The following is a 115,343-nucleotide window of genomic DNA, read 5'->3' as shown; positions in this document are numbered from 1 at the left end:
CGTGCGGTCGATGCTGCAGCGGCCGATGTCGTGCGGAATCACCAGGTCGATGGTGTCGCCCGTGCGCTTCTTGTCGTGCAGCGCCTCGGCAAAGACGGCATCGGCATCTAGGTCGCAGCGGGTCTTGAGGCCATGGCGGGCGCAGAGCTCCTCAATACGACCGGGCAGTGCAGCATCGCAAACGCCGTGCAGGGCCGCTGCGCGCGTGATGATGCCCATGCCGATCGACACGCAGTTGCCGTGTCCGAGCTCAAAGTGCTCGCAGGCCTCGACGGCGTGTCCGGCGCTGTGTCCAAAGTTGAGCAGCTTGCGCTGGTTGGTCTCGCGCTCGTCGGCAACGACCACGGCGCGCTTGATGTCAATATTGCGGGCGATGATGAGCGCTACGCGGGCTACATCGCGGTTGAGTAGCTCCAGCGTGAGCGGGGTCTTCTCCAGCTCGGCGAAAAGCTCTGGGTCGGCGATCACGGCGTGCTTGACGACCTCGCCGCAGCCGTCGGCGAACTGCTCGGGCGTAAGGGTGGCCAGGCACCCCACGTCGGCGATAACCACATTCGGCTGCCAAAAGGCGCCGGCCAGGTTCTTGCCGGCAGCCAGGTCGATGGCGGTCTTGCCGCCCACCGACGAATCCACCATGGCGAGCAGACTCGTGGGGATCTGCACAAACTTGCAGCCACGCATGTAGGTGGCGGCCACAAAGCCCGCCACGTCGCCCACGACGCCGCCGCCGAGTGCCACGATCACGTCGGAGCGCGAAAGCTCGTGCTCGGCCACAAACTCCAAAATGGCAACATAGGTTTCGGCGCGCTTATGGGCCTCGCCGGCCTCGAAGGTGCAGATACTCACCTCGTAGCCTGATGCCTCCAGGCTCTGCTTAACGGGCATCTGGTAGAGCGGGCCCACGTTGGTGTCCGTCACGATGACGGCCTTGGTGCCGCCGGCAGTGGCGCGCACAAGCGGTCCCGCCTGCTCCAGCAAAAACGTGCCAACATGCACCTGGTAGGGGCGTGCGGTGTCGATATCGATGGTAATCGCCATAAGCTTCGGTCCTTTCGACCTGGCGTGATAGGTGGTCTAGTGGGAGGCCTCGTCGTCGAGCGCGCGCTTAATGCGGTCGCCCTCGGCAAGGAGATTCTCCAGATAGCGCTGGTCGCGGTCCTTGAGCGCACGGCTGTAGGCGCCAAGCGACTCGATCAGATGGTCAATCTCGAAGGCGAGCGCGTCGGCGTCGTCGATCATGAGCTCGGACCACATTTGCGGGTTGAGGTGCGCCACGCGGGTGAGATCGCGGTAGCTACCGGCCGAAAAGCCGTGGTGGACCTGGGCGGTCGGGCTCTTTACGTAGGCGTTGGACACCACGTGCGCAAGCTGGCTCGTGAAGGCGATGACGCGGTCGTGCTCGGCGGCGCTGGTCACGCTGAACTTGCCAAAGCCCAAGGGGCGCACCATCTCGCGCACCTGGCCCAAGAGCTCCAGCTTAAGGGCATCGTCTACCGCGGGCGGAACGAGCACCAGGGGAGCGCCCTGGAACAGGTCGGCGCGGGAGTGCGCGTAGCCCGAGAACTGGGTGCCCGCCATGGGGTGCGCGCCCACAAAGTAAAAGCCGTTCTCGCGGGCAAGCTCAAAGGCGCGCTCGCACACGATGCCCTTGACGCCCACGGTGTCGATCACCACGGGACCCATGATGGCGTCGGTGTCAGTGGCGTCGGCGAGCGCCTGGGCGTGCGCCTCGAGCCACTCGATGCATGCCTCGGGATAGCAGGCAAGGACGATGATGTCGCATTCGCCGAGTGTCTTGTCGTTGAGCTCTCTGGCGACAGTGCCCATGCTGGCGGCCGTCATGACATCGTCATCGGGGTCCCAGGCCAGCACGCGGACGCCCGCCTGCGCATAGCCGCGGGCAAAACTGCCGCCGATGAGGCCAAGGCCGACGATGCCGGCACACTTGGGGCCGCCCTGGTTAACGCGCGCGTTTCTCACCGTACCCATGGGCTACTCCATGGTCTCTTGGCAGACAACCTCGCGGATGGCTCGGATGCGGCGCATGGTGTCGTCGAACTGATCGGGGGTGAGGGCCTGGGCGCCGTCGGACCAGGCGCGGCTCGGCTCGTCGTGGACCTCGATCTCCAGGCCGTTGGCGCCGCAGGCGGTCGCGGCGAGCGCCATGGGCTCAACGTAGCGGGTGTAGCCGGTGGCGTGGCTGGGATCGGCGACGACGGGCAGGTGCGACAGGTGGTGCAGCACCGGCACGGCGTTGAGGTCGAAGGTGTTGCGGGTGCGGGTCTCGAAGGTGCGGATGCCGCGCTCGCACAGGATGACGTTGTCGTTGCCCTCGCTCATGATGTACTCGGCTGCCATGAGCAGCTCGTCGATCGTGCCGGACATACCGCGCTTGAGCAGGACCGGGGTCTTGGTCTTGCCGACCTCTTTGAGCAGAGGGAAGTTCTGGGCGTTGCGGGCGCCGATCTGCATGACGTCAATCTTCTTGTCCAAGAAGACCTGCACGTCGCGTGGATCCATGATCTCGGTGACGATCGGCATGTCGAGCTCGGCAGACGCCTCGCACAGCAGGTCGAGGCCGGCGGGGCCCATGCCCTGGTAGGCGTAGGGGGAGGTGCGGGGCTTGTAGGCACCGCCGCGCAGCATCGTGGCGCCGGCGGCCTTCACGCGGCGTGCGATGCGGATGAGGTTCTCGCCCTCGACGGAGCAGGGACCGGCGATGACCTGGAACTGGTCGCCGCCGATCTTGACGCCGTGACCGCAGTCGATGACGGAGTCCTCGGGGTGGAACTTGCGGTTGGCGCGCTTGAACGGCTCGGAGACGCGCTGCACGCGCTCGACGACATCCATGGACTCGAGCAGGAACGGGTCGATCTTGGTCGTATCGCCCACCAGGCCGATAATCGTCTCATTCTCGCCGCGCGAGACATCGGTCTTCAGGCCCTTTTTCTCAATCCAGCTGACGATATGGCCGACGGCCTCGTCGCTGGCGCTCTGCTTTAAAATTGCAATCATGGTGTGCCTCTCACCTCGATGGATAACTTTTGCAAAAACGGCCCGCATCGCGAGCCGTGTATATATGGTGCATGAGAGTTTATACTATCTGACTCGCTTTTGCCTTCTAAAGTGGGCCGTTGCGCCGCGTCTTCCTCGGAATTGCAAAGCTTTTTCTTTTATTTTGATAGCCCGTGGTGCACTTGGGTATAATGCCAAACGTTGGCCCTATTAGCTCAGGGGATTAGAGCGTCTGCCTCCGGAGCAGAAGGCCGTTGGTTCGAATCCAACATGGGGCACCATCGAACGTAAGACCGTCCGAACCTCGCATGGTCCGGGCGGTTTTTCTTATACCGACGCGACGTGATGGGACGTGGTATGGCAGCAACGGATATCGAGCGCGGACTCTCGACCGCCGAGGTCGAGGAGCGTATCGCCGCCGGTAAAATCAACCGCAACATGGAACTCAAGACCAAGTCGGTCAAAGAGCTCATCATCGAGAACCTCTGCACGCTGTTCAATTTGATCAACGTGATCTTGGCTTTCCTGGTCATTTTGACCGGTTCGTTTAAGAATCTGACGTTCCTGTTTGTGGTGTTCCTCAATACCGCTATTGGCGTCATTCAATCCATGCGGTCCGAGAAGATGGTCGATAAGCTCACGCTGCTGACCTCCAAGAAGGCCATCGCGGTGCGCGACGGCGCCGAGGTGGAGCTCGACCTGGACCAGATCGTGCTCGACGACATCATCCGCCTGGGGCGCGGCGACCAGATTCCCGCTGACGCCGTGGTGGTTTCGGGCGAGGCGCTCGTGAACGAGAGCCTGCTGACGGGCGAGAGCGACCTTATTAAGAAACAGCCCGGTTCCGAGCTCATGAGCGGCAGCTTTATCGACTCGGGCCTGCTGCGCGCCCGCGTGATCCATGTCGGCGCCGACAACTACGTGGCTAAAATTAATAACGAGGCGAAGTACGTCAAAAAGGTCAATTCCGAGATCATGAACGCGCTTAACGCCATCGTGCGCTTTGCGAGCATCATCATGATCCCGCTCGGTTTGGCGTTGTTTGCCTCGAGTGTGAGCGAGCTGTGGGATGCCGCGGGAACCCCGGGCGATAGTGCGCTTTCGTGGTGCTTCTCCGAGCTGTTGGCTGGTCATGTGCCTTCGTCGGCGCTGCTGTCCACGGTGGGCGCCCTGCTGGGCATGATCCCGCAAGGCCTGGTGCTGCTGACCTCGTCGGTGCTCGCCATCGCCACGGTGCGCCTGGCCCGCCGCAAGGTGCTGGCGCAGCAGCTCTACTGCATCGAGACGCTCGCTCGCGTCGACGTACTGTGCCTGGACAAGACGGGCACCATTACCTCGGGTCGTATGGAGGTCGAGGGCACCTACCCGCTGCCTGTTGAGGGTGTTGGCTTTGGCGTGGACTCGGACGAGGCGGCTGTTCCCGTCGATACCACGGTGCTCGATTTTGCGCTGGCTAACGTGGCACGTGCGACCTCGGCCGATGCCAACGAGACATGCCAGGCGCTGCTCAACTATTACGCCGATCGCCCGGTCGAGGTGTCCGAGCCGCTGTCGGTCATTCCATTCTCGTCGTCTAAAAAATGGAGCGGCGCTTCGTTTGCGCAGGGCTCCTATGTGATGGGCGCCGCGCAGTTTGTGCTTTCGGAGCGTGTGTTTTCGCAGGTCGAGAACCGTGTCGCCGAGCTTGCCGATACCTGCCGCGTGCTCGTGGTGGCGCGCGTGGACGGCTTTACGCCCGATGGGGATATGGTGGGCGAGGCCGAGCCCGTGGGATTTGTGACCATCCGCGACGAGATTCGTACCTCGGCGGCCGAGACCATCGGCTACTTTAACGAGCAGGGCGTGACCCTCAACGTGATCAGCGGCGACGACCCACGTACGGTGTCGTCGATCGCGCGCGTGGTGGGCGTGCCGGGGGCGGACGCTTATGTGGACGCCACGACGCTCGATACGCCGGCCAAGCTCGATGCCGCAGTGGACCGCTACCATGTCTTTGGTCGTGTGACCCCGCAGCAGAAGCGCGAGCTCGTGCAGGCGCTCAAGCGCCGCGAGCACACCGTGGCCATGACGGGCGACGGCGTCAACGACGTGCTGGCGCTCAAGGAGGCCGACTGCTCCGTCGCCATGGCGGCCGGCTCCGATGCCGCGCGCAACGTGGCCGAGATCGTGCTGGTCGACAACGATTTTGCCTCGATGCCCGCCGTGGTGGCCGAGGGCCGTCGCTCCATCAACAACCTGCAGCGTTCGGCCTCACTGTTCCTGACCAAGACGCTGTTCTCGATGGGCCTGGCGGCGCTGTGTTTCGCGCTGCCGCCGTACCCCTTCGAGCCCATCCAGATGACGCTCATTAACTTCTTCTGCATCGGCGCGCCGGGCTTTGTGTTGGGCCTGGAGCCCAACAATGCTCGTGTGAAGGGTGCGTTTTTGAGCAACGTACTCAAGCGTGCACTGCCGGCGTCGATTGCGGTCATTTTGGCTGCGACGCTCGATATCTTTGTGGCGCGCGTGTTTGGCTTTAGCCAGCTCACGCTGTCTACGATGTGCCTGCTTACGTCGTGCGCGGCGAGCGTCAGCCTGATCTGGCGCATCTCGCAGCCTCTCACGCCCTTACGTGTGGTGCTCTTTGTGTTTGTAGTCGCCGGCATCCTGGTGGGCGTTATCGGATTCCCGGAGCTGCTGTCTATTGCCAACCTGTCGATGGGCCAGATGGTTATCTTGGCTGTTATCGTGGTCTTTACCTGCTCGGTGTTCTTTAAGCTCGCCACGATGATGGATTCGCTCAAGCCGCGTCGTCGTCATGCCGCAACTGGTTTTGGCCGTGGTGTGCGCGTCCACCTGGGTCGCGGTGGCGGCAAGGTGAGCTCGACGGGTTCGACGGCCGAGCGTTTTGCCAAGCGCGTCGCCGCCGACATGGCGCAGCGCCGCGAAGATCGCACCGCTCGCGAGGCCGAGGCCCGTGCACTCGAGGGCGTGGCCCAGGCCCAGCCCAAGAAAAAGAGGAGTACCGGAGCCAAGCGCTCTCGCGTGACCAAGTCCGCCCAAGGCATCAAAGTCTCGATGCCAAGCAAAAAGAAGAAGTAACTACGCGCCCTGGCGATGTTGAATTGGTGCCTTGCTCCTGTGGGGCCGTGGCGATGTTATGCTCTAACCTCGATTGTTTGAATTGCTTCGAAAAGAGGATGCCGTGATCTGCCCGCATTGCCTTAAGACTATCGAGGACGGCGCCTCGTTCTGCCCCTACTGCAACGCCTATGTGGGTCCGGGCGATGGCCCCGAGCACACCGAGTTCGTGTTCTGCGAGGGCTGCGGTGCCCGTCTTTCTCCGCACGATCGTACGTGTCCCAAATGCGGACGCCCCGCTCCGGGTATCCTCTCCGAGGACGCGGCCGCATCCGACCTGGCAGCGGGCCGCACGGCGGGCTTTCCGCGCCTAACGCAAGAGCAGATCGATACCGAGGTGCCTCATGCGCCCGCCTCGGCTGCCGCGGTTCTTTCGGACGCCGCCGATCCTAACGAGACCTGCGTGCTGCCGGCTTTCGATAAGGATTTCGGTATCCCCAAGGTCGATATTCCCACGCCCGTTTCCCTGCACGACGATGCTCAAAAACCCAAGCGCAAAGTGCATCCCGACGAGGACGCCTATCACAAGCACAAGCGTCATATCCCCAAGCCGCTCATCGTCATCGCGGTACTTGCCGTCGTTTGCGGCGGTGCCTATTGGTTCGTGACGACCGATCCCATGGGTGTCATGCCTGGCTTCTACGACCAGTTTGGCCAAGCTGCACAAACCACCTTCCCCACGCGCCAAAAGGGCGAGGCGACTGAGGACGATACCAAGCAAGACGATTCTGCCGAGGTGGTCCAGGAAGAAACCGTGCTGACCGATGATCAGCTCTATACCAGGCTCGACGGTCTGTATCAGACCATCGTGTCCTACGGTGACGAGGACCAGATCGGCGAGGTCATCGATTCCTTTAACAACGGCTATCTCCGAACGCCGCTGTCCACCCGTCAGGAGCTGTCGCAGAGTGCTTACGCCCTGCGCGACCAGATTAAAAAGACGCAAGATGAGCTCAGCAACCTTAAGTACCAGGACGATACGGTCTATGCGGACGACATTGCCCACTTAAAGCAGCTTGCCGAGTGGATGTATGAGCGCGTCGACGTGATCTGCCAGAGTTGGGACATCTCGCTGGCCATTCCCGATGGCGAGTCGATGAGTTCTCACCAAAGCGAGATCCTGGCGCCCATCGCTCAGGGTGGCAACAGCGCGCTTAATCAGTACGACGCCAACGTGGGCTCCTGGAAGCCGCAGCAGCGTTCCTAAAATTAGTTCGCCATAGTCGGCATAACCTACGTGCGCAATTGATGTAAGCGCATGCTTATTGCTACAATTCGTACAAATATGCTTTAAACGCACGAGGAAGGAACCACATGTTTGGTTTTAAGAAAGAGCTCTACACGCCCGAGTATCAGCTTGCCGGCGACGAGTGCGCCGTTATCGAGACGTCGAAGGGTACCATCAAGGTCAAGTTTGACGGCGAGGGCGCTCCCATTCATGTCGCGAACTTCTGCGAGCTTTCTACGATGGGCTTCTATGATGGCCTTAAGTTCCATCGCTATGTGCCCGGTTTTGTTATCCAAGGTGGCGACCCCAATACCCGCGATATGTCCGGCGCCGACGTCGCTGCCGGTCTTGAGGGCCCCGACGGCATGCCCGGTACCGGTGGTCCCGGCTACTGCATCAAGGGCGAGTTTGCCACCAATCCGCGCAACAGCCATGTCGATGGTGCCCTTGCCATGGCACGCTCCATGGACCCCGATTCCGCGGGTTCGCAGTTCTACTTCTGCCTGGGCGCCCAGCATAACCTCGATTCCGGTTACACCGTCTTTGGTACCACGGTCGAGGGTCTCGATGTGATTTCGCAGCTGCGTGCCGGCGACGAGATCGTCCATGTCGAGATCGTTCACGAGTAAAGGGGACTTCCTTGAATAGCCAGCTGATCCAACAGGGCCGCGCCGCTTACCGCGCGGGTGATTTTTCCGCTGCAGCCCAGATGCTTGGGGCGGCAAAGACTCCCGATGAGATTATGGGCGAGGCCGATCACCTTCGTGGCAACGCCTTGATGCACCTGGGCATGTATGTCGAGGCCGCCGAGGCCTATGCCGCCGCCCTCAACGACGGCACTTATGGCAAGCGCGGCGCGCTGCTCACCAACCGCGGCAAGGCGCTCGCCGCCGTGGGCGACTACACGACGGCCGCCCAGGCGTTTTCTGCCGCTACGCAGGATGCTTCCTATGCCACGCCGTTCAAGGCCTATCTGGGCCTGGGTAACGCGCTGTTCCAGTCGGGCGACTATGCCAACGCGGGTACTGCCTTCCGTCAGGCTGCCATCGACGGCGCCAATCCGGCTCCTGCCGCCGCGCTCGGCGAGCTCGGTCGTTGCTTCATTAAGCTTGGCCGTCCGGCGGATGCCGTGGAGACCTACCGCACGGCTATCGACTTTGCCGGCCCCCGCGACGACACGCGTGCGCTCAACGCCGGCATGGGTCAGGCACTTTCTGCCGCCGGCCGCCCCTCCGACGCACTCGACGCCTTTAACGCCGCTACTGCCGATGGCATCTACCAGCTCACCTCCGAGCAGGCCGATGAGCTTGCCCGCGTGCATGATTCGCTTGCCGCGCTGTCTGCCCAGACGGCTATGGCCACGGCTCCGGCGCCCGCGATGGACGCTCCTGCCGTCGATCCGCTCGATCCTACGGGCGCGACCGGTCAGTTTATGCCCGATCCCTCGGACACCGGCTTCTTTACGCTGTCCGAGTCCGAGATGGTCCAGCAGGACCGTCAGGATCGTAAGCAGGCCAAGGTCCGTCGTCGCCATCGCCACACGGGTCTCAAGGTCTTCATCGTGCTGCTTCTGCTCATTTTGATTGCTGCGGGCGGTCTGGGCTTTGCCTACACGCGCGGCTTTGGCTTCCCCTCGCAGGAGTCGGTTATCACCGATCTGTTCCAGGCTGCCGGCGACGGTGACACCGCAAAGGCCGAGTCTTGCCTGGCCTCGAGCCTGTCCGAGGACGCCAAGTCGATGATCATCTCCTCGATTCCGCAGGGCGCCACCGTGTCCGTCGAGGGCATGGATCAGTCCATGACCGAGACGACCGCTAAGGTGAAGGCATCGCTGTCCAAGGGCGGCGAGCAGGAGTACACCGTCAAATTCGTGCGCTCCGACAATCATATCGGCTGGGCCGTTTCCTCGCTCGATATGGATTTCTCGGCTGCTGACAACCAGTAGTGACCTTATGGGATTTAGCTTTGCCCGGCGCTTCACCGCAAGTGAGGTGCCGGGCTTGCGCTAGTATCATGAGCTAGTAGTTTTCCAGCAATCATCCAACACATCAGGAGTTGCGTTGTTTTCTTTGATGGATATGTTCTTCGGTAGCTATGCGGGCGATCTTGCCATCGACCTCGGCACCGCAAATACGCTTGTCTCCGTGCGCGGCAAGGGCATCGTCATTCGCGAGCCCTCTGTCGTCGCCATCGACAAGAACGACGAGCGCATCCTGGCGGTCGGTATCGAGGCAAAGCGCATGCTCGGCCGTACGCCCGGCAACATCGTGGCCGTTCGTCCCCTGAAGGACGGCGTCATCGCTGACTTCGATGTTACCGAGGCTATGCTTCGCTACTTTATCGACAAGGCGTCCGAGAAGCGCTATCCGTGGACCCCGCGTCCGCGCGTTGTCGTCTGCGTTCCCTCCGGCGTCACGTCGGTCGAGAAGCGTGCTGTCTTTGAGGCCACGATCCAGGCTGGCGCTCGCCAGGCCTACCTGATCGAGGAGCCCATGGCCGCCGCTATCGGCGCCGATCTGCCCGTCGAGGAACCCACCGGCTCCATGGTCATCGACATCGGCGGCGGTACCACCGAGGTTGCCGTTATTGCTATGGGCGGCATCGTCGTCTCGCAGTCCATCCGTATTGCCGGCGACGAGTTCGATCAGGCTATCCTCACGCACGTTCGAGATGCCTACAACCTGGCCATCGGCGAGCGTACGGCAGAGGACATCAAGATCAAGGTCGGTTCCGCCGTGCCGCTCAAGGACGAGCTCGACGTTGAGGTCAACGGCCGCGACGTGATCACCGGTCTGCCCAAGACCGTACGCATCGAGAGCGAGGAGATTCGTCGCGCACTCAACAAGCCGCTCGACGAGATGGCCAAGGCCGTCAAGGACGCACTCGATGCCACGCCGCCCGATCTTGCCTCGGACCTTATGTACTACGGCATTTTGCTGACTGGTGGCGGCGCGCTGCTGCGCGGTCTCGACGTGCGCCTGCGCGATGAGACCGGTGTTTCGGTCAACGTCAGCCCCACGGCGCTCGATAACGTCGTTAACGGCTGTGCCCGCGTGCTCGAGGCCAATGCGTTTGATGGCGGCTTCGTCCAGACCAATGCTTAATTTCCAAAAGGTGGATTCCATTTGGCACGATCTTCGGGTTTCTCCACAAATCTGAATACCAAGCGACAATCAACGGGTATGCGCCCGTTGATTGTTTTCAGCCTGATTTCGGTGTTGCTGCTCACGTTTTACATCCGCGAGGGCGAGGCAGGACCGATTCATGCCGTGCGTTCGGGCGTAACGACGATTACCTCGCCGGTGCGCTTTGTGGGCTCGGCTGTGGCGGCTCCCTTCAATGCGATCGGCAACGTGTTCTCTAACCTTACGGCGTCGCAGGACACGCTCGACGAGCTTAAGAAGCAAAACGAGGAACTGACCTCTAAGGTTGCTGAGCTCTCCGAGGCTCAAAAGACCGCCGAGCGTCTGGAGGGGCTGGTCGGCCTGCAGTCGACCTACAACCTCAAGTCCACTGCAGCTCGTATCGTCGGCGCTTCGGGCGATGCCTGGACCTCGACCGTCACCATCGATAAGGGTTCTGCCGACGGGCTTACCATCAACATGCCCGTGACGAGTTCTGCCGGTGTCATAGGCCAGATTATCGAGGTCTCGGCCAAGACGTCCACCGTGCGCCTGATTGGCGATGAGAACTCGGGCGTGTCCGCCATGGTGCAGGATACGCGCGCCCAGGGCATGCTGCAGGGTCAGGCTGACGGCACGCTGCGTCTTGAGTACGTGAGCGTCGATTCCGACGTTAAGGTTGGCGACATCATCGTGACCTCGGGCATTGGCGGTGTGTTCCCCAAGGGTCTTCCGCTTGGCACCGTCTCGTCGGTTGAGAAATCGGCAAACGACGTGTACTACACCATTGTGGTGCGCGCCCAGACCACGGCCGAGAACAACGAGGAAGTGCTGGTCATCACCTCGCTGACCGACGAACAGTCGGCTTCGGATGAGGACGTGAGCACGGCCAACAGCACGCCGCAGGGAACGTCGCGCGACGCTGCGACCAAGACGAAGGACGAGAGTTCGGATGACGGTTCCGACACGTCCGAGACGACCGATTCTGGCTCGAGCGAATAGGGGGCATGTCCATGGATCTACACGAGCAGGGGATGAGCTCCCGCACGTTTGTGATCGCCGCCATCGTGTGCGTGCTGCTGCAGGCAGGCCTGGCACCGCAGATCTCCATTGCTGGCGGTCGCGTCAACTTCATGATTATCCTGGTGTGCCTAAGCGTGTTCTCGGGCGACCCGACCCGTGCCGTCGTGTGCGGTTTTTGCAGCGGCTTGTTCTATGACCTGTCCGCTGCCGTGCCGGTGGGCGTTATGTCGCTCCTGCTGACCGTGGGTTCTTTTGCCCTGGTGCACAGCGCCGTCGGTCAGACGGGCGGTACCCCGAGTGCGCGTGGCATCACGGTGGGTGCCTTTGCGCTCGTCATTAATGTGATCTACAGCATCATCTTGCTGTTTATGGGTTTGGAGACGAGCTTTGTCGTTGCGATCTTCGGCCATGCGCTGCCGTCTTCGATCCTGACGGGTCTGGTTGCCATTCCGTTTTTGATGTCCGGCGTCGTGCCGCAGTCCGGCTATGGATTCTCCGCGCGTGGCGGACGCCAGACGGGTATGCGCTTTAAGCCCAAGACCCGCAAGCTCAAATAGGGGAGGCCCGTAGATGTCTTCCCAGTTGACGGTTATTATCGCCGGTATCGTGCTGGTTGTGGCCATCGTGGTCGCGCTGGTCATCATGCGTCGCGGCGATTCCCGTTTTACCTACGATACGCAGCATGGAACGGCCCCGCGCGCCACCGAGGGCGAGGGCAATACCGCGGCGACCGCCTTTAAGGGCCGTTTTTCCATCCTCACCACGGGTGTGGGCGCGATGTTTGCGGCGCTTGCCGTCAAGCTGTGGGGCATGCAGATGGTCTCGTCGGGCTATTACGAGAAGCAGGCCAATAGCAATCAGACTCGCACTGTTACCACTCCTGCTGTGCGCGGCCGCATCCTCGACCGCAATGGCGTGGCGCTTGTCCAGAACCGTCCCTCACTTGCTGTCGTGGCCTACCGCGACCTTGCCGAGGATGAGGTTCTGGTTCGCCATCTTGCCAACGTGCTCGGTATGCCCTACGTGGCGGTTCTGCGCAATATCCAGGACAACTCCGAGGGCGCCCAGAGCCTGCACACCATCGCGACGGACGTGCGCCGCTCCACGGTTGCCTATATCAAGGAGCACGCCGGCGAGTTCCCGGGCGTCAAGATTGCCGAGCGTACCGAGCGCCAGTATCCATATGGCGAGACGGCCTGTCACATCTTGGGCTATACCGGCACCATTACCTCCGAGCAGCTCGAGGCCCAGAATAAGAAAACCTCTGGCGATGATGATGCTTCTGCTGGCCGGATTACGTACCAGTCGGGCGATATCGTGGGCCAGGCGGGTGTTGAGAGCTACTACGAAAACCTGCTGCAGGGTATTCGTGGCGAGCAGACCGTCAAGGTCGATGCCTCGGGCAATGTGACCGGTCAGGCCGGCGCCGTGCCCGCCAAGGCCGGCTCCGACATTAAACTCACGCTCGACCTTAAGATCCAACAGGCCTGTGAGACGGCGCTGGCGAGCGCCATCGAGCTTGCCAAGACCACTGGCTACAGCAATGCCGGCAACGGTGCTGTGGTGTGTCTCGATCCCAACAATGGCGAGATCCTGGGCATGGCGAGCGAGCCCAAGTTCGATCCTTCCGTCTTTATCGGCGGCGTCTCAAATGACGTGTGGACCGAGCTCAATGATGACAAGGGTTCGCACCCGCTGCTCAACCGCGCCATTAGCGGACAGTACATGTCGGCCTCGACCATCAAGCCGCTCTCGGCACTGGCCGGTCTTGAGTTTGGAACCTACACGTCGGGGCAGACGACCAACTGCACGGGCTATTGGACGGGTCTGGGCAAGTCGTGGGGCAAGTACTGCTGGCTGCATTCCGGCCACGGCACCATGACGCTGCAGTCGGGTATCGCCAACTCGTGCGACCCCGTCTTCTACGACATGGGCAAGGCGTTCTTTTATGACGAGCAACATTCCGAGGGTCTGCAGGAGGTCTTTCGTCGCTGGGGCCTAGGCAAGACCTGCGGTATCGATCTGCCGAATGAGGGCGCGGGCCGTATTCCCGATGCCGAGTGGAAAGAGTCGTACTTCACCGACGCCTCTGCCGAGGACCGCAAGTGGAATGCCGGCGATATGACCAACATTGCCATCGGCCAGGGCGACATCCTGGTGACGCCCCTGCAGATGGCGTGCGCCTATATGGGTCTTGCCAACGGCGGTAAACAGTACGTGCCTCACGTGTTTTTATCTGCCGTGTCGCGCGATGGCGACGGCGATGCCTATAAGTACAACGGCAAGGGCAAGAAGAAGCGCCTGGAGGCCAAGATCAACAGCGATTCGGATTTGGCTCTAGTTCGCAACGGCATGCACGACGTGATTTACACGGCATCGACGTCCCTGGCGGCGCACTTTGGCACCCTGACGCCGCAGGTTTACGGCAAGTCGGGCACGGGCGAGAAAAGCGGCGAGGACGAATACGCGTGGTTCTGCGCCTATGCACCGGCCGATGATCCCAAGTATGTCATCGCTACTGTCCTGGAGCAGGGCGGCGGTGGTTCGGATACCGCGATGCATATCGTGCGCGACGTGCTCGGCGTGATTTATGACGAGCCCGATACCTCTTCGGCCTCGGGCGATTCTTCGGTTCGATAGGAGGTTGCGATGGATTTTTCTCCGGCGGATCTGTTCCGTTCAACCAAGACCGGCTCTCGCAGCAGCCTGGACCGCGTCAACAAGCAACTTTCGGCCTCGCGCGGCACGTTTCGTCAAAAGGTGCATATCGGTGTGCTCGTGGCTACAGTGGCGCTCGTCGCCTACGGTGCCATCATTATCTGGTCGGCTTCGCAGTTTAAGGCTGATGCCTCGTTCTCACGCCATCTGCTGGGAATTGGCATCGGGGCGGTGCTGGCGGTGCTGGTCTGGCGTACCGACCTGCGCGGTATTTCCAATTTCTCGACGGCGTTGCTCGTCATCGACCTGATCGTGATCTTCTCGCCCAAGATTCCGGGTCTGTCCTATACGGGCGGTCTGGGCATGACGGGCTGGATCAAGATTCCCGGTATCGGCTTGACATTCCAGCCCGTTGAGCTTGCCAAGCTTATCACCATCTTCTTTATCGCCACGCTTGGCTCGCAGTATAACGGTCGCATCGATACCGTTCGCGACTACGTCAAGCTCTGCGGCATGCTGTCCATTCCGTTTTTGGCCGTCGTTGCCATGGGCGACCTGGGCTCGGGCCTTGTCGTGCTGGTTTCGGGCGCCATCGTCATTTGTATGAGCGGTGCACGCCGCGAATGGGTGCTGTCGACTCTTGCCCTGCTCGTGGGCCTGGTGGCCCTCGTCCTGGCGCTCGATTCGGTCTTTGATTCGTTGCTCGGCCACGATGTGCTCATCAAGCAGTATCAGATGAACCGTCTGACGGTCTTTATCGACCCCGATAATGCCGATTCGGACGATGCCTACAACCTTCAGCAGTCGCTTATCGCCGTTGGCTCGGGCGGCTTCTTTGGTAAGGGTTTGGGCCATGCGACGCAGTCGGCCGGCGGCTTTCTGCCTGAGTTCCACACCGACTTCGTCTTCGCCTTTCTGTCCGAGACCTTTGGCTTTTGTGGTTCCTTTTTGCTCCTGTGCCTCTACGTGCTGCTGATCTTTTCGACGATTCGCGTCGCCTTTAAGTGCGAGTCGCTGTTTTTGCGTCTTTCGTGTGTGGGCATCGTTGGCATGTGGGCGTTTCAGACTTTCGAAAACATCGGCATGTGCATCGGTATGATGCCGATTACCGGTATTCCGCTCCCGTTTATTAGCTTCGGTTCGTCTTCGATGATGATTCAGCTGCTGACGGTGGGTATCGTACAATCCATATGGCGGCATCGTTCGGGCGCCGCGTAACCGCTGGAGGGGTTTGCCATGAAAATTCCCGTAGATAAGCTGACCCGCGCTTTTAAGATGGGCGCGTCCGTTAAGAAGGAATCCGATACGCCGGTGCGCGTCTCGGTCTATCTGGATTCGTCCGCCTCGCGCTTTCTTGCCGAGACGGTGCGTGACGCCTTTGTGCCGCAGACGACCTCGGGCATTGTGCGCGTCGAGCGTCTGGGGGAGGAGCGAATTGCTCCAAAGACCGATACCGATGTGGTGCTGGTGCTCTCGTGCGGCTCCGACCGCTTGGAGAGTGCCGTGCAGGAGCTCGTGATCGCTGGCGCGCCCGTGTGCGTGCTTGCCGAGTCTGCTGTGGAGGTGCCGTTTATCGAGGAGTCCACGCCCATGCTCGGCGTGGTGGCGGCAACCGATAAGACGTTTCTGCTCGAGACGCTTGCCCGCTGGATTCTCGATCGCACCGACAAGGAAACGGCTTTTGCGGCGAACTTTGCCTTTATGCGCATCGCGGCGGCCAATCGTATCATCACCTCGTGCGCGCTCACCAATATGGCGACCGGTGCGCTGGTGTTTTTGCCGGGCGCCGATTATCCCGTTATGGCGCTGGCGCAGGTGGGCATGCTCTTTGAGCTCGCTGCCGTCTTTGGACGCGGCATTAAGCCTGAGCGCGGCTATGAGGTCGCGGGCGTGCTTGCCGGCGGTCTTGTGATCCGCGCGGTCACCCGCGCACTCGTCAAGCAGACGCCGCATATTGGGTTTGCCGTCAAGGCGCTCACTGCTGCCGCGGGCACCTATGGCATGGGCCGTGCGCTCGTTTCGCTCTACGAGCGCGATGTCGACTACAGCCGTGCCAACGAGGTAGTCACTGCCACGTTCTCCCGCGTTCGCGATTTGGTGACCACGGTCGCGGGCGCTACCCGTCCTATGGCGTCCTACCAAGACGCATCCGATCTCGCTGCTTAGGGGTTTTCCGTTGCGCGTTCCGTATCAAGACTGCTTTCATTTAATTGAGCCGTTGCTCGCCAAGGTCGAGAAGCCGAGCCGCTATATCGATCACGAGTGGGGCACGCTTTCCAAGGCCGATGCCGACTACCGTTGCTGCCTGATCTATCCGGATGTGTACGAGGTCGGTCTGCCCAACCAGGGCATCGCCATCCTCTACAACATCCTTAACCAGGCCGAGGGCATCTCCTGCGAGCGCGGCTATGTGCCGTGGCCCGATATGGGTGACGTCATGCGCGAGGCGGGTATTCCGCTGCTCTCGCTCGAGGGTGCCGCGCCGGTCGCTTCGTTCGATATCGTCGGTCTGCATGTGCCGCACGAGATGGCGGTGACGAACTTCCTCGAGGCGCTCGACCTCGCTGGCATTCCGCTGTTAGCCGCCGACCGCACCGAGGACGACCCCATTATCATCGCCGGCGGCCCCTCGGTGTACAACCCCGAGCCGTACGCGGCCTTCTTCGATGTTATCCTCATCGGCGAGGGCGAGGAATCGCTGCTCGAGACCTGCCAGCTGCATCGCCGCCTGCGTGACGAAGGAGTCCCGCGCGCGCAGATTGTTGAGCAGCTCGCATCCATTGCCGGCAACTACGTGCCGTCGCTCTATGAGGTTCGTCACGACGAGCCCTGCTCGCCCCATGGCTACACCGTGCCGCGTGAGGGTAAGGATGCGCCGACCGTGGTCTACAAGCGCGTCGTCGAGGATTTCGGCGCCACGAATCCGCTGTCGCAGTCGTGCGTGCCCTATGCGCAGCTGGTCCACGACCGCCTGTCTATCGAGATCCTGCGCGGCTGCGCCCGCGGCTGTCGTTTTTGCCAGGCCGGCATGACGTATCGCCCGGTGCGCGAGCGCTCGGCCGACCAGATCGTCTCGTCGGTGATTCAGGGTCTGGAAAAGACCGGCTATGACGAGGTGTCGCTGACCTCGCTCTCCACGACCGACCACTCCTGCATTCGCGACGTGCTCGGCAGGCTCAACCATCGCCTGGAGGATACGGGTATTCGCGTGTCTATTCCGTCGCAGCGTCTGGATTCGTTTGGCGTGGATATGGCCGAATCGGTCGCCGGCGAAAAGAAGGGCGGCCTGACGTTCGCGCCCGAGGCCGGCAGCCAGCGCATGCGCGACATCATTAACAAGAACGTTACCGAGGAGGACCTGGACCGTGCGGCCAAGGCGGCCTTCGAGGCCGGTTGGAACCGCATGAAGCTCTACTTTATGATGGGTCTTCCCGGCGAGCGCGACGAGGATATCGTGGCCATCGCCAATCTGGCCGATCACGTGCTGGAACTCGGTCGTTCCGTGGTGCCCAAGGCTCGTCGCGGCTCGATCTCGGTGTCGATCTCGGTTTCGGTCTTTATCCCCAAGGCTGCCACGCCGTTCCAGTGGTGCCCGCAGCTCGACTACGACGACGTCAAGCGTCGCCAGAAGCTGCTTATCACGAGCGTTCGCAACCGTGCCGTCCGCGTGCATTACCACGATGCCGAGACCTCGCTCATCGAGGCCGCGCTGTCCCGCGCCGGTCGTGACATGACGCCCGTCATCATCGACGCTTGGCGCTCGGGCTCTCGCTTTGACGCCTGGGTAGAGCATTTCTCGCTCGATAACTGGAAGGAGGCTGCTGCCAAAAACGGCATCGACCTCAATGAGCTCGTGCACCTGCCCTACGAGTTGGACTGGCGCCTGCCGTGGGAGCACGTGAGCCCCGGCTGCACGCGCGGCTTCCTCAAGCGCGAGTACCGTCGCTCGCTCGAGGGCGTCACGACTCCCGACTGCACCCGCACGTCGTGCACCGGCTGCGGGATCTGCCCCACGCTCCACGCCAAGAATGTATTGATGGGTGATCGCGCATGAGTGAGCGCCTGACCGACAACCCCTCGCTCTTTAGACTTCGTGTTCGCTATGGCAAGCGCGATCGCCTTAAGTACCTGGGCCATCTCGAAGTAATCCATACCATTGAGCGCATCGTGCGCCGTGCGGGACTTCCCTATGCCGTCACGCAGGGCTTCTCTCCGCACATGCGCGTGGGCTTCTCTTCGGCGCTACCGGTGGGTACGTCGTCGACCTGCGAGTGGTATGACCTGTTTATGACCGAGTTCGTGGCGCTCGACGAGGCGTTTGGGCGCCTGGCTGCGGCGTCTCCGGCCGATCTGGCGCCCATTGAGGCGGCGTACATCGACGTGCGCACGCCGGCGTTGACGGCACAGCTCACGCGCCTGTCGTATCGCATCGACCTGCACTTGGATCCCGAGGCGCCCGTAAGCGCCGACGAGGTGCGTCGTGCGCTCGACACGCTGCGCGCGGACCATGGCATCGACTACGCGCGCGGAAAAAAGAGCAAGCGCTTGGATTTGGATCACACGCTCGTGGGCTATGAGCTCACGGCGGGGGAGCGCCCGGACCATTTGGTGCTCATGCTCGACACCCATGCCGACAACGAGGGCTCCATGCGTCCGGAAATTTTGCTTTCCGCTGCTGATGTTTTGTTGCAGGGCTTGACCCCGGGCGTGGATGCACCTATTGTTTCCACCGGTATGCAAGACCTCGTGACCATCTGCTCCTACGATGTCGAGCGTCAGAATCAAGCATGCGAGGACGACGAGGGCCGACTCGTCAGCCCCATACCTGTGCGAACTTGTGGATTTGCTCCACATACTCGTTGACGGGGGTATTTTCGCCTGCTACTATATTCGGCTGTTGCACTAACTGATGCATGAAGGGCAAGTAAACATGTACGCAATCGTTAACACGGGCGGCAAGCAGTACAAGGTCGCCACCGACGATGTCATCACCGTCGAGAAGATCGAGGGCAATGAGGGCGACAAGGTCACCCTGCCGGTTATCTTCCTCAACGATGGTAAGAAGATCGTCACCGATCCCGACAAGCTGGCCAAGGCCAAGGTTACCGCTCAGATCGTTGAGCAGTTCAAGGGCGAGAAGCAGCTGGTCTTCAAGTTCCACAAGCGCAAGCGCTATCGTCGTCTGAAGGGTCACCGTCAGCAGCTCACCAAGCTGAAGATCGTGAAGGTCCAGGCTACGTCCCGCGCCAAGAAGGCTGTCAAGGCAGAGGCCGAGGCTGTTGCCGAGGCTCCCGTCGCCGAGTAGATTACACTCGTAACGAAAGAGTAGGTATACACAATGGCACACAAAAAAGGACTCGGTTCCTCCCGTAATGGCCGTGACTCCCGCGGTCAGCGCCTTGGCACGAAGCGCTATGCCGGCCAGACGGTAACCACGGGCACGATTCTCGTCCGTCAGCACGGCACGCACATCCACCCGGGTGAGAACGTTGGCCGTGGTAAGGACGACACGCTGTTCGCGCTGGTCGACGGTACCGTTGAGTTCCACAAGGGTATCAAGCACAGGGTCAGCGTACGCCCGCTCGCGAACGCGTAATTCACCCTTCATAGAGCACATATGTGGGAGGCACTTGAGTTTTAGGATTCAAGGGTCTCCCTCTTTTTTGTAGGAGGCGATTCTGTTGTCACAGTTCACCGATATCAGCCGCATTAACGTGTGCGGCGGCGACGGCGGAGCCGGATGCATGTCGTTTAGGCGCGAGGCATTTGTCCCCAAGGGCGGCCCCGATGGCGGCGACGGCGGTCGTGGCGGCAATGTCGTCATCCAGGCCGATGCTCAGCTGTCTTCGCTGATCGATTACCGCTTTAAGCATCACTTCCGCGCCGAGCGCGGCACGCACGGGCAGGGTGCCCGTCGTAACGGTAAGAGCGGCGAGGACCTGATTCTCAAGGTCCCTATGGGTACCGTGGTGCGCGAGCTCGACCCCGAGACGCAGACCCCGATGTTCGAGATTGCCGACCTCGTTCACGATGGCGAGCGTGTTGTCGTGGCGCCCGGCGGTGCCGGCGGCCTGGGCAACACGCACTTTGTGACGTCGGTGCGCCGCGCTCCGGCCTTTGCCCAGCTCGGCGAGCCGGCCGAGGAGCACTGGATCGAGCTCGAGATGAAGCTTATGGCTGATGCCGCGCTCGTGGGCTTTCCCTCGGTGGGTAAGTCATCGCTCATTGCGCGCATGAGTGCCGCCCGCCCCAAGATCGCTGACTACCCGTTTACCACGCTCGTGCCGAACCTCGGCATGGTGCGTGCCGGCGAATATTCTTACGTCGTTGCCGACGTCCCCGGTCTCATCGAGGGCGCGAGCGAGGGCCGTGGCCTGGGTCACCAGTTCCTGCGCCACATTGAGCGTACGGCCCTAATCATGCATGTCGTCGACATGACGGGTGGTTTTGAGGATCGCGATCCGGTCGAGGACTATCGCATCATCAACCGCGAGCTCGAGCAGTATGGCGCCGAGCTTTCGGAGCGTCCGCAGATCGTCGTTGCCAACAAGTGTGATGCGCCGGGCACGGCCGACAAGATTGCCGACCTTAAGCGTGCGGCGCTCGACGATGGCCATATGTTCTTTGCCGTGTCTGCTGTTACGGGCGCCGGCCTCAACACGCTGATGCTTGCCGTGGGCGAGCAGGTGGCTAAGCTTCGCGCCGAGCTGGCGGTCTCTGATGAGCCGGTCGTTCTGCGCGACGATGAGTGGGAGCGTCGCCGCCTGCAGCGCGAGAAGCGTTTCCGCATTGTCCAGGAAGAGCCCGGTGCCTTCCGCGTGGTCGGTCGTGCCATCGAGCGCATGGTCATCCAGACCGACTGGGAAAACGAGGAAGCCGTCATTTACCTGCAGCATAAGTTTGCGCGTATGGGTGTTGACGACGCGCTCGAGAAGGCCGGTTGCCGTGCGGGCGACGAGGTCCGCATTTGCCAGCGCGCTTTTGACTTTGAGGGCGCCGAGGACTTCTCGGAGTACGAAGAGCTCGAGGATGCTGGCGAGGACGTTGCCGTCGAGGCCATTGACGTGGCCGATGCTGCGGATGAGGGCGTCGAGGTTGTCGATGCGGCGGATGCCGAGGACGATGCCGAGACCTCGGAGGGCGAGTAAGCCATGTCGCTGCGCGGTGGAATCGGTCTGCCCGAGCTTCCTCTAGAGGACGGGCAGGAGTTTAGGCTCGGCATTATGGGTGGCACCTTTGATCCCATCCATTACGGGCACCTGGTGACCGCTGAGCAGGCGCGTGAGTCCCTCGACTTGGATGCCGTGCTCTTTATGCCGGCGGGCTCTCCTGCCTTTAAGCTTGACAAGCCGGTGACGCCTGCCGAGGACCGTTATGCCATGACGGTCCTCGCCACCGCCGCGAACCCGGCCTTTTTGGCGAGCCGGTTCGAGATCGACCGCCCGGGCGTAACCTATACGGCTGATACGCTTCATGCCCTTCGCGACTTTTACCCGCCGCAGGTAAAGCTCTACTTTATTACGGGCGCCGATGCGATTATCGATATCGTGACCTGGCATGATGCCGAACGAATCGCTGAGCTTGCTACCTTTATTGCGGCGACACGACCGGGCTTTGATATCGATACAGCGCGTGCCCGAATCAAAGAGTCGGGGCTGCCGTTCGACGTGCGCTATATTCAGATTCCGGCGCTGGCGATCAGCTCGACGAACATTCGTAAGCGAGTTGCCCGCGGCATGAGCGTGCGCTATCTTACGAGCGAGTCCGTGCTCGGCTACATTCGCAAACGCAGGCTATATGCCGATTTGGGCCAAGAAGATTTTGAGTGATGGGGGTCTACGTTGTCGGTAGAGGATCAGTTTGAGGGCGATGAGCGCGCACTGCTCAAGCGCATTCAAGAGCTGCTCGATGTTCGCATGAAGGATAAGCGCAAGCGCTATGTGCATTCGCTGGGTGTTGCCGAGACCGCGCTTCATCTGGCCGAGGTCTACGGCGTTGACCGCTTTGATGCCGCTGCCGCCGGCTTGATCCACGACTGGGACAAGGTGCTTTCCGATGACGAGCTCGTGGCCCGCGCGCTTCACTATGGCATCAAGGTTGCCGGCTCTCCTTCGGCCGCGACACCGCTGCTGCATGGCCCAGTTGCCGCCTATGAGCTTCCGCAGCTTTTTCCCGGGCTGTCGCCGGCGGTCTTTCAGGCTGTCGACCGTCACACCGTGGGAGCTTGCGACATGACGCCGCTCGATATGGTGGTCTTTGTGGCCGATGCCATCGAGCCCAACCGCCACGGCGACTATGCGCATGCGCTGCGCAAGATGGTGGGGGAGTCGACGCTCGATGAGTTGTTCTTCTCCTGTTTTGCGCAGGGTTTGGTCTATGTGATCCAGTCCGGGCGTTATCTTTATCCCACGGCTATTACGATTTACAACCATTACGCCCAGCTACGCTAGCTCGGGTGCGTCTAGAAAGAGGTATTCCATGGCCGACGAGACCATGACTGACGAGCAGATTCTCAAGGATGTGGAGCACAAGAGCTTCGCCGCCACGTCCGACCGCACCGCCGCCTCGCTGTCCGCGAGCGGTGTCGCCGCCGAGGATGTCGCCCGCGCCGCCGCGCAGGCCGCCTACGACAAGAAGGGCGAGGACGTTCAGGTGCTCGACCTGACTGAGCTTTCCGATGTGTGCGACTACTTTGTCCTTGCTACCGGCACCAACAACCGCCAGGTTGATTCGATCGTCGACGAGATTGAGGAGAAGGTCGCCGAGGCTTGCGGCGAGCATCCGTTCTCCATCGAGGGCCGCGAGCAGAAGACTTGGATGCTCATGGACTACGGTTCGGTTGTCGTCCACGTCTTCACTCCCGAAGCCCGCGACTTCTACCGCCTCGAGAAACTCTGGGGAGACGCCCCCCAGCTCCCCCTCAATCTCCTCTAGTAGCTCATTTGAGACGGGGTTTAGCTACCCTCACGCATATCGCCGGGCAGTTGCGGTTTTCCGCAGCTGCCCGCCTTTCTTTTTGCTTAAGGGGCTAATCGTTGAAGCGGGATTGGCGGCCGAAGGATAGGGCGGTGTCGCCGAACTTGTCTCGGACGGCGTCGATAGCGACCGAGAGGTCGCGACGGTCGCTCGATTGGGCTCCGCGGTCGTCGACTTCGCAGAACAGGTCAGTCTGGATGCCGCCCTGATGGTCAAAGTCGCTCATGCCGATGCCTGCTAAGCGAACGTGCATTCCTTCCTGCCAGATGTTGTCGAGCAGTTCGAGCGCAACTGCTACGAAGATGTTCTCATCGTCGGTCGGATGAGGCAGCCGGCGCTGTACCGAGCGACCGTTTCCATACGAATACTTGAGCTTGAGCGTCACTGTGGCGCCCGTTAGTCCCTGACGGCGCAGGCGGCGTCCCACTGACTCGCCCAGCAGCGCAATCGCTGCCTCAATATCCCCACGCTCAGTCAAATCTTTAGCAAAGGTGCGCTCGTTGCTCACCGATTTAACCTCGCGCTCTTCATCGAGACTCGTGACTTCAGAGATTTCGAGTCCCAGCGCACGCTGGCGCATGCGTTCGCCGTTGACGCCAAAAATAGAGGCCAAGGTGGATTCCGGTGCACGTGATAGCTCGCCGAGGGTGTAGATGCGCATACGGCGCAGTCGCTCTTCGGCCGAGCGCCCGATGCCACTCATGGCAGACACTGGTAGCGCGGCCAAAAAGCGCTGCTCGGTTCCGGGGCGCACGATGGTCAGCCCAAACGGCTTATCCCGCTCGCTTGCGATCTTTGCAACCGTCTTGTTGCAGCCCACGCCAATGGAGCACGTCACTCCCAGCGCTGCCACGCGGTCGCTTATACGCCGCGCAACCAACAGCGGGTCTTCGGGCGCAAAGCGACCCGGTGTGATATCGATAAAGGCTTCGTCGATGGATACGCGCTCAACACGTGGGGTCTCGTTGGCGAGAATCGCCATGACCTGCGCGCTCACCTCGCGGTAGCGATCAAAGTGCCCGTGCGTCCAAATGGCTTGCGGGCACAAGCGCCGCGCCTCGGCCGAGGCCATGGCAGAGTGCACGCCAAAGCGACGTGCCTCATACGAACACGTGGACACGACGCCACGCGAATCGGCGTCTCCGCCCACGATGAGCGGCTTTCCGCGCCATTCGGGATGATCGAGCATCTCCACGCTCGCAAAAAACGCATCGAGGTCCATCAGGCCCACCGCCGGACCCGTCCAGGGAGGCGGCGTGACGCCCATGGCATCCTCATAACCGTATGTATGTTCGCGTCTATCCATGTCATGAGTATACCGCGCAGCTCATGTGGGGTGCGTGTATGTGCTTGCAAATCCCGAATTCTTGTCTAAGATATGGATTTGCCCTCGACTACACCGAAGAAGTTGGTCTCACGGTCTTCACCTGCCCGCGTCGATGGCGTATTATGTTCAACTGTTTGTTTGTAGTTGCAGCCTAAAGCTGCTTGGTTGGAGGAGTTTCCTTTGGCAGTCAAGATTCGCCTTGCTCGTCACGGCGCTAAGAAGCGTCCGTACTACCGTGTCGTCGTCGCCGATTCCCGCGCCCCGCGTGACGGTCGTATCATCGAGGAGGTTGGCCGCTACAACCCGATGACCGCCCCCAAGACCATCAACCTCGACCTCGAGAAGATCGCCGACTGGCAGTCCAAGGGCGCTCAGCTCACCGACGCCGTCGCCGCTCTGGTCAAGGCCGCCAACGAGGGCGAGAAGACCGAGACCGTCGTCAAGAAGTCCAAGAAGCAGCTCGCCAAAGAGGCCGAGGCCGCTAAGGCTGCCGCTGAGGCCGCTGAGGGCGCCGAGGAGTAAATCGTGCCTGAGGTTGACGCTGCACAGCTCGAGGGTGAGGCAATGCTCTCAGATCGCATCGCCGATCTCGTCGAATATCTCGTTGTTCAGATCGTCGACGACCCGGATTCCGTGAGCCTTGAGGTCATCGATGGTGACGACGCCTCCACGATTGAGGTTTCGGTCGCCGAGGATGACGTCGCTAAGGTCATCGGCCGTCGTGGCCGTACCATCAAGGCCATTCGCACGCTCGCCCGTGCACTGGCCGCTCGCCTCGACACTGCTGTCGAGGTAGAGGTTCTGGGCTAGGACCTTGAGGTCCCAGTACAAAAACATCGCCCGTGTGGTCAAGCCGCACGGAAGGAAGGGGGAGGTCCTCGCGCAGCCGCTGCGGGGGCTTCCTTCTGTATTAGAGCCGGGCATGCGCGTCGCCCTGACGCCGCCGGCGCTCAAGCGCGACCGCTTTTGCACGGTCGTGTCCGTCACCGATACGGGCGATGGCGATCTGGTCTCGTTTGAGGGCATTGACGACTTGACGGCCGCCGAGGGCATCACGGGATGCTACGTGCTGGCAAATCGTGACGACTTTGAGCTCGATTCGCTCGACGCTGCCTATACCGACCTGATGGGTCGCGAGGTGGTCGACGAGCGCTTCGGTTCGCTCGGCACGATCGTCGAGATCATGTCGACGCCCGCTAACGATGTTTGGGTTGTCGAGGGCGATCGGTACGGCGAGGTACTGATTCCCGTGATCGAGCAGGTCGTGCTCGATCTTCCCGACACAGGAACAATTTCCGTCCATGTTATGGACGGCCTGATCGATATGGACAAGTAGGGAGGACAACATGCTGATCGAGACCCTTTCGGTCTTTCCCGAGATGTTTGAGCCCGTCATGTCCACATCGATTTTGGGCCGCGCCCGCAAGGCCGGCCTTTTTGATTTTAAGGCGTATAACCTGCGCGACTGGACGCACGACCGCCATCGTACCGTCGATGACGAGCCGTACGGCGGCGGGCAGGGCATGCTCATGAAGGTCGAGCCTATCGCAGAGGCCATCGAGGCCATTAGCGCAGAGGGTCCCAAGCCCACGGTTGTGTTCTTCACCCCCTGCGGCGAGCCCTTTACGCAGCATGTGGCCGAGCGCCTGCTCAAAAGTGAGCGCCTGCTGTTTGTGTGCAGTCGCTACGAGGGCGTCGACGAGCGCGCGTATGCGTATGCCGATGAGCGTCTGTCGATCGGCGACTACGTGCTTACGGGCGGCGAGCTTCCCGCAATGGTCGTTGCCGATGCCGTCGTACGCCTGATTCCCGGCGCCCTGGGCGACGAGATGAGCAACGTGGACGAGTCGTTCTCGACCGCCGAGGATGGAGGCCTGCTCGAGTACGCGCAGTACACCCGTCCTGCCGAGTTCAACGGCGAGGGCGTGCCTCCGGTGCTTGTGAGCGGCGATCATGCTAAGGTCGATGCGTGGCGTCGTAAGAACGCCATCGAGCGCACCTGTCGTTGGCGTCCCGATCTGATTGAGACGGCGCGGCTCACGCCCGAGGAGCGCGCTTACGCGCAGGAGATTCTGGACGCTTCGTATTCGCAGAGCGAGGAGTGAGGATGGTTCCATCGCAGCATTCCGCGTTGAGGGGCGCTTTTGAGTGGATCGCGGTCATCGCGATCGCGCTCGTGGCCACCTTCTTGATTCGCTCGTTTGTGGTCGAGCCCTTTGTGGTGCCCACCGGCTCCATGGAGTCCACGATCGAGATTGGCGACCAGATCCTGGCACAAAAGGTGAGCCTCGAGCTCGGTCAGCCCGTCAAGCAGGGTGATATCGTGGTGTTTCACAACCCCGATGGCACCTCCGAGCATGATGTTCTTGTCAAGCGTGTTATTGCCACGGCCGGCCAGACGGTCGACCTGCAGGATGGCAAGGTGGTCGTTGACGGCCAAGCGCTCGACGAGGACTATACGACGGGCATGAGCTGGCCGCTTTCGGTCCAAGCGCCCGGCGCTCAGGTAAGCTATCCCTACACGGTTCCCGACGGGTGCGTGTGGGTGATGGGCGACAATCGCGAAAACTCTGCCGACTCACGTTATTTTGGTCCCGTCGATCGCTCCGATTTGATCGCAGTGGCGCTTGTGCGCTACTGGCCGTTCAACCGCATCGGCGCTATCGACTAAAAACCGCTATAGTACAGTACCTAACCGTGTAATCGTTTCGACGAGGGGATATTAGAGGCATGAACGCTTCATCGCTTTCCTTCCAAGACATCATCCTGCGCCTCCAGCAGTACTGGGGCGAGCAGGGCTGCGTCATTATGCAGCCCTATGACTCCGAGGTCGGTGCCGGTACCTTCCATACCGCGACCACGCTGCGCTCGCTCGGTCCCGCCGAGTGGCGCACCTGCTATGCGCAGCCCTGCCGCCGTCCCGCCGACGGCCGCTACGGTGAGAACCCCAACCGCATGCAGCACTACTATCAGTTCCAGGTGCTCATCAAGCCCTCTCCGGTCAACGCCCAGGAGCTTTACCTGGGGTCTCTTGCCGCTATCGGTCTGGACCCCAACGACCATGACGTCCGCTTTGTCGAGGACGACTGGGAGAGCCCGACGCTCGGCGCCTGGGGCCTTGGCTGGGAGGTCTGGCTCAATGGCATGGAGGTCACGCAGTTTACGTACTTCCAGCAGGTGGGCGGTATCGAGGTCGACCCCGTGCCCGTCGAGATCACCTATGGCCTGGAGCGCATCGCCATGTATGCGCAGGGCGTCAATTCCGTCTACGACCTGGTGTGGAGCTACCTGCCCGACGGCACGCCCATGACCTATGGCGACGTGTTCCTCGAGAACGAGCGCGAGTTCAGCGCCTACAACTTTGAGGTCGCCAACGTCGAGATGATGCGTCAGAAGTTTGACGACTACGAGGCCGAGTGCCACTCCTGTCTGGAGCGCAAGCTGCCGCTGCCGGCGTACGACTGCGTCATGAAGTGCAGCCACGCCTTCAACCTGCTCGATGCCCGTGGCGCGCTGTCCGCGGTCGAGCGTGCCAACTACATCCTGCGCGTCCGCGCCGTCGCCAAGGCGTGCTGCGAGGCCTACATGGCCGAGGTCGCCGGAGTCAACGAGAATGCCGACCAGGAAGGCGAGGTGGCGTAAGCCATGGCAGACGCTAAGGATTTCCTGTTTGAGATCGGTACGGAAGAAATGCCCTCCGCACCGCTGAACAATGCCGTCAAGCAGCTTGGCACCATGATCGCCAAGGGTCTCGACGAGGCCGGTCTGGCCCACGGCGAGGTCCGCGTGATCTCGAGCCCGCGCCGCCTGGCTGCGCTCGTTGCCGACGTCGCCACCGCGACCGACGAGGTTCACGAGGTCAAGCGCGGCCCCGCGGCAAACATTGCCTTTGATGCCGACGGTAACGCCACCAAGGCCGCCCAGGGCTTTGCCCGCAAGTGCGGTGTGGCTGCCGAGGACCTGGTCCGTCGCGAGGACACCGACGGCCGCGAGTACGTGTTCGCCGAGAAGAACATTCCCTCCGCTCCGGCTACGCCGATCCTGACGTCTCTGTGCGAGAAGACTATCGCCGGCCTGCAGTGGCCCAACTACCGCAGCCAGCGCTGGGGCCACGAGCACGCTACGTTTGTTCGTCCGGTCCGTTGGATCTGCTGCCTTTTGGGTGAGGACGTCGTGCCCGTGTCGTTTGCCGATGTGACGAGTGGCAATACCACGCGCGGACATCGCGTTCTGGGCCCCGGTGACCATGTGGTCGCCAGCCCCGCCGTCTACGAGCAGGTGCTCGAGGACGCCGGCGTGCTCTCTGCCGAGCGTCGTCGCGAGGCCATCCTTGCCGGTATCGCCGAGGTCGAGGCTGCGCGCCCCGGCTGCCATGTCGACACGCCCAAGAAGGTCTTTGAGGAGGTCATTAACCTCTGCGAGTGGCCGACGGTGCTTGTCGGTACCTTCGATGAGGAGTTCCTCAAGGTCCCGCACGAGATCATCTGCGAGTCCATGCTCACCAACCAGCGCTACTTCCCGATTTATGACGGCGAGGGCAAGCTCACGCGTGAGTTCGTAGTCGTCTCCAACAGCAAGCCCGAGAATGCCGAGCGCGTGATCGACGGCAACGAGCGCGTCGTGCGCGCCCGTCTGGACGACGCCAAGTTCTTCTATGAGGAGGACCTGAAGATCTCCCTTGACGAGTTCCGCGAGCGTCTGGCCAAGGTCGCCTTCCAGGAGAAGCTCGGTAGCGTGCTCGCCAAGTCCGAGCGCATCGAGCAGCTCGCGCTCGCCATCGCCCGCGAGGCTCACCTGGGTGCCCATCTGGCCGCCGATGCGGCTCGCGCCGCTCACCTGTGCAAGGCCGACCTGGTGTCCAACGCCGTCGTCGAGTTCACGAGCCAGCAGGGCGTGATGGGCGGTTACTACGCCATCGCAATGGGGGAGAACGACGAGGTCGCCCATGCTATCCGCGATCATTATCGTCCCCGCTTCGCCGGCGATGATCTGCCCGAGGGCACCGCTGGCTGCATCGTGGCCTGTGCTGACAAGCTCGATACCATTGCCGGTATCTTTGCCATCGGCGAGCCCCCGACTGGCTCTTCGGACCCCTACGCGCTGCGTCGCGCCGCCATCGGCATCATCAACATCCTGCGCGACCGTCTGCCGATCGATCCCACGTCGCTTATCGACTTTGCCCTTGAGCTCTATAGCGAGCAGGGTATCGAGTTCGACGCCGCCGAGGTCGCTCAGCAGGTTCGCGACTTCTTCCACGGCCGTCTGGTGAGCATGGCCCGCGACGAAAAGATCCCGGCCGATACCGTTGCCGCCGTCTCCGCGGTGCACATCATCGCCCCGTCCGTCTTCTTCGCCCGCTGCGCCGCCCTCGACGAGGCCCGCAAGAACGACGCTGAGACGTTCGATAACCTGGCGACCGCCTATGCCCGCGCCGCGCACATCTCCAAGCCCGAGCTGGGCGCGGAGTACGACCGCGCCCTGATGGGCGAGGTCGAGCTCGCGCTTGCCGATGCCTCCGAGGCTGCTCAGACCGCTGTCGACGCCGCCCTTGCTGCCGAGGATTACCCGGCCGCATTTGCCGCCCTTGCCGCCCTGCGCGCCCCCATCGACCGCTTCTTCGACGAGGTCATGGTCATGGACAAGGACGAGCAGCTTCGCGATAATCGCCTTAAGCTGCTCAACCGCTTCGAGGTCGTTTTCTCCGGCATCGCAAACATCGGTGAGCTTGCTCGCAAAAAGTAAGCCAGCCTGCGCATAAGCGCAAAAGGAGCCCCGCATGGATTGCCCGGTCACCGCTCGTCCCACCGTTATCGTTATCTCCGACTCGCTCGGTGATACCGCTTGTGAGGTGGTGCTTGCGGCGTCCGGGCAATTTGATGAAGGGGCTTTTTGTGTTTTGCGCCTGCCTAAGGTGACTTCTGTGGAGCAGGTCAAGTCATTTGTGGGGCCGCGCGTCGATGCCGACCATCGCGATATCGCCGTGTTCCATACCATCGTCGACCCGGCGCTACGTGCTCGTGTGCTCGATTACCTGGGCATGCTGCATATCCGTTCGGTCGACCTGATCGGCCCGACGCTCGCCGTGCTGTCGTCGCTCATCGGTGTACCGCCCAAGGGCGTCGCGGGCGTGATTCACAAGACCGATGACCGCTATTTCCATCGTATCGAGGCCATGGAGTATTTCGTTGAGCACGATGACGGGCGCGGCTGCGACGATCTGTCGGGTGCCGATATCGTGCTGCTGGGCGTATCGCGCACGTCCAAGACGCCGCTGTCGATGTTTTTGGCCTTTCAAGGTTACAAGGTTGCCAATGTTCCGTTGGCCCATGGCATGGAGCCGCCCAAGTCAATTTACGAGGTCGACCCGATGCGTTTGTTTGGCCTGATTTCGACCGTCGACGTTATTTCCGAGATTCGCGATAGCCGCTTGGGCGATGACTACGCCCGTGCCGTTGCCGGCTCCTATGCCGAGCCCGAGAGCGTGCGCAGCGAGCTCGAGGAAGCTCGTGCCCTCATGAAGCGCCTAGGCTGCTTTGTGGTGCGTACCGACGGCAAGGCCATCGAGGAAAGCGCTGCCGAGATCATTAGCCACTTGGAGGAAATCCAAGAAGCCCGCGCCCGCCGCGCCGCCAGTCGCGCCTAATATTAGTAGCATTTTGATAAAGCGATTTAGCAAAAACATCGCATCTGACCTGCTTTTTTATTGTAGTGGTATCTTCATAAGGTAACCAACTTTACCTACCGTTTACCGCCAGTTTTAGCACGTTTACCAAACCGCGTATCCTCTGCTCAAGCCCGTTCAAATCCGGCCGTATAGTTCCCTCACGGCCCGCATCCGGCGGGTCGATTCGTTACCACGGTCGTGCGCGTAAGTGCATGGAAGGGGAAGTATCGTGAGCGATTGCAAGAGGGTTTACCGTTTTGGAACCGACGCCCAGGGCACCTGTGTCACTGAGGGCGACAAGTCCATGAACTTCGTGCTTGGCGGCAAGGGCGCAAACCTTGCCGAGATGAGCCGCATCGGCCTGCCGGTTCCCGGTGGCTTTACCATTACCTGCCAGACTTGCGTCGAGTACTCCGGTGCCGGCAACGTGTGGCCCGGGGGCGCACTCGATGAGATCGTTGCTGCCGAGGCGGACCTCGAGGCCCGCTGCGGCAAGAAGCTCGGCGACGCCTCCGATCCGCTGCTCGTGTCGGTTCGCTCGGGCGCTCCGTTCTCCATGCCCGGTATGATGGACACGGTCCTCAACTTGGGCCTCAATGACGATTCCGTCCAGGGCCTCATCGCGCAGACGCAGAACCCGCGTTTTGCCTGGGATAGCTACCGCCGCTTTATCCAGATGTTTTCCAATGTCGTCATGGGCGTTGACGCCGACCTGTTCGAGAACGCCCTGACCCAGGCCCGTCTGGTCGCCGGCGTTCGCGTCGATTCCGAGCTTTCGGCCGAGGACCTGCAGGAACTCGTCGAGACCTTTAAGGGCATCTTCTCCGAGAACGTCGATGCCTCCCTGTATCCCGAGCTCGAGGTCGCTGACGGCAAGCCCGTTTTCCCGCACGACCCGGAGCTTCAGCTACGCCTTGCCATCCAGGCCGTCTTTGGCAGCTGGATGAACGAGCGCGCCTGCATCTACCGCAAGCAGCATGGCATTTCCGACGACCTCGGCACCGCCGTCAACGTGCAGGCCATGGCCTTTGGCAACAAGGGCGAGACCTCTGCGACGGGCGTCGCCTTTACGCGTAATCCGGCTGACGGCACCAAGGAGTTCTACGGTGACTTTTTGGTTAATGCCCAGGGCGAGGACGTCGTCGCCGGTATCCGCAACACCGAGCCCATCGCCGACCTCAAGGCCACCCCGGGCCTCGAGTCTGCAGGTGAGGAGCTCGAGCGCGTGTTCCTGACGCTCGAGGACCATTACCGCGATATGTGCGATATCGAGTTCACCATCGAGCAGGGCAAGCTCTGGATGCTCCAGACACGCGTGGGTAAACGCACTGCCATCGCCGCCCTGCGCATCGCCATCGAAATGGTCGAGGAAGGCCTGATCACCCGCGAAGAGGCCGTGAGCCGTATCGATCCCGCGCAACTCGACCAGCTCCTGCACCCGCAGTTTGACGCCTCCAAGAGGTACGAGGCGCTGGCCAGCGGTCTGAACGCCAGCCCCGGCGCCGCCGTGGGCGAGGTCGTGTTCTCGAGCGATGACGCCGTCGCGCGCGCAAACGAGGGTCATAAGGTTATCTTGGTCCGTTGGGAGACCAACCCCGACGACTTGAAGGGCATGGTCGCCGCCGAGGGCATCCTGACCAGCCACGGTGGCAAGACGAGCCATGCCGCCGTTATCGCCCGCGGTATGGGTACGCCCTGCGTCTGCGGCGTTGAGCGCTTCCACATCGATGCTGCCGAGAAGGTCGTGCGCATCGAGGGCAGCGACCGCGTGCTGCACGAGGGCGACATCATCTCCATCGACGGCACCCAGGGCATCGTCGTCGACGGCGCCGTTGATCTGGTTTCGGCTGAGCTCACCGGCGACCTGGACACCATCCTGTCCTGGGCCGACGAGATTCGTCTGGACGAGACCGATGGCCACGCCAACCATGTGCGCGTCAACGCCGACAACCCTGAGGATGCCGAGCTCGCACTCGAGTTTGGCGCCGAGGCTATTGGCCTGTGCCGCACCGAGCACATGTTCCTGGGCGACCGTAAGAACATCATCCAGAGCTTTATCCTGTCCGACGATGAGGCCGTGAAGCAGCGGGCCCTCGCCGATCTGCTCAAGGTTCAGACGGAGGACTTCCTGGCCATGTTCAAGACCATGTCCGGTCGCGATGTGGTCGTTCGTCTGCTCGATCCGCCGCTTCATGAGTTCTTGGATAATCCTCGCGAGCTCGAGGTTGCCATCACCAAGAAGGAGGCCGCTGGCGCCAGCGAGGAAGAGCTTGCCGCCCTGCGTGCCCGCCTGCGTCGCATCGACGGCATGGTCGAGTCCAACCCGATGCTCGGCCTGCGCGGCGTGCGCCTATCCGTCGTCTTTAGCGATCTGCCGCTCATGCAGGTTCGCGCCGTCGCCACGGCTGCTGCCTGCCTTATCAAGGAGGGCGTCGACCCGCGTCCCGAGATCATGGTTCCGCTCGTCTCCATCACGGCCGAGCACGTCCAGACCCGCGAGGTCATCGAGCGCGTGATCGCCGAGGTTTCCGTCGAAGAAGGCGTCGAGCTCAATATTCCCGTGGGCACGATGCTCGAGCTGCCGCGCGCCTGCATGGTCGCTGACGAGATCGCCCACCATGCCGACTTCTTCTGCTTTGGCACCAACGACCTCACCCAGACGACCTTCGGTTTCTCGCGTGACGACGCCGAGGCTAAGTTCATCCCGCTGTACATGCATAAGAAGATTCTGAAGGACAACCCCTTCGAGACCATCGATACGGCAGTACTCGAGCTGGTACGCATGGCCGTCGAGAAGGGCCGTGCCACCAACCCCGACATGCACTTTGGCGTGTGCGGCGAGCACGGCGGCGACCCCAAGTCCATCAAGGGCCTGTTTAACGTGGCCGACGTGGACTACGTGTCCTGCTCGCCCTACCGCGTGCCCCTCGCGCGATTGGCTGCCGCCCAGGCCAAGCTCGAGGCCAAGCGTCCCGCCTAACGTTTTGGGCGTAGACGCCTAGTGTAGCCCCCCTTCATGCCGCCCGTCTCATTTGTGAGACGGGCGGTTATCATGTGCGGGTTTTGTCTTTTTGTCTGCGTAAAAAATTGTTCTTGCAGCAGAAACCCGCGCGTGTATACTCGAATACGTTTGTTCAACTACGTGCCGGCCATGGTGGTACGGCACCTCTAGAAGAGTAAGGAATTGCACATGGATTACATCCGCGCAATCGAGCGTCAGCAGATCCGCGAGGACATTCCTCAGGTTCGCGTCGCCGACAACGTCAAGGTTCACTACCGCATTAAGGAAGGCGACCGCGAGCGCATCCAGGTCTTCCAGGGCGACGTCATCCGCATGGCCGGCGCCGGTGCCCGCGAGACCTTCACTGTCCGCAAGATGTCCTTCGGTGTCGGTGTTGAGCGTACCTTCCCGCTTCACAGCCCCAAGATCGCCAAGCTCGAGGTCGTTCGTCATGGTCGCGTCCGTCGCGCCAAGCTGTACTACCTCCGCGACAAGGTGGGCAAGGCTGCTCGCATCCCCGAGAAGCGCTAAGAAGATCGCAGCGTCTGTCCACTCGTTTGGACACAAGGGTCACCTTCGGGTGGCCCTTCTTTTTATCTGATTTGCATGCAAGGAGGGCCTGGTATGGCCAACATGACGAGCTCGGTTTCGGCATCGCAGGTTGCCGGTGAGCTGGCGAGCGCCACGTTTGAGGAGATTCCCGCCCTCGTGGAGCATTATCGCGAGGACCCGCGCCAGCAGGTGATCAAGGCTTGCGAACGCGCCCTCAAACGCCATGCCAAAGAGCTTGCCGAGCGCGAGCGCGTCAATGACATGTACGAGCTTATGCATGAGCTTGGCGGCGATGGAGTGGTCGTTGGTGTCGACGAGGTGGGTCGCGGATCGGTGGCCGGTCCTTTGACGGTATGCGCTGTCTGCCTTCCTATGGAGCCGCGCGTCTGGGGCATCAACGATTCCAAAAAGCTCACGCCGGCGCGCCGCGAGTTGCTCTCAGTGAAGATTGCCGAGGTGGCGACGGCGATCGGTTTTTGCCATATCGCGCCTAAGGATATCGATGAGATGGGCATGGCCCGTGCTATCCGTACCGCCGTTGCGGGCGCCGTGGCCGATACGGGGCTCGAGCCCGATTGCGTGCTTATGGATGGCAACCCCTTGGGCGCCGTTCCTAACGAGCGCGATGTGGTTAAGGGCGATGCCAAGATCGCCTGCATCGCCGCGGCGTCCATCATGGCCAAGGTCACGCGTGACGAGATGATGGTCGAGTACGACGCCGAGTATCCCGAGTACCATCTGGCCGAGTCGAAGGGCTATGCGAGCCCCGAGCACATCGAGGCCATTCGCAAACATGGACTTTGTCCGCTGCACCGCGTGAGCTTTTGCGGAAACTTTCTGCAGACTGAGCGCCTTTTCTAGGCCAATTGTGGAGACATGGACCTCTGGGGTTTTATAAACCTGCTGGTAGCGGGCCGTATGCAACACCATTGTTGCGTACGGCCCGTTTTTTGACGGCATTTGGTCAGCTTTTGGTTTGCTTCCGGTACTTACCCGCATGAAAGGTGCCCTCATCATCGGGGCAATGCAGTGTGCGGGAAAGGAGACCCCATGAGTGCCGCAAGCAAAAAGAGCAAGACGCAGCAGCTCAAGGAGCGTTGGGAAAACGGCGAGCTCGACTCCGGGGCGATGACGCCCGAGTTTATCAAGGGACTCAGTCCCCGCGAGCTAGGCATGCTGGGCGAGCTGATCACCATCGACTACTTTAACGAGCGCGGCTACACCTTGCTGGAGCAGGGCTATCGTTGCACCGAGGGCGAGGCCGATCTGGTGCTGCTCGATGAGCTCGACGATGTCGTGGTGATGGCCGAGGTCAAGACGAGACGCGTCGCCCTGGATTGCACCACGCGGGTCTTTCCCGAGGAGGCCGTGGACGCCCAAAAGCAACGCCGCTACCGCCGCATCGCAAGCTGCTATCTCATGGAGCATTATCCGCTCAAGGCGATTCGCTTCGATGCTGTGGGTGTCACCATCCGCGGCGGGCATATCGCCGAGATCGAGCACCAGTACAACGCGTTCGATTGGCAGGTGTCGTGATGGCGTTCGAGACGTTTGCCGTTCACGCGGCCTGCATCCGCGGCGTCGAGGCGATTCACGTCACGGTCGAGGTCTCGCTTGCCGGTGGCGTTCCGGGCATCCAGATGCTCGGCATTCCGAGTATGGAGGTGATGGAGTCACGCGGTCGTATTCGCTGCGCGATGCGCTCCGCCGGGTTCGAGATCCCGCGCTCGGGCATTACCGTTAACCTGGCACCCGGCGATATCCGCAAGACAGGTAGCGGCTTTGACCTGCCCATCGCCATCGCGGTTCTAGCGGCCGATGAGCAGATTCCCCGTGACAACCTCGATCGCTGCCTTATCGCAGGTGAGCTTGGTCTGGACGGTACGGTGCTTCCCGTCAAGGGCGAGGTGGCGTTTCAGCTATTGGCTCGCGACATGGGGCTGTCTTTTATCGCCGGCAGGTCCGACCAGCATGTGCCACTCACGGGCGTGGATTGCGGCTTTATCGATCATCTGTCTCAACTTGCCCATGGCATGGGCGAGGCGGCTCGGCACTATCTGGATTCCGAGGGCGTCGAGGCGACCTTTGAGCCTGAGCTCGACTATGCCGACGTGCTGGGGCAGGAAGTCGCTAAACGCGGCATGGCGCTTGCGGCGGCAGGAGAACTCGGCTTGCTCATGATCGGGTCTCCGGGATCGGGCAAGACGATGCTCGCACGCCGTATGACCGGCATCCTGCCCGAGCTTTCCGTTGAGGATCAGCAGGAGGCACTGTGCATCCATTCGGTTTTGGGTGAGAACATTGATGGCTTGTTGGCGGGGCACCGCCCCTTCCGCAGTCCCCACCACAGTATTTCGACCGCAGGCCTTATCGGCGGCGGGCGCCCGGTGCACCCGGGTGAGATCAGCCTTGCTCATGGCGGCGTGCTCTTTTTGGACGAGCTTGCTGAGTTTCCCACTGGCGTGCTGCAGACGCTGCGTCAGCCCATCGAACGCGGCTACGTGAGGATCGTACGCGTCGACGGGGCTTTTACCTTCCCGTCGCGCTTTCAGCTGCTGGCTGCGAGCAATCCCTGCCCCTGCGGCTTTTTGGGCGATCGCGAGGTGCCGTGTCGCTGCTCGGCGGCGATGGTCGAGCGCTATCGGTCTAAACTGCGCGGTCCTTTGGCCGACCGTATCGACATGATGATCGATGTGACCCGTCCCGACCCTCAAGTGATTATCGAGGGTGCGGAGGGCATGTCGTCGGCCGAGTTACGTGACTACGTTGTGCGCGGTCGCGCCTTTCGCGCTTGGCGCGAATCCCGCATGGACGATGCGGATGCCGAGGCCGAGGATGACGAGACACGGTCCATTGACGGCGTCGTTTCGACCTTTGAGCTCGATGATGCGGCGGAGAAGTGTGTGCTCGGCCTGTCGAAGCGCACGCATCTCACAGGGCGTGGCATCGTGCGCCTTGTTCGCATTGCGCGCACGATCGCAGATGTCGCCGAGAGCGAGCAGGTGACGCAGGACCACGTGCTCGAGGCGGCGATGTACCAGGGAAGGAGGGACCAATGATGGCTGAGGGGACCTTCGAGCTGCATCCAGGTGACGCGTTGTATCCCGAGACCGTTTTGGAGCTTTCTGATGTACCTCAGACGCTCTATGTGCGCGGCAACCCCGAGGCGCTTTCGACGCCCGCGCTCTCCATCATCGGTGCGCGAAAGGCCTCGCCGTATGGTCTTGCCGTGGCAGAGCTTGCGGCGAAGGTGGCGGTTGAGGCGGGAGTGACGGTAGTTTCGGGCGGTGCGGTCGGTTGTGACCAGGCCTCGGGTTGGGCTGCGGTCAACGCCGGCGGCAAACACGTTGTGGTGCTGGGGACGGGCGCCGACGTGGTCTACCCGCGTTCGAGCGCGGGGCTGATTACGCGCACGCTTGATACGGGTGGCGCGGTCGTGTCGATCTCTCCGTGGGGCATGGGTCCGCGCAAGTTCGCCTTTCCGCGCCGCAATCGCGTAATCGCGGCCCTGTCGCAAGCCCTCTTTGTATCCGAGGCGGGTATGCCTTCTGGGACGTTTTCCACAGCCGAGGCTGCTATGGATTTGGGGCGCGAACTTCTTGCCGTGCCGGGGTCGATCCTATCGCCCGAGTCGCGTGGCACGAATTACCTCATTGCGAACGGTGCCTGCTGCATCGTCGACGAGGAATCTATCGAGATGGCTATCTCACGCATCTACGGAACCCTGCGCTACTCGCGCCCCGATGCTCCCGGCATTGCCGACCTGGATCCAACGCAGCAGACCGTGATGCATGCGCTCATCGCCTCTCCGCTCAAGGTCGACGACATCGCGGCGCTCGTCTCGCTCGATGCTGTCGGCGTACTCAAACTCTTGGGTTCGCTTGAACTCGAGGGTCTTATCGAGCGCATGATGGATGGAAGGTATGCGCCCTCCAAGTTTGCCCTTCACGCCCAGACACCCTTCGGTCACAATGGAAAACGTGTCAATTAGAAAGGTGTTTGCAGATGCAGTTCGATCAGGTGACAGTTATCGGTGGCGGTCTGGCGGGTTCGGAGTGCGCGATCCAGCTGGCAGATCGCGGTTTTGCCGTAAAGCTGTGCGAGATGCGCCCCCAGGTGAGCTCCCCGGCTCACCATACCGATCACCTGGCAGAGCTCGTCTGCTCGAATTCGTTTAAGTCGACCCGTCCGGATTCCGCGGCTGGTTTGCTGAAGGCCGAGCTTGAGCGCATGGGTTCAGTCCTGCTCGATTGCGCCCATCGCGCGGCTGTTCCCGCCGGTGGCGCCTTGGCGGTCGACCGTGTTACATTCTCCGAGCTTGTCGAGGCCGAGGTTGCCGCTCGTCCCAATATCGAGGTCGTGCACGGTGAGGTCACACAGATTCCCGAGGGTCACGTGGTCATTGCCGCGGGCCCGCTGTGTTCACCGGCGCTGAGCGAAGAGGTTATGAAGCTCGTCGGTGGCGATGCCCTGGCATTCTTTGATGCGGCGGCGCCGATCGTCGATGCCTCCACGCTCGATATGGACGTGCTGTTCTCGCAGTCGCGCTACGAGGAGCAGGGGAGCGGCGACTATCTCAACGCTCCGCTCAACAAGGAGGAGTACGAGGCCTTTATCGAGGCGCTTACCACGGCCGACCGCGTGGTGCTCAAAGACTTTGAGGGCGGCGATCTGTTCCAAGCCTGCCAGCCTGCCGAGGAAGTTGCGCGCACCGGCAAGGACGCCATTCGCTTTGGCGCCATGAAGCCCGTCGGCCTCACCGACCCGCGTACCGGACGTCGCCCCTGGGCGGCGATTCAGCTGCGTGCCGAGAACAAGGAGAAGACCGCTTATAATCTGGTGGGCTTCCAGACCAACCTGACCTTTGGCGAGCAGAAGCGCGTCTTCCATATGGTGCCGGGCCTGGAGAACGCTGAGTTCTTCCGCTACGGTGTCATGCACCGCAATACCTTTGTCGACGCCCCACACGTGCTCGATGGCACCTTTGCCGTGCCCGGTACCGGCGTGCGCCTGGCCGGTCAGATCACCGGCACCGAGGGGTACATGGAAGCCGTGGCGACAGGTCTGCTCGCGGCGCTCAACACCTATGCCGAGGCTATCGGTGCCGCGGGCGTCGAGTTGCCGCGTGTGGGTGCCCTGGGTGCGCTCGTGGGCTATGCGACCGATCCTGCCACCGTGGGCTATCAGCCCATGCATGTCAACTTTGGCCTGGTGCCGCCACTCGAGGATGGTAAGCGCCGCAGCAAGCGCGACCGCTACCAGGCCTATGCGGACCGTGCGCTCGAGGCCCTTGATGCCTATCTGGCCACTCGCCCCGACCTGTTTGGGGGCGACCGGTCATAGCTTTTGACCTGTACGACACCGTCGACTCGTTTATCGCCTATATCGCACGTGTCGAGGGACTTTCTCCCAACACGGTGACGGCCTATGGCTCGAGGCTGGAGCGCTTTGCTGCCTGGTGCGAGCGCGAGGATATCGATGCTTTTGCTGCCGACGTGCGCACCATTCGTCGCTATCTTGCCGAGCTTTCGCGTGACCAGGTGGCTCCCCGAACGCTTGCGGCGCATCTGTCTGCCATTCGCTCGCTCTATCGGTGGATGGCTGCCGAGGGGATTGTCGAGGGTGATGCGGTCTCGGCGATCGCATCGCCCAAGCTGCCGCGTGACCTGCCGGGCGTCCTTACGACCCAGCAGGTCGAGGCGCTGCTCAAGACGCCTGACACCTCGACGCCCGCGGGACTGCGCGATGCGGCGATGCTCGAGCTGCTCTATGCATCCGGCGCCCGTATCTCTGAGCTCGCGGCACTCAATGTGGAGTCCATCGCTTGGTCCGAATGCACGCTGCGCCTGTGGGGCAAGGGGGGCAAGGAACGTATCGTCCCTCTGTATCGTCGTGCGCTCGAAGTGACGCGTCTCTATATTGAGGAGGGGAGGCCGGAGTTGCTCTCTCGTGCAAAGCGCCGCGACCTCGCTACCGGGCCGCATCCGCTGCTTATATCGGCGCGCGGCAATCGCATGAGCGCCGCCATGCTCCGGCGGCGGTTCCATATGCTGGCGACGCTCGCCGGCATTCCGGCCGACATCGCCCCGCATGCGATGCGCCATACCTTTGCGACCGACTTGCTCGAGGGCGGTGCGGACCTGCGCTCGGTTCAAGAGCTGCTGGGTCATGCGAGCCTGTCCACGACGCAAATCTACACGCATCTCACGCCCGATCGGCTCAAACGTGCCGTGGCTCAAGCCCATCCCCGCGGCGAATAGTGGCTGGGACGTCCCGCGTCGCACTCAGGTGTGTGGTTTTGATTGCGGGTTGGCAGGAAGATGCATTCCTGCTATCATTCATCGGGTTGCTTCACGGCAACATGTTTTTATCACGCACGCGCGGCTACTTCATACCGTGGTGCCCGGGCTTTGGTAGCACATGTCCGGGTTGGTTTTGGAGGATGACCCCGCGCGGAGGCAAACCACAGGAGGTTTAACATGGCTACCAAGATTAATATCCGCACCCTGCTCGAGGCCGGCTGCCACTTCGGTCACCAGACCCGTCGCTGGAACCCCAAGATGAAGCCGTTCATCTTCGGTGAGCGCAACGGCATCTACATCCTCGACCTCAAGCAGACCATCCTCGACGCCGACCAGGCCTACACCTTCGTCAAGAACGTCGCCAAGGGCGGCAACGTGCTGTTCGTCGGCACCAAGAAGCAGGCTCAGGAGGCCGTCAAGAACGCTGCTGAGCGCGCCAACATGCCTTACATCAACCAGCGTTGGCTCGGCGGTATGCTGACCAACTTCGTCACCATCCGCTCCCGCATCAACCGCATGGAGGAGCTCGAGGCCATGGTCGAGGACGGCCGCATGGCAGTGCTCCCCAAGAAGGAGCAGGCTGTTCTCGGCAAGGAGCTCACCAAGCTCCAGACCAACCTCGGTGGCGCCCGCGACATGAAGGGTCTGCCCCAGGCTCTCTTCGTCATCGACACCAAGCGCGAGGAGAACGCCATCAAGGAGGCTCAGCGCCTGAACATCCCCGTCGTCGCTCTGATCGACACCAACTCCGATCCCGACGAGGTCGAGTACGGCATCCCCTGCAACGATGACGCTATCTCTGCTGTCACCCTTATGTGCGAGCTCATGGCTGACGCCTGCCTCGCTGGCTCTGGTAAGGAGCAGGTCTCCGAGGCCGAGATGGCCGCTGAGCCCAAGGCCGAGTAAATCAGTCTTAGTTAATTCTTTTTCATCTCTTTGAAAGGAACCACAATGGCCCAGATTACCGCCGCTATGGTCAAGCAGCTCCGCGAGATGACCGACTCCCCGATGATGGAGTGCAAGAAGGCTCTCGTCGAGGCTGACGGCGACATGGACGCCGCTGTCGACGTTCTGCGTAAGAACGGCCTTGCCAAGGCTGCCAAGAAGGCTGGCCGTGAGACCAACGAGGGCGCTGTCGCCGCGTTCGTCTCCGAGGATGGCAAGACCGGCGCTCTGCTCGAGCTCTCCTGCGAGACCGACTTCGTTGGCTCTAACGCCAAGTTCACCGGCTTTGCTTCCAAGGTCGCTGAGGTTGTCGCTACCACCGAGCCTGCTGACGTCGACGCTCTGCTCGAGAAGCCGATGGGCGAGGAGACCGTTTCCTCCGAGCTCACCGAGATGATTCACATCATGGGCGAGAACATGAAGATCTCCCGCTTCGCTGCCCGCAAGGCTGAGAACGGCGCGCTCGCTTCTTACATCCACATGGGTGGTAAGATCGGCGTCCTCGTCGAGTTCGCCTTCGAGAAGGCTGAGACCGCTCAGGCTGAATCCTTCAAGACCTTCGCTCACGACGTTGCCCTTCAGGTTGCCGCCGTCGCCCCGATCTGCGCTACCCGCGATCAGGTTCCGGCCGAGACCGTCGAGCACGAGAAGCAGATCTACATGGCTCAGGCTGCCGAGTCCGGTAAGCCCGAGGCTATCCAGGAGAAGATGGCTGTCGGCCGTCTGGAGAAGTTCTACAAGCAGTCCGTGCTCACCGAGCAGGAGTTCATCAAGGACAGCTCCCTCACCATCAAGAAGTACGCTGAGCAGGTCTCCAAGGAGCTCGGCGACACCATTACCGTCGTTGCCTTTGACCGTCTGGTCCGTGGCGAGTAAATAAGCTCTTGTAGCTGGTAATGAGCAGGCTGTGGGTTTTACTCACAGCCTGCTTTTTCATGGCTCTTCTTAGAGCCTTTGATAGAATGTTGAGAGTTCAATCTAAAGGAGGATCGCTTTGTTCGACATCCGATATAAACGCGTGCTTCTTAAGCTTTCCGGCGAAGCGCTGATGGGCGACGGCCAATATGGCATCGACCCCAAGGTTACCGACCATCTTGCTAAGCAGGTCAAGGAGCTGCTCGCCGTTGGCCATGAGGTCGGCGTCGTTGTCGGCGGTGGCAATATTTTCCGCGGCATGGCAGGCGCTGCCGGTGGCATGGAGCGTGCTCAGGCCGACTACATGGGCATGCTGGCAACCGTTATGAACGCGCTCGCCCTGCAGGATGCCTTCGAGCATAACGATGTTCCCTGCCGCGTGATGAGCGCTATCCAGATGAACGAGATCTGCGAGCCCTATATTCGCCGTCGCGCCATCAACCACCTTTCCAAGGGCAACGTCGTTATTTTTGCCGCCGGTTCGGGCAATCCGTACTTTACGACCGACACCGCCGCGGCTCTTCGTGCGTGCGAGATCGGCGCCGAGATTCTGATTAAAGCCACCAAGGTTGACGGCATCTACGACAAGGATCCCGTCAAGTTCGCCGACGCCGTCCGTTTTGACAAGATTACCTATCACGAGGTTCTCGTCCGCGGTCTGCAGGTTATGGATTCCACGGCTACGGCACTGTGCCAGGACAACCGTATGCCGATTTTGGTCCTCAACATCGATGGTGAGGACACCGTCAAGCGCGCGCTTTCGGGTGAGCCCGTCGGCACGCTCGTCTATCAGGAGGATTAAGCATGGCAGAGAACATCACCGCCCATATGGACAAGTCGCTCGAGTCCCTCAAGCATAACTTCTCCAAGGTCCGTACCGGCCGCGCCAATGCCAACATTCTGTCCGACATCACCGTCGATTATTACGGTGTTCCCACGCCGGTCACGCAGGTTGCCGCCGTCAAGACCCCCGAGGCCCACATGCTGCTCATCGAGCCGTGGGACAAGGCACTCATCAATGCTATCGTCAAGGCCATCGGCGCTTCCGATCTGGGTATTACCCCCAACTCCGATGGCACCGTCGTTCGTCTTCCGTTCCCGGCTCCCACCGAGGAGCGCCGTCGCGAGCTCGTCAAGGAGTGCCGCGAGTACGCCGAGCAGGCCAAGGTGTCTATCCGTAACATCCGTCGCGACTTCAACAACAAGCTCGAGCGCGATGAGGAGCTCACCGAGGACGATGTCCGTCGCGAGCAGGCCAAGGTCCAGAAGCACACCGATGAGTATGTCGCCAAGGTCGAGGAGCTTCTGAAGGAAAAAGAAGCCGAGGTCATGGAGATCTAAGGTGCAATACGACGAGTATAAACTGGTCGAGTACTTTGCCGACGCCCCTACGGGCGTCGGTTTTTCCGACCTTGACCTCAATAACATTCCGCACCATATCTCGTGCATCATGGACGGCAACGGTCGTTGGGCCACGTCGCGCGGTCTTGCGCGCACCGAGGGCCACAAGGCGGGTATCGTCTCCCTTCGCGAGATTATTACCGCCTGCGTGCGTCTGGGCGTCGACGTGCTTTCGGCCTATGCGTTTTCTACCGAAAACTGGAACCGTCCGCAGCATGAGGTCAACGTCTTGATGCACCTGTTTGCCAAGACGTTCATCGACGAGCTGCCGCTTCTGAAGCGCGAAAACGTGCGTGTTGTCTTTTTGGGTGATATTTCCGCGCTGCCCAAGAAGACCCGCGACGTTTTTGAACGCGGTCTTGCCGAGTGCGCCGATCACACCGGTATGACGCTGGCGCTTGCCGTCAACTACGGCGCGCGTGCCGAGATTACCCGCGCTGTCCGTCAGATCGCACTCGACGTTGTCGCCGGTAAGATTGATCCTGCCGCAATTGATGACGACATGTTGGCTTCCCACCTCTATACCGCCGGTCTTCCCGATCCTGAGCTTGTGATTCGCACCTCTGGTGAGCTGCGCCTTTCGAACTATCTGCTGTGGCAGGTAGCTTATTCCGAGTTCTACGTCACCGATACCTATTGGCCCGACTTTGATCGTTGGGGTCTTGTCGATGCCATTTTGGCCTATCAGGGCCGTGACCGTAGGTTTGGTGGACTGAGCAAGACCGAGGAGGCTTAATCGTGTCCGATCGTCCCAAGGCATCTGCTCCCAAGACGCCTGCGCGTAAAGCTGCCACTGCGGGAGCGCCTGCAGCGAAGAGCGGCAGCGGTTCGTGGCTGGCGGGCTTTATTACCCGTGCCGCCGCCGGTATCGTCTACGCCGTTGTCTTTATCCTGTGCCTGGTTTTGGGTATCGTGCCCACTGCCATCTTTGTTTCCGTCATGAGCGGTCTGTGCTGTTATGAGTTTTTCCGTATGACGAGGCTCGATGGCAAGATGGCTAACGAGCGCATGGGTATCGCTGCCGCCGTACTCTTTCCGCTGTCGGCGTTGGGCGATTCGATGTTGCTGAATGCCCTGCTTTTTGCCCTGATGCTCGCTGTGGGCATTTGGTATGTCTGGTCGCCGCGTACCCGCATCTCTGATGTGGCCGTGACGCTCATGGGTCCCATCTACACTGGCTTTATGCTGTCGGCTATCGTGCTGCTGCGCGATGCCGTGCCCGGTTTTGCCGGCGCCCTGCTTTCAGTGGGCGTTTGCGCGTCCCTTTGGGTCTCCGATTCGTTTGCCTACATTGTGGGCAGCCGTATCGGCAAGCACAAGATGGTTCCCAAGATCTCTCCCAAAAAGAGCTGGGAGGGGTTTGTCGGCGGCATCCTGGGCTCGGTTTTGATTTGGCTCATCCTGTGGGCGACGCACTTCTACAAGCTCAGCCTGCCCTATGCGCTGCTGTGCGGCGTGGTCGTGTCCATCCTGGGCGTTATCGGAGACCTCATCGAGTCGCGCATCAAGCGCGGTGTGGGCGTTAAGGATTCCGGTAACCTTATCCCGGGCCACGGCGGCATGCTCGATCGTAGCGATTCGCTCATCTTTGGCTGCATTACCGCTCAGCTGCTTTTGATGATCGGAGGCGTGCTGTAATGTCATTCCAGACGACGTATGGCCCCGATGGACGCCTCCGTGTTGCCATCCTGGGTTGTACGGGCTCTATCGGCACCCAGGCACTCGATGTGTGCCGTCAGCATGCCGATCGCCTGCAGGTGACGGCGCTGTCCGTTAATTCCAGCACCTCTGAGCTCGTTGCCGCTGCCCGCGAGTTCTCGGTTCCGGCGGTTGCCGTGGCCGATGTCGCTCACGGCGATGACGCCGTGCTGCAGGAGTTGCCCGAGGGAACGAAGCTCGGCGTTGGCGCGCAGGCGGTTTGCGAGCTCGCGCGTCGCGACGATGTCGACTGCGTGCTCGTTGCTATTGTGGGCGCCGCCGGTCTCGAGGCGAGCCATGCGGCCTTGACCTCTAATAAGCGCCTTGCCCTTGCCAACAAGGAGTCCCTCGTCGTCGGTGGCGACTTGCTTATGCCGTTGGCACAACCGGGCCAGCTTATTCCAGTCGACTCTGAGCACTCCGCCATCTACCAGTGCTATCTGGGGGAGGACCCGCGCGAGGCTCATTGTATTTGGCTTACCTGCTCGGGCGGTCCGTTCTTTGGCCGTACGCGCGACGAGCTCAATCGCGTGACGCGTGCCGATGCCCTCGCACATCCCACGTGGGCCATGGGTGCCAAGATCACCATCGACTCCGCCACCCTCATGAACAAGGGCCTAGAGCGCATTGAGGCCATGCATCTGTTTAACTGCGACCTCGATTTCATTAACGTGGTCGTGCAGCGTCAGTCCAAGATTCACTCTATGGTCGAGTTTGCCGACGGCTCCGTGATGGCGCATCTCGGTGCTTCCGACATGCGTATTCCCATCCAGTTCGCGTTCTCGTATCCCGAGCGTTGGGATACCCCGGCGCCTCGTATCGATTTCCGCGAGCTGGGGCAGCTCACGTTTGATGCTGCCGACATGGATACCTTCCGCTGTCTGGCACTGGCCGAACGTGCCGGCAAGACGGGTGGCACCATGCCGTGCGTGCTCAATGCCGCCAACGAGGTCGCCGTCGATGCCTTCCTGCACGATGGCTGCAGCTTTACCGATATCGATCGCATTGTGGAATCCTGCATGGATTCCCACGATATGCAGGCGGTCGATTCGTTTGAGCAGCTTCACGACATCGATGCATGGGCGCGTGAAAAGGCTGCGCAGGTGCTCGCCGCAACCCGTTCCTAACCCATAAGGATTGCTTTTTCGTTTTATGGATACTGTTCTGAGCGTTCTCTCATCGGTCTTTTGGGGCCTGCTGATGCTTTCCGTCCTCGTGTTTTTGCACGAGGGCGGCCACTTTTTGGCGGCGCGTGCCTGCGGCGTCCGTGTGACCGAGTTCTTTTTGGGCCTGCCTTGCCGCTTTGACATCCATTACACGTCGCGTCGCATTGGAACCAAGTTTGGCGTGACCCCGCTGCTGCTGGGTGGCTACGCTGCCATCTGCGGTATGGATCCGACCGACGTCTCGTGTGCCGATCGCGTGCTCGCGGCTATCTATCGTCATGGTCGCGTGACCGTGGCCGACCTTGCTGTCGAGCTCGAGCTATCCGAGGAGGTTGTGCTCGAGGCATGCGCCTTGCTCTTGGGTTGGGGCTCTATCGCGCCTTGGTATGAGGAAGGGGAGAAGCCCTCGCCGAGCTACTATCCCACCAAGTATCAGACGCTGCCGCGAGACGCGGCGGGTTACACCACCTTTGACGGCCGCCGTTTCGATCGAGAGCATGCGACTACCGAGGGCGATGTGTGGGAGCTGCCGTGCGGCGAAGCCGAGTTCCTTGCGCAAGAGCGTTCGCATACCTATCTGGGCCAGGGTTTTCTCAAACGCGCCTTTATGCTGCTCGCGGGCATTCTCGTCAATATCCTGACGGGCTTTTTGCTGCTTATGAGCATCTACTCTATTGCGGGTGTCACCGTGCCGATGGATACCAACGTGATCGGTCAGGTTGACGAGGGGTCTATTGCCGCCAAGGCGGGTATCGAGGGCGGCGACGCGATCCTTTCGGTTGACGGAGTATCGTGCTCTACCTGGATGGACGTTTACGATGCCATCGGCAAGGCCGCCGGTAAGGACGATATCGCCATTGAGTATGAGCGCGACGGCAAGCAGCATTCGACCTCGGTTGCGCTCAAAGAGGACGAGCGCCTAGGTGCGTATGCCTCTACGCAGGTGGTCCGTTTAGACCCCATCACGTCGGCTCGCCTTTCGTTCTCCTGTGTCGCGCAGACAGCGGAGGGCGTGATGCGCCTGCTCCAGCCGCAGCATACGATGGAGATTCTCGATCAGTCTTCTTCGATCGTGGGCATTAGCGTTATGTCCTCACAGGCTGCTGCTGCCGGCCCTGCCACGTTCCTTTCGTTTGCCGCCCTCATTTCGTTCTCGCTTGGCTTTATGAACCTGCTGCCCATCCCACCACTCGATGGCGGCAAGCTGGTCATCGAGATCATTCAAAAGATTGCTGGCCGCGAGCTTCCGCTCAAGGTCCAGACGATTGTGAGCTATGTGGGCATCGCGCTCTTTGCGCTGCTGTTTGTCTATATGCTTCGTTCCGACGTCCTTCGATTTATCCTGTAGGGGAGTGTTTGGATTGTCTTTATCCCATCCTTTGCCTCGCGAGTTGACGCGCCCCGTGCATGTGGGCGGTGTGCAGATCGGTGGCGGCGCGCCGGTGGTGGTCCAATCCATGACCTGCACCGATACCGCTGATGCCCAGGCAACGCTTGCGCAAGTGTGCGCGTTGGCGCAGGCTGGCTGCGATATCGTGCGTGTGAGCGTGCCCACCGAGGCCGCGCTTGAGGGTTTCCGCACCATCTGTGCCGAGTCTCCGGTGCCAATCGTTGCCGATATCCACTTTAACCACAAGCTGGCCATTGGCGCTGTGGAGGCCGGTGCCGCCAAGCTCCGCATCAATCCCGGTAATATCGGCGATTGGGCCAAGGTCGATGCTGTCATCGATGCCGCGGGTGCTGCGGGCTGCGCAATTCGCATCGGTGTCAACGCTGGTTCGCTTGAGCAGGATATCGCCGAGCGCGACGACCTCACGCAGCCCGAAAAGCTCGTGATGTCGAGCGAGCGCTTCGTCAAGCACTTTGAGGACCGCGGCTTTACGAACATTGTGCTTTCGGCCAAGGCCCATAGCGTGCAAACGACGCTCGATACCTATCGAGCCCTGTCGCGTGAGATTCCCCACGTTCCGCTTCACCTGGGCGTGACGGAGGCGGGGACCAAGCTCCAGGGCACCATCAAGAGCTCTGTAGGCTTGGGTATCTTGCTTTCCGAAGGCATTGGCGACACCATGCGTGTGTCGCTCACAGCCGATCCGGTTGAGGAGCCGCCGGTTGCCTGGGGTATTCTGCAGTCGTTGGGCCTGCGTCGCCGTGGCCCCGAGATTGTCTCGTGCCCCACGTGCGCCCGCTGCCAGGTTAACCTTATTCCCATTGCCGAGGAAGTAACCGAGCGGCTTAAGAACTATACCGCGCCGCTTTCGATTGCCGTTATGGGATGTGCCGTTAATGGCCCCGGCGAGGCTTCTGATGCCGACCTGGGCGTTGCTTGCGGACGTGGTCAGGCCTTGCTCTTTTCGCATGGCCAGATCATTGGTAAAGTAGCTGAGGACCAAATTGTCGACGCGCTTATGGCAGAGGTCGACAAGCTTATTGAGGAGAAATAAATGACCCGAGCAATGTATATGTCTAAGCTCTATGCGCCGACGCTTAAAGAGGATCCGGCGGACGCTGAGCTCGCCAGTCACCGCCTGCTGCTCCGTGCCGGCATGATCCGCAAGGAGGCCGCCGGCCTGTATTCCTACCTGCCGCTTGCCTGGCGCTCGATCCGTAAGATCGAGAACATCGTGCGCGACGAGATGGACGCTGCCGGCGCCCAGGAGCTTATGATGCCTATCATGGTCGACGCCGAGTTGTGGCGCGAGTCCGGCCGCATCGACGCCTATGGCAAGGAGCTTGTGCGCTTTGACGACCGTCATGGTCGCGAGTTCGTCCTGGGCCCCACGCACGAGGAGACCGTCACGGCCCTGGTGCGCAACGAGCTACGCTCCTATAAGCAGCTGCCCGTCAACCTGTATCACATTCAGGACAAGTTCCGCGACGAGTTCCGTCCCCGCTTTGGCCTGATGCGCGGCCGCGAGTTCATCATGAAGGACGCCTACAGCTTCTCCGCCACGCAGGAGAGCCTGCAGGAGGAGTACGACAAGATGAAGCAGGCGTACGCCAATATCTGCGAGCGCTGCTACATCAAGGCTCTGCCCGTCGTCGCCGATTCTGGCGAGATCGGTGGCGATACCTCCGTCGAGTACATGGCTTTGGCTGACGCCGGCGAGGCTTCGCTCGTCTACTGCGACGATTGCGGCTTCGCTGCCGATGACGAGGCTGCAAGCACCAAGGTCGTCGTGACCGAGGGTCCTGGTGACGGTACGCTCACCAAGGTTGAGACTCCGGGCATGGGCACCATTGAGGCTGTTGCTAAGTTCTTTGGGTTCCCCGAGAACGGCACGCGCAAGTCGCTGGCACTCATCGACGCCGAGGGCAAGCCGGTCGTGGCCATTGTTCCGGGCGATCACGAGCTCAACGATTGCAAGGCCGAGCACGTCTTTGGCAAGGGCTATCGCATGATGACCGACGAGGAGCTTCAGGCGAACGGTCTGCACAAGGGCTTTATCGGACCGGTTAACCTGCCCGATGGCATTCGTCTGGTCTGCGACGAGAGCCTGCGCGAGTCCAAACAGTGGGCCTGCGGTGCCAACGAGGTCGATTATCACTTTACCGGTGCCTGCCCCGAGCGCGACTTTACCGTCGATGAGTGGGCCGATCTGGTCACCGTTGTCGCCGGCGACCCCTGCCCGCACTGCGGCAAGCCGCTCTCCGCTGCCCGCGGCATCGAGGTTTCTCAGGTCTTCCAGCTGGGCACCAAGTATTCCGAGGCCATGGGTGCCACCTTTATGGATGAGGACGGCAAGGAGAAGCCGCTCATCATGGGTTGCTACGGCGTGGGCGTGTCCCGCTCGCTTGCTGCCGTCGTGGAGCAGCACAACGACGAGCACGGTATCGTCTGGCCGGTCTCCGTTGCCCCGTACGAGGTCGCGGTGATTCCGCTTGATCCCAAGAAGGAAGAGTGCGCTACCGTCTGCGAGCAGATTGTTGATGGCCTGTGTGCCGAGGGTATCGAGGTCGTCGTCGACGATCGCGATGAGCGTCCGGGCTTTAAGTTTGCCGATAACGACCTCATGGGCTTCCCGTATCAGGTGGTTCTGGGCAAGCGCGGCCTTAAGAATGGCACCGTTGAGCTCAAGGACCGTGCCACGGGTGAGCGCGAGGATGTGGCGATCGACGAGGTCGTCGCCAAGGTCGCCGAGCTTGTGAAGGCAGCACGCCGTTAATCGACGATTTCGCTTGTAGTTCGATATACGGGACGGCCCCGCATTTCTCCAGATCGGGGAGATGCGGGGCCGTCCTTTTATCTTGTGGCATCCTCGATATCTAAAAGGAAAACCCCACAGCCCATGCGAGCTGCGGGGTTTTCCTTGTGCCTCCGATGCGAAATAAATCGCTCAGATATTACTGATAATCGACGACGTCGATCCAGTTCTTCAGGAACTCATCGTTCACGTTGCGCTTACGAGCGAGCTCGGAAGCGGCGACGATGCTCGTCCACTGACGCACGACCTGCATGGGCATGTCGGCGCGGTCGCAGTAGAGCTCCAGGTAGGCCTCAGCCTGATCCTTGCTGTTGAGGGCAAAGAGCAGGTAGGTGGTGGCAACGTCGGCAGCAGGGGAGCCCTGGGTGGCGTGTGCCCAGTCGCACACATAGAGCTGGCCGTCGTCGCCGACGATGACGTTGGAGGGGTTGAAGTCGCCGTGGCAGACCTTGAACTCCTTGGTCATGCCGTCCAGACGCTCCTGAAGGTTGTAGCGCGTGGTGGCATTGAGCTGATCAAGGCTGTCGATCATGCGGGCGAACTTGTCGCGCTGACGGTTGAGCAGCGGGGAGGTGTAGCCGTGGATCTCGATCTGGAGGTCGACGAACATCTCGAGGTACTCACCAAAGCGCTGGGGCTCGGCAGTCATCTTCTCGGCAAGGGTGGTGCCCGGAACCTTCTCGGTCACGAGCGCCCAGCCGTTGGCGTTCTCGAGCTGGGAAACCTCGAGAGCCTTGGGGCTACGGATGCCGCACTCATTGATGCGGGCAAGATTCAAAGCCTCGTTGAACACGTCGGAGACAGGCTTGGTCTCGTTAAAGACCTTGACGATCTTGTCGCCCAGGTCGTAAACGACCTTGTTGCCACGGCGGACGAGCTCGGTCTTGGAATCGGGTAGCAGCATGGTTGCATCCTTTCAACGATGCGATAGAAGCGACGGCGGGGGTGTGTGAAACACCCGTGCACCCCCGCCGCAAAAAACCGTGCTAAAAACTAGCAGACGGCGTAGTCCTGGGGCTCGCGGCCGTAGTAGGCGTCCAGGTAGAGCTCCTTGATCTCGCTCATGAGCGGGTAGCGCGGGTTAGCGCCGGTGCACTGGTCGTTGAATGCCTGCTCGGTCATCTCGTCGAGGGTGTCGAGGAAGTACTGCTCGTCAACACCGTAGTCGGCGATGGTCTTCTTGACACCGATGAAGTCCTTGAGCTCCTCGAGCTTCGTGATGAAGTTCTCGAAGACCTCCTTGTCGTCCTTGCCCTCGATGCCGCAGTACTTGGCCATCTCGGCGTAGTTGTGCAGCGCGTTGGGGTAAGGATACTGGGAGAAGGTACCCATCTTGACGGGAGCCTCGGCGGCGTTGTAGCGCATGACGCGGGTCAGGATGACGGCGTTAGCGATGCCGTGGGGCAGGTGATGGAAAGCGCCGAGCTTGTGAGCCATGGAGTGGTTGAGGCCCAGGAAGGCGTTGGCGAAGGCCATACCGGCCATGCAGGAGGCGTTGTGCATCTCCTCGCGGGCGTGCGGGTCCTTGGCGCCGTTCGTGAAGCTGGAGGGCAGGTTCTCAAAGACGAGCTTGGCAGCGCGCTCGGAGAGGCCCTTGGTGTAGTCGGAAGCCATGATGGAGACGTAGGACTCGATGGCGTGGGTCATGACGTCGATGCCGGAGGCAGCGGTCAGGCCGCGCGGGGCGGTCATGCAGTTGTCGGCGTCGACGATAGCCATGTTGGGGAGCAGCGCGTAGTCGGCGAGCGGCCACTTGATGCCGGTCTCCTTGTCGGTGATGATGGCGAACGGCGTGCACTCGGAGCCGGTACCCGAGGAGGTCGGGACGGCGACGAAGTAGGCCTTCTTGCCCATCTCGGGGAAGGTGAAGATACGCTTGCGGATGTCCATGAAGTCCATGGCCATGTCCTCAAACTTGCACTCGGGGTGCTCGTACATCATCCACATGATCTTGCCGGCGTCCATAGCGGAGCCACCGCCGACGGCGATGATGACGTCCGGCTCAAAGAGAGCCATCTGCTTGGCGCCGCGACGTGCGCACTGCAGCGACGGATCGGGCTCGACGTCGTAGAAGCAGTCGTGGGCGATGCCCATCTCGTCGAGCTTGGCCTCGATGGCGCGGGTGTTGCCATTCTTGAAGAGGAACTGGTCGGTAACGATGAAGGCGCGCTTCTTGCCCATGACGTTGCCCAGCTCGTCGAGGGCGACGGGCGTGGAACCCTTCTTGAAGTAGACCTTCTCGGGAGCGCGGAACCACAGCATGTTCTCACGGCGCTCGGCCACAGTCTTAACGTTGATCAAGTGCTTCACCCCAACGTTCTCGGAGACGGAGTTGCCGCCCCAGGAGCCGCAGCCCAGGGTCAGAGACGGCTTCATGCCAAAGTTGTACAGGTCACCGATGCCACCGTGCGAGGACGGGGTGTTGATGACGATGCGGCAGGCCTTCATGACGTGCTCGAACAGGCTGATCTTCTCGGCCTGGGCGGGGTGCACGTACAGAGAGGCGGTGTGGCCCGGGCCACCGGCGAGCACCAGGTGCTCGGCCTTGTCGACGGCCTCCTGGAAGTCCTTGGCGTGGTACATGGCCAGGACCGGGGAGAGCTTCTCGTGGGAGAACTCCTCCTTGGCGGGGTCGGTGGAGGTGACCTCGGCGATCAGGATCTTAGTCTTGGCGGGAACCTCGATGCCGGCGAGCTCGGCGATCTTGGCGGCAGCCATGCCGGGGATGCGGTGATCGAGGGCGCCGTTCTTGAACATGGCGGCACGCAGGGCCTCCATCTCGGCACCCTGCTTGACGAAGTAGCAGCCGCGCTTCTGGAATTCGGCCTTGACCTGGTCGTAGATGGTGTCGATGACGGTCACGGACTGCTCGGAAGCGCAGATCATGCCGTTGTCGAAGGTCTTGGAGTGGATGATGGAGTTGACTGCGAGCAGAACGTCGGCGGTGTCGTCGATGACGACCGGGGTGTTACCGGCGCCAACGCCCAGGGCGGGCTTGCCCGAGGAGTAGGCGGCCTTGACCATGCCCGGGCCACCGGTGGCGAGGATGATGTCGACGTCGCGCATGACCATGTTGGTCAGCTCGATGGAGGGGACATCGACCCAGCCGATGATGCCCTCGGGGGCACCAGCCTTGACGGCGGCGTCAAGCACGAGCTTGGCGGCGGCGATGGTGCACTTGGCGGCAGCCGGGTGCGGGGAGATGATGATGGCGTTGCGGGTCTTCAGGCTGATCAGCGTCTTGAAGATCGCAGTGGAGGTGGGGTTGGTCGTCGGGATGACGGCGCCCACGATGCCGATGGGCTCGGCGATCTTGGTGATGCCGTAGGCCTCGTCGCGCTCCAGGACACCACAGGTCTTGGTGTTCTTGTAAGCGTTGTAGATGTACTCTGCGGCGTAGTGGTTCTTGATGACCTTGTCCTCAAGAACGCCGCGGCCGGTCTCCTCGATGGCCATCTTCGCCAACGGGATACGAGCCTTGTTGGCGGCCATGGCGGCCTCATAGAAGATCTTGTCGACCTGCTCCTGCGTGTACGTAGCAAAAAGCGCCTGGGCCTCTCGCATCTGAGCGAGCTTAGCCTCAAGCGCCTCTACGTTGTCCACAATTGCGGGAGTAGTGTTTTCCGGTGACTTTTTCACCATTTGTGTCTCCTTGCGATCGGAGATTTACCCTACGTCTTGCATGATAGCAAGAAATAATTCGGTAAACGGTAAGATTCCCGTAAAAGGCACACTAAAACGCTTCAATAAACTGAAACGTTTTAACTAGAACTATCTGCCTGCTGCATCTCCCCGCTTACCGCTTATTGGGGACAGACTTACATGAGTGCTTTCACTCATTTGGGACAGACATCGTTTTGCCATTTTGCCGTTCTGGGCCTGTTATTGCCGCTTATTGGATATAAATAGGTTGCAGGCTCAGCATTTCGCGTTGCTTCTCTCCTTTTAGGTGTTGCCTGAACAGTTTTGAAAGGAGAGATTATGCCCCGATGCGCCCGCCCCGTTTCGATCACCGGCTATTACCACGTCTTTGACCGCGGCAACTCCAAACAGATTATTTTTGAAGATGACTCCGACCGTTATCGTTTCTTATCGGATATCTCGGACAGGTTTGCGCGCCATGAAGTGGCGGTGTTGGCTTGGTGCCTTATGGACAATCACTTCCATTTGATGGTTGATGACCCATTTGACAACCTTTCAAAGGCAATGCAGTGCGCGCTGACGGCATATGCTAAGTATTTCAATGGAAAAACGGGGAGAACGGGACATCTGTTTGACAATCGCTATTCGCGGGTCGCGGTTGAGTCGGACACGCAGGCGGTGCAGCTGCTCGACTATATTCATCTCAATCCCGTGAAGGGTGCGCTTGACTCGCTCGATGCGTACCGCTGGTCAAGCTATAAGGCGTATCAGCTGGGCTATGATCCCTTTGACATCTGTGATGCGGCCCCTATGCTCGATATTGTCGGTGGCTCTCGTTGCTATTGCGAGCATCTCGAGGAAGTTGCCGGGCGCATCTGGTCAGTGGAGGTTCTTCCGCGCCGGCGGATCCCCGATGAGGAGGCCCTTTTCGTTGCGCGCGAAGTCCTGACGAGCATAGATCCTGCGTTGCTCAAGGCCCTGCCACGCCCCGAACGCGATGCCTGCCTGCTGGGGCTCAGGCGGGCACATCTCACGGTCAAGCAAATTGCCCGTATCACCGGTATCGGCGCCACAAGCGTGACCAAGGCTACTGCAGGCTGGAACGAGGCGGCCTGAGGTATGGATTGGGGCCGATCGATGCACTGTGAGCTTAGGAAAGCATTCATCTAAGTCTGTCCCCAATGTGTGCAAACACTCATGTAAGTCTGTCCCCAATGAGTGTCTCCCCAATGAGTGCAAAAAAGGCGCCCTCCGTGGGGGAGGACGCCTTTGGTAAGTTCTATATGAACGCGAGGTCTTTGACCCGGAGAGTCCGAGGTACTTGTTGGTAAGACCTTATTTAGGAGCGCGCAACCTTGCCGGACTTGAGGCAGGTGGAGCAAACGTTCATCTTGCGACGGTGACCATCGACGACGACGTAAACGCGCTGGATGTTGGGGCGGAACTTACGGTTGGTGACGCGGTGAGAGTGGCTGATGGAGCGACCGGCAACGGGGTGCTTACCGCAAACTTCGCAAACTTTGGACATAACTGACCCTCCTTGGGCGACAAACGAACATGTCGCGTTAACAAACAAGCCTGAACTATAGCACAGAAGCAGCTCCCTGTGCGTAATCTACACAGAGATATTCCTCTTTTGGCGATAGTGCTCACGCCACGGCCCTGGACGTAGATCCGATTTGCGTGCAGCAGAGGGGATTATGCCAGCTCGTGCGTGCGTTTTCAAGCTCGTCCCACAAATATATATAGGTTTATGGAGCATTGGGCTCCGTTTACGGATTGTTCTGTATTTATGCTCGCAATTAAGCTCGAGGTTGGCTACACTATCCCTTGACCATTAAAGGGGTACGAGATACCCACATGGAATTACATAGCTGCCAAAGAGCAGCCCTTCCTGTGGGTGTCTGGTCCGCTTTAAGCGGTCGGGCATCTATTTTTTTGACTGTGTCAGCAGTCAAGACATGTGAGGAAGGAGATCGATGGGCACGACTTCCCCCAAGGCGGTCATCATGGACGAGACCGCCGTCAATCGAGCGATGACCCGCATCGCGCACGAGATTCTCGAGCGCAACGAGGGCTGTGAAGACCTCGCTCTGGTCGGCATCGTCACGCGCGGCGACCTTCTGGCAAAGAAGCTCGCCGAGGAGATCAAGGAGATCGAGGGCGTCGACGTTCCGCTCGGCAGCCTGGACATCAGCTTCTACCGCGATGACTATGCGACCAATTTCGCTCCCGCGATCCACGCTACCAACATTCCCTTCAGCGTCGACGGCAAGCGCGTCGTGCTGGTGGACGACATCCTGTATACGGGCCGTACTATCCGCGCCGCTCTGGATGCCGTCATGGACCTGGGCCGTCCGAGCCGCATCGAGCTGGCAGTTCTCGTTGACCGCGGTCACCGTGAGCTCCCCATCTCGCCGGACTTTGTCGGCAAGAACGTTCCCTCGTCGCATGAGGAGAACGTGCACCTATATATGAAGGAAGTCGACGGCCACACCGCCGTCGAGATTAACGACGTCGCGCCGGGTTCCCACGTGGGCTCCGCGCCGCTGGGAGGTGAGTAGTACCGTGGCGTTCAACCATAAGCACCTGATCGACATTACCGAGTACTCCGAAGAGGACATCAAGCTCATCCTCGAGACCGCCAAGGCGTTCTCCGAGGTCAACGAGCGTGCGATCAAGAAGGTCCCCACGCTCAAGGGCAAGACCATCGTCAACATGTTCAACGAGCCCTCGACGCGCACCCGCAGCTCCTTCGAGCTCGCCGAGAAGCGCCTTTCGGCCGACAGCCTCAACTTTGGCGGCTCCTCGACCTCCACGGTCAAGGGCGAGAGCCTCGTCGACACCGTCGAGACCCTCAACGCCTACAAGATCGACTGCATCGTCGTTCGCGATAAGCACGCCGGTGCTCCCTACATCGTCACGCAGAACTCGCCCGCGAGCGTCATCTGCGCCGGCGACGGCAAGCACAACCACCCCACGCAGGCCCTGCTCGACCTGTACACCATCTGGGAGCACAAGGGTGACTTCCACGGTCTGAAGGTCGCCGTCGTCGGCGATATCGCGCACTCCCGCGTGTGCGGCTCGCTGATCCCCGCACTTAAGATCATGGGCTGCGAGACCTACGCCGTCGCCCCCGGCACGCTGCTGCCGCCGGCGCCCGAGGTCCTGGGCTGCGACCACGTGACGAGCGACCTCGATTCCGTCCTGCCCGAGCTGGACGTCGTCTACATGTTGCGCGTGCAGCAGGAGCGCCTCGAGGGCGCACCGTTCCCCACGATTCGTGAGTACCACAAGCTCTTCGGTCTGACCAAGGACCGCGAGAAGCTCATGAAGCCCGATGCGATTATCTGCCACCCGGGCCCCATCAACCGCGGCGTTGAGTTCGACTCCTATATGGCCGACCACCCGCAACGCTCCGTCATCCTGGAGCAGGTCTACGCCGGTATCTGCGTGCGTATGGCTATCCTGTATCTGCTGCTTGGAGGTGCCGATAATGGCCTTGCTTCTTAAGAATGCCCACGTCGTCGATCCGTCCGTCGAGCTTGACGGTGTCGTCGACGTCCTGATCGACGGTGACAAGATCGCCGAGGTCGGCGAGAACCTCGCCGCCGAGGGAGCCGAGGTCCGCGACCTTTCCGGCAAGTATCTCGTCCCCGGCCTGGTGGATATGCACGTGCATCTGCGCGAGCCTGGCTACGAGGTCAAAGAGGACATCGAGAGCGGCACCCGCGCTGCTGCCAAGGGCGGCTTCACCGGCGTGTGCGCCATGCCCAACACCGATCCCGTCACCGATAACGGCACCGTCGTGGAGTTCGTCAAGTCCCGCGCTGCCGAGGTCGGCCACTGCCGCGTCTATCCGTCGGGCGCCATGACCCGCGGTCTTAAGGGCGAGGCCATGTCCGAGATGGGCGATATGGTCGCCCACGGCGCCGTCGCCTTCACCGACGATGGTCGCGGCGTGCAGGGCGCGGGCATGCTCCGTCGCTGCATGGACTACGGCAAGATGTTCGGCAAGGTCTTTATGAGCCACTGCCAGGACGAGGATCTGGTCGGCCACGGCCAGATCAACGAGGGCAAGGTCTCGACCCGTCTGGCCCTCGAGGGTTGGCCGGCCGCCGGCGAGGAGCTTCAGATTGCCCGCGACATCGAGATTGCCAAGCTGACCGGTGCCAAGCTGCACATCCAGCACATCTCCACCGCTCATGGCCTGGAGCTCGTGCGTGCCGGTAAGGCTGCCGGTGTCCAGGTGACCTGCGAGGCCACCCCGCACCACATGTTCCTGACCGAGAACGACCTGGACGAGACCTACAACACCTCGCTCAAGGTCAATCCGCCGCTGCGCACCGACGAGGATGCCGAGGCCATCCGTCAGGGTGTCATCGACGGTACCGTCGACGCTATCGTTACCGACCACGCTCCCCACACCCCGTGGGAGAAGGCCCGCGAGTTCGAGCTCGCGCCCTTTGGAATGATTGGCCTCGAGACTTCGCTGTCGCTCGTGCTCACTGAGCTGGTCAACACGGGCAAGATGAGCGTGAGCCGCATGGTCGAGCTCATGGCCATCAAGCCGCGTGAGATTCTGGGCCTCGATCAGGTTCAGGTCAAGGCGGGCTCTGTCGCCGACCTGACCGTGTTCGACCCCTCCGCAACCTGGACGGTTGGCGAGGACGGTTACGAGTCGCGCGCCGAGAACTCCGGTTTTGCCGGCCGCACGCTCACCGGTCGTGCCACCGATGTATTTGTCGGCGGTAAACAGACGCTTGCCGACGGCTGCATCTGCTAGCATAGCCTTATCGCTTTTGTGCGCGGCGCCCTTGCGGTGCCGCGCTTTCTGTTCGCCTGAACCATGCAACCGCATGGGGGATTGGAGCGTCTATGCCCACACCTTCCACTGCACGCATGCACGACTTCGAGGTCGTCTCGAACCAGGAGATCGCCGACGGCATCTTCTCGCTCGTAATTTCGGCCCCCAAGCTTGCAAGTGCGCTCAAGCCCGGTCAGTTTGTGAACATTGCCGTGCCCGGCGATGCCTCCTCGCTGCTTCGCGTGCCCCTGAGCTTCTATCGCGCCGACGCCGAGGCCGGCACCGTTGAGCTGTGGTACGCCGTCGTGGGCGACGATACCCGCCGTTTGTCCCAGATGGGCCCTGGCTCCACCTCTAACCTGTTGGGCCCCGGTGGCCGTGGCTGGATGGTACCCGAGGGCACCAGGAAGGCACTGCTCGTCGCCGGTGGCATCGGCGTTCCGCCTGTGCTGTGTCTTGCCGGCATGCTTGCCGAGCAGGGTGTTGATGTGGACGTGTGCCTGGGCTTTGGCACCGCTTCCAAAGTCGTGGGTGTCGATGAGTTCCGTGCGCTGGGCGCCACGGTTAACGTGTGCACCGACGACGGTTCGCTCGGCACGCACGGTTTTTGCACCGATCCGGCAGCCGAGCTGCTTGGAGAGGGCGGCTACGACTACGTCGCCAGCTGCGGCCCCGCCGTCATGATGAAGAAGGTCGCCGCCGCTGCCGCCGAGGCCGGTGTGTACTGCGAGGTGTCGCTCGAGCGCATGATGAGCTGTGGCTTTGGCGCCTGCAACACCTGCAATGTCGAGACGGTCGACGGTATGAAGGGTGCTTGTATGTGCGGCCCCGTGTTCGATGCTTCCAAGGTGGTGGTCTTCTAGTGGGTACCGTGAACATGGCCGTCGATTTCGGCGGCGTCAAGATGCAGAACCCCATTAACACCGCAGCCGGTACCTTTGGCTACGGTTGGCAGTTCCAGAACTTCTTTGATGTTTCCCAGCTGGGCGCCATCACCACCAAGGGTTGCGCTGCCGAGCCCTGGCCCGGCAATCCCGCGCCCCGCATGGCCGAGATTCCCGGCGGTATGATCAACTCCGTGGGTCTTCAGAACCCCGGCGTGGCCGCCTTTGCCCGCGAGTCCGGTCCGTGGCTCGAACAGCTGTCCAAGGACGGCTGCCAGGTCATCTGTCAGGTTGCCGGTCACTCCGTTGACGAGTTTGTCCGCGCACTCGAGATGTATGTCGAGCTGTGCCCCTGGGCTGCCGGCTACGAGATCAACGTGAGCTGCCCTAATATCGCCGCCGGCGGTGCCGCCATGGGCTCCACGCCCGAGGGCGCCTCTTCCGTTATGGCTGCCTGCCGCAAGGTGACCGATAAGCCGCTGTTCGTGAAGATGGCGCCGGTCAACGTCGCCGAGATCGCCAAGGCCCTCGAGGCTGCCGGCGCCGACGGCCTTTCGGTCATCAACTCCATCCAGGGCATGGCCATCGACGTCCATACCCGCAAGTCCCGCGTGGCCAAGCCCAAGGGCGGCCTTTCGGGCCCGCTGTGCCACCACATCGCCGTGCGCATGGTCTGGGAGGTTGCCCAGGCCGTCGATATCCCCATCAACGGTGTCGGCGGTGTCATGACTGGCGAGGATGCGGCTGAGTTTATCCTGGCCGGCGCCACCTGCGTGTCGGTCGGCATGGCCAACTTCGTCGATCCGTGTGCTTCGCTTAAGATCGCGCATGAGCTCGAGGCCTGGGCCGAGTCCCAGGGCGTAAAGGACATCAACGAGCTGGTGGGTGCTTTCGAATGCTAGAGAATGATGCCCGCGACCGTGTTATCGTCGCCCTCGACTGCGACCGTGAGCGCGCGCTCGAGCTCGCCCACGAGCTTTCGGGCCATGCCGCCTGGCTCAAGGTCGGCATGACGCTCTATTACGCTGAGGGTCCCCAGATCGTCAAGACCTTTAAGGACCTTGGCTTTAAGGTCTTCCTCGACCTTAAGTTCCATGACATTCCGCATCAGGTGCGCGGCGCTGCCCGCTCGGCCTCGCTTGCCGGTGCCGACCTGCTTTCGGTCCACGGCCTGGGCTCGGGTGCTATGCTCGCTGCCTGCCGCGAGGGTGCCGAGGAGGCGCGTGAGGACCGCGCCAAGCTCGTCGCCATCACCGTGCTCACGAGCATGAATCAGGATGCCTTGAGCGAGATCGGCGTCGAGTCTCCCGTGGCCGAGGAGGCCGCCCGCTTGGCAAAGCTTGCTCAGACCAACGGCATCGATGGCATCGTGTGCTCACCGATGGAGGCTCACGACATGCGTGAGCTGCTGGGTCCTGATGCCCTGATCGTGACTCCGGGTGTGCGTCCGGTAGGTGCCGCCCTTGGTGACCAGTCCCGCGTGGCGACGCCTTCCCAGGCTATCGAGCGTGGCGCAAGCCACATTGTGGTGGGCCGTCCCATCACCGGTGCCGACGATCCGGTTGCCGCCTTTGACGCCATCGTCGCCGAGCTGGTCGAAAACGTTGCGTAAAAGATTCCCCTAAGTCACCACTTTTGGGTCTCATTAGCACAAAATAGCCCCTGTGCCTGCGTAAACTTTCCCATCCTTTGTGTGGAATCGCAGGTCAGGGGCTTAACTTTGGGCGCAGTATATTGCACTTTTTGCGGGTATCGTCTAACCTATGGACCCGCGATTGGGCATTTTGTACGTTCTACGTGCTAAAATGCCAATTATTGAATCAGAAATAACCCAACTATTTGGAGGTACGAATGGCACTCCCTCAGCTTACCGACGAGCAGCGCAAGCAGGCTCTTGAGAAGGCTGCTGCCGCACGTCACGCCCGCGCTGAGCTTCGCGAGCAGATCAAGAAGGGCGAGAAGTCCCTCGAGTCCGTGCTCAACTCCGATGACCCCATCGCTTCCCGCATGAAGGTTTCCACCCTCATCGAGTCTCTCCCTGGTTATGGCAAGGCCAAGGCCGCCAAGATCATGGAGGAGCTCGGTATCTCCGCTACCCGTCGCGTCCAGGGCCTCGGCGTCCGTCAGCGCGAGCAGCTCCTCGAGCAGCTGACCAAATAAGTGAGCGCTCAGGATTCCAAGCTCTTTGTGATTTCTGGACCGTCAGGCGCAGGCAAGGGTACGCTCGTCACTCGTGTGCGCGAGCGCCGCTCGAACCTGGGCCTGACGGTTTCGGCTACCACGCGAGCACCACGCAAAGGTGAGGTCGACGGCGTCAACTACTTTTTTCTGACGCGCGAGGAGTTCGACCGCCGCGTGGCAAACGGTGAGTTAGTTGAGTGGGCCGAGGTCCACGGTAACTGCTACGGCACGTTGGTGAGCGAGGTCCAGTCCAAGCTCGCCTCTGGTTCGTCTCTCATCTTGGAGATCGATGTCCAGGGTGCCCTGCAGGTGAAGGAGCGTTTCCCCGAGGCCGTGCTGATCTTTATCAAGCCACCTTCGCTCGAGGTGCTTCGCGAGCGTCTAGTCGGTCGCGGTACCGAGACGCCCGAGACGATTGAGCTGCGTATGGCAAACGCCGCCGATGAGCTTGCCCTTGCCGACCGCTACGACGACGTCGTGGTGAATGACGATCTCGACCGCGCGACCGATGAGCTCGTTCGCGTTCTCGATATGCATGAAAGGATCTGAGGTCCGTGTCCGTTGTAAAGCCTTGCATTGACGATCTTCTGGAGAAGACCGATCACAACCGCTTCCTGCTCGCTTCGCTTGCCTCCAAGCGCGCCTGCGACATCAATAGCATGCTGCGTGGCCAGCACAATCGCGTGCTTGCCGTCCAGGATGTCGATGACATCACCATCGGGCTTTCCGGTGCCGATACCATCTCGATGGCTATGGACGAGATTGTCGACGGCGACATCTCTTACGACGAGGCCCGTTACGAGAAGGCGCTCGGCCACAAGGTTGCTGAAGCCTAAATGGCGGCTCGCGTCTGCCTGGTCCACTATCACGAGGTTGGACTGAAGGGTAAGAACCGCGCACATTTTGAGCATATCCTCATGGATAACATCAAGGCGGCCTTGGCCGCCTTTTCCGTGAATGCCGTGTCTCGAATTTCCGGTTATATCCTCGTGACCTTTAACGAGCATCAGGCCGACGAGGCGGCTCGTGTCATTCGCACCGTTCCCGGCGTTGCTCGCGTGTCTTTGGCGTATCACACCAATCGCGACCCTCAGGAGTACTGTGCCGCCGCCGTGAAGGCGCTGCGTGAGTTTGGCCCCTTCGATTCGTTTAAGGTGCACGCCAAGCGCTCCAATACCGACTATGAGCTCACCTCGATTGATATCAATCGACAGGTTGGCGAGGTGCTGTGCGAGGCGTTCCCCGATAAAAAGGTTCAAATGCACGATCCCGACGCGATGGTTCACGTGCTGGTTGTTCAGGGTAGCGTTTATGTGTACGCGCGCTCCGAGCGCGGTGTGGGCGGTCTGCCGGTGGGCTCTGCCGGTAAGGTCGTGACCCTGCTGTCATCGGGTATCGACTCGCCGGTGGCGACCTGGATGCTCGCGCGACGCGGAGCCGTGTGCGTGCCGGTGCATTTTTCCGGTCGTCCGCAGACGCCAGATACCAGCGAGTATCTAGTGCAGGACATCATTCGCGCCCTTGAGCCGGGTGTCCAGATCGGCCGTCTGTATGTTGTGCCGTTTGGCGACTGCCAGCGCGAGATTTCGGTGACCTGTCCCAGCAACCTGCGCGTGATCATGTATCGCCGCATTATGTATTCGGTTGCCGAGCGCATTGCACACATCGAGGGCGCCAAGGCTATCGTGACGGGCGAATCGCTTGGGCAGGTTGCCTCCCAAACGCTTGAGAACATCATGGCCGTCAACGAGGCCGTGAAGATCCCCGTGTTCCGCCCTCTCATCGGTTCGGACAAGCAGGAGATCATCGCGCGCGCCGAGGAGATTGGTACGTTCGATATCTCGACTGAGGCCGCTCCCGACTGCTGCACGCTGTTTATGCCGCGCCGTCCCGAGACGCACGCTAAACTCGATGCCGTGCATGAGGCCTGGGAGTTGTTCGATCACGAGGAGATGATCGAGCGCCTGCTCAAGCAGACCGAGTACATCGACTTCGAGAGCAACACGTATAAGGCCCCTAAGACCTTAAAACGCAAACATTCGGAGCTTGCTCCGCGTGAGATTTACCAAGATCACGAGTAATGTTGTGCATAGACCGACGATGCGCCTGCATCGTCGGTCTTTTGCTATCTGGGCATTTTGCGGCTAAGTGTTCATTTGCTGACGTGTGCCTGAATAAATGGACAGATTTGTGCAAGGTTTTGGTCGGTTTTTGGTTTGACCGCTAAAACCGGTTTTGGAGCGTGGCTGTTGCAGGGCTCCTTTCCTGACACGATGGTGTTGGGAGGTTTTGCTATGGCGCAGCGCGAACAACACGAACGGGTCAAACGGATGGACCGCTTGGCGGACAAGCTGCTCGGTCATAAGGCAGTGGTGATAGCGATACTGGTCGTCATTGCGATGGCGAGCGGCTTGGCGATGGCGAACCTTGGCGGCGGTGCCGGCGGTGTGTCGTTTGAGCGCACTGACGGTACGGGCTCGTTGATGGAGCCGGGATCCGGTGATGCCTCGAGCGGAAAGACATCCGAAGGTTCTTCGACTAAGGCTTCTGCCGCGGCAGAGGTCTATGTCGATGTCGATGGCGCCGTTGTGTCGCCCGGTGTATATCGCCTCAAGGACGGCGCGCGGGTGGCTCAGGCGATTGATGCCGCCGGCGGGCTGGCGCCCGAGGCAGACGTTACGGGGCTCAATCGGGCATCTAAGGTCACTGATGGACAAAAAATCCACGTTCCAACGGTAGGGGAGCAGCAGGCGTCCATTGCGGAAGCCGGTGTTGATGGTGGGGCTTCCGCATCATTGGGCGTGAGTGGCGCAACGGGCCTAGTCAACATCAATACGGCAAGCACGGCAGAGCTGCAGACGCTCTCGGGCATCGGTCCCTCCATGGCACAGTCGATTATCGATGAGCGTACAAAGAACGGTGCTTTTGCCTCGGTTGACGATCTGATGCGTGTGTCGGGAATCGGCGAGAAGAAGCTTGCCAAAATCAAAGATTGCATCTGCGTATGAGTGCGACCGAGCGCGAGCATGTGATGCCTCCGCGGCCCTTGATGCCGTGGACGATGGCCCTGTGTGCCGGCATGTGCGTGAGCTGCGCTTTGGTGCTTAACGTGGCCGCTGATGCGCTGCTGAGGGAGCGGGTGCCGGCGGTCGGGCCGCTATGGGCCATTCCCGTTGCGGCGGCGGTCTTCGTTGTGCTGGCTCAATCTTGTGCGCGGCTTGCCCCTTTGAAGCGGTGGCTGTATGCCGCGTCCGTCGGTCTCGTGGCGGGAGCGGTCGTCTCGGCGTGGTGGGCTGTGGGCACGCTAGGCGCCTCGAAGGCGCTCGACGGTCGAGCGGCAAGCAGCCTCGAGTTTGTCGTGCAGGGTGATCCATCCATAAACGACGACGTGTATTCCTATACCTGCGAGGCACGCGCGGACGGTAAGAACTTGGCAGCGGTTCGCCTATCGTGTGACCGCGAGCTCAAGGTCGGGGCGCACGTGCGTGTTATCGGTCGCGTTTCACGTTTTGAGAACGATGCGTTTGGACGATCGCGCGCGCTCCGAGGCGAGGTACGCAAGGTAAAAGCCGTTCGGATCGTGTCGATCGATGAGGGTTCTCCGGGGCCGCTGCTTCGGCTGCGAAATGGGCTGCTTGCGTCCATCGCGCCTGCGACCGACCCGGCGCGTGCGCTCATAGCCGGTGTCGTCTGTGGTCGTTCGGCCGAGCTACGCGCCCAGCCGGCGGGCGACTGGTTTTCGGTAACGGGAACGGCGCATCTTATCGCCGTCTCGGGCAGCCATTTGGCTATCGTGGGGTTTGTAATCGAGGGTGTATTGCAAAAGACTCGGCGCTCACGTGGTCTTCAGCGGGCGATATTGGCGATAACGCTTGTGGGCTACGCTGCCTTTACGGGCGCGTCTCCCTCGGCCGTGCGCGCGTGCTGCATGGTGTTCGCTACGCTTGTTGTAAACGGCGTGGGGCGTCGCCGGCACGGCGCATCGGCACTCTTCGTAACCATGTCCATCTTTGTGCTACTGCGACCGACGGTGCTGTTCGAGATGGGTTTTCAGCTTTCATGTGCCAGCGTCTTAGCCATTCTGTGCTTTTGCCCCTATGCGACCTTCGCTTTGGGTGAGCTGGGTGTGTCATCGGGCGTTGCCAGCATGCTTTCCGTCACGCTGTGCTCGCAACTGGCGACACTTCCCATTACCATTCCTGCATTCGGTACGTTCTCGCTCATTGCTCCGTTGGCAAATGCGGTCATCGGTCCGGTGGTGAGCGTACTGCTTGCTGTGTCCATCGTGCTGGTTCCCTTTTCGCTCGTGGCGCCGTTGCGGACTTGGGCGCTCGTTGTGCCCATGATTGCCGCCCGTTGCGCGCTGTTCTTCGAGCAGCTGTTTGCCGCCGTGCCGGGTGCATCCGTGAGCGTGCCGCCCGATAGCATGTGGATTTACCTAGTGCCGTGTTTGCTGGCGGTTCTGCTGGTCTGGTGGCCGCGTCCCCGTGCACGTCTTATGGCGGTGGGGCTTGCATGCCTGGTGCTCTTGGCTGCGATTCCGTACGTCTACTGGGATCGATTCGCTCCGCCTTCGGTGACGGTACTCGATGTGGGCCAGGCCGATGCGATTCTTATCCGCGAGGGCGGCGCGGTAGCGCTCGTCGACTGCGGGCTCGACGAGCGTGTGGTGGCGGCGTTGGTTCGCAACAATGTCCACCATATCGACGCCGTCTTCGTGACACATTGGGACGAAGATCATTGGGGTGGTCTTCCCGATGTGCTCGATCGGTTTTCGGTTGGAACCATTGCAGTTGCAGCGGATGCGCTGGACGGTGCGCCTGCTGAGGTCCTGAATCGCCCCGACGTAACGTATCGGCAGGTGGCTCGCGGGGATACGGTCGATATCGGCGCATTTCGGGCTCGTGTGATGTGGCCGTTTGACACGGTGGATGGCGAGGGCAATGAGGACTCGCTTGTCTTGCTGCTCTCCTATGCCCGGGAATGCAAGAGCCTGCGTATGCTCCTCACTGGTGATGCCGAGCTCGATCAGGAGCGCGAGTTTGTACAGGAGGTGGGTGATATCGATGTGCTCAAGCTGGGGCATCACGGCTCAAAAGTTTCCGTCGACAAAGACCTGCTGGAAACGCTTAAGCCCGAGCTCTCTATGGCGAGTGCGGGCGAGGGCAACCGCTACGGCCATCCATCCGATGCCTGCATCGATGCCGTTCGCGATGCGGGCGGCGCGTTCGCATGTACCATTGAACAAGGAGACATTACCGTCTCGCCGACCGTAACAGGTTTTGCCATGCGATGCCAGCGACCGTGATGCTGCCGTTGGCGCGGGACCAACCCCTGGGCTAAAATGGCACGGTACGAATTCGAGAGTCTGCGGGAGGGGAGCGCAATGTCCGAAACCGGTCTGCTGCCGGCATATCTGATCGTCGGTACCGACGGAGTCAAGCGCGATCACGCCGTCTCGCGTATGAAAGCGCGTCTGGAAAAGTCGGGTATGGTCGAGTTCAACCTCGACGAGCGCGATATGACCAAAGACCCCGATATCGAGTCGATTATCGGATCGCTCAACACCTTTCCCATGGGCAGCGAGTTTCGCCTGGTAATCCTTGACGGCTGCTCAAAACTCGCCAAAGCGATCTCCGAGCCGCTTGTCGACTATCTGGCGAGTCCCAGCTCCACGACGGTCTGTCTCATTATCGCCGACTCACTTGCCAAGAATACGCGCCTGTATAAGGCAATCGCCAAGATCGACAAGAAGGCTATCGTCGATTGCTCGGGTACCAAGCGCTGGGAACTGCCGCGCCGTGTTCAGCAGATGGCGACGCAGCACGGTAAGTCCATCTCGACGGCTGCTGCCGAGGAGCTCGTCTCGCGTTCGGGCGAAAACACGCGCATGCTCGATAACGACCTGGCAAAGCTCGCCCAGATGGTCGAGGCGCCCCAGATTGAGCTTGCCGACGTGGAGCGTTGGATCGTGCGTACGGCCGAGGTTCAGCCTTGGGACTTCCTCAACGCCGTCTCGGCTCGCGATATGCGGCGTTCGCTCGAGCTCTTTAAGATTCTGCCCTCCAAGAGCTACGTGTGGACCTACACGCTGCTATGCGGTCGCATCCGTGAGCTGATCGTCGCCAAGGCGCTCGATGGGCGTGGACAGGGGCGTGAGCTCGCCGCGACGCTCAAGCTTCAGGCCTGGCAGGTCAAGAATCACCTTACCTGGGCACGTCGTTTTTCGATGACCGAGCTCGTTGCCGCGCTCGAGGGTGCCGTCGATGTGGAGCTCGCGCTCAAGGGTTCGTCCGATTCGGAGACCGCGCTTTTGCTCTGGATTACGAACATCTTGAGAAAATCGTGATGATACCTGCCTATTTGACAAATTCGTTCTATCCCTTTGAGGGGGAGCGTGCTATAGTAGGCGCTTGCATGACCTCACCGTGTCTCAGAGGTGTCATACATTTTTTGCAAGGAACTCGAAAGGAACTCCAGAAGTGGCAAACATCAAGTCTCAGAAGAAGCGTATCCGCACCAATGAGGCAGCTCGCATGCGTAACAAGGCTGTCAAGTCCGAGCTCAAGACGCTGACCAAGCATGTCCAGTCCGCCGTCGCCGAGGGCGACGCCGAGAAGGCCCAGGCTGCCCTCAAGACCGTCACCAAGCGTCTCGACATGGCTGCCGCTAAGCATGTCATCCACAAGAACCAGGCTTCCAACCGCAAGTCCGGTCTTGCCAAGCTCGTGAACAGCATCAACGCTTAAGTTGTAAATTTCACACCACACAGATTACGCGCATAAATGGAGCCTGTTTTATGGAACAGGCTCCATTTTTTGTACCGCTCGGGTAAGATAGTCCGCATGAATACTTCAATTGACATTTCCCACATCCGCAACTTCTCGATCGTTGCGCACATCGACCATGGCAAGTCCACGATCAGTGACCGCATCCTCGAGCTCACCCATACCGTCGATGAGCGCGACATGGAGTCGCAGCTGCTTGACACGATGGACATCGAGCGCGAGCGCGGCATCACGATTAAGTCCAATGCCGTCCGCGTGTCTTATGACGCCGACGACGGCGAGACGTATCAGTTCAACCTGATCGATACGCCGGGCCACGTGGACTTCACCTACGAGGTCTCGCGTTCGCTGGCCGCTTGCGAGGGTGCGGTGCTCGTCGTGGACGCCACTCAGGGCGTCGAGGCGCAGACTGTTTCCAACGCGACGCTCGCCATGAACGCCAACTTGGACATTGTTCCGGCCATCAACAAGATCGACCTTCCCTCGGCGCACCCCGACGAGGTTAAGACCGAGATCGAAGACGATTTGGCCATTCCCGCCGACGATGCCGTGTGCGTGTCGGGCAAGACCGGCGAGGGCATCCACGATCTGCTGGAGTCCATCGTCTTTTTGATCTCGCCTCCCAAGGGCGATGCGAACGCGCCGCTCAAGGCGCTTATTCTGGATTCGTACTTCGATGAGTACCGCGGCGTCGTCGCCACGGTTCGCGTCTTTGACGGTTCCATCAAAAAGGGCGATACCCTGCGCATGATGCAGGCCAAGGGCGACTTCTTGGTCGATGGCGTGGGTGTCAAGCGCCCTGCCGAGACGCCGGTCGACGCTCTGACCGTCGGCGAGGTTGGCTATGTGGTCACGGGTCTGAAGGACCCCGAGGCTGTGCGCGTGGGCGATACCCTTACGTGGGCTTCGAACCCCTGCCCCGAGCCGCTGCCGGGCTACCGCGAGGCCAAGCCCATGGTCTACACGGGCCTGTTCCCCATCGACAACAAGGACTACGAGAACCTGCGCGACGCGCTCGATAAGCTGCACGTCAACGATCCGTCGTTGGTGTGGGAGCCTGAGACGTCGGTGGCGCTGGGCTTTGGCTTCCGCGTGGGCTTTCTGGGCCTGCTGCACATGGAGGTCGTCAAGGAGCGCCTGGAGCGCGAGTTCAATCTGGACCTGATCGCCACGAGCCCCTCGGTCGACTACCACGTGTACAAGACTGACGGCGAGATGATCGATGTCCGCAGCCCGCAGGATTTGCCCGAGGCCACGCGCATCGAGCGTATCGAAGAGCCTTACCTCAAGGCAAAGATCATCTGCCCGCCCGAGTATACGGGTGCCGTCATGCAGCTCGCTATCGAGCACCGTGGCGTCACGACCGATATGATCCACCTGACGAGCAAATCGGTTGAGATGCGCTTTGATATGCCGCTCGCCGAGCTCATCTTGGACTTCTTCGATCAGCTCAAGAGCCGCACCAAGGGTTACGCCTCGCTCGACTACGAGTTCAACGAATATCGCCCCTCCGAGCTCGTCAAGCTTGACATCCTGCTTTCGGGCGACGAGGTGGACGCGCTTTCGTTTATCGTGCACAAGGATAAGGCCTACGGCCTGGCCCGCGGCCTGTGCGACAAGCTCAAGGAAATTATCCCGCGCCAGCTGTTCGAGGTGCCTATCCAGGGCGCCATCGGCAACAAGATCATCGCCCGCTCCACCGTCAAGGCGCGCCGCAAGGACGTTTTGGCCAAGTGCTATGGTGGCGATATCTCGCGTAAGCGCAAACTGCTCGAGAAGCAGAAAGAGGGCAAGAAGCGCATGAAGGCCATCGGCTCGGTCGAGGTTCCGCAGGAGGCCTTTATGGCGATTCTCAAGGTGGACGAGTAGGTCCATGGTGCTTTCTGAATACAGCAAGCGGCTGCTGGGCGCCTATGCCGAGCAGCCGTTCCTTATGGCTCCCATGGCGGGCGTAACCGACCCCGCCTATCGCATCATGTGTCGCCGTCGCGGTGCCAACCTTTGCTACAGCGAGATGGTGAGTGTTGCAGGCCTTGCCTATGCCAGCAACAAGACGTGGCGCCTGGTGTTGCCGGCCGACGAGGAGCAGCAGATTTGCGTGCAGCTCTTTGGCTCCAAGCCCGATCAGTTTGCGAGTGCCGTCGCTGCCGTCGAGGAACGCGTGGGCGATCGCCTGTCATTGATCGATATCAACATGGCCTGTCCGGCTCGCAAGGTCGTTACCAAGGGCGAGGGCTCGGCGCTTATGCGCACGCCCGACCTGGCCGAGAAGATTGTCGAGGCAGCGGTGGGCGCGGCGCATGTTCCCGTGACCGTGAAGATCCGCAAGGGTTTTTATGCCGAGGATCGCAACGCCGCAACGTTTGCCCAGATGCTCGAAGGGGCGGGTGCCTCCGCAGTTGCCGTGCACGGTCGTTGTGCCACGCAGCTCTATACGGGCCAGGCCGACTGGTCTGTCGTCGATGAGGTTGCCGACGCCGTCGAGATTCCCGTGATTGGTTCGGGCGATGTGTTCTCGGCCGAGGACGCAGCGGAGCGACTGAGCGGCTCGGGTGCCAGCGCGGTGTTTATCGCGCGCGGCATCTACGGCAATCCGTGGGTGTTCGGCGATGCCCGAGCCCTTGCACTCGATAGCACGCCGGTTCCTTCTCGCTCCTCGGTCGAGCGCCTGGAGGCTCTGCGTGAGCACCTGACGTTGACGCACGAGCTTCTGCCGCTTATGTCGCGCGCCCGTACGTATGCAAGCTGGTACTTAAAGGGCATGCCTCATGCCGCCGCTTGGCGCGCTCGGGTGGTGCGCTGCTCCACGTACGAGGAGTTTATGGCGCTGGTCGATGATATCGAGCGTGACGTGGTGGCCTGCGAGGCCGCGCTTGCCGCCGGTGAGTCGGTGCCCGCTCATCCGCTGGAGGCTTAAGGGTGGCCGTTACCGCGCTGTATGTGCACGTGCCGTTTTGCGCTCAAAAATGCCGCTATTGCGACTTTGATTCGCGCAGCTTCGCTCCGTGCGACCTGGGTGCTGCGCTCGATGCCTATTTTGAGCAGCTGCATGCGCGGCTCGATGCCTTTGGAGACGCCGGGGCGTTTGCGCAGGTCCGCACCGTCTATGTTGGCGGCGGCACGCCATCGCTGGCGGGGGAGCGTCTGGTAGAACTCGCCCGGCGTATCTCTGCGTGGTGTAAGCCCGTTGAGTTTACCTGCGAGGTTAATCCTGAGTCGTTGACTTCGCAGCTCACCGCGGCGCTTGCCGGGGTGGGCGTCACGCGCATTTCTCTGGGAGTCCAAACCCTCGACAACGCCGAGCTTGCTGCGATTGGCCGTATTCACGATGCCGATCGGGCGCTCGCTGCCATCGCGACGGTCAAGAACGCTGGGCTTGATGTGTCGTGCGACCTTATGTGCGGGCTTCCCGGGCAAACTGCCGCGAGCTGGCGGTGCACGCTCGATGGCGTGCTTGCGGCGGCCCCGCATCATGTGTCGGTTTATCCGCTCACGCTCGAGGAGGGGACGCCCCTCTATCGCATGGCGCGCCGTGACGAGTCGCTTGAGCCCGATGAGGATTTCCAAGCCGCATGCATGGACGTTGCGCGCGAGCGGCTGGGTTCGGCGGGCTACCATCCGTATGAGGTGGCGAGCTACGCACTCGATGGGCATGAATGTGCTCACAATATCGCCTACTGGACTGGTCGGGGCTATCTGGGTTTGGGCCGTTCTGCCGCGGGTATGCTCGATGCCGAGGATTTCGATCGCTTGGCCGGGCTGTATCCCGACGTGCCTGCTCGCGGCGAAGCGCATCGCGTGCGTCTGGTACAACGCGACGATGCCGCGACGACCTTTGATGTCGAGTATCTGTCGCAGCGCGAGGCGGTGGCCGAGGATTTGATGCTCGCCTGCCGCATGACACGTGGCATTGGGCCCGAACTGTTGGTTCACTCGGCAAGCGTGATTGCTGCAGACGAGCTGGCGGCGGCCTGCGACCGTGCGCTCGAGTTGGGCCTTGCCACCTGGGTGCCCGATCATGTTGAAGGACATGCGGGGCGCGTCACCTCAAAAGACGTTATCGCTGGCTGCACCTGTGCCCGCCTGGCACCGACCCACTTGGGTTGGCTCGATGGAAATATGCTGTTCGAGCTGTTTTGGGGTCTAGCTTAGGCCGCTCGGGTAGAATTACCGCAATATATACGCTGCTGTGAGCAGGAGGTTGCCGCGCATGGCGACGATGAACGAAAAAGATTACTACGAGATTTTGGGTGTCTCCAAGGACGCCACCTCGCGTGATATTCAAAAGGCCTTCCAACAAAAGGCCCGCAAGCTCCATCCGGACGTCAATAAAGAGCCGGATGCCGAGGAGAAGTTTAAAGAGGTTTCTGAGGCCTACGCCGTGCTTTCGGACGAGCAGAAGCGTGCGCGTTACGACGCCATGCGGTCGGGCAATCCTTTTGCCGGTGCACCGACGGCTTCGCCCTATGGCGGTGGCTATGCCGGCAGCGCCGGTTACGGCAATCCCTTTGACGGCGGTTTCCCCTTTGGGGGCGCCTGGGGCCAGCCCCGTCGCGGCCAGGCGGCCTACAACCCCGAGAGTGGCGCCAACGTGGTCGTCGATATCAAGCTCGACGCCAAGGAGGCCAAGAGCGGTGCCCACAAGACCGTTCGCTACACCCGCTTTGACACCTGCGGACATTGCGGCGGATCGGGCTCCGTTTCGTCAGAGCATGCCCATACCTGCCCGAGCTGCGGTGGTCGCGGCCATATCGATGTCGACCTGTCCTTCCTGTTTGGTGCGGGCACGTTTCAGACGGTTTGTCCTGAGTGCGGCGGTTCCGGCAAGGTCGTTGCCGATCCGTGCCCCGATTGCGGTGGCAGCGGTCGTACCCGTGTGACCTCCGAGCAGACGATTGAGTTTCCCGCCGGCACGCATGATGGCGACGAGGTGCGCATCCCCAACATGGGACACGCCGGCACGAACGGCGCTTCGGGCGGCGATCTGGTCGGTCGTGCGCACGTCGAGGCCGAGCGCCTAGAGGGTAAGGCTCGCACCGGCTTCTACCTCATGGGCATTATCGCTCCGTTTTTGGTGCTGTCGGCCATCTCGGGCGTGTTCTCCGCCTTCGCCATGATGTGCTTCATTCCGTTTGCCATGGGCTTGTTCATGGTGCTGTCGGACGGCGTGCTTCATCGCAGTCTGCTGTGGTGGAAACGCGGCGCGATGCAGTTTGCCAATGGATTTGCCAACGGTTTTATGTTCGCGCTCGTGTCGGTTTGGTTCGCGAGCTGCTCGCAGCGGGCCGTGCTTTCGCCGTACCAAATGCAATAACATCAAACCCTCTGTTTGCGCCCGGCCCAGCTTGGGTATAGGACGCACTGTGACAATAATGAAAGTTGGAAGGATTCGGTCGTGTCGGAAAATAGGGATTACTACGAGGTACTTGGCGTTGACAAGGATGCCGACGCGCGGACGATTAAGCGCGCGTTTCTAAAGAAAGCCCGTACGGTACACCCGGATGTTTCGGACGACCCCGAGGCCGAGGCCAAGTTCAAAGAGCTCAACGAGGCCTATTCCGTTCTTTCCGACGAGCAGAAGCGTGCTAACTACGACCGTTACGGCACCGCTGACGGCCCCGGTGGCTCTGGCTATGTCGACATCAACGATATCTTTGGCGGCATGGGCATGGACGACCTGTTCTCGTCGTTCTTTGGCGGTGGCGCCGGTGGTGGCGCTCGCAGCCGTCGCGAGCGCCGTCGCGGTCGCGATATGGCCATCTCCCTTTCGGTGACGCTCGAGGAGGCGGCGCTCGGCTGCAAAAAGACGATCAGCTACGACCGCCTTGCCCCTTGCGATGACTGTAATGGTACCGGCAAGGCCGAGGGCGCGACCGAAAAGCAGTGCAGCCGCTGTCACGGCACAGGCTATGTGACGACGGTCCAGCGTTCTTTCCTGGGGCAGGTTCAGTCCTCTTCGCCCTGTCCCGACTGCCACGGCGAAGGCACGGTCATCGATCATCCCTGCGAGACCTGTGATGGCCAGGGCCGCACGCCTTCTCACGAAAAGATTGACATCGATATTCCCGCCGGTGTTTCGACCGGTCGCCAGCTGCGCGTGAGTGGTTTTGGCGAGGCCGGCCTTCGTGGCGAGCCGTCGGGCGACCTGATCGTCAACGTGCGTGTCGCCGACCACGAGCGTTTTAAGCGTAATGGCGATGACCTGTATCTTGTGAGTGATATCTCGATTGCGCAGGCCGCGCTCGGTTGCGAGATTGAGGTCGAGGGCATTATGCCTGACGAGGTCGTCAAGGTGTGTGTCCCCGCCGGCACACAGTACGGTGACACCGTGAGCGTCAACAATTACGGCATGCCGCGTATCGGCGGTGGCGGTTCGCGCGGTCGTCTGGTCGTGCAGCTGCGCGTGGTCGTCCCCACCAATCTCTCCAATAAGCAGCGCGAGCTGCTTCGCGCCTTTGCCGACGAGATGGGCGATGACGTCGCCTCCGGTAAGAAGTCGGTGACCGACCGTATCAAGAGTGCCCTCGACGACATCCTCGATTAAGGAGCCCGTGTGCTCGCACCCCATATTTCCGTCGTCAACCTCGGTTGTCGTGTCAACCGGGTTGAGTCTGACCGTATCACTGCCGATCTTATGCGCCTGGGCTTTGCGATGGTGGAGCCCCGGGACGCCGAACTGATCGTTATCAATACCTGTGCCGTGACGGGGGAGGCCGAGGCCAAGACCCGCAAGGCCGTCCGTCACGCCCTGGCCTATCCGGGCGAGCCTTACGTGGTCGTAACCGGCTGCGTCGTCAACCTGCATCCCGAGGAGCTGCTGGAGCTCTCCGATCGCGTGATCGCCGAACCGTCCAAGATAGACGTCGCCGAGCGCGTCTGCGAGGTGCTGGGTGTCGAATCCGATAGCGTGCCCGCCTGCAGCGATGGCGACGTGGTCGATGCGCTCGGTCGTTCGCGGCTGGGCGTGAAGATCCAGGATGGCTGCAACCACCGCTGCACTTATTGCATTGTGTGGAAGGCCCGCGGCCCCGAGCGTTCCGTGCCCGTCGAGTCCGTGCTCGAACAGGTGCGCGAAGCGCAGGAGGCCGGCGTGCCCGAGGTCGTGCTGACCGGCGTGAATCTGGGTGCCTATGACGGCAAGAGCGCGACCGACGAACATGTCGAGATCGATGAGCTGCTCCAGGCCATCATGGAGCGCACCAAGATCGCCCACGTGCGTATCTCCTCGGTGGAACCCATGGATATTTCCGAGCGCCTGCTCAAGGTGATGGCTCGCTATCCGAAGCGTATCGCGCCGTTTTTGCACCTTCCCGTGCAGTCTGGCTGCACGGCGACGCTGCATCGCATGGGTCGTCCCTATAGTGCCGAGGCCTTTGAGGATACGGTGCGCATGATTCGCACTAACCTGCCACAAGCGTCTCTTTCGTGTGATGTCATCGTCGGTTTTCCTGGCGAGACGGACGAGGAGTTCGAGGAGTCGCTGGCACTGTGCCGTCGCGTGGGCTTTTCGCGCATGCACGTGTTCCGCTATAGCAAGCGCCCCGGCACCCTCGCCGCCGACATGCCCGACCAGGTACCTCCTGAGGTCATGGCCGAACGCAGCCGTCGCATGCGTGCCGCCGCACAGGAGCTTGCGATCGCCGATGCCCGTCGTCGCGTGGGCACGGTCGAGCGTTCGGTGCTCGAGTATGGTGACAACCTGACGCTCGGCTCGTTCCATCATGCCCGTCTCGATGATACCTGTGGACTCACAGCCCCGTGCCTGCTCGATGTTGCTATCATCGGAGTCGATGATTCCGGCTTGGTCCATGCACGCAGGGAGGTTCATGGAAGCCTCGAAGATTAGACTTACCGTTCCCGAGGGTATCGATCCCTCGCGCGTTTTGGGCGCCGGCGATGGCGTCCTTCGTGCGCTCGAGAACTTGGTGCGCGCCCATGTGGTTGCCCGCGGTGACAGCGTTGCCGTGAGCGGCGATCCGGACGAGGTCGAGCTTGTGGCGCGCTTTTTCGAGCATGCTTTTCGCGAGGCGGCCGCCGGACGCACACTGTCTGCCGATGATGTCTCGCGCTGTCTGGCCGTTCTGCGCGACGGCGAGCATGATGCCTCGTCGCTGCGCGATGACGTGCTGCTATCGTATCGCGGTCGCGTCATCCGCCCCAAGACGCTCGGCCAAAAGCGCTATGTGGATGCCATCCGCTCTTCTACCATCACGTTTGGCCTCGGTCCCGCCGGTACCGGTAAAACCTATCTGGCCATGGCGCTCGCCGTCGCCGCGCTCAAGCGCCATGAGGTAGGCCGCCTGATCCTGACGCGCCCGGTTGTCGAGGCGGGGGAGAACCTGGGCTTTTTGCCCGGCACCCTCGAGGAAAAGATCGACCCGTATATGCGCCCGCTCTATGATGCCCTCTTTGACATGATGGATCGCGAGCGCACCGATGAGCTTATGGAGCGTGGCGTGATCGAGATCGCCCCGCTCGCCTACATGCGCGGTCGAACGCTGAGTGATGCCTTTGTGGTGCTCGATGAGGCACAAAACACAACGCCTGAGCAGATGAAGATGTTCCTGACGCGTCTGGGTTTTAATTCCAAGTTCGTGATTACCGGCGACCTGAGCCAGCGTGACCTGGTGGGTCGCCGCGGCGGTCTTGCCGATGTCGAAAGGATTTTGGGTCGCGTCGACGATGTGACGTTTTCTCACCTGGAGCGTGCCGATGTGGTTCGCCATGCCCTGGTGGGCCGTATCGTTGAGGCCTATGATGCATACGACGATGCGCGTGAGCAGCGCGCACACGATCGAAAGGAGTCCCGTTGAGTGTATTGATCAGCAACGATGCCGAGCTCGATACGCTGCTCGATGCCCAGGAGGTGGAGCACATCTGCGGAGTTGTGCTTGCCGCCGAGGGTGTTGAGCGTGAGGTCGAGATTTCCCTTTCGTATGTCGATGAAGACGAGATGCACGAGCTCAACCTTGAGTGGCGCAGTATCGACCGCACGACCGACGTGCTCTCGTTTGAATGTGACTCGGCCTTTGACGAGGACATTCCCGCCGATGAGACGCTTGAGCTCGGCGATATTATCCTGGCCCCGCAGGTTATTGCCCGCCAGGCCCCCGGCTTTGGCAACAGTCCCGCCGATGAGTGCCGACTGATGCTCGTGCACGGAATGCTGCACCTGCTGGGTTACGACCACATCGAGGACGATGAGGCCGAGGTCATGGAGGCACGCGAGGATGCCATTCTACGCGACTTGGCGCTTGAGCGCGGCGAGGACCCCAAACTCGTCCACGTCGGCCCCATAACCAATCATGCCCACGACTAGGAGCCGTCTATGATTCCCGGATCGAACAAGGACCATCCGTCCTTTTTAAAGTCGTTCTCATACGCGATGGAGGGCTTCGTCACTGCCGTCAAGACCGAGCGCAACATTAAGGTCATGCTCGCGGCGGGCGTGTGCACCGTCATTGCCGGCTGCATCGTGGGGCTCGATATTGCCGAGTGGGCTACGGTCATCATTTGCTGCGGCCTGGTGATTCACGGCGAGCTGTGCAATACCGCCATGGAGGCGATTGTGGACCTGGCGACCCAGGAGCTGCATCCGCTGGCCAAGCGCGCGAAGGATATCGCCGCTGCCTCTGTATACGTTCTTTCCATTACCGCCGCGATCGTGGGCTTGCTTGTCTTTGCTCACGCGCTCGACTTTATTTAGAAAGGGATTCCCATGTCCGACAATATGCAGCCTACCGGTGAAGTTTTGGATGACGAGGTCCTGGACGAGGCTGAAGGTGCCGATTCGTTTGACGAGGTCGAGGAGTTCGACCCGTTTGAGGGTATGAGCGACGAGGAACTCGATGCCCTTTGCGACGAGGATGAGAGCCTCGCGGGCTTTGGCGACGTGGAACCTGGTTTCCGCAGCGGCTTTGTGGCCCTGGTCGGTCGTCCCAACGCCGGCAAGTCCACGCTGCTCAACGCCTGTTACGGCAAGAAGGTCGCCATTACCTCTCCGGTTGCCCAGACGACCCGCCGCCGTATGCGCGCCGTGGTCAACCGCCCCGGCTATCAGCTGGTTTTCGTTGACACGCCGGGTATCCACAAGCCCAAGGACGGCCTGGGCTCCGAGCTTAACAAGAGCGCGTTGTTCGAACTGAACGATGTCGATGTCGTCGCGTTTCTGATCGACGCCACCAAACCCATCGGCAGGGGAGACGCCTGGGTCGCAGAGCGCGTCAAGAACGCCCGTTCAAAAAAGGTCCTGGTGCTTACCAAAGCCGACGAGGCCGATCCCGCCCAGGTTATGGAACAACTCAAGGCCGCCCACGAGCTTATGGAATACGACGATGAGATCGTGACGTCGTCGGTCAAGAACTTCAACGTCGATGCGTTTATCGAGACCGTCGCTCACTTCTTGCCCGAGGGCCCGCGTTGGTTCCCCGAGGACATGGGCACCGACGCGTCCGACGAGACCCTCGTGGCCGAGTTTGTGCGCGAGAAGGTCCTGCGTCGCACCCGCGACGAGATCCCTCACTCCGTGGGCGTCATCTGTGACGCGCTCGAGCAGACTAAGAAGGTCCTGCGCGTGCACGCCACGATTTACGTCGAGCGCGAGGGGCAGAAGGGCATCATCATCGGCAAGGGCGGCGAGATGATTAAGCATATCGGCATCGATGCCCGTCGCGATCTTGAGCGTATCTTTGGCACTCAGGTCTTTTTGGAGCTCGACGTGAAGGTTAAGGCCGGCTGGCGCGATGACGAGGCGCAAATCCGCCGCTTTGGCTATAACGCCGAAGATTAAGCCTCGGCGTTCATGGCAGGCTCTCGCACATATCGCACAAAGGTGCTTGTCCTCGACAAGACGAAGCTCAAGGAAACCGACCTGATTTTGACGATGCTCGACGAACGGGGGCGGCAGGTGCGTGCCGTGGCCAAGGGCGCACGTAAGCCTGGCGGTCGCCTTGCGGCCCGTTGCGAGCTCTTCTGCACCGTTGATATGCTGCTCGCGCATGGTCGCTCGCTCGACGTGGTTTCTCAGGCGGAGCTTATGGAGGCGCCGCTCGGTGCCGCTCCTGACTACGAGACGACCTGTGCCGCCAGCGCGATTGCCGAGGTTGCGCGTGTGTGCTCGTTCGAGGATGCCGAGGATCCATTTACCTTTGCCATCACGCAGCGGGCGCTCACGCTTATCGGCAGCGGGCTCGACTCGGCACATATGGACCTGCTCGTGGCGGCCTTTGTCTTTAAACTGCTGTCGCACGTTGGCTACCGACCCGATTTTTCGGCATGCGTGCTGTGCGGAGACCCCATGCTGTCGTATTTTTCGCCCCAGGCGGGCGGGCTTCTGTGCGGGTCGTGCGCCTCGAGCGTGCCTGGCGCCGAGTTGGTATCAGTCGGCGAGGTCGCATGGCTGCGCGCTCTGGTGTCCATGACGTTCGATGCCCTTATGGACGAGCGGATCGATCCGCATACGGCTGCTTTTTTGCTGGGGCTTTCGCATGTTTGGGCCGCCACGCACACCGACCAGCGGCTCCGTGCGATGGAATTCATGTTGGGTCGGTGATGATGCGCAGGCGTGCGCCGCTTGTGGTAACATACCAACTTGTTGGTACCTCGACCTTGGATGCCCGCTCCACCGGCGGCTTCCCAGTCCGAGGCGAATAGAGTCGCCCGCGGGCGACGCGAAACGAAAGGTGAAACAATGACTGTTTCCAAAGAGCGCAAGGCGGAGCTGACCGCCCAGTTCGGTAACTCCCCGGTCGATACCGGTAACCCCAAGGTTCAGGTCGCCATCCTGTCCGAGCGCATCAAGGAGCTGACCGAGCACATGAAGTCCCACCAGAAGGACTTCCACACCCGTCGTGGCCTGCTCATGCTCGTTGGCCGTCGTCGTCGTCTTCTCTCCTACATCAAGAAGAACGACATCGTCGAGTACCGTGAGCTCATCAAGGCTCTGGGCATCCGCGACAACATCCAGTAAGGATTTGTACATGCTAAGAGCGTCCTGCGCAGCGGGGCGCTCTTTTTGTGTAAGGGCGTGAACAATCACGCTCTACAGCGTGGCGGGGGCAGGGGGCCCGCGTCACATGAGAAGCCCGCAGGCAAGGGGCCTGTGGGGTAAAGGAGAACAATGACACTCGTATCCAAGACCTTTGAGCTGTACGGCAAGACCTACACCTTCGAGTCCGGCGAGCTTGCCAAGCAGGCCACCGGCGCTTGTCTGGTCAAGCAGGGTGACACCACGATGCTCGATACCGTGGTCGTCTCCAAGGAGCGCAAGAATTACGACTTCTTCCCGCTGACCGTCGACTTCAACGAGAAGATGTACGCTGCCGGCCGTATCCCGGGTGGCTACCTCAAGCGCGAGGGCCGTCCCAGCGAGAAGGCCACGCTCACGGCTCGTATGATCGACCGCCCGATCCGCCCGAGCTTCCCGGACGGCTTCCGCAACGAGGTGCATATCGTCGCCACCTCGCTCGTCGCCGACCAGGTCAACCCCTTCGACGTCATCAATGTCATGGGTGCCTCTTTGGCTATGACGCTCGGCGGCGTGCCCTTCGAGGGCCCGCTTGCCTGCGTGCGCATCGGCCGCAACGTGGAGACCGGCGAGTTTATCGTCAACCCCACCTATGAGGAGCGCGAGAGCTCCGACCTGGACCTGGAGCTGGGCGGCTCTGCCGACTTCATCTCGATGGTCGAGGCCGGCGCCGAGGAGATCTCCGAGGACGACATGCTCGCCGCTATGAAGTTTGGTCAGGAGGCCCTCGCTGCCTTCTGCCAGGCCCAAGACGAGTTTGTCGCCGAGTGGGAGCAGGTCAACGGCGCTATCGTCAAGAAGGAGTACCCGCTCGACCAGCCCGTCGAGGAGGTCCAGGAGCGCATCTTCGCCCACTACGACGAGATGGCCGCTGCCCTGCGCGACGCCGACAAGCTTTCCCGCATCGGCAAGGTCGAGGCTCTGAAGGAGTCCATCCGCGCCGAGTTCTCCGACGAGGAGCAGGCCGCATGGGAGCGCGAGATCCCCGTGGCGCTCAAGAAGCTCGAGAAGAAGGCCATGCGCACCATGGTCGTCGAGACCGGCGAGCGCGTCGACGGTCGCGCCGCCGACGAGATCCGTCCCATCATGGTGAAGGACAACTACCTGCCGCTCGTTCACGGCTCCGGCCTGTTCCAGCGTGGTCAGACCCAGGTGCTCTCCGTGCTTTCGCTTGGCATGCTCAACGAGGGCCAGCGTCTGGATACCATCGAGCCCACCGAGGGCAAGCGCTATATGCACCACTACAACTTCCCGCCGTTCTGCACCGGCGAGACCGGCCGCATGGGCAGCCCCAAGCGCCGCGAGATTGGTCACGGCAACCTGGCCGAGCGCGCTCTGCTCCCGGTGCTTCCCGACGAGAACGAGTTCCCCTACGCCATCCGCGTGGTCTCCGAGGTCATGGAGTCCAACGGCTCCTCTTCGATGGCTTCGACCTGCGGCTCCACGCTCGCCCTTATGGACGGCGGCGTGCCCATTAAGCGCCCGGTCTCCGGTATCGCCATGGGCTTGATCCAGGAGGAGGGCAAGACCGTGGTCCTGTCCGACATCCAGGGTCTCGAGGACTTCCTGGGTGACATGGACTTTAAGGTCACCGGCACCACCGAGGGCATCACCGCCCTGCAGATGGACAACAAGGCCACCGGCCTCACCTTCGATATCTTGGCCCGCGCCCTGCAGCAGGCCAAGGAGGGTCGTGCCTTCATCCTGCAGAAGATGCTCGATGTGATCCCCGAGCCGCGTCATACCACGCGCAGCACCGCTCCTCGCATCGTCTCCATCCAGGTTCCGACCGATAAGATCCGCGACGTCATCGGTTCCGGCGGCAAGGTCATTCGCGGCATCCAGGACGAGACCGGCGCTTCGGTCGACATCCAGGAGGACGGTACCGTCTTTGTCGGCGGCACCGGCGAGTCCGTCGATCAGGCTGTCGAGCGCATCAAGCTCATCATCAAGGTTCCCGAGCCGGGCGAGGAGTACACCGGTCGCGTGGTCTCCATCCAGCCGTTCGGCGCCTTCGTGAACCTGCTGCCCGGTAAGGACGGCCTGTTGCACATCTCCCGCGTCGCCAAGGGTCGCGTGGAGAAGGTTGAGGACGTCCTCAACGTGGGCGACGAGGTCAAGGTCGTCGTCATCGAGGTCGACGATCGCGGCAAGATCTCGCTCGATCGTCTCGACAAGCCCGAGGCCCCGGCTCGCGCCGAGGGTGCCTCCGAGGGCGACGGCGAGCACTTCCAGCGTCGTGAGCGTCCGCGTCGCGAGCGCTCCGAGCGCAGTGACCGTCCGCGCCGTCCCGGCGACAACGGAGGCCGCAAGCCCCGCCGCCACCACGACGCCGAGTAATAGCCGCACATAATCAGCTCAACAAGGGCGACTCCGGACAGGGGTCGCCCTTTTGCTATTCCCGGCGGGATACACGGCTTCAGATGGGGCTTTGATGCATGGGTGGTCTGTTGTTGTGCAAATGGGTATCATACTGTGGTTACTGCATCGACTCTGTGATGCATGTTTGTACGTTCCCGACGGTCGGTTTGCCAGAAGCGCCCCGTCGGTTGTTCCAGACCCGTTTCGTAGAAAGGAAACAACACTCACCTATGGCAGCTAAAAAATCATCTCCCTTGAAGATCATCCCGCTCGGCGGCCTTGATGGCATCGGCAAGAACATGACGGTCTTCGAGTGCGGCGACGACATGGTGCTCGTCGACGCTGGCCTCATGTTCCCCGACGACTCGCAGCCCGGTATCGACCTGGTGCTTCCGGATTACACCTACGTTCTGGAGAATGAGGAAAAGCTCCGCGGCATCGTCGTTACCCACGGACACGAGGACCACACCGGTTCGCTTCCGTATCTGCTCCAGGATCTCAACAACAAGGTACCCATCTTCTCGAGCAAGTTGACGCTTGGCTTTATCGAGGGCAAGCTTTCCGAGTTCCGTATTCGTGCACCCAAGTTCCGTGAGGTCAAGGGCGGCAGCCACGTCAATTTGGGTGGCATCTCGCTCGATTTCTTCTCGATGACGCACTCCATCCCGGGCGCTCTGGGCGTGTTCATCCGCACCAACCAGGGCACCGTTATGCACACCGGCGACTTTAAGCTCGACCAGACGCCCATCGACGGCGTCACGCCCGACTATGCCGCTATCAGCCGCTTTGCCAAGCAGGGCATCGACCTGCTGCTGTCCGACTCCACCAACGCCACGGTCCCCGGCTTTACCAAGTCTGAGGCCGAGGTTGGCCCCAATCTGCTGCATGCCATCAAGAATGCTCCGGGCCGCGTGTTCGTCGCGTCGTTCTCGAGCCACATCCATCGTCTGCAGCAGATCTGCGACGCCGCTCGCAAGTGCGGCCGCAAGGTTGTCGTGACCGGTCGTTCCATGCTCACCAACACCCGCGTGGCGCGCGAGCTCGGTTACCTCAACATCGATGACGCCGATATCATCGATGCCTTCGATATTGACAACCTGCCCGACGACAAGATCGTCGTCATGTGCACCGGTTCGCAGGGCGAGCCTCTGTCGGCCCTTTCGCGCATGGCCAACGGCGAGCACAAGACGCTCTCCATCCACGAGGGCGATACCGTCATCCTCTCGGCAACGCCGGTCCCCGGTAACGAGAAGGCCGTTCAGCAGGTCGTCAACAGCCTCGCCAAGCTTGGCTGCGACGTGTGGGATAAGAGCCGCGCCCTCGTTCACGTCTCGGGTCACGGTAGCCAGGAGGAGCTCAAGCTCCTGATGGCCATGGCCAAGCCTACGTACTTTATGCCGGTCCACGGCGAGGCCGTGCATCTGCGCGCCCATGCTCAACTTGCACGCAAGATGGGCCTCAAGGACGATCATATCTTTATCCTCGACAACGGAGATACGCTCGAGATGCGTGGCGGTATCGTCAAGCGCGGTACGCCCGTCGAGTCCGGCGTCGTCTACGTCGACGGCCTGCGTATCGGCGATACCGACCCCATCGTTCTGCGCGATCGTCAGAAGCTTGCCAACGACGGTATGGTCACGGCCGTCGCCATCGTTTCGCTCAAGCACAAGAAGATCGAGGCCATCGAGTTCTCGGGCCGCGGCGTCTCCTTTGCCATCGACGACCAGTTCTCCGAGGACGCCTCGGCGTCCATCATGAAGACGATCGAGAAAGGCAAGTTCAGCTTTACGAGCAGCGGTTCCGATGCCATTCGCAAGGCCGTGCGCGACTCGCTCTCTAACTTTATTTGGAGTCGTACGCGCACTCGTCCGATGATCATCCCGGTCGTCATGGAGGTTTAGTTTGGCGCGCGGATCTGCACAAAACGCCAAAGGCAATAAAGCCAACAACCAACCGGCATCTGCTAAGGGTGCCGGTTCCCATCTTCGTGCCAATAAGGGCCATGAGGCCGAGTTCGACGATTTTGAGCCCTTGGTCGAGCCTTCGGCCAATCGCGATATCGCCGGCGTGGTCATTGCCGTTTTGGCGATCGCGTCCTTCATTGCCGTTATCTCACCGGCAACTGCGCCCGTGACGGCTGCTGTTGCCGGGTTCTATCACCTGGGCTTTGGCCTGGGCGCCTACGTGCTGCCGATCGTCATCTTGCTTTTTGCCGCCACGCTCTTTTTGGGTGAGGACTCGCCGCTCAACGTGCGCTCTGTTGCGGGCGGCGCCGTGGTCTTTATCGCCGTCGTCTCCATTCTTTCGCTGATGGTGCCGGGCACGAGCGATTCGTGCGACCTTATGTTTACGCCGCAGAACCTTTCCGTGTCGGGCGGCTACATTGGCGCCTTTATCGCAAGTGCCTTGCAAAACGCTCTGGGTAAACCTATCGCCATGGTTGTCTTGCTGGGGCTTGTCGTCGTTGGTTTGGTCATTATCGGGTTTTCGGTGGGTGGCGTTTTGCGCTCCGCACGCGATCGCGCTGCCGATTTTGCCGAGCGCCGTCGTGCCGACGTCAACGCGAGCCCGTGGGGTGACGACGAAGCCCTGTCGGTGCCCGGCGTTGCCCGTCCGCACCTGAGCATTCTTCGTCAAAAGGGCTCCGATGCTGCCGTGACCACGGTTGTGGGCAACGATGTGGACCCGGTTTTGGACAATGACGACGAGGACGAGAATCCGTTTGTCGACGTGTTCGAGTCGGTTGAGGCTGAGCGCGCTAAGACGACGCTGCTGCCGCGCCGCCATGCCAAGAAGGGCAAGGCTGCGCCTAAGCTCAATACAAGCGAGCCCGACCCGTCTTGGTCCGATAGCGAGATTGAGCTCACCGAGGGCGATGACGAGGATGACGAGGCTCCGATTGAGACCGCAAAGACAACTTTGCTGCCGCGCCGCCATGCAAAGCACGACCAGGTAACCGGTCAACTTTCGATGGAAGACTACCCCGATAAGATCGACGAGTCCGAGCCGCCGTTTGCCGTGAATCCTGTTTCGGCAGCACCTCAGATCCCCGACTTCTTGAAGCATCCCAAGGTTGCCGATGCGCCTGCCACGAGTGCTGTCGAATCGGCTGCGGCTCGTGATGGGGGAGTGGACGACGGCGCCGCAGATATCGAGGGCGAAGAAGAGGACGGCCTCAAGCTTCCGCCGCTCGAAATCTTGCATGCCAACCCGCAGTCGGCTTCCGCCGCGTCTTCGGACAAGGAGCTGGAGCAGACCGCTGAGTCACTGCAATCCACCTTGCTTGAGTTTGGCCGCAGTGCCCGCGTGGTCGGCTGGATCGCCGGCCCCACGGTGACGACCTTTAAGCTGCAACCTGGCGAGGGCGAGCGCGTGAGCAAGATTTCGAGCCTCGAGGACGATATCGCGCTTTCGCTCGCTGCCCAGTCGGTGCGTATCTTTGCCCCGATTCCCGGCACTTCGCTCGTGGGCATCGAGATTCCCAACCGCAAGCGCCAGAACGTCAATCTGGGCGACGTGCTGCCCTATGTGAAGGGCGGTCCGCTCGAGCTTGCCATCGGCCGCGACGCCGAGGGCACGCCTGTTGTCGCCGACCTCGCCAAGATGCCTCACCTGTTGATCGCCGGTACGACCGGTTCTGGTAAGTCGGTGATGATCAATTCCATCATCACGACCCTGCTCATGCGCGCCCTTCCCGAGGACGTTCGCCTGATCATGGTCGACCCCAAGCGCGTTGAGCTTGCGGGCTATAACGGTCTGCCGCATCTCTATGTGCCCGTGGTGACCGAGCCCAAGCAAGCCGCGAGCGCTCTGCAATGGGCCGTGTCCGAGATGGAGCGTCGCCTGAAGGTCTTCGAACGTCTCAACGTGCGTAAGATCTCGACCTACAACGAAAAGCAGGCCGCCGGCGAGTTTGAGCATTACGACAACCCGCCGCAAAAGATGCCCTACCTGGTCATTATCATCGACGAGCTCTCGGATCTGATGATGGTCGCCGGTAAGGATGTCGAGGCCTCGATCGTGCGTATTGCACAGCTGGGCCGTGCCGCCGGTATTCATCTTATCGTTGCCACGCAGCGCCCCAGCTCCAACGTGGTGACGGGCCTCATCAAGGCCAACATCACCAACCGCATCGCCTTTAACGTCGCTACGGGCATCGACTCGCGCGTCATCATCGACCAGATGGGTGCCGAGAAGCTCACCGGTTTGGGCGACATGCTGTTCTCCAAGGTCGACTGGGGCAAGCCCCGCCGTATACAAGGCTGCTTTGTCTCGGACGACGAAATCAACGAGATTGTCGAGTTCGTCAAGTCGCAGAGCGAGCCCGACTACCACGAGGAGATTCTGTCCGCCGTGGCGCCCGCTTCCATGTCCATGGCGGGTGGCGGCGGTATTGTCCGCACCGGAGTCGCCGAGTCGCAAGACGATGATCCGCTCATTTGGGAAGCCGCCCATATTGTGGTGGAATCGCAGCTTGGCTCCACATCTGGCCTGCAACGCCGCCTGAAGGTTGGCTATGCGCGTGCCGGGCGTATTATGGACATGCTGGAAGAAAAGGGTGTCGTCGGCCCGCCCGACGGTTCCAAGCCGCGCGAGGTCCTGTTGGACGAGGAGGGGCTTGCCGCGCTGGAATCTGTCGACGCCGAGATGGCACGTGAAGATCGTGAGTTTGGAGGATTCTGATGGCTGCACGCTTTGGTGACATGCTGCTCGAGCAGCGTCGCCGAATGGGCCTTTCCATTCAGCAAGTCGCCAACACCATCAAAATCAGGCCGCAGATCATCGAGTTTTTCGAGACCGGTAACTTTGCTTCGATGCCGCCGCGCGGCTATGCGCAGGGCATGATTTCGAGCTATGCTCGCTTTTTGGGCCTCAATCCGCGCGAGGTCGTCAATGCCTACTTTGACGATCTGATGGCATACGAACGCGAGACGTCGCAGCAGGGCGGTCGTTTTCAGGACGCCGCCGGCTACGTCAATTCGCGTTCCTCGGTCGATAACGGGCGCTTCCTGATGGTTCAGGGCGGTCGTTCGACCCGCTATGGACAGCGTCCTCAGCAGGCCGGTTATATTACCGAGACGGGTTCGGGCGAGGAGATTCGCTCACAGCGTGACCGGTTCCGCAGTACGCCGATGCCCGAGGACCGTGCACTTCCCGCTGCCCGAGGCGTGGCGCGTGACCCTCGTGCCGGCTACGGCGACGGCGGCTATTCCGATCGCGGTTACCGTGGTGCCTCTACGGGACGCTCTCGCGGTGGCTATGCGGATGCCGATACCACGCAGGTGACGCCGCGTCTTCGCTCTCAATCACAGCCGTATGGCCAGCGCTCTTCGGCTCCGCGTTCGGGCCAGCGTGGCTATCAAGGCCGCGGTGAACTTGCGCCCCGCTCGGGTCAGCGCAGCCTTCGGGGCCAGGGTGGCTATCGCGGCCGTTCCGATAGCAATCGTGGTCGTATGCCTCAGGGAGGCGGCCGCAGCAGTTCCAATCGTGGACGCGGCGGATCACGTACTCCTCAAAACAACGGGCTCGATCCGCGTATCGTCTACGCCGGCATCGGTGCCGTTGCGCTGCTGTTGATTGTGCTCATCGTGGTGCTTCTGCGCGGCTGCGCATCTTCGGCGCCCGAGACCACGCCCGAGACGCCCACTGCTACCAAGACGACGACCAAGAAGTCTTCTAAGAAGACCGAAACGGTCGACGAGGACGAAGACACCGATGAGGCGACGAATGAGTCGACTGAATCGGACGCTACCAAGACGACGGCCAAGAAGGAAGAGAACGAGGTCACGAACGTCAAAGTCTCCGTTGCTAAGGGAAAGACTGCGTGGATTGAGGTCAAGGTCGACGGCAAGTCGGTCTATGGCGCTCAGGCGACTGGCCCCTTTGAGCAGGAGTACACGCCCGAGTCCTCGATCGAGATCACCACGTCCAAGCCTTCCGATGTCACCGTTACCAAGAACGGCGAAAAGGTCCGTTACGATACCAAGACCTCGGGCGTGGCGCGTGTGACGATCACCGTTCCCAAGAAGGAGACGACTGATTCCGAGAATGGTGAAAGTTCTGATGGTACCGACACCACCGATGGTACCGACACCACCGACGGCACCGATGCCCAGTCCACGGATGGCGCCGATACCGCAACTGACGGCCAGACGCCCACCGATTCTACCGACTATTCGTACGATAGCTACTAAGCCGCTCGTACGCGAAAGGAAACATCATGGCTAAAGATTCCAGCTTCGACGTCGTGTCCGAGGTCAACATGCAAGAGGTCGACAACGCCTTCCAGCAGACCACGCGCGAGATTTCCCAGCGCTATGACCTTAAGGATTCCGGTGCCACGATCGAGCTCTCGAAGGGCGATAAGCTCTTTACGATCAACGCCCCGGCCGACTTTGTCTCCAAGCAGATCATCGACGTGCTGAGCTCCAAGCTCATCAAACGCGGCATCGATCTTAAAGCTGTTTCCTGGGATGCCCCGCAGGCGGCATCGGGTGGTACCGTGCGCGTGCTCGGCCATATCGTCGAGGGTATTGACCAGGCGACCGCCAAGAAGATCAATAAGGATATCAAGGATCAAAAGCTTAAGGTCAAGGTAACGATCGAGGCCGATAAGCTGCGCGTTTCCTCTGCTTCGAAGGATGCTCTGCAGACCGTGATCCAGTTCCTGCGCGATCAGGACTACGGCCAGCCGCTGCAGTTTACCAACTACCGTTAATTCATTCGAAAGGACCGCTCTCCAACATGGATACACCGTTGGGCTCCGTGCTCTACATCACCCTCGGGTGCGCCAAGAACGAGGTTGATACCGACCGTATGCGTTCGCTGCTGACCGCCGCGGGCTACGAGGAGGCATTCGACCCGCAGGATGCCGATATCGCCATCGTCAATACGTGTTCGTTCCTTGCCTCCGCAACGTCCGAGAGCATCGAGACCACGCTCGAGCTTGCTAACGAGGTGCAGGACGGCGTCCGTTCCTGCCCCATCGTTATGTGCGGCTGCGTGCCTTCGCGTTACGGTGAAGATCTTCCCGATGAGTTGCCCGAGGTCGCGGCCTTTGTGAAGACCGACGAGGAAGACGGCATTGTGTCCGTCATCGATGGCGTGTTGGGCGTCGAGCGCGAGATTGCTGCCTATATTCCGCAGGTCAAGCGTACCGTCGAGGGCGCCGTTGCCTACGTCAAGATTTCCGATGGCTGCAACCGCTTCTGCAGCTTCTGCATGATTCCCTACATCCGCGGCCGTTATCATTCGCGCAATGCCGAGAGCATTATCTCCGAGGTGCGCGATCTGGTCGCCGGCGGCGTGCGCGAGATCGTGCTGATTGGTCAGGACACGGGCATCTGGGGTACCGACTTTGGCGACGAGGACCTCACCGAGGGTTCGCCTCGCAACCTGGCGCAGCTGCTGCAGGCTGTTGCCGAGGCGGTGCGTCCGAATAACGTTTGGGTCCGTGTGCTCTACCTGCAGCCCGAGGGCATGACCGACGAGCTTATCGAGACCATTCGCGATACGCCCGAGGTACTGCCCTATATCGATATCCCCGTGCAGCACTGCGACGCGCGCATCCTCAAGGCCATGCGCCGCTCCGGCTCTCGCCAGGAACTCGAGGATCTGTTCCGTGACCTGCGCGAGCGCATCCCCGGTATCGTGATCCGCTCCACGGCCATGGTCGGTTTCCCGACCGAGACCGAGGACGAGTTCCGCGACCTCATCGACTTTATGGACACCGTGGGCTTCGATTACACGAGCGTCTTTGCCTACTCACAGGAGGAGGGCAGCCTGGCCGCCAAGATGGAAGGTCAGGTCGACGAGGAGATCAAGCTCGAGCGCGCCCAGGAGGCCATGGACCTGGCCGAGTCGCTCGGTTTTGCCGCCACCGCTGCTCATGTGGGGGGGCGCGCCCAGGTTATCGTCGACGGTATCGAGGAGTCAGAGGACGGCGCCGAGTTGATCGGTCATGCCTGGTTCCAGGCGCCCGATTCCGATGGTGCGGTGCACTTGGACGCCAGCGAGGCGTCCGTGGGCGATATTCTGACCGTCGAGTTTACCGATAGCTTCTGCTATGAGCTTATCGGTCATGTTGTGGAGTAGGAGAGCGTCGTGGCTAACGAGAGCAATAAGGAACTGACGAGTGTCTGGACGCCCGCCAACATCGTGACGTGCGTTCGCATCGTCTTTATCCCGGTGTTCATGATCGTCTCGGCCCTGTCTCACACGAGTGTTGCCGGTACGGATTGGAGTACCTTCGACGGCCCGCTCGCCGCCGCTGCCTTCATTCTGTATGTGATCCTGTCGTGCACCGATAAGGTCGACGGTTATCTGGCGCGCTCGCGCAACGAGATCACCGACTTCGGTAAATTCTTGGACCCCATCGCCGATAAGCTGCTCGTGTTCTCGGCCCTGCTGCTGTTCTTGGACTTTGGCGCGGTGACCGTGTGGTCCGTGTTCATCATCCTTTTCCGTGAGCTGCTGGTGAGCGCCCTACGCATGGTCGCGAGTGCGGCCGGTGTGGTTGTTGCGGCCGATAAGCTCGGCAAGTACAAGACGGCAACCACGATGGTCTCCATCTGCGGTTACCTGTGCGTTTTTGCTATGGCCGGCTTGCACCTTGGCCCGGTGGCGCTGACGCTCGGCATCTACTCGGTGTCGCGCTTCCTGTATGCCGTTGCCGTTGTCTTGACCGTTATCTCGGGCGCCCAGTACTTCTGGAACTGCCGCAAGATCGTCTTTTCGGTCTAGGTCCTGGTGGGTATGACGGTCTCTTTTGAGCAGATTTCCGCACACAATGAGGAGCTGGCGCGCGATATTGTCGAGCGCGCGAGCGCTCGGGGCGTGACGGTTTCGACGGCTGAGTCGCTGACGGCGGGTATGATCGCCTCGACGATTGCGGATATCCCGGGCGCCTCGGCGGTGTTGCGTGGCGGTGCGGTGACTTACTGCGATGAGATTAAGCATCGCGTTCTTGGTGTTGAGCAGGAGACGCTCGACCGCTATACCGCGGTGTCGCATCAGACCGCGCGCGAGATGGCGGTGGGTTCGCTGGAGCTGTACCAGAGCGATATTGCAGTGAGCGCAACGGGTTATGCCGGCCCCGGCGGTGGCACTGAAGGCGATCCGGCGGGCACTTTCTATATTGGCTGGGCGTATCGCGCGGCTTATGGGGAAGTCCCGGTTGTGGACTCTGTGCGCTGCCACTATGAGGGCGACCGTTCGTGTGTTCGTGCCCATGCGGTCGCGGAGGCATTGGGGCGCATTGCCCTTGTGCTCAACTCTATGGAATAGACGTGTTTTAAGGGGCCTCCGGGCCCCTTAATTGTGGAGATAGGGACTTCTGACAAATTTAGCGTTTGTGCTGGTTATAGATGTATTCTTGCCTTCTTTGTTCTTATTTGGCCCTGTGTGGTCAAGCATTTGGTCAGTGTTTGGTCGGCGTTTGGTTGGGTTTTGGAAAGACTGCCTGCATATGATTGGCCTGAACGGTTGACCACGAACAGCCGTTCGTTTATTATCGATGCAGGTTGTTAAGAGGAGGGCTATTCATGGCCAAGAATTCAGGTCCCGTACGTACCGTTCATGCTCGCACTACGGGTAAAGAGCGCGATGAGATGATCGCCACCACCAAGGCCGAGATCGAGAAGAAATTCGGCCAGGGTTCCATCATGAGGTACGGCGACGGTGGTCCCGAGCTCGAGGTCGAGGCCATTCCCACGGGCGCCCTGGCCCTCGATGCCGCGCTGGGTATCGGCGGCGTGCCGCGCGGCCGTATCGTCGAGATTTACGGTCCTGAGTCCTCCGGTAAGACGACGCTTTCGCTCGAGATCCTGGCCGAGGCCCAGGCAATGGGTGGCGTTGTGGCATTTATCGATGCCGAGCACGCGCTTGATCCCACGTATGCCGCGCGCATCGGTGTGGATATCGACGAGGTGCTCATTTCCCAGCCCGATACGGGCGAGCAGGCGCTCGAGATTGTTGACATGCTCGTGCGTTCCGGCGCCATCGATGCCATCGTCGTCGACTCCGTCGCCGCGCTGACCCCGCGTGCCGAGATCGAGGGAGAAATCGGCGACACTACGGTCGGTCTTCAGGCTCGCCTGATGAGCCAGGCGCTCCGCAAGCTCGCCGGCTCGCTGTCCAAGTCCAACACGACGTGCATCTTCATTAACCAGCTGCGTGAGAAGATCGGTGTCATGTTCGGCAACCCCGAGACCACGACGGGCGGCCGCGCCCTTAAGTTCTTCTCTTCGGTACGTATCGATATTCGCCGCATCGACAGCATTAAGCTTAAGGACGAGGTTATCGGTAACCGCGTGCGCGCCAAGGTCGTTAAGAACAAGGTGGCAGCTCCGTTCCGATCTGCTGAGTTCGACATCATGTACGGTACGGGCATCTCTAAGGAGGGCTCGATTCTGGACATGGCTGTCGAGTGCGGTATCTGCAAGAAGATTGGCTCCTGGTTTGCCTATGGCGAGGACAAGCTCGGCAACGGTCGCGAGGCCGCCAAGGCGTTCCTGCGCGAACACCCCGATTGTGCCGACGAGATTGAGCATAAGGTCCGCCTTGCCTGTGGACTTGAGTTTGATGACGATGCTCCGTCCGAGGTCGAGCTGACCGATCAGCCTGCGCCTGAGGAGTTTGACGAGCTTTACGCCATCGATGGTTCCGCCATGCTCGATGATGACGACGAGTAGCGGTTACGCTCATGTCGTATACGGTGACCGAGGCCACGGTCGTCTTTCCCGATAAGAAGGCGGCCTCCTCGTTCTCGAGCGGGTATGCGTCCAAAAAGCCTTGCGCACATATCGATTGTGAGCTTGAGGGCGGTTTTGAGCGGTCCATTTGGATTCCCGTGCGGGTCGCGCGGCTGTATGTCAAAAACCGCCCCGATCTTCCCTGTGATTGGGACAACTTTCGTGAGGCGGTGCAGCTCATCGAGCGTAAATGTACACTTACCATGGTGACCGAGATGCTATCGCGCCGCGACCATGCGACGGGTGAGGTCCGTGACAAGCTGGCTCGCTACGGCTTTCACCAGCCCGCGATCGATTTCGCCGTCGAGCGCGCCACCGAGTATCACTTTTTAGACGACAACCGCTTTTGCTCGTACTTTATCGAGGAGCGCAAGCGGCGCGGTTGGGGACAGCGCAAAATCGAGACCGAACTTAAGCGCCGTCATGTCGTGCTCGATGACATTCCCGGTTATCCCGAGGATTATTTTGCCGTCGAAGACGATTTGGCGCGTGCGTCAGCCCTGCTCGCCAAGCGGCGTGTTCCAGAGACGCGCGGATTCGAAAAACTGGTTCGGTTTTTGATGGGCAAGGGCTTCTCGTATCACATCGCCGCCGATGCCGTTAAGGCACGTCTCGATGCCGAACGCGAGGAATGTGCGGTTTAGGCGTGTGCGTTTTGTGACCCTGCCGTTCACCGCGTTTTAGCCGCCGTGCCGGGGCCATTTATTTGACAGTTGTTGTGGTTCAACGTACGATAAACACCGTCATTTGCTTTGTGATATGTGCTCATCTGTGATGAGTTTGTTTATATGTTTATCTGTATCCGACCCGCATAAGCTGCGCCCATATTACTCAAATGTCACGAGCCGTTCGTAAGGACGGTTCGCTTTGTTGTGTAACGAATCCATAAAAAGGAGTGAGCATGCCTATCATCGCAGCGCTCGTTGGCATCGTTTTGGGTGCCATCGCCGCCATTGCCTACATGCGCACCGCCAAGCAGGGTAGTCTTCACGAGGCCGACGAAAAGATCCAGTCGGCACACGCACAGGCTGAGTCCCTGATCGGTGATGCTAAGCGTCAGGCCGAGACCCTCAAAAAAGAGGCTCTGCTCGAGGCTAAAGAGGAGATCATCAAGAACAAGCAGGCCGCCGAGGCCGAGGATAAGCAGCGTAAGAGCGAGATTCGTACGCTCGAGAACCGTGTGATGCAGCGCGAGGAGTCCCTTGATCGCCGAAACGACGCTCTCGACAAGCGTGAGCACCAGCTGTCCAGCCAGGCCGGTCAGGTCGAGAAGCGCTCCCGCGAGCTCGAGGAGCTCTGCGCCAAGCAGACCTCTGAGCTCGAGCGTATCGCCGACCTGACCCGCGAGGACGCCCACAAGGAGCTCCTCGATAAGGTTCGCGGCGAGGTCACCCACGAGGCTGCCACGATCATTCGCGAGTCCGAGCAGCAGGTTCGCGCCGAGTGCCACAAGACCGCCCAGGAGATTCTGTCCCTGGCGATTCAGCGCTGCGCTGCCGACCACACAGCCGAGGTCACCGTTACCTCCGTGCACATTCCCTCTGATGACCTCAAGGGCCGTATCATCGGTCGCGAGGGTCGCAACATCCGGACCTTCGAGCAGGTTTCCGGCGTCAACCTCGTGATCGACGACACGCCCGAGACTGTCGTTCTTTCGAGCTTCGACCCGGTCCGTCGTGAGACCGCCCGTGTTGCCCTCGAGAACCTCATCGCCGACGGCCGCATTCACCCCGCCCGCATCGAGGAGATGTATCACAAGGCTGCCGACCTGGTTCAGCAGCGCGTGCGCGAGGCTGGCGAGCAGGCTGCCTTCGATACCGGCATCCACGACCTGCATCCCGAGATTGTCAAGACCCTTGGTGCCCTGCGCTACCGTACCTCGTTTGGTCAGAACGTGCTTCAGCACTCCCTCGAAGTCTCTGACCTGTGCGGCGTGATGGCTTCCGAGCTTGGCCTGGACGTTGTGACCGCTAAGCGCGCCGGCCTGCTGCACGACCTGGGCAAGGCAATCGACCATGACGTCGAGGGCCCGCATGCCGTCATCGGCGCCGAGCTTGCCCGCCGTTATGGCGAGAAGCCCGTTATCGTCCACGCTATCGAGGCTCACCATGCCGACGTCGACCCCAACACGGTGCTCGATGTCCTGGTACAGGCCGCCGATGCAGTCTCTGCCTCTCGCCCCGGTGCCCGTCGCGAGTCTGCCGAGAACTACATTAAGCGTCTCGAGAAGCTCGAGGAGATCGCCAACTCTCATGATGGCGTCGAGCGTACCTATGCCATGCAGGCTGGTCGCGAGGTCCACGTCATGGTTCAGCCGGACAAGATCTCCGATGCCCAGTCCACGGTTCTGGCTCACGATATCGCCCATCAGATCGAGGAAGAGATGGAGTATCCCGGTCAGGTGCGCGTCGTCGTGATTCGCGAGAGCCGCGCTGTCGATATCGCTAAATAACATGAGCGACGCGAACGAGCTCATCTCATTTATCGCGTCGATGTCGGGGGAGGGCAACCTTCGCGTCGAGGAGAACCTTGGCGAGGGGTATGTCCGCCTCCGCGTTTCGGAGGCCGAGCGGCGCCAGGCAAAGCACGACATTCAGCATGTCGAGGATATCGTCATCGAAATGCTCCGTAATGCTCGCGATGCTGGCGCCGACAAGGTCTATCTCGCCACGACCAAGGAAGATGGCGTCCGCACGCTTGTCTTTCTGGATAACGGCTCGGGTGTTCCGCAGGACATGCAAGAGCGAATCTTCGATGCTCGCGTTACCTCTAAGCTTGAGAGCATGAAGATGGACCGTTGGGGCGTTCACGGTCGTGGCATGGCATTGTTTTCGATCAAGCAGAACACCGACGAGGCCCGTGTGGTCACGTCCGGTGTCGATCTTGGTTCAGCCTTTAAGGTGAGCGTTGCAGCCGACCGCCTTAGTGAGCGTGCCGATCAGTCCAGCTGGCCCCAGGCCGTCAAGGATGAGGACGGGCGTTATGTCTGCGCTCGCGGTCCGCATAATATTATTCGCGCTGCCTGTGAGTTTGCGCTCGAGGAATTGCGTGGTTGCGATGTCTATCTTGGTTCTCCGTCTGAGATTGCCGCGACCCTCTACGCTCAGGCATCTAGTCGGCTCGATACGTCTCGTCTCCTGTTTATTGATGATGAGAGCGAGCTTCCGGTTGTCGATCGTTTAGGCCTTGCCTCTGATGCCGAGGACTTTATTCGTATTTGTTCGGGTTTGGGTCTTGAAATGTCCGAGCGCACGGCCCATCGCATTTTGGCAGGGCAGATTAAGCCCGTTCGCGGTGTGACTGCGCGTCTGCTGCGCGAGCGTGACTCATCCTCGCATGCGCCGGCTCCTGTCGATCTCGCGAAGGATCGTCGTGGGCTGCGTATTGCCAAGGATGACATGGCACAGTTTTCGCGTGCTGTGGAGCGCGACTTTAATGACCTTGCCGCCCGGTACTATCTCAATCTTTGCGGCGACCCGAAGATCCGTGTTTCGCGTGATCGAATCACCGTGACCTTCGATCTTGCCAAAGAGGAATAGTGCCTTTACCGAGTCCACTCGGTACGATAAAGTTATTGCAGTTAAAACGTACTTTTAAACGCAGGAGTTTCTTCATGGATTGCCTGAAGGTATCAAGCAAATCATCGCCCGCGTCCGTTGCCGGCGCCATCGCCGGCATGGTCAAGGATGGTGTACCCGTCAACATCCAGTGTGTCGGTGCCGGTGCTGTCAACCAGGCCATTAAGGCCGTGGCTATCGCGCGCGGTTTTTTGATTCCAACCGGTTTTGATATTTCCTGCGCGCCTGTGTTCTCCGACATCCTCATTAACGGGGAGTCGCGCACGGCCATCCGCCTTTCTATCTACGTTCACCAGATCAATCGAGCTGCTATGGATAACGTCGTCATGGATGATGTTAAGCCTGTGGCATAGCTTCTGCTTGCCTCGATTCGCCTCCCTTCCATCGTTAGGACTTATGCACATGGACCAGCGTTCCGTACGCGATATTCTTGCCGGTAAAACCTACTTTATCCGCACCTTTGGCTGCCAGATGAATCAGCACGACTCCGAGCGCGTGAGCGGTTTGCTTGATTCGTATGGCTGTCTCATGGCGCTCGATCCCTCGCATGCCGATATTGTTGTCTTCATGACATGCTGCGTGCGCGAAGCCGCCGATACTCGCCTGTACGGTCAGTGCAATTCATGCAAAAGCCTGCCGCCTTCGCCTTCGGGCAAGCGTGTGGTTGCCGTGGGCGGCTGCATTGCGCAGCGTGATGGCGAGGGCCTGCTCACCAACGTCGATAACGTCAATGTCATCTTTGGCACTCATTCTATCGCACATGTGGCCGAGCTCATTGCCGAGGCGTTCCTTGACGGCAGGCGTCATATCCGCACCAATGAGCATGAGGATACGGATGCCATGAGCATGCCGTGGCATCGCGAGACCCAGTATCACGCCTGGGTGCCCATCATGACGGGCTGCAATAATTTCTGCACCTATTGCATCGTGCCGTACGTGCGCGGTCGCGAAAAGAGCCGCCCCTTCGAGGAAATTGTCGACGAGGTGACCGGTTTGGTGCGCCAGGGCGTGCGTGAGATTACGCTGCTGGGCCAAAACGTTAACTCATATGGCCGCGATCTGTTTGGCAAGCCGCGTTTTGCCGATCTGCTGCGTGCCGCGGGCGATACGGGTGTGGAGCGCATCTTCTTTACCTCTTCTCATCCTAAGGATCTGCTGCCCGAGACCATCGACGCCATGGCCGAGACGCCTGCCGTCATGCCGCAGCTGCACCTGGCCGTCCAGTCAGGTTCGACGCGGATCCTCAAAGAGATGAATCGCCGTTATACACGCGAGGACTATCTGGGCCTGGTCGATCGCATTCGCAACCGTATGCCCGATATCGCGCTCTCGACCGATATTATCGTTGGATTCCCGGGCGAGACTGAAGAAGACTTTGAGCAGACGCTCTCACTTGCCGAGACGGTCCGCTATGCTCAGGCCTATACCTTCATCTATTCCAAGCGCGCCGGTACTCCGGCCGCAGAGATTGACGATCCCACGCCGCATGAGGTTATTCTCGAGCGTTTCAACCGCCTGGTTAAGGTTATCGAGACTACGGCTCACGAGTATAACCAGGGTGAGCTTCATACTGTGGTGCCGGCGCTCATTGAGGGAACGAGTAAAAAGAACGACGCGGTCCTGCTGGGCAAGAGTCCCAAGAATCAGACCGTGCATGCGCCTATCCCCGAGGGTTACAGCATCGATCAGCTTGTTGGCAAGATCGTTGATGTTGACGTTGACATTGCCAAGACCTGGTATTTGTCCGGCTCCGTTGTGGGCGAGCCGCGCTAATGGTTTCTCCCAGGGCAGGTCTTTCCGCCGTTGCGATCGTCGGTCCGACGGCGGTTGGTAAGAGTGATGTTGCCGACCGTTTGGCAGCTCGTCTTTCGTCCGAAGTGCTGTCGTGCGATGCGATGCAAATCTATCGCGGCATGGACATCGGTACCGCAAAGATGGCGCCCGATGAGTGTACGGCGCCGCTGCGTCTTGTCGACATTGTAGAGCCGGGTGTGGCATATTCTGCTGCGCTTTATCAGGCTGACGCTCGCGCGCATGTTGAGCGCTTGCTTGGCGAGGGCCGCCTGCCGGTGTTTTGCGGGGGTACGGGGCTGTATCTCAAGGCCGCCCTCGATGAGATGGACTTTCCCTCGGGTGAACTTGAGGACGATCGCCGTGCGGGCTATCAGGAGCTTGCCGAGCGTATTGGCGAGGAGGGACTGCATGCCCTGCTTGCCGAGCGCGACCCCGAGTCCGCTGCGGTCATCCACCCCCATAATGTTCGCCGCGTGATTCGCGCTCTCGAAATGCACGATGATGGAGTGTCCTACGCGCAGCAAAAGTCGCAGTTTAGTGTTCCGCGCGAGCATTATCACGCTCTGTGGTTTGGTCTGACGCGTAATCGCGAGATGCTCTACGAGCGCATTAACCTGCGCGTCGACCTGATGTTTGAGCAGGGCCTTGTCGATGAGGTTCGCGGTCTTATGGACCAGGGGCTGGCAGATGCCCTGACTTCGATGCAGGCGATTGGCTATAAAGAGATTATCGATGCCTTTAACGGCGTGATTTCTATGGATGAGGCTCGCGAACTCATCAAGATGCGTTCGCGTCGCTATGCCAAGCGTCAGCTTTCGTGGTTTAAACGCGATGACCGTATCGTGTGGTTCGATATGGACGAGTTTACGATCGATGAGGTCGTTGAGGACATCCTGCATCGTATTGAGGCTGTCTAATGGCTCGTTTTCCTCTTGTTTCCACGGCACCCGAGCCCGAGCGTGCCATTTTGGTTGGTGTTGAATGGCGCGACAATGCATGGCCGCTCGATCGATCGCTTGACGAGCTGGAGCGCCTTGCCCATACGGCTGGTGCCCGGTGCGTGGCGCGCTTGTCTCAGCGTTTGGTAAAGCCGTATCCTAAATCGTTTATCGGTTCCGGTAAGGTTGAAGAGCTGTGCGGCCTGGTGCATCGCATGGATGCCGATGTCGTTATTTTTGACGACGACCTGACGCCCTCGCAGCAATCCTATTTGGAGAAAGCCGTGGGCGAGCCGGTAAAGATTATCGATCGTACGGCACTGATCTTGGATATCTTTGGCCTGCATGCTCAGACGCGTGAGGGACGCCTACAGGTACAGCTGGCACAGCTTCAATATCTGTTGCCTCGTCTGCGTGGCATGTGGAGCCATCTTGCCAAGGAGCAGACGCGCGGCGGCATCGGTTCGCGCTTTGGCCAGGGTGAAAGCCAGCTCGAGGTTGACCGTCGCTTGATTCGCAATAAGATTGCCGCGCTTCGTCGTGAGCTTAAGCAGGTTGAACAGCGTCGCGATGTCCAGTCCAAGAGTCGCATTGAGTCACCGGCGTTTCGCGTCGCGTTAGCCGGTTATACCAATGCCGGTAAATCGACGTTGCTCAATCGCCTGACCGGCTCTACGGTACTTTCGCAGGACAAGCTGTTTGCTACGCTCGACCCGACGACGCGTTCGTATCACCTGCCCGGCGGTCGCGGCATGACGATCACCGATACCGTCGGCTTTATTCAAAAGCTGCCGCATGGTTTGGTCGATGCCTTTAAATCGACGCTGTCCGAGGTGTTGGGTGCCGATCTAATTCTCAAAGTCGTAGATGCGTCTGACGAGGACTATGAGCGACAGCTGGAGGCTGTCGACCGCGTGCTTGATGAGATCGGCGCTGGAGAGCGTTTAACGCTGACCGTATTCAATAAAATCGATCTTCTCGATAGCGTTGATCGACTGAGCTTCCGTCGTCGCTATCCCGAGGCCGTTCTGTTCTCGGCCCAAACGGGCGAGGGGCTCGACGATCTCGTCGATCGCATTGCTCGCGAGGCGGCTGCCACCGATGTGTTGCTCTCTGCTGATATCCCGTATCGCGAGGGCGCCCTCATCACGCTGGTGCATGAGCAGGGAACCCTTTTGCACGAGGAATATCTCGAGGATGGCGTTCGTATTGTGGCGAAGCTGCCGGCTCGTATTGCGCCGCGGCTCGAGCGTTATCGCACCGAGTAGGCGAGCTCCAAAATGCCCAGTATGATGGGCTGATGCAGCAGATAAAAGGGGAGTGCGTGACGTCCAAGGCTGGCGAGCGCCGGTAGGGGGTTGGCGTAGGTCCAGCTAGGGACGGTCTTATCGATTCCCTGCGCTATATGTGCGGCGAAGTATCCTGCAAGATACATAAAGATAAACGGGATGATGGGGTAGTAATCACCTGAAACAAACCCAGGGCTCGGAAATCCCAGCCACGCCAGGTAGGGGACAGGGTAGATTGTTTTGGGGATGCTCCAGGTGAGGGCGAACAACACAAGGCATAGGGACATGCCCCATCTCGTCGATATCCTCTTAAGGACGGGATCGGTCAACGCCACGATGCCGGTACATGCGGCCATGCAGTAGATGATGCCAAAATTAACCGAATCGTCTACTGAGACAAGCGTTGTTACCAACCAGACGACGAGTGCTGCTAAGGCGTATTTGGCGGCACGTTTGATATTGTTGCGCGAAAGGGTGCACATCCAACCCGCGATAAACAGAAATACCCAGCTGATGCTGGCGCGCCAGATGTCTTGAAAGACAGTCTGGGTAAACCAGGGCATATCCCAACCGTACAGGTAGGCGAGATCGTAGCAAGCGTGAAAACCTGCCATTGAAATCATCGTAAACCCGCGGACGGTATCAAAGATGGTGATGCGTTTTTGCATTACGAGAACCGGCGCATCAAGCCGACGACTTTGCCCAAGATAGCGGGATTCGTTGCATAGATAGGCTCCATGGTGTCATTCTCTGGCTGCAGGCGTACGCGTCCCTGCTCCTTGTAGAATGTCTTGACGGTCGCTGAACCATCAATCATGGCCACGACAATTTCGCCGTTCATGGCACTCTTTTGTTCACGGACGATGATGTAATCGCCATTGAAGATGCCGACATTGATCATTGAGCTCCCATGCACCTCAAGGATAAAGGAACCCTGATCAGTGGCGATTTCGGTCGGGATAGTAAAAGTGTCTTCTATATTCTGCTCGGCCAGAATGGGAATCCCAGCCGCGACGCGACCAACGAGCGGTAGCGAGACCGTTCCGCGAGGTGCGGTGGGTTCGTCAGATTTAGAAATTGAGACAGAGGAACCGTCCTCGTTAAAGAGTTCCAGGGCGCGCGGTTTGGTGGCATCGCGCTTGAGTAGCCCGCGCGCCTCCAGGGCAGATAGATGGGCGTGCACGGTGCTGGGGGAGGAAAGGCCCACGGCAGAAGCCATCTCGCGCACGCTGGGCGGATAACCTTTCTCCTGCTGATATTCCTTGATGAAGTCGTAAATTTGCTGCTGACGCTTGGTAATTTTGCGAGCCATCAGGGCATCCTCTCTACCCATGTCAAACAAATGTTCGAATTTTGCTTGACAGGAACAACTGTTCGAAGATAATACTAACCGAACATTCGTTCTCGCGCTAGACATTTTTGTCCGCGCGGCTTGATAAAACTGTTCTCAGCAAAACACGCGAGAGGAGAACATGATGAACGCAACGAATATGGTCCAGGGAAACCTTGCCCTTAAACTCGAGACGCCTGCAGAACCCACTTTTACGGTTGTTCAGGGTGGCCGCTCCGGCTTTCAGCCTTTGACCGTAAAGCCTGCTCGCAATCAGCAGGCTGTAGTTGCGCCGGCCCGCGTTGCCCTGAAGGTTCCGACGATTGTCGCCGTTGCCGTTGCGCTTACGCTCTTCGTTGTCCTCGCTACGTCGGTCTTTAGCGCTCGTCACGCCGCGTATGCCGAGTCCGTTTCCAACGTTACCTACGAGACTATTCGCGTTCAGCCTGGTGATTCTCTTTGGTCGCTTGCCGAGGAATATCCTATCGAAGGCCTTTCCACGCAAGAGACTTCCGACATGATCCGTAACGTCAATCATCTGGAACATGGTTCGCTCGCCGCCGGTGCGCATCTTAAGGTTCCTGCCCGTTCGTAATCATTATCGCGCTGCGCATGGTACCCTTGTTATCGTTTAAGAGGAGGTACCATGCGCTGTCCCAAATGCGGTAAGGCACATACCCGCGTCGTTGATTCCCGTATGCAGGAGTCAAATAACACCATTAAGCGCCGTCGCGAATGTTGCTCGTGTAACTACCGCTTTACAACGTTCGAGCGATGCGAAGACCCAATTGAGGTCATTAAGTCGGACGGAACTAAGCAGCGGTTCGATCGCAATAAGCTGCTCGTCGGCTTGATGCGCGCCACCATCAAGCGTGATATCGACACTAAGAAGCTCAATGAGATTATCGACGACATCGAGGTCGAGCTGCGCTCTCGCACGCTGACGGCCGTCACGTCCCATGAGTTGGGTGACATGGTGCTCAAGCGCTTGGCCAAGATCGACAAGGTGGCTTACATCCGTTTTGCCTCGGTCTACCGCGATTTCAAAGACGTCGATGAGTTTCTGCAAGAGCTCGACAAGCTAAGGTGATTCCATGTCCAGCATTACCGTCAACATAAAGCGTCTCGACCCCACCGTCGAGCTTCCCAAATACGCCCATCCCACCGATGCCGGCTTGGATCTGCGCTCCAACGAGGACTGCGTCCTGAAGCCCTTCGAACGCCGTCTGGTCTCTACTGGGCTGGCCATCGGCCTGCCCGACGGTTACGCCGGCTTCGTCCAGCCCCGCAGCGGCTTGGCCATTAAGCAGGGCCTGTCTATAGTCAATACGCCGGGCCTCATCGACGCCCACTACCGAGGAGAACTCAAGGTTATCCTCATCAACCTGGATCCCTCCAATAACATTCAAATCAACAAAGGCGACCGCATAGCCCAGCTCGTCATCCAAGAAGTCCCTACGGTCAACCTCATAGAAGTAGAAGAACTAGACAAAACCGACCGAGGCAACGGAGGCTTCGGCTCCAGCGGCGTCGCTTAATCATTTTCAAGATGTAGAGTTGGCCTCTCACCCGGGGCCCACACATATCATCCCGTGCTCAAACATTCTCGCTACGCTGCGAAACTGCGCGCGGGACGATATGTGTGGGCCCCGGGTGAGAGGCCACATACTTGAATATGTATTTCGACTTGCGCGGTGGGCCTCATCAATATAATTACGACTTGTTTGTTGTTCTGACTCTCTATTAGCTGGACTACATCCTTGTAAATCCTAACCGGGAATGTGTTTTAGGTTCTAGTTAGTATGCGGCAAAGGGATACCCCCTTTTGTCGCATCGGCTTACTGTATTTATATTTTCCTGTTTTACCTTTGCAGGTTCTAATGGAGGGGATACCGAAGTAGCTGCTAGTAAGTAAACGTAGCTGCTCAGCGGGAGCCGCCCATATATCGTTCCACGCGCAGTTTCGCAGCGCAGCGAGAATGTTTGAGCATGGAATGATATATGGGCGGCTCCCGCTGAGCAGCGGACTTTCGTCTACCTGATATGAGCAGGTTTTCCGCCCCAGTAGAAGCGGCAGAAGGCTCGTTTGCGCTTTTGGGGTTTGCCTACTAGCTCCATGGTTGCGATGGCGATGTCTTCGGCTGCGTGGGGGCGGCGTAGCACTTCGCCGTTGATGAGTAAGGCTTTGAGTGATTCGGGATGGTCATGCAAGTGACGTAGGGTTACGATGAGTTCTCGTGCGGTGGTGACATGCATGCTGGCGCCCATACCGGTGAGCATCGTTGTGTTGGCCTTTTCCTGACCGTATGATTTGCCCAGTAGGATCATCGGTAGATGCGCGCACAGGCACTCGGTGACGGTGAGTCCGCCCGATTTGAGGATTGCGAGGTCGCAGCCGTGCATGAGGGCCGCCATGTCGTCCACGTAGTCCAGAACCGTGACGTTTTCGAGCTTCATGGCGTCGAAGAGCGTCTTGAGGCGGGTGGCGTATTCCTCATCCTTGCCCGGCAAAAAGACAAAGTGCATGTCCTCGAAGCTGCGCAGGAAGGGGAGTGTGCGGTCCATCTCCGCGCGAAAGCGAACGTACGGTTGAGGCAAACTGGCACCGGCCATCACCAACACAACGGTCTTGTCAGCGGGGAGATTGAACTTCTCGAGTTCTTCCTCGCGATTGTAGTCCGTATCAAACCCGGCGCGAATGGGGATGCCTGTAATGCGGATTTTGGTCTCGGGAACTTTACGGGGGCGAAGTGTCTCGGCCATAAATTCGTTGGCTACGCAGAACAGGTCGGTGTCCTTGTGGGGCCAAAAGCCTTCGACTTCATAGTCTGTTGGTACGCAGATGACCGGATAATCGATACCCGTGATGACGCGGGCACCCACAGCGACGTTGGCCGCCGTGATGTGTGTCGCGACCACGGCTATGGGCCTGCGGGTGCGGACATATTCGTTGAAGGCAGGGAACATAATACGTGACCATGCCGTGCCTCCGCCCCAGAGCAGATGTCCCGTAAACGTGTATCGCCAGGTTAGGTCATATATGGGACGCGTGGCGCCGGTAAACGAAGCTGCTGTTTTATTACCATCGAACCTAATGCGTCCAAAATCGAGGATATCCAGGACTTCGATCTCAACATCCTCAGGGATTCCCTTGGTGCCGCGGATAAGGTCCAATGCTTGTGCAATCGCGTTGGCGGCGGCTTTGTGGCCCGATCCAACCGATGCGTGCACAATGGTTACTAGGGGTTTTTGTGCAGGTGAAACGGTCATTTGCTCCGGTTGGGGAGTGGCTTGCATGGGCAGGGGAGCGCTATTGCTCGTCTGCGTTTGATCCATCGATAACTCCCCTTCAGATTTGTTACGCGATTTATCATTGTAGTGCATGAGTGTCATGTTCACGTAAATTTGGGTATGAGCGCAAAGAACGCCAATCTTTCGACAGGAGGTCTCTTCATGACTACCCATCAGCCGATCGATGTTGCTATTATCGGTGGCGGCCCCGCGGGCTATGCTGCCGCCATTTACGCTGCGCGCTCCAACCTAACGACGACCGTGATTGAACAGGGCATGTCGGGAGGACAGATCGCCACAACCAATGAGGTCGAGAACTATCCGGGCATTCCGCTCTTGAGTGGCGCCGAACTTGGCGAGCGTTTTCAGCAGCATGCAGAGGGCCTGGGAGCACAGGTTACATGGAGCATGGTTACGGGTATCGATTACGATGCCGATACAGCGCTGTTTACGGTGCATCACGATTTGGGCGATACGTTGGCCTCGAGCGTTATCGCTTGCATGGGTGCCACGCCGCGATCTGCTGGTTTTGTTGGCGAGGATACGTATCGCGGTCGCGGCGTTTCGTATTGCGCGACGTGCGACGGCATGTTCTTTCGCGGCAAGCAGGTCTTTGTCATCGGCGGCGGCAATGCCGCCTGCGAGGAAGCTCTGTTCTTGTCAGAAATCGCCAGCAGCGTGACCATCGTGCTGCGTCGCGATCAGTTTCGTGCGCCTGATGGTGTTGTTCAGAAGGTGCTCGAAAAGGACAATATTACAGTTAGGTACCAAACTAGTATTGTGGAGCTCTCGGGCGAAGCCATGCCAACGACGATCACCTTTAAGGACAATGCATCCGGTGAGACTCATACCGAGTCATTTGAGCCCGGCTCGTTTGGCATCTTTGTCTTTACCGGAACGCAACCCCATACCGAACTTGTCGAGCATCTAGTTGATTTGGCGCCGGACGGCGGTATTGTTACTGATGATTCCATGGCGACCCGCACGCTAGGTCTATTTGCCGCTGGCGATATCCGTTCCAAGCGCTTACGCCAGGTTGTGACCGCCGTTTCTGACGGAGCCATAGCAGCAACTAGCGCATACGCGTTTCTCCGCGGATAAGTACGATAATATATCTTATGTAAGGTTGCTATCTTTAAACAAAGTGGTTGGACGGTGCATCAATGTGCTGTCCAACCACTTTTACTTGTCGGCTATGTGGTATGCAAAACTAGATAATCTAGAATACAATATAGAAATGAACGGAGGACCTTTATGAACCACGTTAAACACGTTATTCCGATGTCTGATTCGTCGGTCAGCATTAAGCCTGAGGATATTCAGCCCACTGTGCTGCCCGATGCATTTATTGAGTCCGATATCGTTCGCAAACTCAATACGTTGAGTCTGCCGCGCTATAATCAGTTGCCCAATGTGACGCTCTACCGCGACCAGGTCATTGAGTATGTTGCACTGTGGATGGAGCCACTGTCCATTTGCGTTGAGCAGCCCGTCATTACGCCATCGATGATCAATAACTACGTGAAGGTCGGCCTGGTGCCTGCTCCGGTCAAAAAGCAATATGGCCGCGAGCAGATTGCCCGCCTGATTGCTATCTGCATCTTTAAGCAGGTGCTACCTATTGCTGCTGTGCAGGCACTCTTTAACATTCAGCGTTTGAGCTACGATGCCCCTACGGCCTTTGATTATGTGGTCGATCAGCTCGAGGCATCGATTCGTTCGGCGTTTTCCGTCGAGCAGACGCCGGTTCCCGATACGGCGCATCAGGTAACGCGTGAGTCGCTGCTTGTGCGCAGCGCGGTTTCATCCTTTGTTTCGAAGGCTTACTTGATGAGCTATCTCAAGTTCAACGGGTTTAATAGCTAGCCGACGTATAAAACGGGCGGGACAAAGAGCCATCTGTCGCTTTGTCCCGCCCGTTTTTTTTGCTTGGTTGGACTTTATTTGCCTGAAGCTACGCCCATGCCGTAGCCGATAATGAGCCCATGCATTTCGGCGTAATAGGAATCCAGGCCGTTGCAGGGCATGATGATGGTCTTGGAACCGGGCCAATGCTCGACTATGCGGTCAGCAAGCGCCTGGGCTCCAGCTTCGTTCTCAACGTGATCGATAACGACCTCGCCGCCCGTAAAACCCTCGGCTTCCATGGTGTCGATGATCTTGTTGAGCATCTTCTTTTCGCCACGCGTGTGCCCGACGAGTTCGATTTTACCTGCCTCACTCGCCGTGCCCAAAATGCGGATATTGAGCTTGTTGGCAATGACGCCGGCTGCCTTAGGGATACGTCCGGCTTTGGCGAGGTTTTCGTAATTGCACAAACTGAAGAGGATTTTGCTGTTCTGTTCAAGGCTATCGAAGTATGCGCAAGCATCCTCGAATGAGACATTCGGATTGCTTGCAAGATAGCGGTCGAACAGCAGGAAAATGAGGTCCATTTTACCGCCAGCTGCGCGTGAATTGACTAGATGAATCTGTCGGTCCGGTTCCTCGGCAAGAACCATATCGCGAGCCGTGGCTGCCGCGTTGTAGCTGCCCGACACGCCCTCAGAGATTGGCATGCAGATGGTCTTGTCTGCCAATTTGAAGAGCTCGGCCCACTCCCCTACGCTGGGACAAGCGCTTGAAGAAGCGTTCGTCTCCGCCTGAACAGCGCAGTTGAGCTCATGAACATCGAGCGAAAGGTCATCGACGAATTCACGCTCCCCCACTCGAATTTTGAGGGGCGCAAATGCAAAGGTGGTATGGGGTGCGGTCGGTTGCCAATCGCGGAGGTTGCAGCTTGAATCTGAGATAAGTGCCCAGCTCATAGAGGGTCCTTTCTAATTGCTCCCATACAATTATAGCCTTCTTGCTGACCGATTGGGCCGCTATCTAGTATTCAAAACTAGATAGCGGCCTGCACGAAAGGCAAAAGAATGGACCCCATGACTCAAAGCCACGAGGTCCACATTCACACGCCGTGTAAGATGACTTAGTAACGCACGAAGATATAGTTATTGTTCATGCCGGCGGCAACGGAGCTGATGATAACACCCGTGTTGTAGTCGGAAGCATGAATCATCTGACCACCACCGATGTAAATGCCGGTGTGGTACGAGTTGACCACAACGTCACCGGGCTGCGGATCGGACACACGCGTCCAGCCCATAAAGGTACCCGTGGTGCCCAGGCGGCAATAGCGACCAGTGAGGCAATAACTAACAAAACCAGAGCAGTCGAAGCTGTTCGGGCCAATTCCGCCCCAGGAATAAGCGCAACCAAGCTTGCTGTATGCACGCGAGACAACAGAACCGCCATCGACTGACTGGCTCGGAGCAGAAGGCGTCGGAGCCGGGGCAGGCGTAGAGGGCTGCGGCGTCGGAGCAGGTGCCGGCGTAGGAGCCGGAGTGTTGCCGCCCTGGTTGTTATTATTGCTGGTCTGGCCACCGTTGTTGGTGTTCTCGGTCGTACCGGCAGTCTCGTTGCTCACCGTGGCCTTCTCGGCGGTACTGGCGTTGATGCCGGCCTGCAGCGCGGCGTTGGCCTCGGCCTCTGCGGCAAGCTCGGCTTGCAGCTGCGAATCCAGGGAGTTTACGGCGTTCTGGGCTTCAGCCTGCTGGGCGTTAAGCTCGTCGACCTTCTTTTGCGTGGCTGCGACGTTCTTTTCCTGCTCGGACTGCTTATCGGTGAGCTGCTGCTTAAGCTCCTTGACCTCTTGAATGGTCTGAGCTTGCTTATCGGAGACTTTGCCGTAGTAGAACAGACGGTTGAGCATATCGCTCAGGTCGTCAACGCCCGTTAGAACCTGAAGCAGGCTCAGACCGCCGGTCTTGTACTCGCCGGCGACATAGGTCGAGAGCTTGGCCTGACCGTCAGCAATCTCCTGCTGCTTTTGCGTGATCTCGCCAGCAGTCTGATCGAGCGCCTGCGTCTGCGTGGCGAGCTCATCGTAAATCTGCTGGGTTTGGGTACCGATCTGCTCGAGCTTCGTACGAGCAGCGGCAAGGTCGGATGCGGTATCGGCGTAGGCAGGAGCCGCGAGGCCCAAGCCTAAAACACAAGCGAGGGTTGCCGTAGCAGCGCAGCGTGCCATGTTTTTGTGCGTGTTTGCTGTGCGCATGTAGCTTCCTTTCCAGTAACTAAGGGTAACGGCTAGCCCACCGTCACCAGGCTAAAGAGCTCAACATCGTCGTCAGTCGACGTGAGCTTCTCGCGCGGGTTGAGAAACGCAAGCTCAAGGATACACCCGTAGCCCACAAGCTTTGCGCCCATATCTCGCACCAGTTTACCTGTTGCCTCGACGGTTCCGCCCGTCGCGACCAAGTCGTCCAGAATCAACACGGTATCTTTAGAGCTGATAGCGTCGGCATGGATCTCAATTGAATCGGTGCCGTACTCGAGCTCGTAGCTCTGGCTTACGGTCTCGCGCGGCAGCTTGCCCGGTTTACGTGCGGGAACAAAGCCGGCGCCCAGAGCGACGGCCACGGGAACGCCCACCATAAAGCCGCGAGCCTCGGGACCTACGACCTTGGTGATTCCCATGCCGGCAAAGTGCTCGGCGAGGGCATCGGTCATGGCTTTGAGCGCCTCGGGATTGCCGAAGAGCGGCGTGATGTCTTTAAAGATGACTCCGGGCTCGGGATAGTCGGGGATGTCGACGATTTGAGATTCGAAGTCGTACATTGCATGACCTTTCAATGGGTTGCCGGATAAGCGGCAGCTGTTACTTGCCCGCGGTGACGGTGCCGGATTGCGAAGGGGCGACGACCTTGAGCGGCTTTACGAGAGAATCCTCGTGTGAAGCCGGCGCGACTGTCTCTTCGTTTTTGGCCTTGGTGGACTCGGAGCGAGTGATTTCCTCATCGAGTGCATCGATGTCGGCGTCTTCGACCACGGCGTTGAGCGACTCAAAAACGCGGTTCTTGAGCAGCGCGGTGTGCACGCCCTCCGTCAGGTCGTGAAGCTTCTTAAACGCACGCTCGAGCTTGGCGTCGCGCTCGTCATCGGAGGTGTCCATGCCGAGCATGCTCACGAGCACCTGCTCAAACATCGAGGACTCGCGGTTGGCGGAAGACACGTACTGACGCAGGTTGCGCGGCTCGATATGGAAGCGTGACAGCTCGGAGCAGTAACGGATGATCGGAAAATCGCGACCATCGACGAGCTCACGATTCTGCGGACTCTTGATGATGCGAATGAGGTCGTTCTCGGCGAGCGAGCGGATAAACGAAATCTCGACGCCCAGCATATCGGGAATGGTCTCGATGGGATGCAGCTTTTGCTTAGTCTCCTTGGGCTCCGTCTTGAGTGGAACATCGGACAGCAAGCCCACCTCGTAGGCGAGCGTTGACAGGTCCGTGGCGTTTTCCAAGCGCTGCTTAATCACGTTGAGCGGCATGTAGCGAGTCTTCTGCAAGTGCAGAATGACCTCCAGGCGATCAACGTCCTCCTTGGAGTACTGACGGTATCCCTTAGGCGTACGATGAGGGGTAATGAGCCCCTCATCCTCTAGAAATCTTATTTTTGAGTTCGAAAGATCGGGGTATGCGCCTCGAAGTAGGTTGACGACTTGGCCGATACTCAGATAGTTGCGTTCGGCCATGCCCTACTCACCGGTTTCGATGCGCTCCGGCGTGCTCTCGTGGTAGATGAGCGTAAACGTACCGATCTGAACGGAAGAACCGTCGTGCAGCGGGGCTGCATTGACGATGGCACCGTCGACCCAGGTGCCATTGAGCGATCCCAAGTCCTCGATGCGAGCGCCGAGGCCCTCGCGAATAATGCGCGCGTGGCTGCGCGAAACAGTCATGTCGTTGAGGAAGATGCCGTTCGCGGGATCGCGGCCGATGGTGGTCACGTCGTCCTCGAGCTCAAAAGCGGCACCCGTCTGCGGACCCTTGACGATGGACAGAACGGGGGCGGTGATGCGCACGTTGGCCATGAGGTCGGGAACGGTGACGTCGCTTGAAGGCACGCGGAATACGCAGGTAGCGTCAGCAGTCTTATCATTCTGAGGCATATTGTTAACCATGTTGTCCATGACAACCCCTAACTTATCGCGGACGTGCCGCAAATAATGAACCGTACGTAATCATACCCCAACGAATCAGTCTTCGATTTCAGGGTTCAGAAAGTCGATGTCCTCGTCCTCGGGATGCGCGAGAGCCTGTTTAATGGCCGCTCCGCCCTTAATGGAGTAGATGACAGCCGTGAGCATGGAGAAGATCACGCCGCCGTACACAAAGAAGATGCCGAGGGGCACCGAGCTTCCGTTGAGGCCCGGGAAGGCCGTGAGGGTTGAAGGTAAAAGATGCAGGCCGTCAATAACGGGGAACCCGAGCAGCATGAGCGAGAAGCCGGTCATGAGCAGCGCTGTCGCAATCTTTCCGGGGAAGACGACGTCAATGGGACGAGGGTGGTAATGGCGAACGATAAGTGTGCCGATGCCCAGATAGATGTCGCGGCCAATAATGAGCACGCAGACCCAGATGGGAAGCTCGCCGCGGACTACCAGGCCCAACACGCCGGTAAACAGCAGTGCACGGTCGCAAATGGGATCCATGACCTTGCCGAGCCACGAGACCGTCTTAGTCATGCGGGCGATCTGACCGTCCATCCAGTCGGTGGAGGCGGCAACGGCGTAGATTGCGATGGCGATGACGCGATTGTTATCCGTCACAAACAGGTACAGAAATACCAGGGTGAGGATCAGGCGCGTAAAGGTGATGAAATTGGAGATCGTAAAGATCTTATTCGACGGGTAATCGGAAGTGCCGATAAGCTCCTTTTTGATCTTCTTTTTGATGCCCACAGGACTCCCCCGCTGGTTAACGACAAAACTTTCGATACTATACCCGTTCCGGCGATGTCTATCCAGCGCAGCCATAGAGAGTCCAGACATGTGGAGGGCGCCTCTGGGCTGCGCTGGATTCTGCATTTGTGTACATCAGCCTCCAAAAGCGACATTTTTCGGCTTCTTTGGTGGCTGGTTTACACGTTTTGATTCGGTGATTACATCGATCGGGAAAGTTGTTGCTTTAGCAAATGCGTGCGGGTCGAGATTGGCTGGCACCAAAAGAGCCCATCGGCCGTTACGGCTTCGTTAGAAACGCGCCCCACCATGGATGGTGAAGCCGAAAGGTAAGACGCGCGGGCACGGTGAATCGGCCCGCGCGCCCGGAAGAGAAAGGATAAACCCATGGGTTACATGCTCGAGACGCGCGGGCTCACCAAGCGCTTCGGCCGCGGCGACCAGGCGCAGGAGGCCGTGGCCGACGTGAGCCTTCATATCCGCGAGGGCGAGGTGTACGGGCTGCTCGGCCCCAACGGCGCCGGCAAGTCGACAACGCTCAAGATGATCTGCGGGATGCTGCGGCCGACGGCCGGGGAGATCCTCTTTGCCGGGCACGCCTGGCGCCGCGAGGACCTCTACGCAATCGGCAGCCTCATCGAGGAGGCGCCGCTCTACCCCAACCTCACCGCGCGCGAGAACCTGCGCGTGCGCACCACGCTGCTGGGCCTTCCCGAGAGCCGCGTAGATGAGGTGCTCGCCGCCGTGGACCTCGCGGACACCGGGAAGAAGCGCGCCGGGCGCTTCTCGATGGGCATGCGGCAGCGCCTGGGGCTCGCGCTGGCGCTGATCGCCCGGCCACGCCTGCTCGTGCTCGACGAGCCCACCAACGGCCTCGACCCCATCGGCATCGAGGAGCTGCGCGACCAGATCCGCGGCTTCGCGGCGGCGGGCACGACGGTGATCGTCTCGAGCCACATCCTCTCCGAGGTGCAGCAGATGGCGGACACCATCGGCATCATCTGCGGGGGGCGCCTCGCCTACGAGGATGCGCTTCGGCCCGGGCAGGACCTCGAGGAACTCTTCATGAGCTTCTGCCGGGAAGGGCGACGAGCACGCGGGGAGGTGGCGGCATGACGGCCGAGAAAGGCGGCCTGCTCGCGGGCCTGCGCGCCGAGGCCCTGAAGTCGCGCCACGCGGCACCGGTTCGCCTGGCCGTGCTCATGGCGCTGCCGATGCCGCTGCTCGGCGCGATGCCCTACCGGGGCGTGCAGATCTTCAGCGCGTGGAACTACTGGTACGCGCTCTTCCTGCCCGTGTCTCTCTCGCTCGTGGTGGCGTGCGTCGCGCGGGCGGACGCTCGCACGCGGATGCGGGGGCTTCTGGGCCTGGGCTTCCCGCTCGGGCGCGCCTGGTGGGCCAAGGCGCTCTGGTGCCTCGCGCTCTGCACGCTCTCGAACCTCGTGGTCTTCGGCATCTACCTCGCGGGATCGGCGTTCTCCTCGCAGGGCCTCACGGCCGCGGGCACGCTCACGATGCTCCTCTGCGCGCTCGTCAACACGGTGACCGCGGCGTGGATGATCCCCGCAGGGCTCTT

110 protein-coding genes and 1 tRNA gene (1 of these 111 running past the window's edge) are annotated in these 115,343 nt (G+C 60.3%); 95 read left to right on the top strand and 16 right to left on the bottom strand.

All coding sequences use genetic code 11. The features are described 5' to 3' along the window. The 3 genes in view from aroB to aroF are tightly spaced (at most 36 nt apart) and all read right to left on the bottom strand, a layout consistent with a single transcriptional unit that may run on beyond the window. Positions 1-1,038, bottom strand: the 5' portion of a protein-coding gene (gene aroB / locus AB5750_RS02465; protein ID WP_368145411.1) for a 3-dehydroquinate synthase. Its footprint begins 69 nt before the window's first position; the window shows 1,038 of its 1,107 coding nt (coding positions 1-1,038); its start codon is at positions 1,036-1,038; its stop codon lies off the left edge, out of view. Positions 1,039-1,074: 36 nt separating this feature from the next. Further along, complete coding sequence (locus AB5750_RS02460; RefSeq protein ID WP_368145412.1) at positions 1,075-1,989, bottom strand: prephenate dehydrogenase; 915 nt, start codon at positions 1,987-1,989, stop codon at positions 1,075-1,077. A 3-nt stretch (positions 1,990-1,992) separates the two neighbouring features. Beyond that, a complete protein-coding gene (aroF, locus tag AB5750_RS02455; protein WP_195503099.1) occupies positions 1,993-3,015 on the bottom strand; it encodes a 3-deoxy-7-phosphoheptulonate synthase in 1,023 nt (340 codons plus the stop codon). Positions 3,016-3,219: 204 nt separating this feature from the next. On the opposite strand from aroF, the gene AB5750_RS02450 reads away from it, so the two are divergent. The 19 genes from AB5750_RS02450 to rsfS all read left to right on the top strand — a co-directional run bounded on the left by AB5750_RS02450 (position 3,220) and on the right by rsfS (position 23,100). Further along, positions 3,220-3,296 (top strand) — tRNA-Arg (locus tag AB5750_RS02450). A 76-nt stretch (positions 3,297-3,372) separates the two neighbouring features. Beyond that, entirely contained in the window at positions 3,373-6,096 is a 2,724-nt protein-coding gene (locus AB5750_RS02445) for an HAD-IC family P-type ATPase (RefSeq protein ID WP_368145413.1), read from the top strand. Positions 6,097-6,199: 103 nt separating this feature from the next. Beyond that, positions 6,200-7,342, top strand: coding sequence for a zinc ribbon domain-containing protein (locus AB5750_RS02440; RefSeq protein ID WP_022094765.1), 1,143 nt, complete (start codon positions 6,200-6,202; stop codon positions 7,340-7,342). A gap of 107 nt (positions 7,343-7,449) precedes the next feature. Continuing rightward, a complete protein-coding gene (locus AB5750_RS02435) occupies positions 7,450-7,992 on the top strand; it encodes a peptidylprolyl isomerase (protein ID WP_006236059.1) in 543 nt (180 codons plus the stop codon). Positions 7,993-8,003: 11 nt separating this feature from the next. Then, complete coding sequence (locus AB5750_RS02430; protein WP_368145414.1) at positions 8,004-9,308, top strand: tetratricopeptide repeat protein; 1,305 nt, start codon at positions 8,004-8,006, stop codon at positions 9,306-9,308. Positions 9,309-9,435: 127 nt separating this feature from the next. Further along, entirely contained in the window at positions 9,436-10,467 is a 1,032-nt protein-coding gene (locus tag AB5750_RS02425) for a rod shape-determining protein (protein WP_006236061.1), read from the top strand. 78 nt (positions 10,468-10,545) lie between these two features. Next, a complete protein-coding gene (gene mreC, locus AB5750_RS02420; RefSeq protein WP_117635285.1) occupies positions 10,546-11,487 on the top strand; it encodes a rod shape-determining protein MreC in 942 nt (313 codons plus the stop codon). A gap of 11 nt (positions 11,488-11,498) precedes the next feature. Further along, on the top strand, positions 11,499-12,065 hold the full coding sequence (locus AB5750_RS02415) for a rod shape-determining protein MreD (protein WP_117745941.1): 567 nt from the start codon (positions 11,499-11,501) through the stop codon (positions 12,063-12,065). 13 nt (positions 12,066-12,078) lie between these two features. Continuing rightward, positions 12,079-14,148, top strand: a complete 2,070-nt coding sequence (gene mrdA, locus AB5750_RS02410) for a penicillin-binding protein 2 (protein ID WP_368145415.1) — start codon at positions 12,079-12,081, stop codon at positions 14,146-14,148. A gap of 9 nt (positions 14,149-14,157) precedes the next feature. Then, entirely contained in the window at positions 14,158-15,384 is a 1,227-nt protein-coding gene (locus AB5750_RS02405; protein ID WP_022094759.1) for an FtsW/RodA/SpoVE family cell cycle protein, read from the top strand. 18 nt (positions 15,385-15,402) lie between these two features. Further along, on the top strand, positions 15,403-16,332 hold the full coding sequence (locus tag AB5750_RS02400) for a YcjF family protein (protein WP_368145416.1): 930 nt from the start codon (positions 15,403-15,405) through the stop codon (positions 16,330-16,332). A gap of 10 nt (positions 16,333-16,342) precedes the next feature. Then, positions 16,343-18,220 (top strand): TIGR03960 family B12-binding radical SAM protein, encoded by a 1,878-nt coding sequence (locus AB5750_RS02395; protein WP_368145417.1) that lies wholly within the window; start codon positions 16,343-16,345, stop codon positions 18,218-18,220. Next, a complete protein-coding gene (locus tag AB5750_RS02390; protein ID WP_195234116.1) occupies positions 18,217-19,029 on the top strand; it encodes a TIGR03936 family radical SAM-associated protein in 813 nt (270 codons plus the stop codon). The genes AB5750_RS02395 and AB5750_RS02390 overlap by 4 nt, the downstream gene beginning before the upstream one ends. A 67-nt stretch (positions 19,030-19,096) precedes the next feature. Then, a complete protein-coding gene (gene rplU / locus AB5750_RS02385; protein WP_035138585.1) occupies positions 19,097-19,471 on the top strand; it encodes a 50S ribosomal protein L21 in 375 nt (124 codons plus the stop codon). A 33-nt stretch (positions 19,472-19,504) separates the two neighbouring features. Continuing rightward, positions 19,505-19,762: a 50S ribosomal protein L27 gene (rpmA, locus tag AB5750_RS02380; RefSeq protein ID WP_006236075.1), complete on the top strand. Its 258-nt coding sequence runs from the start codon at positions 19,505-19,507 to the stop codon at positions 19,760-19,762. 85 nt (positions 19,763-19,847) lie between these two features. Continuing rightward, positions 19,848-21,314: a GTPase ObgE gene (obgE, locus tag AB5750_RS02375; protein ID WP_368145418.1), complete on the top strand. Its 1,467-nt coding sequence runs from the start codon at positions 19,848-19,850 to the stop codon at positions 21,312-21,314. Positions 21,315-21,317: 3 nt separating this feature from the next. Beyond that, on the top strand, positions 21,318-21,995 hold the full coding sequence (gene nadD, locus AB5750_RS02370; protein WP_055285119.1) for a nicotinate-nucleotide adenylyltransferase: 678 nt from the start codon (positions 21,318-21,320) through the stop codon (positions 21,993-21,995). 87 nt (positions 21,996-22,082) lie between these two features. Further along, positions 22,083-22,616, top strand: a complete 534-nt coding sequence (yqeK, locus tag AB5750_RS02365) for a bis(5'-nucleosyl)-tetraphosphatase (symmetrical) YqeK (RefSeq protein ID WP_192923881.1) — start codon at positions 22,083-22,085, stop codon at positions 22,614-22,616. A gap of 28 nt (positions 22,617-22,644) precedes the next feature. Continuing rightward, positions 22,645-23,100 carry a ribosome silencing factor gene (gene rsfS / locus AB5750_RS02360; protein ID WP_138374982.1) on the top strand — a complete coding sequence of 152 codons (456 nt, stop codon included), beginning with the start codon at positions 22,645-22,647 and terminating at the stop codon, positions 23,098-23,100. A gap of 94 nt (positions 23,101-23,194) precedes the next feature. Here rsfS and dinB read toward each other — a convergent pair whose 3' ends face one another. Beyond that, complete coding sequence (gene dinB, locus AB5750_RS02355) at positions 23,195-24,448, bottom strand: DNA polymerase IV (RefSeq protein ID WP_368145419.1); 1,254 nt, start codon at positions 24,446-24,448, stop codon at positions 23,195-23,197. Between the two features lie 201 nt (positions 24,449-24,649). On the opposite strand from dinB, the gene rpsP reads away from it, so the two are divergent. The 26 genes from rpsP to AB5750_RS02225 all read left to right on the top strand — a co-directional run bounded on the left by rpsP (position 24,650) and on the right by AB5750_RS02225 (position 51,279). Next, positions 24,650-24,991: a 30S ribosomal protein S16 gene (rpsP, locus tag AB5750_RS02350; RefSeq protein ID WP_022094749.1), complete on the top strand. Its 342-nt coding sequence runs from the start codon at positions 24,650-24,652 to the stop codon at positions 24,989-24,991. A gap of 42 nt (positions 24,992-25,033) precedes the next feature. After that, positions 25,034-25,279 (top strand): KH domain-containing protein, encoded by a 246-nt coding sequence (locus AB5750_RS02345; RefSeq protein ID WP_171021534.1) that lies wholly within the window; start codon positions 25,034-25,036, stop codon positions 25,277-25,279. A gap of 4 nt (positions 25,280-25,283) precedes the next feature. After that, complete coding sequence (gene rimM / locus AB5750_RS02340; RefSeq protein WP_055309865.1) at positions 25,284-25,805, top strand: ribosome maturation factor RimM; 522 nt, start codon at positions 25,284-25,286, stop codon at positions 25,803-25,805. Positions 25,806-25,815: 10 nt separating this feature from the next. Further along, positions 25,816-26,574, top strand: coding sequence for a tRNA (guanosine(37)-N1)-methyltransferase TrmD (gene trmD, locus AB5750_RS02335; protein WP_055285126.1), 759 nt, complete (start codon positions 25,816-25,818; stop codon positions 26,572-26,574). Between the two features lie 2 nt (positions 26,575-26,576). Further along, positions 26,577-27,140 (top strand): signal peptidase I, encoded by a 564-nt coding sequence (gene lepB / locus AB5750_RS02330; protein ID WP_368145420.1) that lies wholly within the window; start codon positions 26,577-26,579, stop codon positions 27,138-27,140. Between the two features lie 59 nt (positions 27,141-27,199). Further along, on the top strand, positions 27,200-28,111 hold the full coding sequence (locus tag AB5750_RS02325) for a glycine--tRNA ligase subunit alpha (protein WP_006236091.1): 912 nt from the start codon (positions 27,200-27,202) through the stop codon (positions 28,109-28,111). Between the two features lie 3 nt (positions 28,112-28,114). Then, the gene (gene glyS / locus AB5750_RS02320; RefSeq protein WP_368145421.1) at positions 28,115-30,211 is read left to right on the top strand and encodes a glycine--tRNA ligase subunit beta; all 2,097 of its coding nucleotides are present in this window, start codon (positions 28,115-28,117) and stop codon (positions 30,209-30,211) included. Between the two features lie 34 nt (positions 30,212-30,245). Continuing rightward, positions 30,246-31,112 (top strand): pyruvate, water dikinase regulatory protein, encoded by an 867-nt coding sequence (locus tag AB5750_RS02315; RefSeq protein WP_238022472.1) that lies wholly within the window; start codon positions 30,246-30,248, stop codon positions 31,110-31,112. 250 nt (positions 31,113-31,362) lie between these two features. Next, positions 31,363-34,113 (top strand): pyruvate, phosphate dikinase, encoded by a 2,751-nt coding sequence (ppdK, locus tag AB5750_RS02310; RefSeq protein WP_368145422.1) that lies wholly within the window; start codon positions 31,363-31,365, stop codon positions 34,111-34,113. A gap of 210 nt (positions 34,114-34,323) precedes the next feature. Further along, complete coding sequence (rplS, locus tag AB5750_RS02305) at positions 34,324-34,665, top strand: 50S ribosomal protein L19 (protein ID WP_006236098.1); 342 nt, start codon at positions 34,324-34,326, stop codon at positions 34,663-34,665. Positions 34,666-34,758: 93 nt separating this feature from the next. Then, positions 34,759-35,547, top strand: coding sequence for a ribonuclease HII (gene rnhB, locus AB5750_RS02300; RefSeq protein WP_055250018.1), 789 nt, complete (start codon positions 34,759-34,761; stop codon positions 35,545-35,547). A gap of 189 nt (positions 35,548-35,736) precedes the next feature. Further along, positions 35,737-36,222 carry a YraN family protein gene (locus AB5750_RS02295; protein WP_238022474.1) on the top strand — a complete coding sequence of 162 codons (486 nt, stop codon included), beginning with the start codon at positions 35,737-35,739 and terminating at the stop codon, positions 36,220-36,222. Beyond that, positions 36,222-37,745 carry a YifB family Mg chelatase-like AAA ATPase gene (locus AB5750_RS02290; RefSeq protein WP_368145423.1) on the top strand — a complete coding sequence of 508 codons (1,524 nt, stop codon included), beginning with the start codon at positions 36,222-36,224 and terminating at the stop codon, positions 37,743-37,745. Before AB5750_RS02295 ends, AB5750_RS02290 begins: the two co-directional genes overlap by 1 nt. Beyond that, entirely contained in the window at positions 37,742-38,677 is a 936-nt protein-coding gene (locus AB5750_RS02285) for a DNA-processing protein DprA (RefSeq protein WP_055309874.1), read from the top strand. Before AB5750_RS02290 ends, AB5750_RS02285 begins: the two co-directional genes overlap by 4 nt. Positions 38,678-38,691: 14 nt before the next feature. Next, the gene (gene trmFO, locus AB5750_RS02280) at positions 38,692-40,029 is read left to right on the top strand and encodes a methylenetetrahydrofolate--tRNA-(uracil(54)-C(5))-methyltransferase (FADH(2)-oxidizing) TrmFO (RefSeq protein ID WP_368145424.1); all 1,338 of its coding nucleotides are present in this window, start codon (positions 38,692-38,694) and stop codon (positions 40,027-40,029) included. Further along, entirely contained in the window at positions 40,026-40,946 is a 921-nt protein-coding gene (locus AB5750_RS02275; protein WP_368154903.1) for a tyrosine recombinase, read from the top strand. The genes trmFO and AB5750_RS02275 overlap by 4 nt, the downstream gene beginning before the upstream one ends. 219 nt (positions 40,947-41,165) lie before the next feature. After that, the gene (gene rpsB / locus AB5750_RS02270; RefSeq protein WP_006236109.1) at positions 41,166-41,894 is read left to right on the top strand and encodes a 30S ribosomal protein S2; all 729 of its coding nucleotides are present in this window, start codon (positions 41,166-41,168) and stop codon (positions 41,892-41,894) included. 45 nt (positions 41,895-41,939) lie between these two features. Further along, positions 41,940-42,809: a translation elongation factor Ts gene (tsf, locus tag AB5750_RS02265; RefSeq protein WP_022094736.1), complete on the top strand. Its 870-nt coding sequence runs from the start codon at positions 41,940-41,942 to the stop codon at positions 42,807-42,809. Positions 42,810-42,927: 118 nt separating this feature from the next. Next, positions 42,928-43,650 (top strand): UMP kinase, encoded by a 723-nt coding sequence (pyrH, locus tag AB5750_RS02260; protein ID WP_368145425.1) that lies wholly within the window; start codon positions 42,928-42,930, stop codon positions 43,648-43,650. Positions 43,651-43,652: 2 nt separating this feature from the next. Next, positions 43,653-44,189: a ribosome recycling factor gene (gene frr, locus AB5750_RS02255; RefSeq protein WP_006236112.1), complete on the top strand. Its 537-nt coding sequence runs from the start codon at positions 43,653-43,655 to the stop codon at positions 44,187-44,189. A gap of 1 nt (position 44,190) precedes the next feature. After that, positions 44,191-44,985, top strand: coding sequence for an undecaprenyl pyrophosphate synthase (gene uppS / locus AB5750_RS02250; protein WP_368145426.1), 795 nt, complete (start codon positions 44,191-44,193; stop codon positions 44,983-44,985). A 2-nt stretch (positions 44,986-44,987) separates the two neighbouring features. Further along, positions 44,988-45,887, top strand: a complete 900-nt coding sequence (locus AB5750_RS02245; protein WP_227790438.1) for a phosphatidate cytidylyltransferase — start codon at positions 44,988-44,990, stop codon at positions 45,885-45,887. Further along, the gene (gene dxr / locus AB5750_RS02240) at positions 45,887-47,074 is read left to right on the top strand and encodes a 1-deoxy-D-xylulose-5-phosphate reductoisomerase (protein WP_368145427.1); all 1,188 of its coding nucleotides are present in this window, start codon (positions 45,887-45,889) and stop codon (positions 47,072-47,074) included. Before AB5750_RS02245 ends, dxr begins: the two co-directional genes overlap by 1 nt. A 25-nt stretch (positions 47,075-47,099) precedes the next feature. Next, the gene (locus AB5750_RS02235; RefSeq protein ID WP_368145428.1) at positions 47,100-48,461 is read left to right on the top strand and encodes a M50 family metallopeptidase; all 1,362 of its coding nucleotides are present in this window, start codon (positions 47,100-47,102) and stop codon (positions 48,459-48,461) included. A gap of 13 nt (positions 48,462-48,474) precedes the next feature. After that, positions 48,475-49,557, top strand: coding sequence for a flavodoxin-dependent (E)-4-hydroxy-3-methylbut-2-enyl-diphosphate synthase (ispG, locus tag AB5750_RS02230; RefSeq protein ID WP_368145429.1), 1,083 nt, complete (start codon positions 48,475-48,477; stop codon positions 49,555-49,557). After that, positions 49,558-51,279 carry a proline--tRNA ligase gene (locus tag AB5750_RS02225; protein ID WP_229025872.1) on the top strand — a complete coding sequence of 574 codons (1,722 nt, stop codon included), beginning with the start codon at positions 49,558-49,560 and terminating at the stop codon, positions 51,277-51,279. Between the two features lie 178 nt (positions 51,280-51,457). Here the strand turns inward: AB5750_RS02225 and AB5750_RS02220 are convergent, their stop codons facing one another. Next, entirely contained in the window at positions 51,458-52,222 is a 765-nt protein-coding gene (locus tag AB5750_RS02220) for an aminoglycoside phosphotransferase family protein (protein ID WP_006236119.1), read from the bottom strand. An 89-nt stretch (positions 52,223-52,311) separates the two neighbouring features. Then, complete coding sequence (gene adhE / locus AB5750_RS02215) at positions 52,312-54,960, bottom strand: bifunctional acetaldehyde-CoA/alcohol dehydrogenase (protein WP_117716641.1); 2,649 nt, start codon at positions 54,958-54,960, stop codon at positions 52,312-52,314. Positions 54,961-55,299: 339 nt separating this feature from the next. Here adhE and AB5750_RS02210 point away from each other — a divergent pair, with 339 nt between their 5' ends. Then, positions 55,300-56,076 (top strand): transposase, encoded by a 777-nt coding sequence (locus AB5750_RS02210; RefSeq protein ID WP_368145430.1) that lies wholly within the window; start codon positions 55,300-55,302, stop codon positions 56,074-56,076. Positions 56,077-56,299: 223 nt separating this feature from the next. Here AB5750_RS02210 and rpmB read toward each other — a convergent pair whose 3' ends face one another. Continuing rightward, positions 56,300-56,488, bottom strand: a complete 189-nt coding sequence (rpmB, locus tag AB5750_RS02205; RefSeq protein WP_022094725.1) for a 50S ribosomal protein L28 — start codon at positions 56,486-56,488, stop codon at positions 56,300-56,302. A gap of 451 nt (positions 56,489-56,939) precedes the next feature. On the opposite strand from rpmB, the gene pyrR reads away from it, so the two are divergent. The 42 genes from pyrR to hflX all read left to right on the top strand — a co-directional run bounded on the left by pyrR (position 56,940) and on the right by hflX (position 102,335). Beyond that, positions 56,940-57,524 carry a bifunctional pyr operon transcriptional regulator/uracil phosphoribosyltransferase PyrR gene (gene pyrR, locus AB5750_RS02200; protein ID WP_006236123.1) on the top strand — a complete coding sequence of 195 codons (585 nt, stop codon included), beginning with the start codon at positions 56,940-56,942 and terminating at the stop codon, positions 57,522-57,524. 4 nt (positions 57,525-57,528) lie between these two features. Further along, entirely contained in the window at positions 57,529-58,473 is a 945-nt protein-coding gene (locus AB5750_RS02195; RefSeq protein WP_035138537.1) for an aspartate carbamoyltransferase catalytic subunit, read from the top strand. Further along, positions 58,457-59,746: a dihydroorotase gene (locus AB5750_RS02190; RefSeq protein WP_117564269.1), complete on the top strand. Its 1,290-nt coding sequence runs from the start codon at positions 58,457-58,459 to the stop codon at positions 59,744-59,746. Before AB5750_RS02195 ends, AB5750_RS02190 begins: the two co-directional genes overlap by 17 nt. 116 nt (positions 59,747-59,862) lie before the next feature. Continuing rightward, entirely contained in the window at positions 59,863-60,630 is a 768-nt protein-coding gene (locus AB5750_RS02185; protein WP_118094258.1) for a dihydroorotate dehydrogenase electron transfer subunit, read from the top strand. Positions 60,631-60,644: 14 nt separating this feature from the next. Continuing rightward, positions 60,645-61,553: a dihydroorotate dehydrogenase gene (locus tag AB5750_RS02180; RefSeq protein ID WP_006236128.1), complete on the top strand. Its 909-nt coding sequence runs from the start codon at positions 60,645-60,647 to the stop codon at positions 61,551-61,553. Further along, the gene (gene pyrF, locus AB5750_RS02175) at positions 61,547-62,263 is read left to right on the top strand and encodes an orotidine-5'-phosphate decarboxylase (RefSeq protein WP_118256509.1); all 717 of its coding nucleotides are present in this window, start codon (positions 61,547-61,549) and stop codon (positions 62,261-62,263) included. The genes AB5750_RS02180 and pyrF overlap by 7 nt, the downstream gene beginning before the upstream one ends. A 239-nt stretch (positions 62,264-62,502) precedes the next feature. After that, a complete protein-coding gene (mihF, locus tag AB5750_RS02170; protein WP_006236130.1) occupies positions 62,503-62,811 on the top strand; it encodes an integration host factor, actinobacterial type in 309 nt (102 codons plus the stop codon). Then, positions 62,812-63,381: a guanylate kinase gene (gmk, locus tag AB5750_RS02165; RefSeq protein WP_368145431.1), complete on the top strand. Its 570-nt coding sequence runs from the start codon at positions 62,812-62,814 to the stop codon at positions 63,379-63,381. A gap of 5 nt (positions 63,382-63,386) precedes the next feature. Further along, positions 63,387-63,668 carry a DNA-directed RNA polymerase subunit omega gene (locus tag AB5750_RS02160; protein WP_035138532.1) on the top strand — a complete coding sequence of 94 codons (282 nt, stop codon included), beginning with the start codon at positions 63,387-63,389 and terminating at the stop codon, positions 63,666-63,668. Further along, positions 63,669-64,913 carry a tRNA uracil 4-sulfurtransferase ThiI gene (thiI, locus tag AB5750_RS02155; RefSeq protein ID WP_022094718.1) on the top strand — a complete coding sequence of 415 codons (1,245 nt, stop codon included), beginning with the start codon at positions 63,669-63,671 and terminating at the stop codon, positions 64,911-64,913. Positions 64,914-65,126: 213 nt separating this feature from the next. Beyond that, entirely contained in the window at positions 65,127-65,840 is a 714-nt protein-coding gene (locus tag AB5750_RS02150; protein WP_368145432.1) for a helix-hairpin-helix domain-containing protein, read from the top strand. Further along, positions 65,837-68,140, top strand: a complete 2,304-nt coding sequence (locus AB5750_RS02145) for a DNA internalization-related competence protein ComEC/Rec2 (RefSeq protein WP_368145433.1) — start codon at positions 65,837-65,839, stop codon at positions 68,138-68,140. The genes AB5750_RS02150 and AB5750_RS02145 overlap by 4 nt, the downstream gene beginning before the upstream one ends. A 78-nt stretch (positions 68,141-68,218) precedes the next feature. Continuing rightward, positions 68,219-69,181, top strand: coding sequence for a DNA polymerase III subunit delta (holA, locus tag AB5750_RS02140; protein WP_368145434.1), 963 nt, complete (start codon positions 68,219-68,221; stop codon positions 69,179-69,181). Between the two features lie 133 nt (positions 69,182-69,314). Beyond that, on the top strand, positions 69,315-69,581 hold the full coding sequence (gene rpsT / locus AB5750_RS02135; RefSeq protein ID WP_022094714.1) for a 30S ribosomal protein S20: 267 nt from the start codon (positions 69,315-69,317) through the stop codon (positions 69,579-69,581). A gap of 96 nt (positions 69,582-69,677) precedes the next feature. Next, entirely contained in the window at positions 69,678-71,489 is a 1,812-nt protein-coding gene (gene lepA / locus AB5750_RS02130) for a translation elongation factor 4 (protein WP_040359843.1), read from the top strand. A 4-nt stretch (positions 71,490-71,493) separates the two neighbouring features. Next, positions 71,494-72,537, top strand: a complete 1,044-nt coding sequence (dusB, locus tag AB5750_RS02125) for a tRNA dihydrouridine synthase DusB (protein WP_368145435.1) — start codon at positions 71,494-71,496, stop codon at positions 72,535-72,537. Between the two features lie 2 nt (positions 72,538-72,539). Next, positions 72,540-73,772: a coproporphyrinogen-III oxidase family protein gene (locus AB5750_RS02120; RefSeq protein ID WP_368145436.1), complete on the top strand. Its 1,233-nt coding sequence runs from the start codon at positions 72,540-72,542 to the stop codon at positions 73,770-73,772. A gap of 58 nt (positions 73,773-73,830) precedes the next feature. Continuing rightward, complete coding sequence (locus AB5750_RS02115; protein ID WP_368154896.1) at positions 73,831-74,934, top strand: DnaJ domain-containing protein; 1,104 nt, start codon at positions 73,831-73,833, stop codon at positions 74,932-74,934. A gap of 81 nt (positions 74,935-75,015) precedes the next feature. Beyond that, positions 75,016-76,164, top strand: a complete 1,149-nt coding sequence (gene dnaJ / locus AB5750_RS02110) for a molecular chaperone DnaJ (RefSeq protein ID WP_368146038.1) — start codon at positions 75,016-75,018, stop codon at positions 76,162-76,164. Between the two features lie 9 nt (positions 76,165-76,173). Further along, positions 76,174-77,466 (top strand): MiaB/RimO family radical SAM methylthiotransferase, encoded by a 1,293-nt coding sequence (locus AB5750_RS02105; protein WP_368146037.1) that lies wholly within the window; start codon positions 76,174-76,176, stop codon positions 77,464-77,466. Further along, entirely contained in the window at positions 77,447-78,433 is a 987-nt protein-coding gene (locus AB5750_RS02100) for a PhoH family protein (RefSeq protein ID WP_368146036.1), read from the top strand. The genes AB5750_RS02105 and AB5750_RS02100 overlap by 20 nt, the downstream gene beginning before the upstream one ends. Further along, positions 78,430-78,939, top strand: a complete 510-nt coding sequence (ybeY, locus tag AB5750_RS02095; RefSeq protein ID WP_368146035.1) for an rRNA maturation RNase YbeY — start codon at positions 78,430-78,432, stop codon at positions 78,937-78,939. Before AB5750_RS02100 ends, ybeY begins: the two co-directional genes overlap by 4 nt. Before the next feature lie 9 nt (positions 78,940-78,948). Then, entirely contained in the window at positions 78,949-79,326 is a 378-nt protein-coding gene (locus AB5750_RS02090; protein ID WP_250787296.1) for a diacylglycerol kinase family protein, read from the top strand. Between the two features lie 12 nt (positions 79,327-79,338). Continuing rightward, a complete protein-coding gene (era, locus tag AB5750_RS02085) occupies positions 79,339-80,409 on the top strand; it encodes a GTPase Era (RefSeq protein WP_368146034.1) in 1,071 nt (356 codons plus the stop codon). A 12-nt stretch (positions 80,410-80,421) separates the two neighbouring features. Then, positions 80,422-81,171 carry a DNA repair protein RecO gene (gene recO, locus AB5750_RS02080; protein ID WP_368146033.1) on the top strand — a complete coding sequence of 250 codons (750 nt, stop codon included), beginning with the start codon at positions 80,422-80,424 and terminating at the stop codon, positions 81,169-81,171. A gap of 138 nt (positions 81,172-81,309) precedes the next feature. After that, positions 81,310-81,588 (top strand): 30S ribosomal protein S15, encoded by a 279-nt coding sequence (gene rpsO / locus AB5750_RS02075; protein ID WP_006235963.1) that lies wholly within the window; start codon positions 81,310-81,312, stop codon positions 81,586-81,588. A 150-nt stretch (positions 81,589-81,738) separates the two neighbouring features. After that, positions 81,739-83,985 (top strand): polyribonucleotide nucleotidyltransferase, encoded by a 2,247-nt coding sequence (locus AB5750_RS02070; protein ID WP_217750505.1) that lies wholly within the window; start codon positions 81,739-81,741, stop codon positions 83,983-83,985. Positions 83,986-84,236: 251 nt separating this feature from the next. Further along, positions 84,237-85,907: a ribonuclease J gene (locus AB5750_RS02065; RefSeq protein ID WP_368130624.1), complete on the top strand. Its 1,671-nt coding sequence runs from the start codon at positions 84,237-84,239 to the stop codon at positions 85,905-85,907. Position 85,908: 1 nt separating this feature from the next. Continuing rightward, positions 85,909-88,689 (top strand): FtsK/SpoIIIE family DNA translocase, encoded by a 2,781-nt coding sequence (locus AB5750_RS02060; protein ID WP_368146032.1) that lies wholly within the window; start codon positions 85,909-85,911, stop codon positions 88,687-88,689. After that, positions 88,689-90,200, top strand: a complete 1,512-nt coding sequence (locus AB5750_RS02055) for a RodZ domain-containing protein (protein WP_368146031.1) — start codon at positions 88,689-88,691, stop codon at positions 90,198-90,200. The genes AB5750_RS02060 and AB5750_RS02055 overlap by 1 nt, the downstream gene beginning before the upstream one ends. Before the next feature lie 26 nt (positions 90,201-90,226). Continuing rightward, complete coding sequence (locus AB5750_RS02050) at positions 90,227-90,724, top strand: YajQ family cyclic di-GMP-binding protein (RefSeq protein ID WP_022094699.1); 498 nt, start codon at positions 90,227-90,229, stop codon at positions 90,722-90,724. Positions 90,725-90,750: 26 nt separating this feature from the next. Further along, positions 90,751-92,100: a 30S ribosomal protein S12 methylthiotransferase RimO gene (gene rimO / locus AB5750_RS02045; RefSeq protein ID WP_368146030.1), complete on the top strand. Its 1,350-nt coding sequence runs from the start codon at positions 90,751-90,753 to the stop codon at positions 92,098-92,100. 99 nt (positions 92,101-92,199) lie between these two features. Further along, the gene (gene pgsA, locus AB5750_RS02040; RefSeq protein ID WP_006235973.1) at positions 92,200-92,748 is read left to right on the top strand and encodes a CDP-diacylglycerol--glycerol-3-phosphate 3-phosphatidyltransferase; all 549 of its coding nucleotides are present in this window, start codon (positions 92,200-92,202) and stop codon (positions 92,746-92,748) included. A gap of 12 nt (positions 92,749-92,760) precedes the next feature. After that, on the top strand, positions 92,761-93,291 hold the full coding sequence (locus tag AB5750_RS02035) for a CinA family protein (RefSeq protein ID WP_316365539.1): 531 nt from the start codon (positions 92,761-92,763) through the stop codon (positions 93,289-93,291). Between the two features lie 257 nt (positions 93,292-93,548). Further along, positions 93,549-94,697, top strand: coding sequence for a recombinase RecA (recA, locus tag AB5750_RS02030; protein WP_368146029.1), 1,149 nt, complete (start codon positions 93,549-93,551; stop codon positions 94,695-94,697). 11 nt (positions 94,698-94,708) lie between these two features. Further along, a complete protein-coding gene (locus tag AB5750_RS02025) occupies positions 94,709-95,401 on the top strand; it encodes a regulatory protein RecX (RefSeq protein WP_368146028.1) in 693 nt (230 codons plus the stop codon). A gap of 257 nt (positions 95,402-95,658) precedes the next feature. Then, the gene (gene rny / locus AB5750_RS02020; RefSeq protein ID WP_115596193.1) at positions 95,659-97,209 is read left to right on the top strand and encodes a ribonuclease Y; all 1,551 of its coding nucleotides are present in this window, start codon (positions 95,659-95,661) and stop codon (positions 97,207-97,209) included. Between the two features lies 1 nt (position 97,210). Beyond that, complete coding sequence (locus AB5750_RS02015) at positions 97,211-98,296, top strand: ATP-binding protein (protein ID WP_006235981.1); 1,086 nt, start codon at positions 97,211-97,213, stop codon at positions 98,294-98,296. Positions 98,297-98,370: 74 nt separating this feature from the next. Then, positions 98,371-98,688, top strand: coding sequence for a stage V sporulation protein S (locus tag AB5750_RS02010; protein WP_006235982.1), 318 nt, complete (start codon positions 98,371-98,373; stop codon positions 98,686-98,688). A gap of 49 nt (positions 98,689-98,737) precedes the next feature. Next, positions 98,738-100,108 carry a tRNA (N6-isopentenyl adenosine(37)-C2)-methylthiotransferase MiaB gene (gene miaB / locus AB5750_RS02005; RefSeq protein ID WP_368146027.1) on the top strand — a complete coding sequence of 457 codons (1,371 nt, stop codon included), beginning with the start codon at positions 98,738-98,740 and terminating at the stop codon, positions 100,106-100,108. Continuing rightward, positions 100,108-101,046, top strand: coding sequence for a tRNA (adenosine(37)-N6)-dimethylallyltransferase MiaA (gene miaA, locus AB5750_RS02000; RefSeq protein WP_271747699.1), 939 nt, complete (start codon positions 100,108-100,110; stop codon positions 101,044-101,046). The genes miaB and miaA overlap by 1 nt, the downstream gene beginning before the upstream one ends. Next, positions 101,046-102,335, top strand: coding sequence for a GTPase HflX (gene hflX, locus AB5750_RS01995; RefSeq protein WP_195233663.1), 1,290 nt, complete (start codon positions 101,046-101,048; stop codon positions 102,333-102,335). The genes miaA and hflX overlap by 1 nt, the downstream gene beginning before the upstream one ends. Here hflX and AB5750_RS01990 read toward each other — a convergent pair. After that, positions 102,320-103,024, bottom strand: coding sequence for a heparan-alpha-glucosaminide N-acetyltransferase (locus AB5750_RS01990; RefSeq protein ID WP_368146026.1), 705 nt, complete (start codon positions 103,022-103,024; stop codon positions 102,320-102,322). The genes hflX and AB5750_RS01990 overlap by 16 nt on opposite strands. Beyond that, positions 103,024-103,668: a transcriptional repressor LexA gene (gene lexA, locus AB5750_RS01985; RefSeq protein WP_271759157.1), complete on the bottom strand. Its 645-nt coding sequence runs from the start codon at positions 103,666-103,668 to the stop codon at positions 103,024-103,026. Before lexA ends, AB5750_RS01990 begins: the two co-directional genes overlap by 1 nt. Before the next feature lie 160 nt (positions 103,669-103,828). On the opposite strand from lexA, the gene AB5750_RS01980 reads away from it, so the two are divergent. From AB5750_RS01980 to dut, 3 genes are read left to right on the top strand one after another with little or no spacing between them, the layout of a single operon-like run. After that, the gene (locus tag AB5750_RS01980) at positions 103,829-104,281 is read left to right on the top strand and encodes a LysM peptidoglycan-binding domain-containing protein (RefSeq protein ID WP_368154894.1); all 453 of its coding nucleotides are present in this window, start codon (positions 103,829-103,831) and stop codon (positions 104,279-104,281) included. Positions 104,282-104,332: 51 nt separating this feature from the next. Next, positions 104,333-104,776: a transcriptional regulator NrdR gene (nrdR, locus tag AB5750_RS01975; protein WP_022093781.1), complete on the top strand. Its 444-nt coding sequence runs from the start codon at positions 104,333-104,335 to the stop codon at positions 104,774-104,776. Positions 104,777-104,780: 4 nt separating this feature from the next. Further along, positions 104,781-105,224, top strand: a complete 444-nt coding sequence (dut, locus tag AB5750_RS01970; RefSeq protein ID WP_368146025.1) for a dUTP diphosphatase — start codon at positions 104,781-104,783, stop codon at positions 105,222-105,224. Positions 105,225-105,720: 496 nt separating this feature from the next. Here dut and AB5750_RS01965 read toward each other — a convergent pair whose 3' ends face one another. Then, entirely contained in the window at positions 105,721-107,022 is a 1,302-nt protein-coding gene (locus AB5750_RS01965) for an MGDG synthase family glycosyltransferase (protein WP_368146024.1), read from the bottom strand. Positions 107,023-107,139: 117 nt separating this feature from the next. On the opposite strand from AB5750_RS01965, the gene AB5750_RS01960 reads away from it, so the two are divergent. Together AB5750_RS01960 and AB5750_RS01955 are read left to right on the top strand one after the other, a co-directional pair. Then, a complete protein-coding gene (locus tag AB5750_RS01960; protein WP_368146023.1) occupies positions 107,140-108,078 on the top strand; it encodes an NAD(P)/FAD-dependent oxidoreductase in 939 nt (312 codons plus the stop codon). Between the two features lie 153 nt (positions 108,079-108,231). After that, positions 108,232-108,843, top strand: a complete 612-nt coding sequence (locus AB5750_RS01955; RefSeq protein ID WP_271747695.1) for a DUF1836 domain-containing protein — start codon at positions 108,232-108,234, stop codon at positions 108,841-108,843. Between the two features lie 74 nt (positions 108,844-108,917). Here the strand turns inward: AB5750_RS01955 and AB5750_RS01950 are convergent, their stop codons facing one another. The 6 genes from AB5750_RS01950 to AB5750_RS01925 form a co-directional block, all read right to left on the bottom strand. Next, the gene (locus AB5750_RS01950; protein WP_271747694.1) at positions 108,918-109,784 is read right to left on the bottom strand and encodes a DegV family protein; all 867 of its coding nucleotides are present in this window, start codon (positions 109,782-109,784) and stop codon (positions 108,918-108,920) included. Positions 109,785-109,948: 164 nt separating this feature from the next. Further along, positions 109,949-111,076, bottom strand: a complete 1,128-nt coding sequence (locus AB5750_RS01945) for a coiled-coil domain-containing protein (RefSeq protein WP_368146022.1) — start codon at positions 111,074-111,076, stop codon at positions 109,949-109,951. 32 nt (positions 111,077-111,108) lie between these two features. Then, positions 111,109-111,639, bottom strand: a complete 531-nt coding sequence (locus AB5750_RS01940) for an adenine phosphoribosyltransferase (protein ID WP_368146021.1) — start codon at positions 111,637-111,639, stop codon at positions 111,109-111,111. 40 nt (positions 111,640-111,679) lie between these two features. Continuing rightward, positions 111,680-112,558 (bottom strand): transcriptional regulator FtsR, encoded by an 879-nt coding sequence (gene ftsR / locus AB5750_RS01935; protein WP_161115805.1) that lies wholly within the window; start codon positions 112,556-112,558, stop codon positions 111,680-111,682. Positions 112,559-112,561: 3 nt separating this feature from the next. Then, positions 112,562-112,996: an FHA domain-containing protein gene (locus AB5750_RS01930; RefSeq protein ID WP_006236002.1), complete on the bottom strand. Its 435-nt coding sequence runs from the start codon at positions 112,994-112,996 to the stop codon at positions 112,562-112,564. A 66-nt stretch (positions 112,997-113,062) separates the two neighbouring features. Then, positions 113,063-113,767 (bottom strand): CDP-alcohol phosphatidyltransferase family protein, encoded by a 705-nt coding sequence (locus AB5750_RS01925; RefSeq protein ID WP_161160296.1) that lies wholly within the window; start codon positions 113,765-113,767, stop codon positions 113,063-113,065. A 387-nt stretch (positions 113,768-114,154) separates the two neighbouring features. Here AB5750_RS01925 and AB5750_RS01920 point away from each other — a divergent pair, with 387 nt between their 5' ends. Further along, positions 114,155-114,883, top strand: a complete 729-nt coding sequence (locus AB5750_RS01920) for a lantibiotic protection ABC transporter ATP-binding protein (RefSeq protein ID WP_368154892.1) — start codon at positions 114,155-114,157, stop codon at positions 114,881-114,883. Beyond that, positions 114,880-115,343, top strand: a 464-nt coding sequence (locus AB5750_RS01915; RefSeq protein ID WP_497197805.1) for an ABC-2 family transporter permease, incomplete at its 3' end; no start/stop codon positions are given. The genes AB5750_RS01920 and AB5750_RS01915, both read left to right, overlap by 4 nt.

It is taken from the genome of Collinsella aerofaciens, assembly GCF_040926185.1.
GTDB lineage: Bacteria > Actinomycetota > Coriobacteriia > Coriobacteriales > Coriobacteriaceae > Collinsella > Collinsella aerofaciens_BC.
Note: the sequence above shows the minus strand (reverse complement) of the source record. Positions and strands in the feature narration are given on the sequence as shown.

What these genes read in the sequence shown, in the direction of transcription:
- AB5750_RS02460 (WP_368145412.1), bottom strand. Translation starts at nt 1,989, where the DNA reads ATGGGTACGGTGAGAAACGCGCGCGTTAACCAGGGCGGCCCCAAGTGT.
- aroF (WP_195503099.1), bottom strand. Translation starts at nt 3,015, where the DNA reads ATGATTGCAATTTTAAAGCAGAGCGCCAGCGACGAGGCCGTCGGCCAT.
- AB5750_RS02445 (WP_368145413.1), top strand. Translation starts at nt 3,373, where the DNA reads ATGGCAGCAACGGATATCGAGCGCGGACTCTCGACCGCCGAGGTCGAG.
- AB5750_RS02435 (WP_006236059.1), top strand. Translation starts at nt 7,450, where the DNA reads ATGTTTGGTTTTAAGAAAGAGCTCTACACGCCCGAGTATCAGCTTGCC.
- AB5750_RS02425 (WP_006236061.1), top strand. Translation starts at nt 9,436, where the DNA reads ATGGATATGTTCTTCGGTAGCTATGCGGGCGATCTTGCCATCGACCTC.
- mreC (WP_117635285.1), top strand. Translation starts at nt 10,546, where the DNA reads ATGCGCCCGTTGATTGTTTTCAGCCTGATTTCGGTGTTGCTGCTCACG.
- AB5750_RS02415 (WP_117745941.1), top strand. Translation starts at nt 11,499, where the DNA reads ATGGATCTACACGAGCAGGGGATGAGCTCCCGCACGTTTGTGATCGCC.
- mrdA (WP_368145415.1), top strand. Translation starts at nt 12,079, where the DNA reads ATGTCTTCCCAGTTGACGGTTATTATCGCCGGTATCGTGCTGGTTGTG.
- AB5750_RS02405 (WP_022094759.1), top strand. Translation starts at nt 14,158, where the DNA reads ATGGATTTTTCTCCGGCGGATCTGTTCCGTTCAACCAAGACCGGCTCT.
- AB5750_RS02400 (WP_368145416.1), top strand. Translation starts at nt 15,403, where the DNA reads ATGAAAATTCCCGTAGATAAGCTGACCCGCGCTTTTAAGATGGGCGCG.
- AB5750_RS02390 (WP_195234116.1), top strand. Translation starts at nt 18,217, where the DNA reads ATGAGTGAGCGCCTGACCGACAACCCCTCGCTCTTTAGACTTCGTGTT.
- rplU (WP_035138585.1), top strand. Translation starts at nt 19,097, where the DNA reads ATGTACGCAATCGTTAACACGGGCGGCAAGCAGTACAAGGTCGCCACC.
- rpmA (WP_006236075.1), top strand. Translation starts at nt 19,505, where the DNA reads ATGGCACACAAAAAAGGACTCGGTTCCTCCCGTAATGGCCGTGACTCC.
- nadD (WP_055285119.1), top strand. Translation starts at nt 21,318, where the DNA reads ATGTCGCTGCGCGGTGGAATCGGTCTGCCCGAGCTTCCTCTAGAGGAC.
- yqeK (WP_192923881.1), top strand. Translation starts at nt 22,083, where the DNA reads ATGAAGGATAAGCGCAAGCGCTATGTGCATTCGCTGGGTGTTGCCGAG.
- rsfS (WP_138374982.1), top strand. Translation starts at nt 22,645, where the DNA reads ATGGCCGACGAGACCATGACTGACGAGCAGATTCTCAAGGATGTGGAG.
- dinB (WP_368145419.1), bottom strand. Translation starts at nt 24,448, where the DNA reads ATGGATAGACGCGAACATACATACGGTTATGAGGATGCCATGGGCGTC.
- AB5750_RS02345 (WP_171021534.1), top strand. Translation starts at nt 25,034, where the DNA reads ATGCTCTCAGATCGCATCGCCGATCTCGTCGAATATCTCGTTGTTCAG.
- trmD (WP_055285126.1), top strand. Translation starts at nt 25,816, where the DNA reads ATGCTGATCGAGACCCTTTCGGTCTTTCCCGAGATGTTTGAGCCCGTC.
- lepB (WP_368145420.1), top strand. Translation starts at nt 26,577, where the DNA reads ATGGTTCCATCGCAGCATTCCGCGTTGAGGGGCGCTTTTGAGTGGATC.
- AB5750_RS02325 (WP_006236091.1), top strand. Translation starts at nt 27,200, where the DNA reads ATGAACGCTTCATCGCTTTCCTTCCAAGACATCATCCTGCGCCTCCAG.
- glyS (WP_368145421.1), top strand. Translation starts at nt 28,115, where the DNA reads ATGGCAGACGCTAAGGATTTCCTGTTTGAGATCGGTACGGAAGAAATG.
- AB5750_RS02315 (WP_238022472.1), top strand. Translation starts at nt 30,246, where the DNA reads ATGGATTGCCCGGTCACCGCTCGTCCCACCGTTATCGTTATCTCCGAC.
- rplS (WP_006236098.1), top strand. Translation starts at nt 34,324, where the DNA reads ATGGATTACATCCGCGCAATCGAGCGTCAGCAGATCCGCGAGGACATT.
- rnhB (WP_055250018.1), top strand. Translation starts at nt 34,759, where the DNA reads ATGGCCAACATGACGAGCTCGGTTTCGGCATCGCAGGTTGCCGGTGAG.
- AB5750_RS02295 (WP_238022474.1), top strand. Translation starts at nt 35,737, where the DNA reads ATGAGTGCCGCAAGCAAAAAGAGCAAGACGCAGCAGCTCAAGGAGCGT.
- AB5750_RS02290 (WP_368145423.1), top strand. Translation starts at nt 36,222, where the DNA reads ATGGCGTTCGAGACGTTTGCCGTTCACGCGGCCTGCATCCGCGGCGTC.
- AB5750_RS02285 (WP_055309874.1), top strand. Translation starts at nt 37,742, where the DNA reads ATGATGGCTGAGGGGACCTTCGAGCTGCATCCAGGTGACGCGTTGTAT.
- trmFO (WP_368145424.1), top strand. Translation starts at nt 38,692, where the DNA reads ATGCAGTTCGATCAGGTGACAGTTATCGGTGGCGGTCTGGCGGGTTCG.
- rpsB (WP_006236109.1), top strand. Translation starts at nt 41,166, where the DNA reads ATGGCTACCAAGATTAATATCCGCACCCTGCTCGAGGCCGGCTGCCAC.
- tsf (WP_022094736.1), top strand. Translation starts at nt 41,940, where the DNA reads ATGGCCCAGATTACCGCCGCTATGGTCAAGCAGCTCCGCGAGATGACC.
- frr (WP_006236112.1), top strand. Translation starts at nt 43,653, where the DNA reads ATGGCAGAGAACATCACCGCCCATATGGACAAGTCGCTCGAGTCCCTC.
- dxr (WP_368145427.1), top strand. Translation starts at nt 45,887, where the DNA reads ATGTCATTCCAGACGACGTATGGCCCCGATGGACGCCTCCGTGTTGCC.
- AB5750_RS02235 (WP_368145428.1), top strand. Translation starts at nt 47,100, where the DNA reads ATGGATACTGTTCTGAGCGTTCTCTCATCGGTCTTTTGGGGCCTGCTG.
- AB5750_RS02225 (WP_229025872.1), top strand. Translation starts at nt 49,558, where the DNA reads ATGACCCGAGCAATGTATATGTCTAAGCTCTATGCGCCGACGCTTAAA.
- AB5750_RS02220 (WP_006236119.1), bottom strand. Translation starts at nt 52,222, where the DNA reads ATGCTGCTACCCGATTCCAAGACCGAGCTCGTCCGCCGTGGCAACAAG.
- adhE (WP_117716641.1), bottom strand. Translation starts at nt 54,960, where the DNA reads ATGGTGAAAAAGTCACCGGAAAACACTACTCCCGCAATTGTGGACAAC.
- AB5750_RS02210 (WP_368145430.1), top strand. Translation starts at nt 55,300, where the DNA reads ATGCCCCGATGCGCCCGCCCCGTTTCGATCACCGGCTATTACCACGTC.
- rpmB (WP_022094725.1), bottom strand. Translation starts at nt 56,488, where the DNA reads ATGTCCAAAGTTTGCGAAGTTTGCGGTAAGCACCCCGTTGCCGGTCGC.
- pyrR (WP_006236123.1), top strand. Translation starts at nt 56,940, where the DNA reads ATGGGCACGACTTCCCCCAAGGCGGTCATCATGGACGAGACCGCCGTC.
- AB5750_RS02190 (WP_117564269.1), top strand. Translation starts at nt 58,457, where the DNA reads ATGGCCTTGCTTCTTAAGAATGCCCACGTCGTCGATCCGTCCGTCGAG.
- AB5750_RS02185 (WP_118094258.1), top strand. Translation starts at nt 59,863, where the DNA reads ATGCACGACTTCGAGGTCGTCTCGAACCAGGAGATCGCCGACGGCATC.
- AB5750_RS02180 (WP_006236128.1), top strand. Translation starts at nt 60,645, where the DNA reads ATGGCCGTCGATTTCGGCGGCGTCAAGATGCAGAACCCCATTAACACC.
- pyrF (WP_118256509.1), top strand. Translation starts at nt 61,547, where the DNA reads ATGCTAGAGAATGATGCCCGCGACCGTGTTATCGTCGCCCTCGACTGC.
- mihF (WP_006236130.1), top strand. Translation starts at nt 62,503, where the DNA reads ATGGCACTCCCTCAGCTTACCGACGAGCAGCGCAAGCAGGCTCTTGAG.
- thiI (WP_022094718.1), top strand. Translation starts at nt 63,669, where the DNA reads ATGGCGGCTCGCGTCTGCCTGGTCCACTATCACGAGGTTGGACTGAAG.
- AB5750_RS02150 (WP_368145432.1), top strand. Translation starts at nt 65,127, where the DNA reads ATGGCGCAGCGCGAACAACACGAACGGGTCAAACGGATGGACCGCTTG.
- AB5750_RS02145 (WP_368145433.1), top strand. Translation starts at nt 65,837, where the DNA reads ATGAGTGCGACCGAGCGCGAGCATGTGATGCCTCCGCGGCCCTTGATG.
- holA (WP_368145434.1), top strand. Translation starts at nt 68,219, where the DNA reads ATGTCCGAAACCGGTCTGCTGCCGGCATATCTGATCGTCGGTACCGAC.
- lepA (WP_040359843.1), top strand. Translation starts at nt 69,678, where the DNA reads ATGAATACTTCAATTGACATTTCCCACATCCGCAACTTCTCGATCGTT.
- dusB (WP_368145435.1), top strand. Translation starts at nt 71,494, where the DNA reads ATGGTGCTTTCTGAATACAGCAAGCGGCTGCTGGGCGCCTATGCCGAG.
- AB5750_RS02115 (WP_368154896.1), top strand. Translation starts at nt 73,831, where the DNA reads ATGGCGACGATGAACGAAAAAGATTACTACGAGATTTTGGGTGTCTCC.
- AB5750_RS02100 (WP_368146036.1), top strand. Translation starts at nt 77,447, where the DNA reads ATGGAAGCCTCGAAGATTAGACTTACCGTTCCCGAGGGTATCGATCCC.
- AB5750_RS02090 (WP_250787296.1), top strand. Translation starts at nt 78,949, where the DNA reads ATGATTCCCGGATCGAACAAGGACCATCCGTCCTTTTTAAAGTCGTTC.
- era (WP_368146034.1), top strand. Translation starts at nt 79,339, where the DNA reads ATGTCCGACAATATGCAGCCTACCGGTGAAGTTTTGGATGACGAGGTC.
- recO (WP_368146033.1), top strand. Translation starts at nt 80,422, where the DNA reads ATGGCAGGCTCTCGCACATATCGCACAAAGGTGCTTGTCCTCGACAAG.
- rpsO (WP_006235963.1), top strand. Translation starts at nt 81,310, where the DNA reads ATGACTGTTTCCAAAGAGCGCAAGGCGGAGCTGACCGCCCAGTTCGGT.
- AB5750_RS02070 (WP_217750505.1), top strand. Translation starts at nt 81,739, where the DNA reads ATGACACTCGTATCCAAGACCTTTGAGCTGTACGGCAAGACCTACACC.
- AB5750_RS02065 (WP_368130624.1), top strand. Translation starts at nt 84,237, where the DNA reads ATGGCAGCTAAAAAATCATCTCCCTTGAAGATCATCCCGCTCGGCGGC.
- AB5750_RS02055 (WP_368146031.1), top strand. Translation starts at nt 88,689, where the DNA reads ATGGCTGCACGCTTTGGTGACATGCTGCTCGAGCAGCGTCGCCGAATG.
- AB5750_RS02050 (WP_022094699.1), top strand. Translation starts at nt 90,227, where the DNA reads ATGGCTAAAGATTCCAGCTTCGACGTCGTGTCCGAGGTCAACATGCAA.
- rimO (WP_368146030.1), top strand. Translation starts at nt 90,751, where the DNA reads ATGGATACACCGTTGGGCTCCGTGCTCTACATCACCCTCGGGTGCGCC.
- pgsA (WP_006235973.1), top strand. Translation starts at nt 92,200, where the DNA reads ATGATCGTCTCGGCCCTGTCTCACACGAGTGTTGCCGGTACGGATTGG.
- AB5750_RS02035 (WP_316365539.1), top strand. Translation starts at nt 92,761, where the DNA reads ATGACGGTCTCTTTTGAGCAGATTTCCGCACACAATGAGGAGCTGGCG.
- recA (WP_368146029.1), top strand. Translation starts at nt 93,549, where the DNA reads ATGGCCAAGAATTCAGGTCCCGTACGTACCGTTCATGCTCGCACTACG.
- AB5750_RS02025 (WP_368146028.1), top strand. Translation starts at nt 94,709, where the DNA reads ATGTCGTATACGGTGACCGAGGCCACGGTCGTCTTTCCCGATAAGAAG.
- rny (WP_115596193.1), top strand. Translation starts at nt 95,659, where the DNA reads ATGCCTATCATCGCAGCGCTCGTTGGCATCGTTTTGGGTGCCATCGCC.
- AB5750_RS02015 (WP_006235981.1), top strand. Translation starts at nt 97,211, where the DNA reads ATGAGCGACGCGAACGAGCTCATCTCATTTATCGCGTCGATGTCGGGG.
- AB5750_RS02010 (WP_006235982.1), top strand. Translation starts at nt 98,371, where the DNA reads ATGGATTGCCTGAAGGTATCAAGCAAATCATCGCCCGCGTCCGTTGCC.
- miaB (WP_368146027.1), top strand. Translation starts at nt 98,738, where the DNA reads ATGGACCAGCGTTCCGTACGCGATATTCTTGCCGGTAAAACCTACTTT.
- miaA (WP_271747699.1), top strand. Translation starts at nt 100,108, where the DNA reads ATGGTTTCTCCCAGGGCAGGTCTTTCCGCCGTTGCGATCGTCGGTCCG.
- hflX (WP_195233663.1), top strand. Translation starts at nt 101,046, where the DNA reads ATGGCTCGTTTTCCTCTTGTTTCCACGGCACCCGAGCCCGAGCGTGCC.
- AB5750_RS01990 (WP_368146026.1), bottom strand. Translation starts at nt 103,024, where the DNA reads ATGCAAAAACGCATCACCATCTTTGATACCGTCCGCGGGTTTACGATG.
- lexA (WP_271759157.1), bottom strand. Translation starts at nt 103,668, where the DNA reads ATGGCTCGCAAAATTACCAAGCGTCAGCAGCAAATTTACGACTTCATC.
- AB5750_RS01980 (WP_368154894.1), top strand. Translation starts at nt 103,829, where the DNA reads ATGATGAACGCAACGAATATGGTCCAGGGAAACCTTGCCCTTAAACTC.
- nrdR (WP_022093781.1), top strand. Translation starts at nt 104,333, where the DNA reads ATGCGCTGTCCCAAATGCGGTAAGGCACATACCCGCGTCGTTGATTCC.
- dut (WP_368146025.1), top strand. Translation starts at nt 104,781, where the DNA reads ATGTCCAGCATTACCGTCAACATAAAGCGTCTCGACCCCACCGTCGAG.
- AB5750_RS01965 (WP_368146024.1), bottom strand. Translation starts at nt 107,022, where the DNA reads ATGGATCAAACGCAGACGAGCAATAGCGCTCCCCTGCCCATGCAAGCC.
- AB5750_RS01960 (WP_368146023.1), top strand. Translation starts at nt 107,140, where the DNA reads ATGACTACCCATCAGCCGATCGATGTTGCTATTATCGGTGGCGGCCCC.
- AB5750_RS01955 (WP_271747695.1), top strand. Translation starts at nt 108,232, where the DNA reads ATGAACCACGTTAAACACGTTATTCCGATGTCTGATTCGTCGGTCAGC.
- AB5750_RS01950 (WP_271747694.1), bottom strand. Translation starts at nt 109,784, where the DNA reads ATGAGCTGGGCACTTATCTCAGATTCAAGCTGCAACCTCCGCGATTGG.
- AB5750_RS01945 (WP_368146022.1), bottom strand. Translation starts at nt 111,076, where the DNA reads ATGCGCACAGCAAACACGCACAAAAACATGGCACGCTGCGCTGCTACG.
- AB5750_RS01940 (WP_368146021.1), bottom strand. Translation starts at nt 111,639, where the DNA reads ATGTACGACTTCGAATCTCAAATCGTCGACATCCCCGACTATCCCGAG.
- ftsR (WP_161115805.1), bottom strand. Translation starts at nt 112,558, where the DNA reads ATGGCCGAACGCAACTATCTGAGTATCGGCCAAGTCGTCAACCTACTT.
- AB5750_RS01930 (WP_006236002.1), bottom strand. Translation starts at nt 112,996, where the DNA reads ATGGACAACATGGTTAACAATATGCCTCAGAATGATAAGACTGCTGAC.
- AB5750_RS01920 (WP_368154892.1), top strand. Translation starts at nt 114,155, where the DNA reads ATGGGTTACATGCTCGAGACGCGCGGGCTCACCAAGCGCTTCGGCCGC.